The 115,343-nt window shown below is 46.2% G+C and carries 118 protein-coding genes and 1 pseudogene (2 of these 119 running past the window's edge); 37 read left to right on the plus strand and 82 right to left on the minus strand.

Going from position 1 to position 115,343, the window contains the following annotated elements; translation table 11 throughout:
- A protein-coding gene (locus tag OM978_RS14650; RefSeq protein WP_264342974.1) for a prolyl oligopeptidase family serine peptidase crosses the window boundary here: on the minus strand, positions 1-1,957 show its 5' portion. The gene continues 209 nt to the left of window position 1, outside the view; the window shows 1,957 of its 2,166 coding nt (coding positions 1-1,957); its start codon is at positions 1,955-1,957; its stop codon lies beyond the left edge, outside the window.
- 249 nt (positions 1,958-2,206) lie between these two features.
- Here OM978_RS14650 and OM978_RS14655 point away from each other — a divergent pair, with 249 nt between their 5' ends.
- A complete protein-coding gene (locus OM978_RS14655; protein WP_264342975.1) occupies positions 2,207-3,310 on the plus strand; it encodes a dienelactone hydrolase family protein in 1,104 nt (367 codons plus the stop codon).
- Between the two features lie 20 nt (positions 3,311-3,330).
- Here OM978_RS14655 and OM978_RS14660 read toward each other — a convergent pair whose 3' ends face one another.
- On the minus strand, positions 3,331-4,971 hold the full coding sequence (locus OM978_RS14660; protein WP_264342976.1) for a methyl-accepting chemotaxis protein: 1,641 nt from the start codon (positions 4,969-4,971) through the stop codon (positions 3,331-3,333).
- Between the two features lie 396 nt (positions 4,972-5,367).
- Between OM978_RS14660 and OM978_RS14665 the strand changes: the two genes are divergently transcribed.
- On the plus strand, positions 5,368-6,765 hold the full coding sequence (locus tag OM978_RS14665) for an alpha-amylase family protein (protein ID WP_264342978.1): 1,398 nt from the start codon (positions 5,368-5,370) through the stop codon (positions 6,763-6,765).
- 36 nt (positions 6,766-6,801) lie between these two features.
- Here the strand turns inward: OM978_RS14665 and OM978_RS14670 are convergent, their stop codons facing one another.
- A complete protein-coding gene (locus tag OM978_RS14670; protein ID WP_264342979.1) occupies positions 6,802-7,704 on the minus strand; it encodes an AraC family transcriptional regulator in 903 nt (300 codons plus the stop codon).
- A 230-nt stretch (positions 7,705-7,934) separates the two neighbouring features.
- Between OM978_RS14670 and OM978_RS14675 the strand changes: the two genes are divergently transcribed.
- Entirely contained in the window at positions 7,935-9,473 is a 1,539-nt protein-coding gene (locus OM978_RS14675; RefSeq protein ID WP_264342980.1) for a S10 family peptidase, read from the plus strand.
- A gap of 74 nt (positions 9,474-9,547) precedes the next feature.
- Here the strand turns inward: OM978_RS14675 and OM978_RS14680 are convergent, their stop codons facing one another.
- From OM978_RS14680 to OM978_RS14705, 6 genes are all read right to left on the minus strand, one after another.
- The gene (locus OM978_RS14680) at positions 9,548-9,964 is read right to left on the minus strand and encodes a DUF1801 domain-containing protein (protein ID WP_264342981.1); all 417 of its coding nucleotides are present in this window, start codon (positions 9,962-9,964) and stop codon (positions 9,548-9,550) included.
- 134 nt (positions 9,965-10,098) lie between these two features.
- Complete coding sequence (locus tag OM978_RS14685) at positions 10,099-10,503, minus strand: hypothetical protein (RefSeq protein ID WP_264342982.1); 405 nt, start codon at positions 10,501-10,503, stop codon at positions 10,099-10,101.
- A gap of 241 nt (positions 10,504-10,744) precedes the next feature.
- Entirely contained in the window at positions 10,745-11,119 is a 375-nt protein-coding gene (locus tag OM978_RS14690) for a CC0125/CC1285 family lipoprotein (protein ID WP_264342983.1), read from the minus strand.
- 116 nt (positions 11,120-11,235) lie between these two features.
- A complete protein-coding gene (locus tag OM978_RS14695) occupies positions 11,236-11,457 on the minus strand; it encodes a hypothetical protein (RefSeq protein WP_264342984.1) in 222 nt (73 codons plus the stop codon).
- Positions 11,458-11,562: 105 nt separating this feature from the next.
- On the minus strand, positions 11,563-11,988 hold the full coding sequence (locus OM978_RS14700; RefSeq protein ID WP_264342985.1) for a hypothetical protein: 426 nt from the start codon (positions 11,986-11,988) through the stop codon (positions 11,563-11,565).
- Between the two features lie 263 nt (positions 11,989-12,251).
- The gene (locus OM978_RS14705; RefSeq protein WP_264342986.1) at positions 12,252-12,980 is read right to left on the minus strand and encodes a substrate-binding periplasmic protein; all 729 of its coding nucleotides are present in this window, start codon (positions 12,978-12,980) and stop codon (positions 12,252-12,254) included.
- 215 nt (positions 12,981-13,195) lie between these two features.
- On the opposite strand from OM978_RS14705, the gene OM978_RS14710 reads away from it, so the two are divergent.
- The 4 genes from OM978_RS14710 (at position 13,196) to OM978_RS14725 (ending at position 16,879) form a co-directional block, all read left to right on the plus strand.
- A complete protein-coding gene (locus OM978_RS14710) occupies positions 13,196-15,535 on the plus strand; it encodes a TonB-dependent receptor (protein WP_264342987.1) in 2,340 nt (779 codons plus the stop codon).
- 263 nt (positions 15,536-15,798) lie between these two features.
- The gene (locus tag OM978_RS14715) at positions 15,799-16,122 is read left to right on the plus strand and encodes a DUF883 C-terminal domain-containing protein (RefSeq protein WP_233009395.1); all 324 of its coding nucleotides are present in this window, start codon (positions 15,799-15,801) and stop codon (positions 16,120-16,122) included.
- Positions 16,123-16,158: 36 nt separating this feature from the next.
- Positions 16,159-16,647 carry a hypothetical protein gene (locus tag OM978_RS14720; protein WP_264342988.1) on the plus strand — a complete coding sequence of 163 codons (489 nt, stop codon included), beginning with the start codon at positions 16,159-16,161 and terminating at the stop codon, positions 16,645-16,647.
- The gene (locus OM978_RS14725; RefSeq protein ID WP_264342989.1) at positions 16,625-16,879 is read left to right on the plus strand and encodes a hypothetical protein; all 255 of its coding nucleotides are present in this window, start codon (positions 16,625-16,627) and stop codon (positions 16,877-16,879) included. The genes OM978_RS14720 and OM978_RS14725 overlap by 23 nt, the downstream gene beginning before the upstream one ends.
- 32 nt (positions 16,880-16,911) lie before the next feature.
- On the opposite strand, the gene OM978_RS14730 is transcribed toward OM978_RS14725, so the two are convergent.
- Both OM978_RS14730 and OM978_RS14735 read right to left on the minus strand, forming a co-directional pair.
- On the minus strand, positions 16,912-18,129 hold the full coding sequence (locus OM978_RS14730) for a glycerophosphodiester phosphodiesterase family protein (protein WP_264342990.1): 1,218 nt from the start codon (positions 18,127-18,129) through the stop codon (positions 16,912-16,914).
- 76 nt (positions 18,130-18,205) lie between these two features.
- On the minus strand, positions 18,206-19,030 hold the full coding sequence (locus OM978_RS14735) for a DMT family transporter (RefSeq protein ID WP_413690724.1): 825 nt from the start codon (positions 19,028-19,030) through the stop codon (positions 18,206-18,208).
- Between the two features lie 290 nt (positions 19,031-19,320).
- On the opposite strand from OM978_RS14735, the gene OM978_RS14740 reads away from it, so the two are divergent.
- A complete protein-coding gene (locus OM978_RS14740; RefSeq protein WP_264342993.1) occupies positions 19,321-20,283 on the plus strand; it encodes a glycosyltransferase family 2 protein in 963 nt (320 codons plus the stop codon).
- A 276-nt stretch (positions 20,284-20,559) separates the two neighbouring features.
- Here the strand turns inward: OM978_RS14740 and OM978_RS14745 are convergent, their stop codons facing one another.
- The 9 genes from OM978_RS14745 to dkgB all read right to left on the minus strand — a co-directional run bounded on the left by OM978_RS14745 (position 20,560) and on the right by dkgB (position 28,886).
- Positions 20,560-21,051, minus strand: a complete 492-nt coding sequence (locus tag OM978_RS14745; RefSeq protein ID WP_264342994.1) for a glutathione peroxidase — start codon at positions 21,049-21,051, stop codon at positions 20,560-20,562.
- Positions 21,052-21,193: 142 nt separating this feature from the next.
- Positions 21,194-21,607: an ExbD/TolR family protein gene (locus tag OM978_RS14750; protein WP_264342995.1), complete on the minus strand. Its 414-nt coding sequence runs from the start codon at positions 21,605-21,607 to the stop codon at positions 21,194-21,196.
- Positions 21,608-22,336 carry a MotA/TolQ/ExbB proton channel family protein gene (locus tag OM978_RS14755; RefSeq protein WP_233009387.1) on the minus strand — a complete coding sequence of 243 codons (729 nt, stop codon included), beginning with the start codon at positions 22,334-22,336 and terminating at the stop codon, positions 21,608-21,610.
- A 10-nt stretch (positions 22,337-22,346) separates the two neighbouring features.
- Complete coding sequence (locus OM978_RS14760; RefSeq protein ID WP_264342996.1) at positions 22,347-23,021, minus strand: energy transducer TonB; 675 nt, start codon at positions 23,019-23,021, stop codon at positions 22,347-22,349.
- Entirely contained in the window at positions 23,018-23,698 is a 681-nt protein-coding gene (locus OM978_RS14765) for a Fe2+-dependent dioxygenase (RefSeq protein ID WP_264342997.1), read from the minus strand. Before OM978_RS14765 ends, OM978_RS14760 begins: the two co-directional genes overlap by 4 nt.
- Before the next feature lie 46 nt (positions 23,699-23,744).
- A complete protein-coding gene (locus OM978_RS14770; RefSeq protein WP_264342998.1) occupies positions 23,745-26,093 on the minus strand; it encodes a catecholate siderophore receptor Fiu in 2,349 nt (782 codons plus the stop codon).
- A 162-nt stretch (positions 26,094-26,255) separates the two neighbouring features.
- The gene (locus OM978_RS14775; protein WP_264342999.1) at positions 26,256-26,855 is read right to left on the minus strand and encodes a hypothetical protein; all 600 of its coding nucleotides are present in this window, start codon (positions 26,853-26,855) and stop codon (positions 26,256-26,258) included.
- Between the two features lie 57 nt (positions 26,856-26,912).
- The gene (locus OM978_RS14780; protein ID WP_264343000.1) at positions 26,913-27,818 is read right to left on the minus strand and encodes a diguanylate cyclase domain-containing protein; all 906 of its coding nucleotides are present in this window, start codon (positions 27,816-27,818) and stop codon (positions 26,913-26,915) included.
- 252 nt (positions 27,819-28,070) lie between these two features.
- Complete coding sequence (gene dkgB / locus OM978_RS14785; RefSeq protein ID WP_264343002.1) at positions 28,071-28,886, minus strand: 2,5-didehydrogluconate reductase DkgB; 816 nt, start codon at positions 28,884-28,886, stop codon at positions 28,071-28,073.
- Between the two features lie 109 nt (positions 28,887-28,995).
- On the opposite strand from dkgB, the gene cobB reads away from it, so the two are divergent.
- The 4 genes from cobB to OM978_RS14805 all read left to right on the plus strand — a co-directional run bounded on the left by cobB (position 28,996) and on the right by OM978_RS14805 (position 35,710).
- A complete protein-coding gene (gene cobB / locus OM978_RS14790; protein ID WP_264343003.1) occupies positions 28,996-29,700 on the plus strand; it encodes a Sir2 family NAD+-dependent deacetylase in 705 nt (234 codons plus the stop codon).
- A gap of 168 nt (positions 29,701-29,868) precedes the next feature.
- Entirely contained in the window at positions 29,869-31,476 is a 1,608-nt protein-coding gene (locus OM978_RS14795; protein WP_264343004.1) for a tyrosinase family protein, read from the plus strand.
- 65 nt (positions 31,477-31,541) lie between these two features.
- Entirely contained in the window at positions 31,542-33,524 is a 1,983-nt protein-coding gene (locus OM978_RS14800) for a multicopper oxidase family protein (protein WP_264343005.1), read from the plus strand.
- Positions 33,525-33,706: 182 nt separating this feature from the next.
- Positions 33,707-35,710, plus strand: a complete 2,004-nt coding sequence (locus OM978_RS14805) for a PhoX family protein (RefSeq protein WP_264343006.1) — start codon at positions 33,707-33,709, stop codon at positions 35,708-35,710.
- A gap of 71 nt (positions 35,711-35,781) precedes the next feature.
- On the opposite strand, the gene OM978_RS14810 is transcribed toward OM978_RS14805, so the two are convergent.
- The 5 genes from OM978_RS14810 to OM978_RS14830 form a co-directional block, all read right to left on the minus strand.
- Positions 35,782-36,030, minus strand: a complete 249-nt coding sequence (locus OM978_RS14810) for a DUF2798 domain-containing protein (RefSeq protein ID WP_264343007.1) — start codon at positions 36,028-36,030, stop codon at positions 35,782-35,784.
- A gap of 121 nt (positions 36,031-36,151) precedes the next feature.
- The gene (locus OM978_RS14815; RefSeq protein WP_264343008.1) at positions 36,152-36,502 is read right to left on the minus strand and encodes a putative quinol monooxygenase; all 351 of its coding nucleotides are present in this window, start codon (positions 36,500-36,502) and stop codon (positions 36,152-36,154) included.
- Positions 36,502-37,446, minus strand: coding sequence for a pseudouridine synthase (locus OM978_RS14820; RefSeq protein ID WP_264343010.1), 945 nt, complete (start codon positions 37,444-37,446; stop codon positions 36,502-36,504). The genes OM978_RS14815 and OM978_RS14820 overlap by 1 nt, the downstream gene beginning before the upstream one ends.
- Positions 37,447-37,505: 59 nt before the next feature.
- Positions 37,506-38,060 carry a cytochrome b gene (locus tag OM978_RS14825; protein ID WP_264343011.1) on the minus strand — a complete coding sequence of 185 codons (555 nt, stop codon included), beginning with the start codon at positions 38,058-38,060 and terminating at the stop codon, positions 37,506-37,508.
- 87 nt (positions 38,061-38,147) lie between these two features.
- On the minus strand, positions 38,148-39,422 hold the full coding sequence (locus tag OM978_RS14830) for an MgtC/SapB family protein (RefSeq protein WP_264343012.1): 1,275 nt from the start codon (positions 39,420-39,422) through the stop codon (positions 38,148-38,150).
- 234 nt (positions 39,423-39,656) lie between these two features.
- Here OM978_RS14830 and OM978_RS14835 point away from each other — a divergent pair, with 234 nt between their 5' ends.
- Positions 39,657-40,643, plus strand: coding sequence for an LLM class flavin-dependent oxidoreductase (locus OM978_RS14835; RefSeq protein WP_264343013.1), 987 nt, complete (start codon positions 39,657-39,659; stop codon positions 40,641-40,643).
- Between the two features lie 288 nt (positions 40,644-40,931).
- Positions 40,932-42,731 (plus strand): S8 family serine peptidase, encoded by a 1,800-nt coding sequence (locus tag OM978_RS14840; RefSeq protein WP_264343014.1) that lies wholly within the window; start codon positions 40,932-40,934, stop codon positions 42,729-42,731.
- A 39-nt stretch (positions 42,732-42,770) separates the two neighbouring features.
- Here OM978_RS14840 and OM978_RS14845 read toward each other — a convergent pair whose 3' ends face one another.
- The 3 genes from OM978_RS14845 to OM978_RS14855 all read right to left on the minus strand — a co-directional run bounded on the left by OM978_RS14845 (position 42,771) and on the right by OM978_RS14855 (position 45,014).
- Positions 42,771-43,757, minus strand: coding sequence for a DUF481 domain-containing protein (locus tag OM978_RS14845; RefSeq protein ID WP_264343015.1), 987 nt, complete (start codon positions 43,755-43,757; stop codon positions 42,771-42,773).
- 139 nt (positions 43,758-43,896) lie between these two features.
- Positions 43,897-44,379, minus strand: a complete 483-nt coding sequence (locus OM978_RS14850) for a fasciclin domain-containing protein (protein WP_264343016.1) — start codon at positions 44,377-44,379, stop codon at positions 43,897-43,899.
- Between the two features lie 161 nt (positions 44,380-44,540).
- Complete coding sequence (locus OM978_RS14855; RefSeq protein ID WP_264343017.1) at positions 44,541-45,014, minus strand: hypothetical protein; 474 nt, start codon at positions 45,012-45,014, stop codon at positions 44,541-44,543.
- A 136-nt stretch (positions 45,015-45,150) separates the two neighbouring features.
- On the opposite strand from OM978_RS14855, the gene OM978_RS14860 reads away from it, so the two are divergent.
- Together OM978_RS14860 and OM978_RS14865 are read left to right on the plus strand one after the other, a co-directional pair.
- Positions 45,151-45,456 carry an ArsR/SmtB family transcription factor gene (locus tag OM978_RS14860; protein ID WP_264343018.1) on the plus strand — a complete coding sequence of 102 codons (306 nt, stop codon included), beginning with the start codon at positions 45,151-45,153 and terminating at the stop codon, positions 45,454-45,456.
- Between the two features lie 10 nt (positions 45,457-45,466).
- Positions 45,467-46,519, plus strand: coding sequence for an alkene reductase (locus tag OM978_RS14865; protein WP_264343019.1), 1,053 nt, complete (start codon positions 45,467-45,469; stop codon positions 46,517-46,519).
- A 44-nt stretch (positions 46,520-46,563) separates the two neighbouring features.
- On the opposite strand, the gene OM978_RS14870 is transcribed toward OM978_RS14865, so the two are convergent.
- Positions 46,564-47,820 carry a sensor histidine kinase gene (locus OM978_RS14870; RefSeq protein ID WP_264343020.1) on the minus strand — a complete coding sequence of 419 codons (1,257 nt, stop codon included), beginning with the start codon at positions 47,818-47,820 and terminating at the stop codon, positions 46,564-46,566.
- Entirely contained in the window at positions 47,792-48,460 is a 669-nt protein-coding gene (locus OM978_RS14875) for a response regulator transcription factor (RefSeq protein WP_264343021.1), read from the minus strand. Before OM978_RS14875 ends, OM978_RS14870 begins: the two co-directional genes overlap by 29 nt.
- Positions 48,461-48,551: 91 nt before the next feature.
- Between OM978_RS14875 and OM978_RS14880 the strand changes: the two genes are divergently transcribed.
- Together OM978_RS14880 and OM978_RS14885 are read left to right on the plus strand one after the other, a co-directional pair.
- Positions 48,552-49,838: a DUF5666 domain-containing protein gene (locus OM978_RS14880; RefSeq protein WP_264343022.1), complete on the plus strand. Its 1,287-nt coding sequence runs from the start codon at positions 48,552-48,554 to the stop codon at positions 49,836-49,838.
- A 118-nt stretch (positions 49,839-49,956) separates the two neighbouring features.
- On the plus strand, positions 49,957-50,307 hold the full coding sequence (locus tag OM978_RS14885; protein ID WP_264343024.1) for a YgiW/YdeI family stress tolerance OB fold protein: 351 nt from the start codon (positions 49,957-49,959) through the stop codon (positions 50,305-50,307).
- A gap of 52 nt (positions 50,308-50,359) precedes the next feature.
- Here OM978_RS14885 and OM978_RS14890 read toward each other — a convergent pair whose 3' ends face one another.
- Both OM978_RS14890 and OM978_RS14895 read right to left on the minus strand, forming a co-directional pair.
- On the minus strand, positions 50,360-51,760 hold the full coding sequence (locus tag OM978_RS14890) for a PepSY-associated TM helix domain-containing protein (protein ID WP_264343025.1): 1,401 nt from the start codon (positions 51,758-51,760) through the stop codon (positions 50,360-50,362).
- Between the two features lie 3 nt (positions 51,761-51,763).
- Positions 51,764-53,872, minus strand: coding sequence for a TonB-dependent receptor (locus OM978_RS14895; RefSeq protein WP_264343027.1), 2,109 nt, complete (start codon positions 53,870-53,872; stop codon positions 51,764-51,766).
- A 291-nt stretch (positions 53,873-54,163) separates the two neighbouring features.
- Between OM978_RS14895 and OM978_RS14900 the strand changes: the two genes are divergently transcribed.
- Both OM978_RS14900 and fusA read left to right on the plus strand, forming a co-directional pair.
- Complete coding sequence (locus OM978_RS14900; RefSeq protein WP_264343028.1) at positions 54,164-54,349, plus strand: hypothetical protein; 186 nt, start codon at positions 54,164-54,166, stop codon at positions 54,347-54,349.
- Positions 54,350-54,558: 209 nt separating this feature from the next.
- A complete protein-coding gene (fusA, locus tag OM978_RS14905; protein ID WP_264343029.1) occupies positions 54,559-56,658 on the plus strand; it encodes an elongation factor G in 2,100 nt (699 codons plus the stop codon).
- A gap of 205 nt (positions 56,659-56,863) precedes the next feature.
- On the opposite strand, the gene OM978_RS14910 is transcribed toward fusA, so the two are convergent.
- The 19 genes from OM978_RS14910 to OM978_RS15000 form a co-directional block, all read right to left on the minus strand.
- Entirely contained in the window at positions 56,864-57,427 is a 564-nt protein-coding gene (locus tag OM978_RS14910) for a YdeI/OmpD-associated family protein (protein WP_264343030.1), read from the minus strand.
- Positions 57,428-57,555: 128 nt separating this feature from the next.
- On the minus strand, positions 57,556-59,715 hold the full coding sequence (locus OM978_RS14915) for a TonB-dependent siderophore receptor (protein WP_264343031.1): 2,160 nt from the start codon (positions 59,713-59,715) through the stop codon (positions 57,556-57,558).
- A gap of 112 nt (positions 59,716-59,827) precedes the next feature.
- A complete protein-coding gene (locus tag OM978_RS14920) occupies positions 59,828-61,195 on the minus strand; it encodes a hypothetical protein (RefSeq protein WP_264343033.1) in 1,368 nt (455 codons plus the stop codon).
- A 109-nt stretch (positions 61,196-61,304) separates the two neighbouring features.
- Complete coding sequence (locus tag OM978_RS14925) at positions 61,305-61,520, minus strand: DUF4287 domain-containing protein (protein ID WP_264343034.1); 216 nt, start codon at positions 61,518-61,520, stop codon at positions 61,305-61,307.
- Positions 61,521-61,655: 135 nt separating this feature from the next.
- Entirely contained in the window at positions 61,656-61,994 is a 339-nt protein-coding gene (locus OM978_RS14930) for a hypothetical protein (protein ID WP_264343035.1), read from the minus strand.
- Positions 61,995-62,025: 31 nt separating this feature from the next.
- Positions 62,026-62,910: a diguanylate cyclase domain-containing protein gene (locus OM978_RS14935; RefSeq protein WP_264343036.1), complete on the minus strand. Its 885-nt coding sequence runs from the start codon at positions 62,908-62,910 to the stop codon at positions 62,026-62,028.
- A gap of 35 nt (positions 62,911-62,945) precedes the next feature.
- Positions 62,946-63,731, minus strand: coding sequence for a Crp/Fnr family transcriptional regulator (locus tag OM978_RS14940; protein ID WP_264343037.1), 786 nt, complete (start codon positions 63,729-63,731; stop codon positions 62,946-62,948).
- Between the two features lie 373 nt (positions 63,732-64,104).
- Complete coding sequence (locus OM978_RS14945; protein ID WP_264343038.1) at positions 64,105-64,452, minus strand: hypothetical protein; 348 nt, start codon at positions 64,450-64,452, stop codon at positions 64,105-64,107.
- Positions 64,453-64,604: 152 nt separating this feature from the next.
- Positions 64,605-64,907: a hypothetical protein gene (locus tag OM978_RS14950; protein ID WP_264343039.1), complete on the minus strand. Its 303-nt coding sequence runs from the start codon at positions 64,905-64,907 to the stop codon at positions 64,605-64,607.
- A 256-nt stretch (positions 64,908-65,163) separates the two neighbouring features.
- Positions 65,164-65,826, minus strand: a complete 663-nt coding sequence (locus tag OM978_RS14955) for a hypothetical protein (protein ID WP_264343040.1) — start codon at positions 65,824-65,826, stop codon at positions 65,164-65,166.
- 84 nt (positions 65,827-65,910) lie between these two features.
- A complete protein-coding gene (locus OM978_RS14960) occupies positions 65,911-66,315 on the minus strand; it encodes a DUF2784 domain-containing protein (protein WP_264343041.1) in 405 nt (134 codons plus the stop codon).
- Between the two features lie 61 nt (positions 66,316-66,376).
- The gene (locus OM978_RS14965) at positions 66,377-66,877 is read right to left on the minus strand and encodes a DUF2937 family protein (RefSeq protein WP_264343042.1); all 501 of its coding nucleotides are present in this window, start codon (positions 66,875-66,877) and stop codon (positions 66,377-66,379) included.
- Between the two features lie 77 nt (positions 66,878-66,954).
- Positions 66,955-67,545: a class I SAM-dependent methyltransferase gene (locus OM978_RS14970; protein ID WP_264343044.1), complete on the minus strand. Its 591-nt coding sequence runs from the start codon at positions 67,543-67,545 to the stop codon at positions 66,955-66,957.
- Positions 67,542-68,051: a GNAT family N-acetyltransferase gene (locus tag OM978_RS14975; RefSeq protein WP_264343046.1), complete on the minus strand. Its 510-nt coding sequence runs from the start codon at positions 68,049-68,051 to the stop codon at positions 67,542-67,544. Before OM978_RS14975 ends, OM978_RS14970 begins: the two co-directional genes overlap by 4 nt.
- A gap of 22 nt (positions 68,052-68,073) precedes the next feature.
- Complete coding sequence (locus OM978_RS14980; protein ID WP_264343048.1) at positions 68,074-68,505, minus strand: hypothetical protein; 432 nt, start codon at positions 68,503-68,505, stop codon at positions 68,074-68,076.
- A gap of 187 nt (positions 68,506-68,692) precedes the next feature.
- On the minus strand, positions 68,693-69,106 hold the full coding sequence (locus OM978_RS14985; RefSeq protein ID WP_264343049.1) for a VOC family protein: 414 nt from the start codon (positions 69,104-69,106) through the stop codon (positions 68,693-68,695).
- A gap of 82 nt (positions 69,107-69,188) precedes the next feature.
- Positions 69,189-69,479 (minus strand): helix-hairpin-helix domain-containing protein, encoded by a 291-nt coding sequence (locus tag OM978_RS14990; RefSeq protein ID WP_264343050.1) that lies wholly within the window; start codon positions 69,477-69,479, stop codon positions 69,189-69,191.
- A gap of 42 nt (positions 69,480-69,521) precedes the next feature.
- Entirely contained in the window at positions 69,522-69,827 is a 306-nt protein-coding gene (locus tag OM978_RS14995) for a hypothetical protein (protein ID WP_264343051.1), read from the minus strand.
- Between the two features lie 225 nt (positions 69,828-70,052).
- On the minus strand, positions 70,053-71,513 hold the full coding sequence (locus OM978_RS15000) for an aminoacyl-histidine dipeptidase (RefSeq protein WP_264343052.1): 1,461 nt from the start codon (positions 71,511-71,513) through the stop codon (positions 70,053-70,055).
- Between the two features lie 243 nt (positions 71,514-71,756).
- Here OM978_RS15000 and OM978_RS15005 point away from each other — a divergent pair, with 243 nt between their 5' ends.
- Positions 71,757-74,249, plus strand: a complete 2,493-nt coding sequence (locus OM978_RS15005; protein ID WP_264346955.1) for a glycoside hydrolase family 95 protein — start codon at positions 71,757-71,759, stop codon at positions 74,247-74,249.
- A gap of 73 nt (positions 74,250-74,322) precedes the next feature.
- Here the strand turns inward: OM978_RS15005 and OM978_RS15010 are convergent, their stop codons facing one another.
- The 12 genes from OM978_RS15010 to OM978_RS15065 form a co-directional block, all read right to left on the minus strand.
- A complete protein-coding gene (locus OM978_RS15010) occupies positions 74,323-74,778 on the minus strand; it encodes a DMT family transporter (RefSeq protein ID WP_264343053.1) in 456 nt (151 codons plus the stop codon).
- Positions 74,779-74,839: 61 nt separating this feature from the next.
- Positions 74,840-75,265: a BLUF domain-containing protein gene (locus tag OM978_RS15015; protein WP_264343054.1), complete on the minus strand. Its 426-nt coding sequence runs from the start codon at positions 75,263-75,265 to the stop codon at positions 74,840-74,842.
- Between the two features lie 79 nt (positions 75,266-75,344).
- Positions 75,345-75,797, minus strand: coding sequence for an acetyltransferase (locus OM978_RS15020; protein WP_264343055.1), 453 nt, complete (start codon positions 75,795-75,797; stop codon positions 75,345-75,347).
- Positions 75,798-76,014: 217 nt separating this feature from the next.
- Positions 76,015-76,593: a pyridoxal 5'-phosphate synthase gene (locus OM978_RS15025; protein WP_264343056.1), complete on the minus strand. Its 579-nt coding sequence runs from the start codon at positions 76,591-76,593 to the stop codon at positions 76,015-76,017.
- 116 nt (positions 76,594-76,709) lie between these two features.
- The gene (locus OM978_RS15030) at positions 76,710-77,069 is read right to left on the minus strand and encodes a hypothetical protein (RefSeq protein ID WP_264343057.1); all 360 of its coding nucleotides are present in this window, start codon (positions 77,067-77,069) and stop codon (positions 76,710-76,712) included.
- Positions 77,070-77,166: 97 nt separating this feature from the next.
- On the minus strand, positions 77,167-77,493 hold the full coding sequence (locus OM978_RS15035; protein ID WP_264343058.1) for a low molecular weight protein tyrosine phosphatase family protein: 327 nt from the start codon (positions 77,491-77,493) through the stop codon (positions 77,167-77,169).
- An 81-nt stretch (positions 77,494-77,574) separates the two neighbouring features.
- Entirely contained in the window at positions 77,575-78,036 is a 462-nt protein-coding gene (locus OM978_RS15040; RefSeq protein ID WP_264343059.1) for a hypothetical protein, read from the minus strand.
- A 72-nt stretch (positions 78,037-78,108) separates the two neighbouring features.
- Positions 78,109-78,543: a YybH family protein gene (locus OM978_RS15045; protein ID WP_319633875.1), complete on the minus strand. Its 435-nt coding sequence runs from the start codon at positions 78,541-78,543 to the stop codon at positions 78,109-78,111.
- A 464-nt stretch (positions 78,544-79,007) separates the two neighbouring features.
- Positions 79,008-79,376, minus strand: a complete 369-nt coding sequence (locus OM978_RS15050; RefSeq protein WP_264343060.1) for a helix-turn-helix transcriptional regulator — start codon at positions 79,374-79,376, stop codon at positions 79,008-79,010.
- A 14-nt stretch (positions 79,377-79,390) separates the two neighbouring features.
- Positions 79,391-79,996, minus strand: coding sequence for an AraC family transcriptional regulator (locus OM978_RS15055; RefSeq protein ID WP_264343061.1), 606 nt, complete (start codon positions 79,994-79,996; stop codon positions 79,391-79,393).
- 6 nt (positions 79,997-80,002) lie between these two features.
- Complete coding sequence (locus tag OM978_RS15060; RefSeq protein ID WP_264343062.1) at positions 80,003-80,782, minus strand: SDR family NAD(P)-dependent oxidoreductase; 780 nt, start codon at positions 80,780-80,782, stop codon at positions 80,003-80,005.
- Positions 80,783-81,004: 222 nt separating this feature from the next.
- The gene (locus tag OM978_RS15065) at positions 81,005-81,349 is read right to left on the minus strand and encodes a hypothetical protein (RefSeq protein ID WP_264343063.1); all 345 of its coding nucleotides are present in this window, start codon (positions 81,347-81,349) and stop codon (positions 81,005-81,007) included.
- 468 nt (positions 81,350-81,817) lie between these two features.
- On the opposite strand from OM978_RS15065, the gene OM978_RS15070 reads away from it, so the two are divergent.
- Complete coding sequence (locus OM978_RS15070) at positions 81,818-82,768, plus strand: enoyl-CoA hydratase/isomerase family protein (protein WP_264343064.1); 951 nt, start codon at positions 81,818-81,820, stop codon at positions 82,766-82,768.
- A gap of 1,092 nt (positions 82,769-83,860) precedes the next feature.
- Here the strand turns inward: OM978_RS15070 and OM978_RS15075 are convergent.
- On the minus strand, positions 83,861-84,169 hold the full coding sequence (locus OM978_RS15075) for an excalibur calcium-binding domain-containing protein (protein WP_264343065.1): 309 nt from the start codon (positions 84,167-84,169) through the stop codon (positions 83,861-83,863).
- A 308-nt stretch (positions 84,170-84,477) separates the two neighbouring features.
- Positions 84,478-86,709 (minus strand): S46 family peptidase, encoded by a 2,232-nt coding sequence (locus tag OM978_RS15080; protein WP_264343067.1) that lies wholly within the window; start codon positions 86,707-86,709, stop codon positions 84,478-84,480.
- Positions 86,710-86,911: 202 nt separating this feature from the next.
- Between OM978_RS15080 and OM978_RS15085 the strand changes: the two genes are divergently transcribed.
- Positions 86,912-87,949, plus strand: a complete 1,038-nt coding sequence (locus OM978_RS15085) for a hypothetical protein (protein ID WP_264343068.1) — start codon at positions 86,912-86,914, stop codon at positions 87,947-87,949.
- A 59-nt stretch (positions 87,950-88,008) separates the two neighbouring features.
- Here OM978_RS15085 and OM978_RS15090 read toward each other — a convergent pair whose 3' ends face one another.
- Positions 88,009-89,601 (minus strand): peptide MFS transporter, encoded by a 1,593-nt coding sequence (locus OM978_RS15090; protein ID WP_264343069.1) that lies wholly within the window; start codon positions 89,599-89,601, stop codon positions 88,009-88,011.
- A gap of 249 nt (positions 89,602-89,850) precedes the next feature.
- Between OM978_RS15090 and OM978_RS15095 the strand changes: the two genes are divergently transcribed.
- Positions 89,851-90,261 carry a YccF domain-containing protein gene (locus OM978_RS15095; protein ID WP_264343070.1) on the plus strand — a complete coding sequence of 137 codons (411 nt, stop codon included), beginning with the start codon at positions 89,851-89,853 and terminating at the stop codon, positions 90,259-90,261.
- A gap of 64 nt (positions 90,262-90,325) precedes the next feature.
- Positions 90,326-91,183, plus strand: a complete 858-nt coding sequence (locus OM978_RS15100) for a YkgB family protein (protein ID WP_264343072.1) — start codon at positions 90,326-90,328, stop codon at positions 91,181-91,183.
- On the opposite strand, the gene OM978_RS15105 is transcribed toward OM978_RS15100, so the two are convergent.
- A complete protein-coding gene (locus OM978_RS15105; protein WP_264343073.1) occupies positions 91,170-91,358 on the minus strand; it encodes an oxidoreductase-like domain-containing protein in 189 nt (62 codons plus the stop codon). The genes OM978_RS15100 and OM978_RS15105 overlap by 14 nt on opposite strands.
- Before the next feature lie 85 nt (positions 91,359-91,443).
- On the opposite strand from OM978_RS15105, the gene OM978_RS15110 reads away from it, so the two are divergent.
- Positions 91,444-91,791: an MGMT family protein gene (locus OM978_RS15110; protein WP_264343074.1), complete on the plus strand. Its 348-nt coding sequence runs from the start codon at positions 91,444-91,446 to the stop codon at positions 91,789-91,791.
- On the opposite strand, the gene OM978_RS15115 is transcribed toward OM978_RS15110, so the two are convergent.
- The 4 genes from OM978_RS15115 to OM978_RS15130 are packed head-to-tail and all read right to left on the minus strand — an operon-like array spanning position 91,788 to position 95,326.
- Positions 91,788-92,498: a ZIP family metal transporter gene (locus OM978_RS15115; protein ID WP_264343075.1), complete on the minus strand. Its 711-nt coding sequence runs from the start codon at positions 92,496-92,498 to the stop codon at positions 91,788-91,790. The two genes, OM978_RS15110 and OM978_RS15115, sit on opposite strands and share 4 nt — an antisense overlap.
- Before the next feature lie 36 nt (positions 92,499-92,534).
- Positions 92,535-93,230, minus strand: coding sequence for a 2'-5' RNA ligase family protein (locus tag OM978_RS15120; RefSeq protein WP_264343076.1), 696 nt, complete (start codon positions 93,228-93,230; stop codon positions 92,535-92,537).
- A gap of 7 nt (positions 93,231-93,237) precedes the next feature.
- Positions 93,238-94,119, minus strand: coding sequence for a DMT family transporter (locus OM978_RS15125; protein ID WP_264343077.1), 882 nt, complete (start codon positions 94,117-94,119; stop codon positions 93,238-93,240).
- Between the two features lie 19 nt (positions 94,120-94,138).
- Positions 94,139-95,326 carry an MFS transporter gene (locus OM978_RS15130; RefSeq protein WP_264343078.1) on the minus strand — a complete coding sequence of 396 codons (1,188 nt, stop codon included), beginning with the start codon at positions 95,324-95,326 and terminating at the stop codon, positions 94,139-94,141.
- Between the two features lie 173 nt (positions 95,327-95,499).
- Here OM978_RS15130 and imuA point away from each other — a divergent pair, with 173 nt between their 5' ends.
- The 5 genes from imuA (at position 95,500) to OM978_RS15155 (ending at position 102,229) form a co-directional block, all read left to right on the plus strand.
- Positions 95,500-96,183, plus strand: coding sequence for a translesion DNA synthesis-associated protein ImuA (imuA, locus tag OM978_RS15135; protein WP_264343079.1), 684 nt, complete (start codon positions 95,500-95,502; stop codon positions 96,181-96,183).
- 11 nt (positions 96,184-96,194) lie between these two features.
- Positions 96,195-97,688, plus strand: a complete 1,494-nt coding sequence (locus OM978_RS15140) for a Y-family DNA polymerase (RefSeq protein ID WP_264343080.1) — start codon at positions 96,195-96,197, stop codon at positions 97,686-97,688.
- The gene (locus OM978_RS15145) at positions 97,688-100,801 is read left to right on the plus strand and encodes an error-prone DNA polymerase (protein ID WP_264343081.1); all 3,114 of its coding nucleotides are present in this window, start codon (positions 97,688-97,690) and stop codon (positions 100,799-100,801) included. The genes OM978_RS15140 and OM978_RS15145 overlap by 1 nt, the downstream gene beginning before the upstream one ends.
- Before the next feature lie 152 nt (positions 100,802-100,953).
- Entirely contained in the window at positions 100,954-101,352 is a 399-nt protein-coding gene (locus OM978_RS15150) for a hypothetical protein (RefSeq protein ID WP_264343082.1), read from the plus strand.
- A 76-nt stretch (positions 101,353-101,428) separates the two neighbouring features.
- Positions 101,429-102,229, plus strand: coding sequence for an ion transporter (locus OM978_RS15155; protein WP_264343083.1), 801 nt, complete (start codon positions 101,429-101,431; stop codon positions 102,227-102,229).
- Between the two features lie 37 nt (positions 102,230-102,266).
- Here the strand turns inward: OM978_RS15155 and OM978_RS15160 are convergent, their stop codons facing one another.
- The 4 genes from OM978_RS15160 to OM978_RS15175 all read right to left on the minus strand — a co-directional run bounded on the left by OM978_RS15160 (position 102,267) and on the right by OM978_RS15175 (position 106,205).
- Complete coding sequence (locus tag OM978_RS15160; RefSeq protein WP_264343085.1) at positions 102,267-103,001, minus strand: helix-turn-helix domain-containing protein; 735 nt, start codon at positions 102,999-103,001, stop codon at positions 102,267-102,269.
- Positions 103,002-103,105: 104 nt separating this feature from the next.
- Positions 103,106-103,699, minus strand: coding sequence for an HAD family hydrolase (locus tag OM978_RS15165; protein ID WP_264343087.1), 594 nt, complete (start codon positions 103,697-103,699; stop codon positions 103,106-103,108).
- Positions 103,692-105,164: a sodium:solute symporter family protein gene (locus OM978_RS15170; RefSeq protein ID WP_264343089.1), complete on the minus strand. Its 1,473-nt coding sequence runs from the start codon at positions 105,162-105,164 to the stop codon at positions 103,692-103,694. Before OM978_RS15170 ends, OM978_RS15165 begins: the two co-directional genes overlap by 8 nt.
- Before the next feature lie 129 nt (positions 105,165-105,293).
- Positions 105,294-106,205 carry a LysR family transcriptional regulator gene (locus tag OM978_RS15175; protein WP_264343091.1) on the minus strand — a complete coding sequence of 304 codons (912 nt, stop codon included), beginning with the start codon at positions 106,203-106,205 and terminating at the stop codon, positions 105,294-105,296.
- A gap of 179 nt (positions 106,206-106,384) precedes the next feature.
- On the opposite strand from OM978_RS15175, the gene OM978_RS15180 reads away from it, so the two are divergent.
- Both OM978_RS15180 and OM978_RS15185 read left to right on the plus strand, forming a co-directional pair.
- Positions 106,385-106,831, plus strand: a complete 447-nt coding sequence (locus tag OM978_RS15180; RefSeq protein WP_264343092.1) for a DoxX family protein — start codon at positions 106,385-106,387, stop codon at positions 106,829-106,831.
- A 54-nt stretch (positions 106,832-106,885) separates the two neighbouring features.
- Positions 106,886-107,578, plus strand: coding sequence for a pirin family protein (locus OM978_RS15185; protein WP_264343094.1), 693 nt, complete (start codon positions 106,886-106,888; stop codon positions 107,576-107,578).
- A 67-nt stretch (positions 107,579-107,645) separates the two neighbouring features.
- On the opposite strand, the gene OM978_RS21520 is transcribed toward OM978_RS15185, so the two are convergent.
- From OM978_RS21520 to OM978_RS15200, 3 genes and pseudogenes are all read right to left on the minus strand, one after another.
- On the minus strand, positions 107,646-108,239 hold the full coding sequence (locus OM978_RS21520; RefSeq protein WP_413691234.1) for a methyl-accepting chemotaxis protein: 594 nt from the start codon (positions 108,237-108,239) through the stop codon (positions 107,646-107,648).
- Positions 108,240-108,350: 111 nt separating this feature from the next.
- Positions 108,351-109,397: pseudogene (locus OM978_RS21525) on the minus strand (PAS domain S-box protein); the annotation flags it as partial.
- A gap of 150 nt (positions 109,398-109,547) precedes the next feature.
- Positions 109,548-110,384, minus strand: coding sequence for an alpha/beta hydrolase (locus tag OM978_RS15200; protein ID WP_264343096.1), 837 nt, complete (start codon positions 110,382-110,384; stop codon positions 109,548-109,550).
- 170 nt (positions 110,385-110,554) lie between these two features.
- On the opposite strand from OM978_RS15200, the gene OM978_RS15205 reads away from it, so the two are divergent.
- On the plus strand, positions 110,555-111,421 hold the full coding sequence (locus OM978_RS15205) for a DMT family transporter (protein ID WP_264343097.1): 867 nt from the start codon (positions 110,555-110,557) through the stop codon (positions 111,419-111,421).
- 1 nt (position 111,422) lies between these two features.
- Here the strand turns inward: OM978_RS15205 and OM978_RS15210 are convergent, their stop codons facing one another.
- Complete coding sequence (locus tag OM978_RS15210) at positions 111,423-111,809, minus strand: hypothetical protein (protein WP_264343098.1); 387 nt, start codon at positions 111,807-111,809, stop codon at positions 111,423-111,425.
- 3 nt (positions 111,810-111,812) lie between these two features.
- A complete protein-coding gene (locus OM978_RS15215) occupies positions 111,813-112,415 on the minus strand; it encodes a DUF2799 domain-containing protein (protein ID WP_264343099.1) in 603 nt (200 codons plus the stop codon).
- Between the two features lie 99 nt (positions 112,416-112,514).
- Here OM978_RS15215 and OM978_RS15220 point away from each other — a divergent pair, with 99 nt between their 5' ends.
- Positions 112,515-113,183: an ACP phosphodiesterase gene (locus OM978_RS15220; RefSeq protein ID WP_264343100.1), complete on the plus strand. Its 669-nt coding sequence runs from the start codon at positions 112,515-112,517 to the stop codon at positions 113,181-113,183.
- Here the strand turns inward: OM978_RS15220 and sixA are convergent.
- Both sixA and OM978_RS15230 read right to left on the minus strand, forming a co-directional pair.
- Positions 113,141-113,611, minus strand: a complete 471-nt coding sequence (sixA, locus tag OM978_RS15225) for a phosphohistidine phosphatase SixA (RefSeq protein WP_264343101.1) — start codon at positions 113,609-113,611, stop codon at positions 113,141-113,143. The two genes, OM978_RS15220 and sixA, sit on opposite strands and share 43 nt — an antisense overlap.
- Positions 113,612-113,617: 6 nt before the next feature.
- A complete protein-coding gene (locus OM978_RS15230; protein WP_264343102.1) occupies positions 113,618-114,172 on the minus strand; it encodes a hypothetical protein in 555 nt (184 codons plus the stop codon).
- A gap of 170 nt (positions 114,173-114,342) precedes the next feature.
- On the opposite strand from OM978_RS15230, the gene OM978_RS15235 reads away from it, so the two are divergent.
- A complete protein-coding gene (locus tag OM978_RS15235) occupies positions 114,343-114,735 on the plus strand; it encodes a ribonuclease E inhibitor RraB (protein WP_264343103.1) in 393 nt (130 codons plus the stop codon).
- Positions 114,736-114,766: 31 nt separating this feature from the next.
- On the plus strand, positions 114,767-115,343 hold the 5' portion of the coding sequence (locus OM978_RS15240; protein WP_264343104.1) for a YebC/PmpR family DNA-binding transcriptional regulator. 125 nt of this gene lie beyond the right edge of the window; only the first 577 of its 702 coding nucleotides appear in the window; its start codon is at positions 114,767-114,769; its stop codon lies beyond the right edge, outside the window.

Raw genomic sequence — 115,343 nt, forward strand, 5'->3', positions numbered from 1 at the left:
GATCGCCCGTAGTGACAAGAGTGGCAGGATAAGCCACACCTTCTTTGACGTTATGCACTGGTGAGTAGCCTTTGATGTAGTCGTACATCTCTTTGCTTTGCTCAGAAGTGCCATAGTCGTACGCCCAACCTGCACCAGCGGTGAAGGTGTGGTAACGCAACATATCCAGTACACCGACCTGAGGGATAGCCACTTTCATCAGATCAGGTCTTTGGGTCATCACAGCGCCCACTAACAAACCACCGTTAGAGCCACCACGAATAGCCAGTTTGTCGCTTGAGGTGTATTTCTGTGCAATCAGGTATTCACCAGCCGCAATAAAATCATCAAACACATTTTGTTTTTTCAGCTGAATACCAGCGTCATGCCAGGCTTTACCATATTCGCCACCACCACGCAGGTTAGGCACAGCGTACACGCCGCCCATTTCCATCCACACCAGGTTGGCCACACTAAAAGCAGGAGTCAGGCTGACGTTAAAACCACCGTAACCGTAAAGCATGGTTGGGTTAGTACCATCGAGCTTAATGCCTTTTTTGTGAGTGATGATCATCGGCACTTTAGTACCGTCTTTAGAGGTATAAAACACCTGCTCAGACTGATAATCGTCGCTGTTAAACTTAACTGCAGCTTTGTAATAAGTGCTGGTTTCGCCGGATTTTGGCTCAAAAGCAAAAGTACTAGGTGCTGTGTTGTAGTTGGTGAAGCTGTAATACATGGTGGTGTCTTTGGTTTTGCCACCAAAACCAGACACAGTACCTAAACCCGGCAGCGTCACATCACGCACTAACTTGCCTTCGTAGTCGTATTGTTTGATCTGAGAAATCGCATCCACCATGTAATTGGCGAATAAGAAACCAGCACCTTTGCTGACATCCAGCACGTTCGCCGTTTCCGGGATCACATCTGTCCACTTGTCCGCAGCAGGCGCTGTTGCATCAATTTTGATTAACTTTTTATTTGGTGCGTTTAAGTTAGTTACAAAATACAAAGCATTATCACGGCTATCGATGAACTCAAAGTCAGCGTCGCCTTCAGCATACAAAGTCACAAAAGCGCTATCGGCTTTGGTTAAGTCTTTTAAGAACACTTTATTGCCTGAAGTTGCGTTGGCAGCTGAGACAATCAGGTATTTGCCGTCATCCGTTACACCACCACCTACATAACGGTGTTTCTCCGCATCAACACCACCAAACACCACTGGATCGTCTTTTTGTGCAGTGCCTAACTTATGGTAATACAGCTTGTGCTGATCGGTTTTAGCCGACAGCTCACTGCCTTCTGGCTTGTCGTAACTTGAGTAGTAAAAACCTTCATTGCCTTTCCACGACACACCGCTGAACTTGACGTCCACCAGGGTTTCTTCAATAGGTTTTTTGGTTTCTACATCGATGATGATAATTTTGCGCCAGTCGCTGCCACCTTCAGAGATGGAATAGGCCAGAGTTTTGCCGTCGTCAGAGAAAGACACATCAGCTAAAGAAGTGGTTGCATCGCTGCTGAAGGTATTTGGGTCTAAAAAGACTTCAGCTTCGCCTTCGCCTTTTTTGCGATAAAGCACAGACTGGTTTTGTAAGCCGTCGTTTTTATAAAAATAGGTGTATTCACCTTCAATAAAAGGTGCGCCTACTTTTTCATAGTTCCACAGCGCTTCTAAACGTTGTTTGATTTGGTCACGGTAACCAATTTGGTCCAGATAAGAAAAAGTGACTTTGTTTTGTTCTTTCACCCAGTTACCCGTTTCAACGCTGCGGTCATCTTCCAGCCAGCGGTAAGGGTCTGCCACTTTGCTTTCAAAATAAGTATCTACCACGTCGCCTTTAGCGGTGACCGGATAAGTAAAAGGATGAGCTGCCTGAGTTTCTGTCATAACGGTTTCTTGTGTTTTTGTGGTATCACTTGGTTGGCCACAGGCTGTCAATAAAGCCAAAGCCACGGCGCTTAATGCGTATTTCATCTATCCTGTTCCCCGGATGTTGTTCCCCTCTTCACTGCTGCTACTGCCTCAACGAAAAATGGGTGAGTACTAATAAAATTCGTTGCCGAGCATAACAAAAGTGTTCGCTCAACGCATCCTTTACGACAAACGGGATGCAGCTGAAGTTTATTTACCTGTTAAATACGGTTTATGGAATTTCTTCGAAGAATTTCTGCCCGCTACCCGGCCTTGCTTTATGCTGGAACAAAGACAGAGGAGCTTGTCATTATGATCAGAGTATGTGGAGTGTTATGGCTGGTTTTAGGCTGTTTTTTTGCTGAAGCCTCAACCACTTTACCTGTAACACCGGCTTCCGCTTATAAGGGCAGTTGGCAGGAACAACAGCCAGCAGCATCATGGCAACAGCAGCAACGTCAGTATTACCTGGATGCTCTACTGGCTCCAGCCACAGCGACGCTAGCGCCGGCAGCCTTGCTGCGGCAAGAAGACAGAGGTAGCTACAAGGCAGAGCTGTGGCAAATCCCATTAAGCAAAATCAGCCATAGCAAGGCGCTGTTGCTCACCCCAAAAAATCAGCCGATCAAAGCCGCAGTGCTATTGCTACACGACCATGGCGCTTATTTTGTCATTGGTAAAGAAAAAATGATCCGGCCTTTTGCAGATTCAACATTCAAAAAAGAAGCCAAAGACTGGGTAGATAAATACTACGGCGGTCGTTTTATTGGTGATGAGCTGGCAGAACAGGGTTATCTGGTACTGGCCGCTGATACTTCAGGTTTTGGTGAACGTGGGCCCATTCAGTACGAACAGCAACAACAGCTGGCCGCTAATCTGCTGGCAACAGGCCATTCGCTTTCTGGTTTATCGGCCTATGAAGATATGCAATTAGCGAAGTTTTTAGCAGAACGACCTGATGTACCCAAAGGAAAAATTGCCGCCATAGGTTTTTCGATGGGTGCTTACCGCGCCTGGCAAGTGGCAGCGCTGTCTGAGCATATTCAGGCCGCTGCAGCTATTTGCTGGTTTAATACCTATCAGCAGCTGTTACAACCCTATGCCAATTTAACCAAAGGCCAATCGTCCTTTTATATGTTGCATCCCGGCTTGGCCCGTCAGTTGGATATACCGGATCAGGTCAGTTTAATGGCGCCTAAAGCTTTGTATTTAATCAATGGTGGACAAGACCCGTTGATGCCAGTGCAAGGGGTTATCCAAGGTCAACAACAACTGAAAAAAGTCTGGAAGGCGTTTGGCGCAGAATCAGCACTGCGCACTGAGATTTGGAGTGAAGCACGCCACGAATTTAACCAGCAACAGCAACAACAAGTCTGGAGCTGGTTAGATCAATGGCGTTTAGTACCGTCAAATTAAAAGCTTATTCCGCAAAGCGATTAAGCAGGTAAACGGAAATATGCGATTTGCTGTTTCAGCTGCACCGACAGCTGCTGCAGCTGTTCTGCTGACGCCAATACAGTCGCTGCAGCCGCTGAGCTTTGCTCTGCGCCAGAGTGAATAAAGCTGACATTTTTATTAATATCTTCAGCCACCACACTTTGCTGCTCTGCGGCGCTGGCTATTTCTGAACTCATATCCCAGACCAAATGTGCGCTTTGGTTAATTTGCTGCAACCTGTCGCTGGACTGATTGACCAATTCCACGACCTGTTGCACTTCATCACGGCTTTTTTCCATCGACTGCAGTGATATATCCACACCACTTAACAAGGTGCCGATAATTTGCTGAATAGCCTGAGTTGATTGTTGAGTGCGGCTGGCCAGGGTACGAACTTCATCCGCTACCACGGCAAAACCACGGCCTTGTTCGCCTGCTCTGGCCGCTTCAATAGCAGCATTAAGTGCTAATAAGTTGGTTTGATCGGCAATACCACGGATCACTTCAATCACCTGACTGATTTGCTTACTTTCAGCCGACAGGCTTTGCACGGTTTGAGTGGAATGTAGAATATTTTGCTGTAGCTGATGCATAGCACTCAGTGCCTGGCCCATCACCTTGCCGCTGCTGACACTTTCCTGACTGGCAAATTCGGCTTTCAGCGAGGCCTGACGGGCATTTTGAGCAACCGAAGCCACAGTCGTAGTCATTTCGTTCATTGCCGCACTGACCGACATCACTTCATTTTTTTGTTGGGTCAGCTGAGCTGATGCCTGATGGCTGTTTTGCTCCAGGGCTACCGAGTTCTGATTGACTAAATAGCCCGCCTGTTGCACTTGTTTTAAAACACTAATCAGCTGATCAACCATTTGTTTTAACGAAAACAATAAACTTTGTTCATCGGCTTTTTGTAAATTAATGTTTAGATCCAAACGCCCTGCTGCAATTTCTTTTACCAGTTCAACCGCATACAAAGGTTCTGCACCTAACTGACGCAAAATACGCTGAGTCACTATGTAACCCGCTATCGCACTACCGGCAAAAGCCAGCAGAGTAATAATCCAGATGCCCCACACTTCTGAGTCATACAAAGCAGAAGCTTCTTTGTCTATCACTGCGGATTGATCCAACTGGTGCTGAATTAAGGCTGAAATCTGGTTACTGATAGGATCTATGGTCTGATACAAAGGCCCATCCATACTATCCAGTTGCCGCACCACCAAACCTTGTTTAGATGAAATCAGTTCAATGGCGGCAATAATCTGCTGGTCGGCAGCGCTAAACAATTGCTGGGTTTGGCTGATCAGTTGCTGCTCGTCGGCCTGCATCGAATGGGACTGGTAAATCGCCCACTGCTCTTTAATGATCTGTTGGGCTTTTTCCAGTTCCTGTACGGCCTGTTCGGCAGTAAATACACCGGCATTGGCCTTGTTCACTGCGTCGATCACATTCACCGCATAAGCGTCGGCAATCAGTTTCAGTTCGGTTAAAGGTACTATACGGTCATCATACAAGGTGTCGATATGCTGGTGCATAGCCCGCACTGAAAAGTAACTTTGGCTGCCCAAAATGACTAACAACAGCAATGGAACGGCAAAAGCCAGAATCAAACGCAGACTTATAGTGGTAGATTTAAACATGGATGTTCAACACCTGATGCAAAAGGGGTAAAACTGCAGCAAAAGCGCAGTAATAAAGCTGACGTCAGCTTTTTGTGATGGCGATTATGGCACAGCAGTGTTGCATTTTATTGATCTGAATTACAAAGATTAACAAAGTTCCGTTTAAAAATTGTCCTGTTGCTTTGTTCTGATAAAAACCCTCCATCTGGCAACATTTCCCACTGAATACGTATGCATTTTGTAAACAATGCGGTTATTTCATTTACAAAAACAACTACTACTCATAACTTTTATAAGTCACCGGTGTACACAACAAAGCAGCCAACCTGACAACAGCGCCAACTCTTTTTCCAGGAGTGCTTTTGCCAGGATGAGCATGACTATAAAAATGACGACAATGACAGGGTAAAACGAATGAAATTATCACTACAGACACTGTTGGTGGGCGCCAGCCTGCTATCAGCAAGCCCGGCTTATGCCGATGTAATTTTGCATGCCTTTAACTGGAACTACAGCGAAATCACCGCCAAAGCTACTGAAATTCAGCAGGCCGGTTATAAAAAAGTGTTGATAGCCCCGCCAATGAAATCCAGTGGCGAACAATGGTGGGCTCGTTATCAGCCACAGGATTTACGCTTAATAGACCATCCACGCGGCAACAAACAACAGCTGCAAAGCTTGATCCAAACCATGACCAGCAAAGGCATTGAGGTATACGCCGATGTGGTGCTGAATCACATGGCCAATGAAAGTGCACAACGTAGTGACTTAAATTACCCAGGCACCGCAGTACTCAATAGTTATCAGGCGAATTGGACTTATGCCAATAACCAGAAGCTGTATGGCGATTTAACACAAAACTTCCTGTCCGGTTCAGACTTCCACGCACCGGGTTGTATCAGTAATTATCTGGATGTCTGGCAAGTGCAGTATTACCGGCTTTGTGGCGGTGGTGGTGACACAGGCTTGCCAGATCTGGATAACAACAACTGGGTCGTCAGCCAGCAGCAAGCCTATTTGCAGGCATTAAAGAATATGGGAATTAAAGGCTTCCGGGTCGATGCGGTCAAACATATGAGCAATGCCCATATCAACGCCGTTTTCACTCCGGCTTTAATTAGCGGCATGCATGTATTTGGTGAAGTCATTACCTCCGGCGGTTCAGGTAATCAAGAGTATGAGCTGTTTTTAAAGCCTTACCTGGATAATACCAGCCACAGCGCGTACGACTTCCCGCTGTTTGCATCTATCCGCAACGCCTTTAGTTTTGGCGGTTCAATGAATGTACTGGTCGACCCTGGTGCTTATGGTCAGGCCTTGGCCTGGAACAAGGCAGTAACCTTCGCCATCACCCACGATATTCCAACCAACGATGGTTTCCGTTATCAGATCATGAACAGCACAGACGAAACTCTGGCACACGCTTATATTCTGGGTCGAAACGGCGGTACACCGATGATTTATTCAGATCACGGTGAAACGGCCAATTTAGATGGCTATCGCTGGCAGGATTTTTATAAAAGAGCTGATATTAAAAACATGATACGTTTTCATAACAGTACACAAGGCAGCGGTATGCAGGTGCTCGGCAGCAATCAGTGTATTTTGTTGTTTAAACGCGACAAAAAAGGTGTAGTGGGTATTAACAAATGCGACACGCCACAAAACTTTTGGGTGGATACCTACGCTAATGAGCTGAACTGGTATGTGAATTACACCGATGTGATCAGTGGTAATAGCTTTCAGGTGAATACGCAGTGGTTAAACATCACTATTCCGGCCCGCAGCGCCAGAATGTGGTTACAGCAATAACCTAATTCGGGTCAGAGCCAAGGCTCTGACCCATTATTAGCTGCCCTGCAAACGCACTCTTTCTATATCAGCTTTAGGTGGGGCGCCAAATAAACGGCTGTACTCACGGCTAAACTGCGATGGGCTTTCATAACCCACTTTATAACTGGCAGTAGCCGCTTCTATACCTTCATGCAGCATTATACGGCGCGCTTCATTGAGCCGTAATTTCTTCTGATACTGCAAAGGGGACATACCTGTCACCGCTTTAAAAGCCTGAAATAAAGCCGACTCACTTAAATGCACTTCGTCGGCCAAATCTTTAATCCGCAGCGGTTCATTGTACTTTTTCCGCAGTACTTCAATGACCTTACTAATACGATGGCCCTGACTGTCCAGCAGCATAAAATCACGTAATTGGCTGCCTAAATCGCCCAATAATAAGCGGTATAAAGTTTCACGTTTGAGAAGTGGATAGAGCACTGGTATATCGGAAGGTTTATCCAGCAACTGCAACAGACGGGCTATAGCGGACAACAATCCCTCATCCACCCGTCCAACAGATATGGCCTTCACCTGCTCCTTGCTACGCTCAACTCTGCCACCCAAATCAATGACTAAATCAGCCAGCTCTTTTAAATCTATGGTTAATCGAAGCGCAAGATAAGGCGTTTTTGGACTGGCTTGGGTCACTTTACCACTGGCAGGCACTGTCACTGGCACCAGCAAGTAACTTAAGGGGTCATACACAATTCGGTCATTGCTAAGATAAACCTCTTTTTCGCCCTGCAGCATAATGCATAAAGAAGGTTCATAAATAACGGGGGTGATCTCAGTGGTCACTTCACTGCGGTACAAAACCAGATCCGGAATAATGCTGTCCATGCTGCCAAAGGCTGGCATATGAGGCATAAGTTGGGCTTTTAGCTGTTCAAGTTGCTGCTCGATTAAATTGCTCACACTTCACTCCTCTACACATTATCAAACGCAGTATAAAAGCAGATTACAGCACCTGCATGAGTCGCACTACTCAAATGGACTTTTAGGCAAGAAGTGCGGAGCAACAGACAAAGCCGTCTTTCCTTTTAACCTGAATCTTTGTTATTAGTCTCAAGCCTGGTGGTTATTTTGCTACTTGTGAGTTAAACAATAGGCTGAACTAAAACAACAAGACTATGATCAGGAAATCTATGAAAATCAGTCCACTTCTGTTGCTCAGCTTGTGCCTGAGTGCAACGAGTTTAAGCCTTGCAGTTCAGGCCGAAGACGCCAAAGCCGCAAAAAACACTACAGTACAAATAGACGCCGATTCAGTAGTTGTGACAGAACATGAAACCACAGTGCTGGATAATGACTTCAGTTACAAAGCCTACACCGGCACTCAGCCCGTATGGAATGAACAAGGCGAACCTACAGCCGCTATTTTTTATACTTATTACGAACGTCAGGATGTCAAAGACAGAAAAAGCCGCCCTCTGCTGATTTCCTTTAACGGCGGCCCGGGTTCTGCTTCAGTCTGGATGCAAATTGCTTACACCGGCCCTAAAGCGCTGAATGTAGATAGCGAAGGTTACCCACTACAACCTTATGGCGTAAAACAAAACCCATATTCAGTGCTGGATACGGCAGATATCGTCTTTGTAAACCCTGTGAATACAGCCTATTCCCGAGTATTACCTGGTAAAGACGGCAAAATGCCAAGCCAGGATCAGCAACAAAAAATGTTTTTTGGTGTCAATGCGGATATCAAATACCTGGCCGAGTGGGTTAATACCTTTGTCAGTCGCTACAACAGATGGGAATCACCTAAGTACCTGATAGGCGAAAGCTATGGCACAACACGGGTATCGGGTTTAGCTTTAGCGCTGCAAAACCAACAGTGGATGTACTTAAACGGCGTAGTGCTGGTGTCCCCTACTGAAATAGGTATTAAACGTGATGGTCCTGTTGATGTTGCTAACCGCCTGCCGTACTTTGCCGCCACAGCCTGGTATCATAAGGCGCTGAGTAGCGATTTACAGCAAAAAGATTTAACCGACTATCTGCCGGAAGTAGAAGAGTTTACGCTCAACACTTACTTACCTGCTTTAGCCAAAGGTAACTCTTTACCACAAGCTGAAAAACAACAAATTGCAGAGCAAGTGGCGAAATATTCAGGTTTATCTGTCAAAGCTGTGCTGCAAAATAACCTGGATATTAATACCGACTTTTTCTGGAAAGAATTGCTGCGTGAACGCGGCCAGACCGTCGGCCGTTTAGACTCACGTTATTTGGGTATCGACAAAAAAGATGCTGGCTCAGAGCCGGATTACAACGCTGAGCTGACCTCATGGCTGCACTCTTTTACTCCAGCTATTAATAACTACCTGAAAAACGAGCTGAATTACAAAACCGACGTGAAATACAATATGTTCGGTAATGTGCACCCGTGGGACAGAAGCAATGACAATACAGGCGAAAACCTGCGTCAGGCCATGGCTCAAAACCCCTACCTGCATGTGATGACTCAATCGGGTTACTACGACGGCGCCACCAACTATTTTGATGCAAAATACAATATGTGGCAGTTGGACCCAAGTGGCAAAATGAAAGACAGATTAAGCTTTAAAGGCTATCGCAGCGGTCATATGATGTACCTGCGTTACGACGACTTACGTCAGTCGAACCAGGACTTACGTGACTTTATCAAAGCCACTTTACCCAAGCCGGCTCAACCTGCTAAGTATTGATGTGGATTTATTTAGAAAGGACCTTCGGGTCCTTTTTAATGACTGCTGTAGGGTGCAATCGCCGCGAAGATTATCTAGCCGTAGCGCTGCCTTAACTCAGTGATTGAACCGGCAATCAGTTGTTCCAGCACAAAGCTATCAAGATCAGCCAACTGCTTAAAGTACAGGCAAGACTTACCCATTTTGTGCTTGCCCAGTCTGGTCAATAAAGCTTGTTGTTCCTCACTATCCACCGACAGATAGAGCACCAGATCCCGGCCACGAATGGCGAATCCAGTCAAAGGCGCTTCTCCGCTGCGCCCACTGTCGTAGGTATAGCTGTAGGAGCCATAACCCACTATGCTCGGCCCCCACATTTTTGCAGACTGCCCTGTCAGTTTTTCAAGCAAAGCCATCAAAGCATGACAATCGTTGCCTTGTTGCGCTTGGGCTCTTGAAGCTATGTAATCACCGACACTGGCGTCTGTTGCTTTAGTTTTGTTTTCAGTCATACAAATAATCCGTGATGGTGAATAATCAGGGCTGTAACTCTAGTCAGAATAGCTGGCCATCAACACTATGAAAACTCATCGACTTCATTAAAACAACTTAGTAGCGCTGGCTAGCACCTGACAACAGATTCTTATCAGCCGCGACAATAGCCTTCTCCAACCTTAACGACCAGGCAGTTTGACTTGTCCATCAACCACTTCATACCTGTATCTGGTCCAGATCCCGGCGTTATGCTTTCCGTAATGCCGTCACGTTCGAAGCTGAGTCCGCTTTGGGTACTGACAGCATCAAAGATACGGACAGCATCGAGATCGCGGATCGCAACTTTATACTTATCGCCCTCTTGCAAAATCTCAAGATGGGTGCCTTCAGGGCCTGTCCACTTGCCAAGCCAAGCGTCCGCGGCCCTCTTCTCGATCACCGCAGAGTTCGGCGCTGTGGTGTTTTCAGTCAGAGCTGCTGAAGGCGTCTGAGCTGCTTTATCGCAGGCTGCGAGCAAACTCAGAGTAAAAAGTAAGGTGAGCGTTTGGCGGTACATGGATGCCTCCTGGTATCTATCAAGATTATTTTTTCCCACAAGGTGCTGACCTTGGAGAACGCGTATTACCTCGAAATTTTTCGGCAAGATTAGCCCCAAAGCCAAGGCTGGTATAGCGATTTCGAAAGCATTGTCTGTTGTGCGGAACACTTGGACGATATGAATACAATGTGTTGCTTTCAAAATCACAATGGCAAGATGGAAGACTTGTCACCGAAGTTTCTCAGTACCAGTAGTAAATCTACTCTGAGTTAGTTTTACAGGTGACAATGCCAGCGACGACCGGGATGCTTAAAGATATCGGGGTGTATGTTGACCCTGCCATAACCGCACTATCCTTATTCGTCATATTGTTATTTTTTTCAAAAGTGTATTCTCCATTGCATAACTCTTTCGCTCTGCGATGCCAATACTGGTCAATCTTCTCTATCGAAGTAACGCTATTTCCTTTATAGGTCAGTTCAAATTTGCCCTCTCCAATCTGTTTGTCACTATAACCGCCCACTTTATCCCACGCGCTTTCTTTGTCATAAGGTGTTTCCCACGCGACCATTCGCGCACAACCAGAGATGGCTAAAAAAGTGAGTAACATCAGAGGGCTAAATATTTTCTTCATTAATGATTACCTTTTATTAAATGCTACAACTGCGATTCAATGAATCAAGTACTACTTCTGTTCGTGCAAATTTAGGGCAGCTCCAAAGGTGCAAGACCTGTCACCGGAGATTCCGCTTAGTTGATCAATGAAATACCAATTTGCTCCGCCCAGCCAGTCAATCCCAACGCTTTAGCCGCTTTAACTAACGCAGCCTTTTCATCCACTGAAGCGCTTTGGATAATAGATGCCACCTCTTCAACAATTTTTAAATCATCGTCTTCAGTGAACTCTGCAGCGTTTCTATCGCTTCCCAAATATTGAATTGCAATGACCAATGCTCTACTCAGTGAATCCATCGAGAAATCCTTCCGTTCATTTAATATGGTTAAGGAAGGGCTTTAGCCCATCCCGGCAATTGGAACGAGCGATTTGAACCAGTTGCTGGGTCACACGAAGAAGACTTAAAACGGAAACTCATCGTGCCGCGTGACAACGGGAATATCTCCGTCACTTATCAGTACATGCTCAAGGATATCAATAACGTTCAGGATATCTTTCGATAAATCAATATTTCTTAATTTAGTCCAAGACCACTTAGTGCTCTTTCGTATAGAAGGCATCAGCACGTACCTATCGGGATGTCCGGGAGCGTTAGTATCTGAATAAATACACAATGCCATTTTGAAGTTATTGTGCACAACCTCCAACCACCAGCCCCAATCTTCATTACAGAAGGACGGAACGCTGATCCCTACTTGAGGAAGTTCAGTTTCCAAATATTGGCAGAGAGCCTTGCCATACATTCGCTCATTCGTGATTTCCTCGTCTTCTCCTTCGAGAATCGGGAATTTTTTTGTTTCAATCAAAATACAGGATTGTGGAATCAATGCGTTATCCCTCCTTAGATCACACAATTTGATAAAGGCTTTAGCCCGCGAAACGAGAATTTCTCTGCCATGTCTTATAATTTTTATTGGTACCAAACTAGCGCCTATGTACCTCTATTTCAATATGTTTTTTTGAAATAGCGAACATGATGACCGACAAAACCCACACAGGCTGCACACTTATAAATGGATTTTTTACTCAAGCCCATGTGTTAAAGAGGAATCTATAAAGCTCTAGAGGTGACTCAGTTTGAGCTTTTCCCCTACTGATTCAACTCCGCAAAGTACTTTAGCTGCAGTTGGCTAAATAACTCTGACTGTTTTACCTCAGCCAGTGCCTGGTTAAAGCGCTCCGCGACTTCTGGTGTGCGGGCTAACATATGGTAGTGATTCACCTGAAAGAAATTCAGGATCTTTAAACTATCGTCGTTGGGGGCGGTTTGGCGGTAGTAATGCAAGAAGATATTTCTGTCCATCACCAGCACATCTACCCGATTTTTTAATAACAAAGCCGGCAGTTGATGTTGATCGACCACTTCCAGATAACTGGCGGTTTTCGTGGTTGCTTCTACATAATCCGGCGGTAAAAACTGGCGGGCATTTTGAAAGGCCATCACACGAAGGCCTATCAGATCACTCAAGCTTAATAACTCTTTATGCAGATCTTTGCGGACAATCAAAATATTCTGGTAACTGATATAGGACTGGGTGGCAAAAAAGCCCTGTGGAGTGCTGCGCTGCAAGGACACTAAATCGGCCTGACCGTCCTGAAATAAGGTGAACAACCTGCCGTTGGGTACATGAATAAACTGGCTGTCAAAACCCATACGTTTAACCACGGCACTGAGTAATTCCAGTTCGTAGCCGGTTTGAGTCGCCATTTTTATATAAGGAGGTTTTTCCACTCCGACTAAAAGCTGCAGCTGCTGCGCCTTTGCAGGAGCAGCCATGAAGGCAACACAGATCATTCCCAGATACAGCAGTTGTTGCATCGAACTCACCTTCTACAACCGAACTTCAGCATAGGCTAAACTCCTGTTCAAACTCCAGTTTTTTCTTTGTTCAGGCCATAAATCAGACAATCCTGTTTTCATAAAACTTACATCTGAATTACTTCATTTTGTCATCGACCTTTCACTGCAATGTCATCAGACCTCTCCAGAATAATGGCGTTTTCTTCAATTCAAACAACAAAATGGAGTTCCACGTGGCATTACATCACAAACATCTGCTCGCTTTGGCAGTGAGTTCAGCCTTAGGTTTATCGGCATCCGTTGTCGCAGAAGAAGCCGCAGTTGCTGCAGCTGAAGAGCAGGAAGTCGAAGTGTTGGCCATTACCGGCAAACGCATCAGTTATGCCAATAACAGTACAGACGAAGCCATTAAAAATACCAAAGCTCCAATAGGCAACGTGCTGGATTTAGTCAGCCAGTTACCTGGTATTAGCGTAGGCCAAGGCGACGCTTTTGGTGGTGACGACTGGTCAACAACCATCTCCATGCGCGGTTTTAACGTCAACCTGAACGAGCAGCAACTGGGTATTACCGTAGACGGTTTACCTAATGGTGGCTCTGGTTATGGCGGTGGCAGTAAAGCTAACCGTTACCTGGACACAGAAAACACCGCTTATGTAGAAGTGGGCCAGGGCACATCGGATATCGCCTCCGCTTCTTTAGATGCGCTGGGCGGTACCTTAAACTTTGTGTCTAATAACCCGCTGGCCGAAGAAAACCTGTCAGTCGGTGTGACAGGCGGCGATCACAATGCACGCCGTTATTACACCCGTTTTGACACAGGCCAGATTGGTGGCAATACCACAGCCTATTTCAGCTTGTCAGACAGCTTTAACAACAGATGGATAGGTTCAGGCAGCAATGGTTTTACTGACCGACTGCACGGTGAAGTGAAAACTGTCACTGAACTGGAAAACACCACTATTACCGCACGTTTTTCTTACGATGACGCTGAAGAAGACAACTACAACACCGTCTCTTTAGCTCAATTTTTCGAAAACCCGGAGTGGGATCGTCTGACCAACGTATGGACAGGTAACCCGGATATCGATCAGAACTTTGCTGAAGTTTGGTCGACCTTACGTGAAAACAGCTTCACCTATGTGAAAATTGATACAGATTTATCCGACAGCCTGAATCTGACTGTGACGCCTTATGTCCATATGCAATCAGGCCGTGGTGACTGGATGCCTCCGTATCAGGTCTATGTGGAAGATGCTGCCGGTAACCGCGTAAGCCGTGGTACAGGCAATGGCAAATTAACGCCTTATCAGTATGTAAATGCAGCAGGTCAACCCATTCTGGATCCAAATGCTGATTTAACAGGTGCTACCCGCGTATCCTCATACCGCCATACTCATTACGAAAAAGACCGTTACGGTCTGACTTCTGAATTGAAGTGGAGCCTGGATAACCATGAGCTGCGTTTAGGTGCCTGGCTGGAACAGCAAGACCGTGACGAAAGCCGCGACTGGCACAACGTGATTGACCCAAAACAGTACCACTATTTCGACAATCAGCCGTACTGGGTGCATTACGATCGTAGTTATGAAACTGACACACAGAAAATTTACCTGCAGGATCAAATCAACTGGAACGACTTAACAGTCACTGTAGGCGTGAAACAGTTTTATGTGGATGTAAGCCGCAAAGACAATATAGTTGCAGGTAACGAAGGCAAACTCGACAGTGATTCAGATTTATTACCAAGCCTGGGTTTTGTCTATCGCTTAAACGAAAGCTACGAAGTATTTGGTGGTTACGCTGAAAACTTCAAAGCCATCAGTGATGCGATTTTAGAAACTGATCAGGATTTTGGCTCACTGGAAGCTGAAACTGCGGAAAACATCGACTTAGGTTTACGTTATTTTGGCGATGACTTAAGCCTGTCTTTCACCTATTACGACGTGCAGTTTGATAACCGTATCACCTTCCTGCAGCCTGGCGCGAATGGTGGTGGCCCGGATTACCTGAACGAGTTAGATGGTACTTATGTCAACGTAGGTGGTATTGAGTCGAACGGTTTAGAAGCCAGCTTAAACTGGGAATTTATGCAAGGTTGGAGCATCTACAGTGCCTTTACCAGCAATAACGCTGAGTACAGCCAGACCATTAACTCTCAAGTACTGGATGAAGATGGCAATGTAGTATTAGGCCCGGACGGAAAGCCAGCCATAAACCCTGCTGCTATTTTCGAAGGCAACAAAGTAGCGGGTTCACCAGAAACCATGCTGAGCTTGTCACTGCGTTATCAGGGTGACGCTTACCGTGCAGGATTAACCGCCAAACGCACTGACACATACTTTGGCGCTGCTTTAGGTGGCAATAAAGATGAAATCCCAGCTTCTACTGTGATGGATTTCTATGTCGGCTATAGCAAAGATTTATCCTCTAAAGACATGTTTAAAGGCATAGATCTTTCATTAGTGCTGAACAACCTGAACGACGAAGATTACTTAGCAGGTGGCCAGGAAGGCGCTTATTACTTAGGTGCTGAACGCACTGCGACTGTGACGTTAAAACTGGATTTCTAAGTTAATTCAGAGTGACACAAGGCCGGGGCACAAAATGCCCCGGCTTTTTTATTTTCTTCATGTGTAATGCCTTGCACACAAGCATGTAAAAATTACCAGCAACGGGTAAGTTCTACAGTTTACCAGCTGCCCCGCCAAGGATGAAAAATTGATAAACCACTGTTTTTGTTGATTTATATCAATTTGGCACAACCAGTGCTTTAATTAAGATGCAAAGTGCAGCGTCTTGCTGCATTTCACACTCTTTACTCAGGAGATTTATTATGGCTACTTCACAAAGTGCAACAGAACAAGCGAAGACGAAAAGCAACAGCGCGTTAAATTCGCCAGTGACGGAAAAGGCTATTGAAGCTGCACATCATGCAGTGGACGCCGTCGCTATTAAAGCAGCTGTAGCTGAAGATACGCTTCGTAAAACAGCAGCCAGCTCGCAGGAAACGCTGTCGCATAAGCAGGAAGAAATTAAACAGCAACTGCAAATGTCTTACAGTAAAACCCGTGAGTTTGCTGCACAGAACCCGCTGGCTACAGCTGGTATAGCCTTTGCTGCTGGTGTACTGCTGACCGCTTTACTGCGTCGTAATTAGGGCCTGAACCTGGCCCTACCCGATTAAGGCGGATTTATGCAACATCGCGAAAGCTCTGAAGCTCCTGCGCAAAAACCAGGGCAGCCTGCATCGGCTGCCCTGAGTCAAAGCGCAGAGCAAGCTCTGGATCAATTGGCGCATCTCGCCGCTCTTGGCAATTCAGTCAAACAGGCTTACGCCGGTCAGCTGAAACTGACAGGACAAATAGCAACAGCAGAATGGCAACTTACCGGACGCAGCCTGACCATAGCTGCTGCTCTGGTCGTCTGTTTTGGCGCTGGTTTGATTTTGCTCTGGGGCAGTATTTTGTTGCTGCTGGGATATCTGTTGTTTCAGCTAAGCAGCTCTGTGCTTATTACTGCTGCGGCTTTAGTGCTCTTGCAGTTTGGCTTATTGTTTTGGTGTTGGCGCAGCCTGGGTTATGTGTTGTCGCAAGTAGGCTTTTCAAATACGTTGCAGCAATTACGTCTTTTATTTTTTGCAGACAAAGTGGAGGACAAAAATGCTGATCCAACAGCTCATTAGAAAGCAGCAATTAAAGCTGGCTGTCCTGACAGAACAAAGCCAGCTACAGCAGCAGGAATTGCTGCTCAGAAAACAGCAACTGTCGCAAAGTGCCTTGGCATTTATAGGCTCTACACCCGGCTTGATATTGAGTTTTAGCGTCGGTTGCCTGTTTCAGCTGCGCCACAACAGCGTAGTCAAAGTGATGCGCAGTGTGGTCGGTTTTCGCTGGATCACAAAACTGATTGGCTAGCGTGCCATCAGCGGAAGCAGCATAGTCAAAAGTTATGGCTTGCAGCTTTGTTGAAACAAAGTGCGGTTTTTCAAAGCTAAATCAGGGTAATCGGAAAATACGCCGTCTATGCCCTGTTTAAACAAGGCCTGCATTTCTTCATCAAAGCTAAAGGTGGTTTTGGCGTCTTTGGCCATTAAATAATTAGCTTCAGCCCTGAAGGTATAAGGGTGCACTTTTAAGCCCTGCTGCTGTGCAGCTTTGACAAATGGCTTTAAGGCCAGACTGTGTTTTTGATAAATACTGCTGCGCCATGGCCCTATACCTGCGGCGTAGCTGTGCACAAAGCCAAGCCCTTTCTCATTCAGTAATGCGGAGTAATCCAGCGGTTTAGCTGCGGCAGATAAAAAGCCAGTGTCTTGCGGGTACACTGCCTTTAAATCAGCACCTTGTTGCTGGTGATAAAACACATCATAAGGCACAGAGAAGCTGTCTTTAGGTGGTAAATAGGCTTTGTCTGTATCACCTATCAGCTGGATAAGCGGAAAGTTCAGGTTCAGCTTTGGCATCCACTGTTGTTTTAACTCCAGCAGATTTTGTACTTCAAACGACTGAATAAAAACCCGTGCCGGATCAGTAAAGTTTAATAGCTTTAATTGCTGGATCAGCTTTTTGCTGGTATCAAGCGCTATAGGGTTACCGTCCTGGGTTTGGCCTTCATAACGAAAATAAGTCGGGTGTTTGGTTTCAATATAAAGCCCGACTTTACGGCCTGTATCGGCTTCAAACTGTGTTACCAGGCTGACAATCTCAGACAAAGTAGCAATAGAAAATTCGTCGTTATGTTCAGCACCCTGAGGACGCAGTGCTGGCAAAGGTTCACGAGCTTTTAGTTGTTTTATCTCAGCCAGAGTAAAGTCTTCGCTAAACCAGCCTGTGATTGGAATGCCATCAATACGCTTGGTGGTTTTGCGATCAGCAAACTGCGGCAATACTGCCACGTTGGTGGTATGAGTTAGGTCGTTTTCATGACGGCTGATAAGCACAGCATCTTTGGTCGGCACTAAATCCGGCTCGATAAAATCAGCGCCCATCCGCATCGCAAGTTGGTAAGCTTCCAGCGTATGCTCAGGTAAGTGGCCACTGGCTCCACGATGCGCAATCACCAGAGGAGGAGTTGCACAGTTATCCGCTGCAACAGCAAGTTCAGGGACTAAAGTCACAGGCAGCAAGCTCAGAGGCAGCAGGAAAAACCCTTTTTGTTTCAGCATATTTAGTACACCTTTTGCAAAAATTCTATCCTAAACTGCCAGAATGACACAGGTATGACAACAGAGTGCGCTGTTGTTACCAGCGACGCTCCTGCGCCCAAAGATAAAGGCCACTGGCCATAATGACCCCAGCACCCATCAACAAAGATAAATCCGGATACAACTGCCACAACAAGATATCAAAACCTAAACCCCAAACCAGCGCTGTGTATTCAAAAGGTGCTATCACAGAAGCCGGAGCCAAACGAAAGGCTTCGGTAATAAACACCTGACCTACAGCACCACTTAACCCCATCAGCGCAAATAACCACAGATGATCGGACGATAAAGCCACCCATTCCGGATAAGCCAAAGCTCCGGCGCCCACGCCTATCATGGTCATCAGCCAAAACACCATATTGCCGCTATTGTCGGTACGGGATAACACTCGCACCGTAATAGCTGAAATGGCATAACAAAGCGCCGACACCAAAGCCGCCAGCGCGCCTAAACTCAGTAATTGATCGCCTTCAGGTTTTAGCATAAAGATCACAGCCAGCATGCCAATACCTATAGCCCCCCATTGGCGCAACTGCACATGCTCCCCTAAAAACCAGACTGACATAGCGGTGATCAACAGTGGCGCAGCAAAAAAGATAGCGTAAGCATCAGAGAGCGACAGGGTCTGAATGGCATAGACAAAAGCTGACAACATCACTATACCAAGCACTGCCCGCAGCAGATGCAAGGACCAGCGTGAATTGAGTAAATGCTGCACTCTGTTGGTTGTTATTAACCAGCACACTATTAATGGCCAGGCGAATAAAGCCCTCAAACTGGTAATTTGCATAGGGCCATAATGCTGCGTCAGCTGCTTCATGCAGGCATCCATAGCGCAAAACATGCCAACAGCTAGCAACATAAAGAGGATCCCCTTCGTGGGATGATCAGAAGCAGAGTGAGCCAAACTTTTCATAACCTTTAATAACAACCTGAACAGCAAAAAGAGAAGGCGTCAGTGTTCAGAAATTCCAAAATGAAAGCAAGCCGGAAAAATGGAAAATGAGCGCCTTATTAGCGCAGAGAAGGAAACACAATGATTCCCGACCCTTTCAGACTTTTTGTCATTGAGTGTAAAACTGCTGCTGAGTTGCGTTCAGATACTGATAAACTGAAGGCCATTGTTACACAGCGCTGATGGACCTCCCTTTTATGCAATCCGGTGTTTTACTGTCACTTGTTGTGCCTTTTTATAATGTCGCTACTTATTTTAGCCAGTTACTGGCTTCTATCGAGGCACAGCTGACAGAGCAGGTTCAAATTATTCTGATTTGCGACGGTGCATCCGACAGCAGCCTTGAACTTGCAGAGCAGCATATAGCAGCCTCTGCACTACCTAAATGTTACCTGCTGCTTCGCCAAGCAAACTCTGGTGTCAGCGTGGCAAGAAACCACGGCATCAAGCATGCAACTGGCGACTATATTGGATTTATTGATGCAGACGATTTAATGCTGCCGGGTTATATCCAGGCTGTATTGGACGTTATTCAGCAGCATCAGCCGGACCTGATTGAACTCGGTTATAAACGCTTTACTGATAGCGGTGTACTGAATGATGCCAAACCCCGTTATCTGCATCGCAGCTCAGGCTGGCTGACTAAAGACAAAGCTGTCACTGAGGTCTTTAAAGTAAACCAATGGTTTCCGTGGCTTAGGGTCTATCGCAAAAAAATGGCTATGGATTTTCAGTTTCCTGCTGGTATCGCCTTTTGTGAGGATGTGATGGCTATGCCCGCTTTGTATAAGGCGGCGGAGCGCTTGTATCATTTGCGTTTACCACTTTATGGGTACCGCGAGCATCAGGCCAGTGCGTCTTTTAATGTCAAAGCTGAGCATCAGCAGCAATTACAACATTTCTTCACAGAGCTACAGCAACAACAGGCTTATCCTGCTTTGCGTCCATTGTGGCGGCATATCTTATTGTTCCATTTAGCCTATTTGCTTTTTAAATTGCAGCTGGATAATAAAGATCTACAGAGTTTCCCGGCCAAGCTGGATCAGAACTTCAAAGCACTTATCCGCAGATGCTGGTGGCTACCGCATTTTTCAGTACGAAAGAAATTACAACTGGCTTTTGCGCCCTATTTCTTTAACAAGAACAGGACTAAAAGCTGAAAAGTACAGCAATGATAAAACCAGAGGAAGCTTTGCTTTTATTGTTTTAAATCAAGGCACTGCTGTTAGAACAAGAGCACTCTTTGTGTTGTTCTCACAGTACGATGAACAGGTTGCAAAAAAGACAGGTCTTTGCGTAACCGATCCCAGCCTTGTGTACTTTGCACCTGATAACACCTCTGTCGTCAGGCGTTTTTTTGAATGCTAAATGGGTTTAAACGCAAAAACGGACGACCATAAAGGTCGTCCCTACAATTTACCGTTCATTCACAGAGCTTATTTTGCCGCTAGAGCCTGTTGAATTTCAGTTTCTAAATCTTCAGGTTTGGTTAGCGGAGCTGCGCGTAAAATCGCCTTGCCGTCACGGCCGATCAGAAATTTCGTGAAGTTCCATTTGATAGATTCTGAGCCTAACAAACCTGGTTTTTGTTGTTTCAGGTTTTTAAATAAAGGCGAAGCATCCGGGCCATTGACGTCAATTTTGGCGAACATTGGGAAAGACACACCATAGTTCAATTCACAAAACTCACTGATTGTGCTTTCATTGCCCTGCTCTTGCTTACCAAACTGGTTGCAAGGGAAACCTAATATTTCCAGGCCCTGATCTTTGTATTTCTTATACAACTCTTCTAAGCCTTTGTACTGCGGCGTAAAACCACATTTGCTGGCTGTATTCACAATCAGCAGCACCTTGCCCTGATAGTCTTTTAACTCAACCGGCTGGCCTTTGATATTGGTGACTGCTAAATCAAAAATTGGGTTCGACATTGGATATTCCTCTGTAGCGCCCTGATGTTCGGGCTGCACTGTTCGACTGAAAGTTCAAACATAATGCCTAACAATTAAATTGCATGCAATTTAATTTTATCGATGTAACTTATGAAAAAAACCGAACAGCGAAACAACACGCTTAGCTGGCTGGTTCGCTGATAAAGCCTAACTTCAATAAACCCGATTGCTGCACAGCGGCCATAGTTTTGAGTACATGTTCATAAGGTGCGGCTTTATCACCCCGTATATGCACTTCGGGTTGCGGTTGTTTTTGTGCTTGTTCAGAGAGTTTCAGTTCAAGCGCAGCCGCATCAATAGGCGCGTCGTCCCAAAATACGGCACCATCTGCTTTTACTGTTAAAGTGACAGTTTGAGGTTTAATTTCCTGCTTTTCATTGCTGACACGAGGTAAATCCACCTTCACGCTATGCGTTAATACCGGCACTGTGATAATAAAAATAATCAGCAGCACCAGCATCACGTCGACCAGCGGTGTCATATTAATTTCGCTCATCACTTCATTATCTGAATCAAAACCGCCACCAAAAGCCATTTATTTTGCCTCCTTTAATGGCACTACCACTTTGCTGCTTTTTGGCGCTGCGCCCGTCAGAAAATAGGCGTGTAGTTGATGAGCAAAACGATGCATTTTATTCAAAACGTCTTTGTTGCCACGTTGCAAAGCGTTGTAACCAAGCACAGCAGGAATAGCCACCGCCAGACCAAAAGCCGTCATGATCAGCGCTTCGCCAACAGGTCCAGCGACTTTGTCGATGCTGGCTTGTCCCGACACGCCAATACCCACCAGTGCATGATAAATACCCCAGACGGTGCCAAACAAACCGACAAAAGGCGCTGTTGAGCCGACAGAAGCCAGAATGGCCAGGCCCTTTTGCATCTGCTCAGCGCTTTCATCTATAGCGCCACGCAGGCAGGAGGTCAGCCACTCAGTTAAGGGTAAATTACCGTGTAAATCCTGCTGATGGCTTTGGTGATGGTCCAAAGCCGCCTGACCTTCATCCGCCATATAACGGAAGGGATTCATAGGCCCTGTAGCAGAGTCAGCAGAACTTAAAATCCGCAAACCTTCGGTAAAACTGTGAGCATGCCAGAAATCATTGCTGGCTCTGCTGATGCGTTTTAAGCGCCATAAACTGATAGCCCGGATCACAATCACAGACCAACTGGCGACCGACATCAGCAACAGCATCACAGCCACAGCTTTGATAACAAAGTCACCTTGTGCCCAGAGTGCGGCAACGCCATAGGGATTTTCTTGCATGATTTACTCGCTAATTAATTGAATTTAAATTAAAAACTACAGGCTGCACAAACCAGTAATCTATCGGCTGGCCCAGTTTCAGCGCAGGTTGATAAGTCCAGCCGCGCACCGCGTTTAATGCCGATTGATCCAGTCGAGCAAAACCCGAACTTTGTTTCAGTTTTAACTGCCCTACTTTGCCGTTTTTCAGCACCAACACCTGTAAATAGACTGTGCCTTGCTCTTTCAAACGACGCGATAAGGTCGGATAAAGTGGCGCTTTGTTCAGTGCTTTATTGGCAGAGGCCACTGGTGGAGTTGCTTGAGGTTCAGGTTCTGATGCCTTAGTAGCAGCTTTGCTTTTTACAGCTTGCGCCACAGGTTCTGGTGCACTGACAGCTTTAGGTGAAGCTTCAGCAACAGGAGCTGGTATTACCGGAGCTGGTTTTGGCTTAGCCACTGCTTTTTTAGCTTCAGCTTTTTTCTGTTTCAGCGGTTTGGGTTTTGGCTTTTTAACAGGTTCAGGCTGAATTGGCTTAGGTTTAGGTTTTTCTGGTTGTGGTGCTACCGGAGCCGGAATAATAACCCCTTCAATAGCTTTTTCGACCGCTTTGACTTGAGGTTCACTGGTTTGACTAACCACAGCAGCAATCAAACTTAAGTGCACCATCAGCACCATTAAAAACAACGAGACAGATCGTTTCACAGCTCAGCCCATAAACGCACTAAGTTATGATAATGCCCGGTCAGCGCCAGCACTTCTGCCGTGTCGCCATGCTGTGAGCGTAGCTGTTGTATGGTTTGATCCAGTTCAAATAACATAGAACGCTGTTGATCATTACGCACCATACTTTGGGTCCAGAAAAAGCTGCATACCCGCTCGCCACTGGTCACAGGCAATACCTGATGCAAACTGCTGGACGGGTATAAAATCAAATCTCCGGCCGGCAGCTTAATTTCATGCAAACCAAAGGTATCCATGATTTGCAACTCGCCACCCTGATAGTCATCAGGCTCAGACAAAAATAAGGTCGAGGACAAGTCTGTTCTTAAACTCAAACCAGAATCAGGCAAACCGCGGATAGCTCCGTCGACATGTAATCCATAATGTTCACCGCCCTGATAGCTGTTAAATAAAGGAGGTACTGTGCGAAGCGGAATGGCAGCAGCCATAAAAAGCGGGTGCTGATACAAGGCTTGTAAAATTACAGCACCCAACTGTTTCGCCAGTGGGGATTCAATGGGTAACTGTTTATTTTGTTTAACCAAGGCACCTTGTGGCCCAACGGTAGCACGACCGTCAGTCCAGTCTGCTGCATCAAGCAACTGCCTGAATTGTGCCACTTGGGCTTTGCTTAGAACTTCCGGTATATGGATTAACATGCTGAAATCCCGCAAAGGGCCTCAATCATGAGGCCCTTTTATTGTTTTAGAACTGTACATTGACACCCAAACGGAATGAACGTGGTGTGCCCAGATAATAACGCGAGCCACCGTTGTTTAGAGCTGACATATATTCCTCATCTAACAGGTTATATACGTTCAACTGCACATCCACATAAGGCGTTACAGGATAAGAAGCCATCGCATCTACGACCCAGTATTCAGGTACTTCAACCACTGAAGTCTTCGCCAGATTTACAGTAGTGCTGCTGGAACGGGAGACTGTATCAACATAACGCACGCCGCCACCTAAAGTCAGACCTATTGGCAACTCATAGGTATTCCACAAGGTGAAGGTCACTTCAGGTGTCCACTGGATTACACCGCCATCTGTAGGGTTGGTACCTGCCTGATTACCGCGGGTAATCTCAGAGTCCATGTAAGCAGCACCTGCGCTAATTTGCCAGGCTGAGGTGATAGCTCCCACCACACCTAACTCAATACCACGCACCTGACGCTCACCGACTTGCAGTGCAGTGCCATCCGGATCCGTGGCAATTTCGTTTTCGTTAGTGCTTTCAAACACCGCAGCTGTTACAGCCAGTTTTTCATTCAGCAGATCCCACTTAGTACCCAACTCTAAATTAGTACCTTTTTGTGGATCCAGATTTGGATTATTGATGTTGTTTGCGGTTTCACTCAACGTGAAGTTAGCGCCGCCCGGTGGTAACTGGCTGGTGGCGTAGGACAAATACGCACTGCCGTTTGCTGCAGGTTTATATAACGCACCCAATTTGTAACTGGCCAGATTGTCTGATGCTTCTACAGCAGAACCGAGCTTAGTGCCTACAGGAATATTCTGTGGTGTTGAGGTACCCTGAATAGTCACTGTATCGGTTTCAGTTTTGTAGTGCTCAAAACGCGCACTGGCGTTTAATTGCCACTGCTCGTTTAAATGAATAGTGTCAAGTACATAGATACCCGAAGTTAAAGTACTGCCATCAGTGCTGGCGCCGGTATGAACCGGATTAACAAAAGCATCATCCGTACTTGGGTTGTACAAGTTAGCGGCCACCTGAGTAGTGCCAGCTGGTAAAGCCAGGGTATTGTTACGCTGACTCTCATAAATAAATTCGATACCAGAGCTGATATCGTGCGTCAGGCCTGCCATTTCTACAGAAGTTGTCAATTGGGTCTGGTTGGTTAAGATCTGGTTTCGTTGATCTTTACCCTGACGGCTGCGGGAAATGGTCCAGTCAGCAGGATCTGCGATAGCTACCGCAGCAGCACCAGTGCCCGTTGTCGTCGTAATGGCATTCACACCAGTCAGTAAATAATCCTGGGTGGATTGACCGAAACGTGACGTGTTGCGGATGGTAGTTTTATCGTTTAAGTCATGCTCAATTTTGGCTGTGACCATAGTAGCTTTGACATCGTCAAAGTCATTTTTAGAACCGTAAAAATTGCTGGTATCCACAGGAGCCAGTGTTTTACCGGCATTTGGGCCACCATTGGGGAAATTTGTACTTGGGTCGGCATCAAAAGCAGCATTGTAGTAACCTTCCAAACCTACTGTTGGAATACCACCGTCTGGCAAATTCTTTTGATCGACATGGAACAGATTTAAATAAGCACGGGTTGTTGTACCTAAACCTAAAGCTAAAGAGGTGGCGATACCGGTTTTGTCATCTTCCACTTCATCACGATCTACGACACCTGAATCTTGCTTAAGCAGATTCACCCGAATGGCAGAAGTATCAGACAACTGGCGATTCAAATCTACAGTGGCTCTTTTGTGAGAACCAGAACCTAAAGTCAGATTGCCTGTAGTGAATTCTTCTTGTGTAGCTTGCTTGCTTGATAAGTTGATATAACCAGAGGACGAACCACGGCCATTGTCAGCACCTGCAGGGCCTTTAGCGATTTCAACTTGTTCAGTATTAAAAGTATCGCGGCTGATGGTACCTAAATCACGGATACTGTCGACAAAAATACTGCCCTGAGTATCAAAACCACGCATAAAAATCGAATCACCAGTGGCGGTGTTACCATTTTCACCCATCAGCATAGTGATACCAGGTGTATTGCGTAAGGTATCGGATAAGGTGGTTGCAGCCTGTTGCTGGAACAACTCTTTTTTCACCACAACCAGAGTTTGTGGTGTGTTCACCAAAGGCTGAGTCAGCTTGGTTGAACTTGCTTTTTCAGCTTTGTATTTTGCTTCCACTGCATCTGCTGTAACAACCACAGCGTCCAGTTGAGTGTCATTTTGCGTTGCAGTATTTTGTTGATCAGCTGTTGCTGTTGCCGGTAACGCCAAAGCGAAAGCTGAAGCTAACAAAGTGGTATTAAAACGGGCCACCTGCTGATGCTTTTTAGCGGTGATAAAAGCCATCGAATAAAGTCCTTCTATGAAAATAGAGTGTTAACAACAAGGTTTTCGGTATCGGCGCTGATCCTGCTGCGCATGCTATCGAGAATCATTCTTGTTTGCAAACAATTTTCATTAAGATGGAACTTTTTTTAAATCTGCTGCGGCTTAAGTACTCTGTAGCCTTTAGCGACGACGGATCAGTAACCTGATACCTAGTGCAGTGGTCAACATCAGCAACACTAACCCAATCATACCCAGTCCCTGATCCAGAGTTTTTTGCCCTGTCCATTGCAGGTAATGAGCTTTGTATAAATTGTTAATTAATTCAGTATCTTTTCCTTGCTGTGACAAACTTAAGCTGGCCCAGTCTAATTGGATTTGCACACCGGTATCAGTGACAAAACCCTGCTCTGTTGTTCGTAAGTCCTGACCATAACGCTCTGGGTCGGCTTTGATCGCATCTTTAATCAGCAACTGTAGAGCATCAGCCGACGGTTGTGGCCGCACAGTCAAATCATTCAGATCAAGCTGCTGCCAGCTATCTGATTGTTTCACCATCAAATGTATACCCAGCACTGTTTGCAGTAGTTTGATTTCCTGCCACTCTGGTTTTGGAATGATCTGAACGACTTTACTGATAGGGTAAGTTTTGACTGTCAGAGAGGAGAAAGCGGCCTGGTAACCGGGTTTTATAAAAAATACCAGGCCAGTTAAAGCCCAGACAAAAAACGGCAAAATTAAACACCAGCCTAAAATACGATGGATACGGCGGGGTAAGGACATAAGGATCCAGAGCTCAATTGCATGAAAAACAAAAGTTTAACAGCAAAAAGCGAACAGTTAACCGTAATTTTTCCCGGTTAACTGTGGAAGCTCTGCTGCGATACAAAGCTGATTGCCTCCCGCTTGCTTAGACTTATACATAGCCCTGTCAGCCGCTGCTAATAAGCAAGCCTGATCCTGACCATGAGCTGGAAATAAAGCTATACCTATGCTGGCAGAAAGTTGTAGCTGGTGTTGTTCAAATAAAAAAGGCTGCTGAAGTTTAGTTAAAAGATGCTGCAAGGTGCTGACTACAGCTGATGGCTCTGTCACCGCATCCATCACAATAACGAACTCGTCTCCGCCTAAACGGGCCACAGTGTCGGTTTCCCGTACTGAATACAGCAGAAGCTCTGCTACTTTTTTCAGGCACAAATCGCCTGCGGCATGGCCGTACTGATCATTCACTTCTTTAAACTTATCTAAATCAACAAAACACAAAGCCAGCATGCCCTGCTCGCGTCTGGCTCGCGCCAATGACTGCTGCAGCCGGTCATCAAACAAAGCTCTGTTGGGTAACTGGGTCAATGGATCGTAGAAAGCAATATGCTGCAACTGCTCTAACAGTTGTTTATGTTTGGTGATATCACGGGCTACAGCTACCCGCACATTTTGATCTTCAGACCAGCGTGCCGACCACTGGATATAAGCAATCTGCCCGTCTTTGCGGATATAACGATTTTCAAAATCAATTTTCTGATCGCCAGCCATAATTTCGCTGGCAGCAAGCAAGGTGCGCTCTCTGTCGTCCGGGTGCACTAACTCAATCATAGGCCTGCCAATCATTTCGCTGCTTTGATAACCAAAGATCCGCTCACAGCCGGAACTCAGATACAAAAAGTGGCCATTGGCATCCACTACACAAATAGCTTCAAGTAACTGATCGATATAATCACTTAACGAGGCTAACGACGGGCTTGGCATACAACTCCTGCTTGATTTGTTGAACTGCAATAACAAGTGCTATTACAAGCTCAGCCAAAAATGACTCAAAGCCTTGTAACTATAGGTCAGCTTCAGCGCTTATAGAGGGGAAAATAGCAGAGTAAAAATAAAGAAACAATGAATATGATAAAATTGAAATAAGAGTTAGAGTGAGAACCAATGCTGATTAAAACAAAAGAGCCTGATCCGGCTCCTTTGTTTTGTAGTTAAAGGCTGCTTTTGTACAAACACTTAATCCCAGTCAGGTGCAAAATCCGGATTGGCAAGACGCTCGTTTCTGTCTAACCCAGCCAGTTGAGTCATATTCTCTGTCGTCAGTTTCAGATCGATAGCCATTAAGTTTTGCGCCAGATTGGCTCTTTTGGTGGATGATGGGATCACAACAAAACCCTGCTGTAATGACCAGGCTAATGCCACTTGCGCTGCTGTTACCTTATGTTGTGCCGCTATCTGCTGGATCAGCGGCTCAGTCAGCACCTTGCCATAAGCCAAAGGCATATAAGCTGTGATCTGAATACCCTGTTCTTTTGAATACTCCACCAGTTTGTGATTTTGTAAAAACGGATGCACTTCCACTTGATTAGTGGCGATTTCCGCCACACCCACTGCATCTATCGCCGCTTTGGTTTGTGCAATGGTAAAGTTGGATACACCCATCAGCCGGGTTAAGCCTGCTTGTTTTGCCTCAGCCAAAGCTTCCACATAAGACTGCACAGGAACTTCATCCGGCAAGGGCCAGTGCACTAGCGTTAAATCCACTTGATCCAGCTGTAATTTTTCCAGGCTTTGTTCCAGACTGGCTTTGAGTTTGTTTTTGTTTAAAAACTCAGTCCAGATTTTTGTAGTGACAAAAAGCTCTTTGGCTTTTATACCGCTGTCGCGAATAGCACGACCTACGTCCTGCTCATTGCCATAAATCTGAGCTGTGTCTATATGGCGGTAACCCAGCTCTAAGGCGGTGATCACTGACTGATAGGCATCATCACCTTTTAAGCGAAAAGTACCGGCCCCTAACACAGGGATAGTGTTTGCAAGAATAGTGTTCATGATCTGGTTCTCCGTTTAAGTTGGCAGTAGCATACAACAAGCAAGGCTTTGAATAATCCGGGCCATCAACAAAACACTTTTGCTCTGACAGCAACAAAGGTTCTGATTTATGCGATTTAACAACATAGTAGTGCTGACAGGGGCTGGTGTATCTGCACAATCTGGTATTAAAACTTTTCGTGATAACAATGGCTTGTGGGAAAACCATCGCATAGAAGATGTAGCCACACCAGAAGGCTATCAACGCGACCCTGCCTTGGTGCATCAGTTTTATAATCTGCGCCGTGCACAGTTGTTAGATGCAAAACTAAAACCCAACGCCGCCCATCTGGCCCTGGCCAAATTTGAACAGCAGCATAAAGCCCAAGGTGGCCGTTTTTTATTAATCACCCAAAATGTAGATAACCTGCACCAAAGAGCGGGCTCAGAGTCTGTGATTGCTATGCACGGTCAGCTGCAAAAAGTGAAATGCCCTGTGACAGGCAAAAATCAAAGCTGGTTAAAAGATTTAACTGCCGCTGACTTATGCCACTGTTGCAGAACACCACAACCACTTAGACCCGATATCGTCTGGTTTGGTGAAATGCCTTATCAGATGGATGAATGTGTGGATGCGCTGATGCAGGCCGATTTATTTATCTCCATCGGCACTTCAGGTCAGGTGTATCCAGCAGCTGGTTTTGTGCAAATAGCTGCAGAGTCCGGTGCTCATACAGTGGAGCTGAATATGGAAGCCACCCGTGGTGATTTTGCCGAAGGTTATTATGGTCCGGCCGCTAAAATAGTACCTGCTTACCTTGCCAAATTAAGCTGAAACTTTTTTCTGCTTTAGCTTCGTATCACATCAGCTTACAACAACTGAAATAAATTCATTCGCATTTGATTTATCAAAAAAAGGGACTATGGTTTTGTAGCCAATTCAGCTAATGTTTCTACGATAGAAACTTAAGCATCATGTCTACACTACAAAAAGGATCCTTGTATGCCCTCCGCTCAGATCAAAAAATCACGCCACAAGAATAAAACGTTAACACTGCTCATCTCGTTGATGCTGTTTTGCAGCTGGCAAGCGTCGGCCGAAAGCTCTTACCGCATCAGTGTAAAAGATTTCGCTGCCGATCCAGCCAAGGTGCAGGCCATACGAAAAGGGATAGAACGGATGAAAGCCAGCAGTCAGGCTAATCCCATGTCAGCAGAGTACCGCACCAGTTTTGCGTACTGGTCTAATACTCATGGTTTTTTTGGTACAGGTAAAAACTCCACCGACCTGAAAGCCTATATAGCTTACCGTATGCCAGGCTGTTTAGAGGCACTGGATAAAGCCACTTGCGATGCGTATTACCAGCATATGAGCAATTCAATAGTCCCCAAAGATGGCTTTACCGAAAACGTCTGGGGCACCTGCCAGCATGGCAATCTGAACTTTTTACCCTGGCACCGGATGTTTTTATTTTTCTATGAAAAAACCTTGAGAAAACATGTGGGTGATCCGAACTTCTCTTTACCCTACTGGGACTATTTTCAGGAGCGCAGCGCAGACGGTAAAGGCTTAGCCTTACCACAACTTGTCAGAGGACAAGCCGCGGGCCCGCTTTATGATCAGTTCCGTACCCCAGGACTTAATGACAATAAAACAGCCATCGATCCAGACAGCGCCAGTGCAGCTCAGGCTTTTTCTTACACCGATTTCACTCACTTCTCCAATCAACTGCAAGGGCAACCACATGGCGCTATGCATTGTGCTGTAGGTACAGGTTGCTCCACACCGGATATGGGATTTGTCCCTATCGCTGGTTTAGACCCAGTGTTTTATATGCACCACGCTAATATAGACCGCTTGTGGCAATGCTGGCTGAATAAAAAGGCGGGTGGAAAAACCATTGATTTAGCCTGGGCCAAAGCAAATTTAGGCATGCCAGATAGCTGGTATCAAACCAGTTACAGCTTTGCCGACGAAAATGGCAATCAGGCCACTATGACCATAGCTGATGTGTTTACACCGGGGAAAATTCCGGTCCGTTACAGCAAAGAAACAGCCTGTGATATTCAAAAAGCGGCCCCACAGCAGCAAGTGGCGCAAACTCAGGCACAGCTAAAAATGACTAAATTTAAAACTCATGCGCCGGTCAGCAGTAATAAAACCGTTGATTTACGTGGCCTGACAACCAAAGTTGCGTTGGATCCACAGCACCCGGCTCAACTCAAAGCATCAGACAAAGTAGAACTGCTGGCACAGACAACAGGGGATACCTATTTGATCCTGCAGGATGTCAAGATGGTGGGTGCCCCTGCTACCACTTACAAAATTTACCTGAGCACTGAACAACAACCAGAACAAAAATTGTACGTCGCTACAATTAACTACTTTGGTGTTGCAGACCACGCACATGCTGGCCACGCTATGGGAGATATGGGCGACCTGGTCTATAAAGTCACAGATCTGGCGCAGCAATTGGGTCATGCAGCGGCAGCCGATCTGATGGTGCATTTTGTTCCTACCAATTTGACTACAACAGAAGTGAAAGAAACGGCCCGCCAAAGTGGTGTCACTGTAGGTCAAATCCGACTGGAAACAGCACCAGCGAAGTAACACAGGTATCAGACAAAACCCGGAGCATTCCGGGTTTGTCTTATGTCATTCACACAGGAGTTTTTATGTCAGACCTTATTCTTCGCCGTGCAGTCAGTCTTGCACTTACAGGGGCCGCTTTGTGCAGTTTTGTATTGCAGGCCGATCAACCTCGTCCCTTGCAAGACCCGCCCCTATTGGATATTAAAAGAGCCCTATTGGCACCACTGACCAAAGCACAACAACAAGCCGGAGCGCCACAACCTGATGAAGCCAGCCTGAACTGGGATGTTGTGTTTACCCGCAGCCAGTTGTGGAATCCAAATACCAACAGTTGGGATCAGGTGAATTTACGCAGCTATCAGGGTAGTAAAATTGATCCTAAAGCACCTTTTGTCGCTCCTACTTTGCGGGTATTTCCCGGCGAAACCATCAGAGCCACTTTAAACAATAAGTTGCCTGTTGATCCAAGTTGCATCAGCCATAGCGAAGGAGTAAACAGCCCACATTGTTTTAATGGCACCAATATGCACACCCATGGTTTGTGGATTAATCCTGCGGGCAACAGCGACAACGTGCTGATTTCTATCAACCCTACAGTGTCGTTTCAATACGAATACAATATTCCGGCTGACCATCCAGCTGGTACTTTCTGGTACCACCCACATCGTCATGGCTCTACAGCCATTCAGGTCGCAAGCGGTATGGCTGGAGCTCTGATCATTCAGGGCACCCGCCAACCGACGAAAGACCGCACTGGTGACATCGATCTGTTATTAACCAGCTCTCCCAACCAGACCTTTAAAGAACGCACCATGGTGTTTCAGCAAATTCAGTATGGCTGTTACACCAAGCCGACCAAACCAGGTGAAGAGCCAGTACTGAAAATCGATGCCAAGGGTGCTTATATCTGCGACCCGACCGATGTCGGCGAAATACTGGATTACGCCGGATTTGGCCCGGGCGGCTGGAGTAAATCTGGCCGCTACACCAGTATCAATGGCGCAGTACAGCCCTTTTTTGCCGACGCCAAAGCAGGTCAGGTCGAACGCTGGCGTATGGTGCATGCCGGGGTACGTGACAGTATCAATTTAAAAGTCGTAAAACTGACTGGTCAGCAATTGCAAGGCCCGGTTTCTGCGGCTGATGAGCAAAAATTACTGCAAAAGTCCTGTACCGGTGCTTTAGTGCCACAGCATCAAATAGCAGCAGATGGTTTAACGCTCAGCGAAATAGATTCCACTGAAGTCACAGTATTTCAGCCGGGTTACCGCTGGGATACGCTGATGATGTTTCCTGAAGGCGGGCAATATTGTGTCATAGACGATGCGGCCGCAGCGTCGGCCAACGTCGATCAAACCCCATCTGAACCACAACTACTGGGTATAGTACAAGTGGCAAATTCAGCTGGGCCAGTGACGTCCACTATAGGTCAACAGTTAATCCAAAGCGCCAAAATTAATATCAGCCCTGATATGCAAAATGCCGTGATAAGCGACTTACAGACAGGCCTGAAATTAAGCCATTTTATCCCTCACCCATCCTTGCCGGAAACCCCGAATAAACAGCATCTGGAGTTTAATATAGAGACAGTGGTGGATAGCGAAACTAAGGAAAAAGTGACCCTTTTTGAAATAGATGGTGAACCTTACAAACCCGGCCGTATCGACCGGGACCTGATTTTAGGCAACACCGACGAATGGATTTTGACCTCAAAACTGGCCAGCCATCCGTTTCATATTCACGTGAATCCATTTCAGGTAGTGGCTGTGTTGGATCCGAATGGTAAAGACGTCAGCGGCGACGATGCAGTAGATGATTTTGACACCAGCAAAAAATTGCCCGATCCGCAGTACAGAGGCATAAAAGGTAAATGGAAAGATACTATGTGGGTAAAAAATGCCATGGGTAAATCCTACACTGTGATAGTCCGCACTAAATACCAGCGTTATATCGGTGATTTTGTATTGCATTGCCATATTCTGGACCATGAAGATCAGGGCATGATGCAAAATGTGCGTATCAGCCTGCCAAGCGCCACGGGTGGAGTCAGCAAAGGCCACCACTAAAAACCTGTACGCAGTGTGGCAAAGTCCACACTGCGTTTTTCACAAGCCCACAGTAGCAGCCCATTGTCATATAAATGTCGAATAGACGTCTTTATTTTATCAACAAAAAGTAACCTTACTGAAACAAGCAACAGCTCTAATGTCGCGTGCAGATTTTTAATTAAACCGACATCGGAGTCAAAATGCAGAACAAAAATTTCCAGATTGATAACTCGGGCATAGATCCACAAACTAACTTTTCAGATAACCCGGATTTTCAATCCGTATTGGCTTCACGCCGCAGCTTTTTAAAAGGCTCTTTAGGTGCCGCCATAGCCACCATTATGGGCACTACTCTGGTTGGTTGTGACAGCGACACTGCTGCCCCTGTAACAGGCCCTGTGGGTATCAAACCTGAACCTGCTCCGGTGTTATTGGGTTTTACAGCTATTGCTACCAACCGTCTGGATACGGCAACAGTTCCTGCTGGTTATACAGCACATCCATTTTTACCTATGGGCACCCCACTTTTGGGCAGCTATCCGGCTTATCGGATTGATGGCAGTAACAGCGGTGCCGATATGGAACAGCAAGTAGGTGCACACCATGACGGTATGCACTTCTTCCCTTTAGATGCCCGCAGCAGTAATAAAAACAGCAACGAAGGTGTACTGGTATTTAACCATGAATACCTGGATGCCAACGTACTGCACCCTATGGGTCCTACAGGCTTACCGCGCCCCGCGGATGAAGTACGCAAAGAAGTCGCAGCACACGGCGTGACTGTGGCTCATATCAAAAAAGATGCGCAAGGCCAGTTCCAACTGGTACAAGGCAGCCCGTTAAACCGCCGTATTACAGGCGCGACGCCTATGGATATCACGGGCCCGGTGCGCGGTGACGCCAAAGTAGTCACTAAGTACAGCCAGGATGGTACCCGTACCCGCGGTACCTTAAATAACTGTGGTAATGGCTATACACCTTGGGGCACTTATTTAACCTGCGAAGAAAACTGGGCAGGTTATTTTATGAATGCCGATGCAACTAAACCTCGTGAACATAGCCGTTATGGTGTCAGTAGCAGCAATGGCCGTTATTTTTGGGAAACGGCAGATTCAGGCGCCGATCAGTACCAGCGTTTTAATGCATCCAGCCTGGGCGCTGATGCAAACGAAGATTATCGCAACGAGCCAAATACTTTTGGTTGGATCGTAGAAATTGATCCATTTAATCCGGACAGCGTGCCACAAAAGCGTACAGCTTTAGGCCGTTTTGGTCATGAGGGTGTGATTTTTGGACCAGTAGTGGAAGGTCAGCCTATTACTGTTTATTCAGGCGACGATTCAACTTTTGAATATATCTACAAATACGTGTCAAAAGCAGCTTACTTCAAAGCGACGGCTGGCGGTCATTTACTGAATGACGGTACTTTGTATGTGGCTAAATTTAATGCCGACGGTTCAGGCGAATGGCTGGCTTTAGATATCAATAACGAAGCTTTGATGGCGAAAGCTGCTTTAGCTGGCGTTAGTTTCGACAGTCAGGCCGACTTATTAATTAATACCCGTCTGGCCGCTGATATTGCTGGCGCAACGAAAATGGACAGACCTGAATGGGGTGCAGTGCATCCAACGACAGGTGAGGTGTATTTTACACTGACCAACAACACAGGCCGTAAACCAGAGCAAATCGATGCTCCTAACCCACGCGCCAATAACACCACGGGGCATATTATTCGCTGGAAAGAAAACGCTGCGACCCAAGGCTTAAGTTTTAACTGGGATATCTTCCTGTTGGCTGGTGACGTAGGTACAGCAACTCCGGGCACTAATCTGACGCTGACAGCAGATAACCATATGGCAAGCCCGGACGGTTTAATGTTCAGTGCCAACGGTTTGCTGTGGATCCAAACCGATATGAGTGGCTCTCAACAAGGTGAAGGCCCTTATGGTAATAACCAGATGCTGGTCGCAGACCCTGTAACCCGTACCGTAAAACGTTTTTTTGTTGGCCCAGTGGATGCAGAAGTCACAGGCATAGCCTTTACACCAGATTTAAAGACTATGTTTATAAATATCCAGCACCCGGGCGATCGCTCAACCCCAACCCAGTTCACCAGTAACTGGCCAGCCAATGACGGCACCAGCAGACCACGTTCTGCAACTGTAATAATCACCAAAGATGATGGCGGCGTGATAGGTTCTTAAGCCTTTCTTACTAAAACAAAAACGCCGGTTGAATACCGGCGTTTTTTTGTGCTTTTATTGCTGAGTGACGTTTAAGGTGTTTCGACAATCAAGGCGGTCAACTTGCGCACCAGTGGTAATATCAATAGCAATACCGGATAAGCCACTACCCAGGATAACCCCCAGGCTCCCAACCAGATAGGCAGTTCAAAACCGCTAAAGCCAGTGCTTTTTAGCGTACTGATCAAAGACACAATACAGCTCATAATAATGGATAAAATCAGTGGCATAACATAAGCCATAGAACGGGCCGGAAGTTTTTTAAAAAAAGTAGTCGACATCACAAAGCTCATCAAATAAAAACATGCTTACATCATAAAGGCTGTGCCTGATATTCCACGACAAAGCGGAACACTATGCGACTAAAATAAAAAACCGCACACAAGCTATCAACCCGACCTATTACCCTAACTTAGGCGCATCAAAGTTTTCTGGTTCATCCGTGTAAACACAGACATTCCAGTCCTGCGCTAACCCTGTTTCAGCTACGCAATAGGTCTGGAAAAAGTCTTTAATTTCATTGCGCTGACAATGGGCTTCAAAACTTTGCATGTCAGCCCAAATTTCATTAAAGACAATAGGAAAACTTTTACCTTCGGCAAAAGGGCTTGGAATATGACGGGTGACTCTGTAGTGCAGACAGGCATCTTCACGTAAGGTATTAGCCTCCAAACCTTGCAGCACTTTAAAGAGTTCCGCCTCTTTGCCTGGCTTAGGTAAAAACTGGGCTATGCAATAGACTTTTTTAGACATTAGTTTTCCTTAGATCCGTTACTAACAGGCCAACTTTGCAGCTGACGGCTTGATTCAAATTGATGCTCCAATCCGCTAGCCGGATCGGTAAAACTCAAGCGCTTGGCCAGCAATTGCAAAGGTTGTGTGAAGTCCAACTGCTGCCCTGGCCCTTTTGGCAATAAGTCTGGGTAGTATTTATCAAATAAAATAGGACAACCCAAAGACAGCATATGCAAACGCAGCTGATGAGTTTTACCTGTATGGGGGCTTAATTCAAACAAACCAAGTTCAGCTCGTTTGTCTACCAGACTAAGGCTGGAAAACGCATTCACTTCCCCTCCAACCTGCTGCATTAAAAACGCTGGTGTGGATTTTTCCAACCGGTTTTTAACCTGCCAGTGCTGTGGTACATCCAGTTGCTGTATATCGTCCGATAACCTGGCCACCGCCTGATAACTTTTACTAATCTTGCCATCGGCAAACAGTTGATAATACAAAGGACGGCTTTGACTATTAACAGAAAACAGCACCAAACCCGCTGTTTCTTTATCTAGTCTGTGTACTGCGACCACATCGTGCAAAGCTGTATCCCGTTTTACCCGTTCCAGCAGGCATTCGTTGACGAATTCACCACCCGGTGTCACAGGTAAAAAATGCGGTTTGCAGGCCACAACTATATGTTCGTCCTGATAAATAATCTGATGGGCAAAAGGAATAACAGGCTCAGCTGCTACTTCACGGTAATAACAGACTCTGCGGCTGGGTAAAAAGGCGGTGTTGGCATGGATCACTTCACCACCAAACCAATGCACTTTGCCATCAGCCACACGTTGTCGCCAAATGTTAGCGTCAATACGGCTGAATTTCTCAATCAGAAAATGCAGCACAGTGCCCCAGCCCAAATCTTTGGGTGGCAAGGTAATTTCAGAAGCCTGATTTGCTTTCACTGTTTTGCTGATCATAAGCCCTCACACCAGAGGGCCCAGAGTTAAGACGTTTCAAAGGGTCGAGTCAACCAGTTTTAGCTTTTCTGGCCAAATAATCCGGGCACCATACGTTTTAAGGTGTTGTCTTTTAATCTGTAATGATGCGCCAACGCACCCAAAGTATGCACAGCAATCAGCACATAACCTGCAGTGCCCACCCATTCATGGATTTCTTTAATGGACCCCGCCAAATCCGGATCCGGCCCAATCAGCGCCGGCAATTGAAAACCCCAGAACGGGATCACTTTATCGCCTGCACTTAATATCAGCCATCCAAGCAATGGCATCAGCAATAAAAAGCCATAAAGTGTCAGGTGCATCAGACCAGAAATTTTAATAGCCATAGCCGAAGGCGCCGGCTCTATTGCAGGGATAACACTAAAACGCCGTACCACAAGGCGCAGCAAGGTAATCAACCACAAGCTTAACCCCAGCACAAAATGCACCTCTTTAATCAGGTCGCGCTCTGCTGTGCCTTTTTCAAAGATACCTCTGAATTCAATACTGGCATAAATGGCGATAATCAATAGCACTGTTAGCCAATGCAAACGTACCATCCAGTTACTGTAACTTTGTTGTGAACCCGACATACCTACCTCTTGTTTTAATTACTTTGTTTATTCTGCCAGTGAAAACTTAAGACAAGCTGAGCTTCCGTCTACTCAACGCCGTTCCACTCAGCTAAAACTAAATAACAACAGCCCCACTAGCCCAAGCGCAAGCATGGCCGCTGTCATACGCAGTGCCAGAGTCTGAGTGCCCACCACCCATACCATGGCTGCTTTCACCAGTGAATTACTTAAGATGGCAATACCAATGGCGGTGGCAGCTAAATCAACAGCCTGACTGCGACCGGCATAATCAGCTAAGGACAAACTAATGGCATCAACATCCGTTAAGCCTGCTAACGCGGCTAACCAATACAGCCCCTGACCCGGCGCATAATGTTCCGCCAGCTTAACCAGCAGCAACACCAGCGCAAAAAGCAAAGCAAACTGAATAGCCGACCATAAACTAAAGGGATTAGTCACAGGCACATCGGCCGCAGATACAGCTTGCAGCCTGTGTCCTGCCAGAAAAAACGCTGTCGCAAAGCCTGCCGTCAACAAAGCCAGCCCAAGCAAGGGCCAGACTAATTGCTGCATTAAAGGCACAGAAACAGCGGTGACAATCAACAATACCCTGCCAAACATCACCAGCCAGGACACTAAAATTCCAGCCGCTAATCTGTTGGCGGCGCCACTGTCGGTTTCTGTTTTGCTGCTGCGGGCGAAACTTAAGGTCATAGCGGTAGACGACACCAGCCCACCAGTCAGGGCTGTGATCATAGTGCCTTTCACCGAACCAAAAAAACGTACCGCTATATAACCCACTAAAGATAAGCCGGAGATTAAAATCACCAAAAGCCAGAGTTTATAAGGATTCAGCGCCTGCCATGGGTCGACAGTTTCATTAGGTAACAAAGGCAAAACAATAAAACTGGCGATCAGAAGCTTTAAACCCGCGTAAAGATCATCAGCACCTATCTTACTGACCAGCCCGTGCAAAGGCTCCCGAAACGCCAGAATAGCCGAAGTTAAAATAGCCAGAGACACGGCTATTTCGGCAAAACCAAAAATCACAGCGCCGCCTAATAAACACACAGTAATAGCAGACAACTCGCTGGTTAGACCCAAAGCCACAGGGTTGTCTTTATTCTCCAGATAATACGAGCTCAGCACTATCACAGACACTGCAGCTAAAGCCGTGATAAACAGCCATGGGGTTTGTAAAAATACCGATAACCAGGCGCTGACAGCACCTAGCTGAGCAAACAGAATAAAAGTCCGTACGCCGGCAAAAGAGCCGGGATGGTTATTGTTTTTGTGCTTTTCCCGCTCAATCCCTACCAGAGCGCCAATCAGCAAAGCAATCAGAAAGTTCTCCGCCAAGGTAACGTCAAATCCGGCCATAATTCATAGTCTTAGTTGTTTGATCCCAGCATAGCTGAATTTAGCGCTGCTCTATTGATCTGTCGCAACACTAGGCCAACTTGCTTTTATCCATCGCAAAAAACTACAGATTCAACGGCAAAATCTGACTAAATACAGCACAGGACTTGAATCCATATCGCTGCGCACCCATTGCACTAGTACTTTTATACCAAACGGTATTGAATGCAATATTCACAGCATAGCGGAGCACTGATGATCCCTTTTTCTATTTTAGATTTAGCCCCTGTCCCTTCAGGTAGCACTATTAGCGATAGTTTTGCCAACAGCAAAGTCTTAGCCCAACAGGCAGACGACTTGGGCTACCAACGCTACTGGCTGGCAGAGCATCACAATATGCCGGGAATTGCCAGCGCTGCGACTTCTTTGTTGATCAGCCATCTGGCGGCAGCCACTTCACGCATCCGTTTAGGGGCTGGTGGCATTATGCTGCCGAATCATTCACCTTTGGTCATCGCCGAACAATTTGGCACTTTGGCGACCTTGTACCCGGATCGTATCGACTTAGGTTTAGGCCGGGCACCAGGCAGTGATCAGTTGACAGCACGGGCTTTGCGGCGTAACAGAATGGAAACTGAAGATCAGTTCCCAAGCGATATCCTTGAATTGCAGCAGTATTTTGGTCCGGTAAAGCCAAATCAGGCGGTACAAGCCGTACCAGGACAAAACCTGAATGTACCTTTATGGATTTTAGGTTCGAGTTTATACGGCGCTCAATTGGCGGCCCATATGGGTTTACCTTATGCATTTGCCTCGCATTTTGCCCCAGCCATGATGGAACAGGCCGCTGCTTTGTATCGTAGAGAATTTAAGCCATCGGCTCAACTGGATAAACCTTATCTGATGCTGGCGTTGAATGTATTTGCTGCAGATACCACAGCAGAGGCTCATCGCCTCTTTACGTCACCGCAACAGCAGTTTGTCAATTTAGTCCGGGGTGTACCAGGTTTATTGCCTGCACCAGTCGGGGATATGGATCAGATTTGGCAGGCGCATGAAAAAGCCTATGTGGAAAAAGCTCTGGCTTGCTCTGTCATAGGTAATCCGGCTGAAGTAAAACAAGGTATTCTGAATTTTATTGCAACACATCAACCGGACGAGTTGATGCTGACTGCTATGATGCACGACCCCAAAGCGCGGCAAAAGAGTTTTAAAATCGCAGCAGAACTGATCACTGATTAGTCCTGCTATTGAGTGGTTTTTTGCATTTCTCAGATCGCTTGCTTTTTTACCAGTCTAAGCGGTCTGCAGTCACTTTTCGTACAAATTGCTGTACATGCTACCGCTTACATTTAATTACATTTGAAAACAAAATTTAATAACTTGATTGATTTTCCATAGCAAAAGATGGCATTTAGAAGTTGCTGATACACAGCACGAATGCGACAAGACTCCAATTTATTGCGACAAAAGCACAGCAGATGCATAAGCGCAGTGGAGAATATAACAATAAGCAATGGGAACAACTCAATGAAAATCAGTAAGTTAAATAAAATTTCATTCGCTACTTTAATGGCCTTAGGCTGCACCACTGTGGCAGCAGCAGATCGGGTCATTATTCAGGTCGACAATGCCAACAAAGGTATTATCACAGCGTTAACAAAACAGCTGGGTGGTGAAGTAAAAGTAGATGCAGATGGATTTATCGCCGCTCAGTTCAATGGCAGATCGGTAGATGAAATCAAAGGGATTTTGAAGAACCCTCATATCAAACTGGTTGAAGAAGATTTAGTGCGTAAACCAATGGCGTTATTTAATGACGACGCTGGTGACCCAATGCAACAACAAATCACGCCTTATGCTGTGTACCAATCTCAGGCCAATCAGGTGCAATTTAACCCTGGTGCAGGTATTAAAGTCTGTGTGATTGACTCTGGTTTAGATCAATCCAATCCTGACTTCAACTGGGGCAGTATCACTGGTGATAACGACTCAGGCACTGGCAACTGGAACGTCAACGGTGGCCCACACGGTACACACGTGGCCGGAACCATAGGTGCTGCAGACAATGGCGTTGGTGTTATTGGTATGGCCCCTGGCGTACCTATGCATATCATCAAAGTATTTAACGCTGAAGGCTGGGGTTACTCTTCGGATCTGGCCTTTGCAGCGCAAAAATGTAAAAACGCAGGTTCAGACATTATCAGCATGAGCTTAGGTGGTGGTGGTTCTAACACAACTGAATCAAACGCCTTTAAAACCTTTACCGACGCTGGTGGTTTAGTGATAGCCGCCGCTGGTAACGACGGCAACAATGTCCGCTCTTACCCTGCAGGTTATCCTTCTGTCATGATGATCGGTGCTAACGACAATAACAACAATATCGCAGACTTCTCACAATTCCCAAGCTGTACTGCTAACGGCAAAACAGATGAAACTATTTGTGTGGAAGCCACTGCAGGTGGTGTAGATACCTTATCCACTTACCCTGCCGATATGGCAACCAGCGCAACCTTAAACGCCAACGGCGCTCCTTATGCAACTTCTGCGATGGAAAACCCAGGTACTGTCAGCGCCGCCACATTTTTTATGGGCACAGCAGAAGCGGTAAATTCAGGCGCTGCCGGTAAGATTTGTATGATTGACCGTGGTGTGATCTCTTTCCACGATAAAGTGAAAAACTGTCAGAACTCTGGTGGTGTAGGTGCTGTACTGATCAATAACACTGCAGGCATGTTATACGGCACCTTAGGTGAAGGTTCAGCCAACACCACATCCATCCCTGCTGTAGGCGCAGCTTTTGAAGACAGAACTGCGCTGCTGGCAGCAACCACAGTGTCAATTAACATTGGCACCAGTGATTACGGCCTGATGAGCGGTACTTCTATGGCAACACCTGCGGTTTCAGGTATTGCTGCTCTGGTTTGGTCAAATCACCCAAGCTGTACCGGTACTCAGATCCGTAATGCATTAAAAGCTACAGCTAAAGACTCTGGTGCTGCAGGTAAAGATGTGTACTTCGGTTACGGTATTGTTCAGGCAGCAGCTGCAGATCAATACCTGACGACCAACGGTTGTGGTACAACAACCCCTGGGATCAGTCTGACATTACAAGGCATTTCCAGTAAAGGTAAACGTTATGTCGACCTGACTTGGGGTAGCGCGACAACCAGTTCAGTCGACCTGTACCGCAACAACGTAAAAGTACTGACTACGACTAACGACGGCGCCCACCGCGACGGCCCGTTAAACCGTGGCAGCTACAGCTACAAAGTCTGTGAAGCGGCAAGCACAACCAAGTGCAGCGCTAGTGCTTCTATCAGCCTGTAATTGATGGCTTAGGGGCTGAGCTACTCAGCCCCTTTTTTCTCAAAACTTAGCGCCTATGCTGAGTTTTTGATGTAAATCGCGGCTGTCTGCCGAAAGGCCTTCGTATTCAGGCAATATCACATCAATTTTTGACCAGTCTAAGTCGACTGAAAATGACAATCGAATGCGCTCTGTCAGGTAATAATGCAAACCTGAACTCAGGTTTATTTCCTGTTTGAATTCAATGTATTGCACCGGTTGATTGACAGGTTTTAAGTAACTGCCTTCACTGAATACCTCAAAGCTGCTGCCTGGCCATAAATACCGCAGATCCCATTCCAGCTGCACATGACGAAAATCCAGCTTTTGTCTGTCGCCGAAAAAAAGCTCCAGCCCTGCAGTTTCCTTAAAGTGAGTGCGTTTTAAACCTGCCAGAGCGATAAGCTCAACCCGCAGTTCAGCCGTGTCATAAAAGCTGTAACCCACACCTGAGCTCAGATCCATATTTTTATAATCGGATGCAATAAAGTCCTGTGCATAATCCACTTTATTACGCCAGAACAGTTGTGGCTGGAAGAAATAGTCAGCGCCGGGATTGAGCAGATACTTATGGGTTTTCTTTAACGAGTTACTGGTTTCGTAATCGTACTTCCCATCAAAGGTTAGCCGCATATTGTCATCACGTTGTTCAAAGGCTGTCTTAAAGCCCAGGTTGTCGGTGCTGCTGCTACTGCGTTTTTTACCTGCGGTTAAATCCACACTGTATTGCCTGACAGGCTGATTTTTAATCACCACAGCTTGAGTTTCAGCGACAACCACGGGAGCAACAGGAAGCAGCTTTTGCTGCTCAATACGGTCAATTTGGGCTCTGGGTAATTGCACCTGCCCTGAATACGGCAGATTTAGGAATACGATATCTTTGTCTTGCTGAGTGATAGTGCCTGTTAATCTATCGCCATTCTTCATCCAAATCACAGCACTGTGCCCAGCAGAAGCATGACAAAAAGTACACCACAACATAACTGTCAATAGCAGCGCTTTGATCACAGCCATTATCCTTGTGCAGAGAAAACTAATTTTTAATAACATCAGTTTAACAGCAGTGAATTAGTCTACGCAGCTCCCCTCACCAAAAAGCCAAAGAAAAAAAGGAGCACAAGGCTCCTTTACTCTGATTAAAAAGCAACTATTTAGGTAAAACGACAGAATCAATCACGTGGATGACGCCGTTGCTGGTTTCAATGTCAGTGCTGATCACCTTAGCACCATCGACATAAACCACACCGTCTTTGACGGCAATTTTCAGCTCTTGCCCTTGCACAGTTTTGGCTGAGGTTAACTTCACTACATCAGCAGCCATCACCTTGCCTGCTACTACGTGATAGGTCAATACCTTGCCAAGCGCGGCCTTGTCTTTTAACAGTGCCTGCAAATCTGCGGCCGGAATTTTGGCGAAAGCTGCATCATTCGGGGCAAATACAGTAAATGGACCTGCGCCTTTTAAGGTGTCGACCAAATCTGCTGCTTTAACGGCAGTCACTAGCGTGTTGAAGCTACCTGCAGCTACCGCAGTATCAACGATATCCGCTTTGGCAGCAGCGTAAGATGCAGCAGAAACGACTAAAGCTGCAGAGAGAACGGTTAAATTCAATAATGAGCGAAATTTCATTCTGATTTCCTTTTAGTTGAACATAAAACCCGCTATAGAGAACGGCATCAATGTTTAAAAAGATCAGAAGTATATTTATTAATTTTCGGTAAATTTAAGTTGAAAAACGCCGTATTACGCTGTGACAAGCAGATGGTTTATTCAGGCTGTATTTTAGCGATTTAGCTTTTTGACTCTGGTGTTTTCGGAACTTTCCAGCAGCGTGATTCATGTCGGGTAATAGCACCAAAATTAACCGAAAAGCCTTGTTTTAGCAGACCATCTAACGCTTCATTTTCATGATCTGTCGGATGAAAAACCTCATTGGATGTAAAGGCATTTAAACTTTTTAAGGTCTGCTCCACTTGCCAGCGTCCTACGGCGTCTGGCGGTATCAGTACGTATTCCAAAGCTAAACCCCGCTTCAAATCCTGTTGCAGTAATTGCTCCATCAACTTCTGGTTTTGCGCTGCAGTCACTGACCACTGGCGCAAATCCACGATACGAGCCCAGGGTTTGCCTTGCATCCTCTGGTAAAACTGTTCCAGTTCTTCAGCATAACGTGCTGTCAGATAATCTTCATGAATGCCGCTAAAGCGAACATAAAGCGCATTTTCGCTGCGACGAATTTCCAGTGATGACAAAAGATCATTCATAACAACTCTCGATTACTCTGCCAGTTCTGAGCATAGCAGCAGACAAATGTACCGGGCAGAACAAAATAAAAGTTGCATATCGAAATATGACGATATATATTTCGCTACATCGCGATATATAAATATGGATTAAACGATGAGCTCTGCAGAACTCGACGACATGATCAAAGCCCTGTCCCACCCAGTGCGACGGGACATTTTAAACTGGCTGAAACAACCTGAAGTCTATTTTGCCGATCAGGAACACTCACTGAGTTTTGGTGTATGTGCTGGCAAAATTGACCAGAAAACAGGTTTGTCTCAGTCCACCGTATCCGCCCATCTGGCTACTTTGCAACGTGCTGGTTTTATCAGCAGCAAAAAAGTAGGCCAGTGGAATTTTTTCTCGCGTAATGAAGAGGTTATTCAACAGTTTCTGTCGCGGTTAAATGATCAACTTTGAGGAGTTACAGATGCCAACTTTATTTGATGCAATCACCCTAGGTGATTTAACCCTGAAAAACCGTATTGTCATGGCACCTTTAACCCGTTGCCGTGCTGACGAAGGCCGTGTGCCTAATGCCATGATGGCTGAATACTATACCCAGCGCAGCGGCGCAGGTTTAATTTTATCCGAAGCCACAGCAGTCACCCCTATGGGTGTAGGTTATCCTGATACGCCAGGTGTTTGGTCGCAAGCGCAGGTTGAAGGCTGGAAGCTGGTGACTGATGCAGTGCATAAAGCGGGTAGCCGTATTTTCCTGCAGCTGTGGCACGTAGGTCGTATTTCTGATCCAGTTTATCTGGATGGTGCAAAACCAGTAGCGCCAAGTGCTTTACGCCCTTCAGGTCATGTCAGCTTGCTGCGCCCAATGAAAGATTATGAAGAGCCACGGGCTTTATCTTTAAACGAAATCAAAGACGTCGTAGAAGCTTTCCGCCTGGGTGCGGTCAATGCCAAAGCCGCAGGTTTTGACGGCGTGCTGATCCACGGTGCCAATGGCTATTTACTCGACCAGTTCCTGCAAGACAGCACCAACTTACGTGATGATGAATACGGTGGTTCTTTAGAAAACCGTGCCCGTCTGATGCTGGAAATCACAGACGCTTGTATCGGTGTTTGGGGCAAAGACAGAGTGGCTATGCATTTAGCACCTCGTATGGATTCACACGATATGGGTGATTCCAACCGCACCGCCACTTTTGGTTATGTAGCTACTGAGCTGGGTAAAAGGGGCATTGCCTTTATCTCTACCCGCGAACATCCAGCAGAAGACAGCATTACACCACTGATTAAACAGCTGTTTGGTGGCCCTGTGATTGCGAATGAAAAATTCAGCAAAGCAGAAGCCAACGCCTGGTTAGCTGAAGGCAAAGCCGACGCCATCGCCTTTGGTATTCCGTTTATTGCGAACCCGGATTTACCAAAACGTCTGGAAACGGATGCGCCATTAAACCAGCCACGACCAGAGCTATTTTATGGCAAAGGCCCGGTAGGCTATACCGACTACCCGACTCTGGCTTAAGTCTGAAATTTGAAACGAACAAAGGGCCAACCGGCCCTTTGCTTTTACACAGTATTATGTGGCTTTGGAGGAAAACTGATTTGCACACAGAAGTCCGATGGCTGATGCTGCACTTCAAGCTGCCAGCCCATACGACTGCAGATACGCTCGACTATGACCAGACCATAGCCATACCCCTGACTATCCTGCTCTTTGCTACTGCTATTGCTGACTTTTAATTGCCTTTCATTCAGCTCAACCAGCAGTTCGCCGTTACCATGAATAAAAGCATTTTTTAATAAATTAATCAGTACAACCCTTACAAAACTCTGTGGTGCCCAAAGTTGCACTGCGTGATGAACCTGCATAGTCCAGCTGGCTGTGTCAGAGGTTGCAGTACTTTGCGCTACGGGCAATTGTTCGCGCAACAAAGTTTCCAAATCAAGCTGTTCATAATGATGGGCGTCTATCGTCTCTTTGCCCAACAATAAAAAAGTATCAGTCAATAAAGCGATATCCTGGCAGGCGCGCTCAATCCTAAGCAAAGCTTTCTGATAACGTGGTTCTTCTGCCAGCATAGTTTGCAGCAACTCGGACGATCCCTGTAATACCATCAACGGCGTTCTGATCTCATGAGCGGCAAAACGACTAAATTCCTGCTCACGCTGAAAAAAAGCCGCTATATGCTTTTTACTGTCAAACAGCGCCTGCTCTATAGTGCGCAGCTCTTCAAACCTCGCCTCCACCAAAAAGGAAGGCTGCTCAGGCGACATCTGCTTAATTTTACTGACGACATTACGTAGCGGCACCGCCATTTGCCGCACCATATAAACGCCATAACAAACCGTTAAGAGCATAATGGCGAAGCCAAACAGCAAGGTAAAAAGATGCAGCTTGGACTCGTATTCGTCCAGATAATCATCGGCATTGTCTTTAAACACCACATAAAACAGGCCTTTGCCTGAGGGATGAGGCCGCACCAGAAAATGTTTATCTTCAGGCCCCAGATGATGTTCGTAGTAGCCAGGAGTAGTGTATTCCTTAAGCCAGAGTGGCATAGGCTCTTCACTCCAGTAGCTGTCAAATTCGTAGTGGTTAGGTAAATCAGCCGCAGCGCCCTGTAACTGATAATCCCGTTCAAACATACGAGCTTCTGCGTCCAGCCAGTGATCCAGGCTTATCACTTCCATCTGATCTTCGGCCACTAAAATCACAATCCAGAATAACGAAATAAACACCAGACTAAGGATAGAAGTGATTAAAGTCACTCTGCGGAAAAAACTGCTGTTGCCTTTATAAAACAAGCTTATACCCCTGACCATGTAAGGTTTCCAGTGCAGGCCTTTCCTGCTGTGGACTCAGTTGATTTCGAATTGCATAAACATGACTGCGTAACACGTCGCTGGCAGGTTCTTCATCTCCCCAAATCTGTTCTGTCAGATACTGACGACTGACCACAGCGGGTGACTTTTGCAGCAGCAATTTTAAAATTTGCAGTTGAATACGACTGAGTTTAAGAGGTCGGTCACCTTTGCTGGCAGACAAGCTTTGCAGGTCCAGTGTGACATCCCCCAGCACCAGAGTGCTTAAATCCTGACGCATGCCCCTTTTACTTAATGCCTCAAGCCGTAATTGCAGCTCTTTTAATGCAAAAGGCTTCACCAGATAATCGTCGCCCCCAGCTTCAAAGGCAGCTTCTTTATCCACCAGACCATCTTTGGCGGTCAGAAACAATACCGGAGTCTGACATAATAATTCCTGACGGATTTGCTGTACTGTGCTGATGCCATCCAGTTTTGGCATCATAATATCCATCACTATCACATCAAAACTCTGCTGTTTAAGCATACTCAGAGCGCTCACCCCGTTGTAAGCGCAATCAACCTGAACTCCTGACAATTCCAGGTAGTCGGTCAAGGTTTCCATCACTTGCTGGTTGTCATCCACTAACAGTACTTTCATTTATTTTCCACCAAAGACTTCACGATCACTTCACTCAGGTCTGCTTACACTTGCCGCCATCAGTCTATGTTGACACACCAAAGAGGTCTATATGAAACACATGAAAAACCTGATGATAGCGGTATCTGCATTAAGCCTGGCAGCTTGTGGCAGCTCTGGAGATAGTACAGCAGCACCGGACCAAGGCAATGGCACTAATCCGATAGTGACGCCTGTGACGACAAAAACTACTATGGGTACTGTCGGTAGTGTCAGCAGCACCGCATTCACAGTGCAGGATCAAAGTTTTAATCTGAGTTCCAGCACTGTCAGCTATGCCAAACAAAATTTGGCCTCCTCAGTGTTAACCAGCGGATCCAAAGTTCGGGTGACAAGCGACAGTTCTGGCAAACATAAGGTGGAGTTAAATCCGGATCTGGCAGGTTTTATCAGTGCAGTTCAGGGCGATACAGTGCAATTAAATGGCCAAAGCCTCCAGTTGAGCAAGCATCAATTGGTTGCCGGAGACTTTGTGCTGGTCAGTTTAAACCCACTGCAAAGTGGCGAAGTAACAGCAGTGACCAAGCTATCTTCCGCAGAAACGCCGCTTTATATTGAGCTGGAAGGCCAAATCAGCGAGTTGAACGAGACCACTCAGCGCTTTAGTGTATTGGGACAACAAGTCGATTATTCAGCAGCAATGATTGAAGACGGTCCTGTTGCCTCAGGCCGTTGGGCTGAAGTGTATGGACAGCTCAGCAATGGGGTTTTAAAAGCCTCCGAAGTTGATTTCGAACAATTACCTGATTCCACAGAAACCGAAATTTCAGGCGTGATCAGTTGGGTCAACGAAAGTAAAACCAGCTTTGAGCTGAATCAGCGCTACAGCTTTAACGTCACCACTGCCACCCGCTTCGAACAAGGTTCAGCCAATGAATTGCAGCCAGGCCGCTTTGTCGAAGTGACATTAAATCAGCAGAATAACCAGAGTGTTCTGACCGAAGTTGAATTTAAAAACCAAAGCATCAGCCCCGTAGGCAGTCAAAGAGTGGAAGTCACTGGCACTATGACTTTTGATGGCAGTCACCTGCAACTGAACGGTTTTAGTTTTGCAGTGAATAGCCTCACTGAATTAGAGGATGGCTTGACGCTACAAACATTAAACGGACAGTACCTGCAAATCGAAGCCGTACAAAGAGCAGATGGCAGTGTCACAGTGAAAGAAGTGGAAAAAGCCGGAGTATCAGCCCGTATAGAACTAACTGGTTTAGTACAAAACAACAGTGTCTGGGGTTATCAGGTCGCAGATAACAGTCTGAGCGGCTTTGATAATCAATGGCTTGAACTGGACTGCAGTTTTGATGGTGTTCGTTTATCAGCTTGTACTCTTGATGATTAAGGCTGGATGATGAAGCACTTCACGTTTACTTCACGCTTGCGGTGTTTTAATCGCTGCAACGCTGTGAAGTGCAGTATTCAATACGGCTTATTCAGCTTTCTTTGATTGGAGATTTAGCATGAAAACACTGGTTATTTTTATTGCTTTAGCACTGGCATCATTTCAATTGCATGCTCAGTACAAAGGGCCACAAGCCGCAGTCCAGCAACAGATTAAAGCTATTCTGGATAACCCAAAAGATAATCAGGGCGTACGACTGACAGGTTATCTGACCGAAAAACTCAGCCACGAAAAATACTGGTTTTCTGATGGTACCGATCAGATCCGGGTCGAAATAGAGCCTGAAGATTTCCCGGCTGGTGAGTTTGATGAAAATGATTTGATTGAAATTCACGGTGAAGTAGAAAAAGATTTTCTGGAATCACCAGAGATAGATGTGGAATACATCACTATCAAAAAGGTCAATTAAATCAATAGTACAGTTCAGGCCAACTGAGTTTTGGCCTGAACTGTATCCAGAATTAAGCCGCAATCCGATTTTGCCAAAACCTCACCAACATAAAAGCCAGCAGCGACAATATAAGTAGCGGAAATAGAATCACCAGCACCAGCAAGCTTAGCTTTAACCCCAAAGGCAAACTGTCTGTATTTTGCAACGCTGGTAACCAGCGCCCTGGTTTTCTGCGTCGCCACCACAAAGTTAAACCTGCAATCAGAGCCGCCAGCACCAGCAAGCAAAACAGCAAATTCAACCACTGATTCCACACCCCATACTGCCGGCCTAAATGCGTCATGGTGCCCCACTCCACCACTTTGGCTAAGGCCGAATAGCGTTGCCAGCCAATATCATCCAGTAATGCACCGCTGGCAGGGTCTATATAAAGTGTCTGCTGGCCTTGAGCTTTATCAGGTACATAGTTGATTTTAAATACATCGTTTTCGGTCGCTGGATAAAAAATCCGCACACCTGGCCCATAAGTGTCCAACGCCAGCCTTGCCAGATAAGGTTCGACTTTGCTGATATCAGCGATTTGAGGCTGATGATGATGAGTACTTGCAGGTGCCGGATGATGTTCTGTTACCCAGGACTCCTTGCCTCCTGTAACATGCACTTGCACCGCTTGCATTTTATGCTCGTGATGCGGGTCCGCAGCTCTGGTTTTGACACTGTCAGGTAAATGGAAGTTAGGAGATGGTGTTACCCAGTGCCACTGGGGGCTAAAATCCCGGCCTAATTGTGCAAACTGCTTGCCCCAAAAGGTTGACCAGGGCATACCACTGACCACCAGAAAAGCCAAAGCTAAAGAGCTGACCAAAGCCAATACAGCGTGCCAGTCACGCCAGTGCACCCGGCCATCACTGCGTTTTCTTGGCACTAACACTCCAGAGAGCCGCCAATGTTTAGGCCACCAGAGCCAGGCTCCGGTCAGCAACAAAAACAAAGTCCAGCAGGAAAACCATTCAATGATATAACCACCCACTGGGCCTGCAAGCAGCTCACCATGCAAACGCCGCACTATCGCCATAGGCTGAGTTGCTGGGTCAATATCAGCTCTTATCTGCAAACGATAAGGGTCCAGATAAATTAAATGCACAGCATCCGGCGCTGTCAGTTGCCAGCGCACCGCATGAGCAGGTTGATCCGGTAACACCACCCTGTTGATGGTCCAGTCCGGATACTGCTGGCGTAAAAAATCCTGCTGCTGCGCCAAAGTGGCAGCAGTGCCTTTAGGCGTCAGTTCCAGCGAGTCCTGTTGCCACCATTGCTCAAATTCACGATCAAACAGATAAGCACTGCCTGTTAACAACAACACCAGCAGCACTGGCGCTATCATCAAGGCAGACCAGCCATGCCAGAAAAACACCGCCCTCATCGCGCCAGCGGCAGCTTTGTCTGAAGCTGCACTATTCAGTTCAGTCATCTGTTACCACTGCCACATCAGTTGCAAACTCAGTTGCTGCGGCTCACCCGGATAAACCACAAAACCGTTACCTGAAGCTGTGTAATACAGCTCATCCAGCAGGTTGTTCACAGCCAGTTGAGCTGACCAAGCCGTTTGCTGATACCGCAGACCAGTGCCAATCAAGCGGTACGCATCCAGTTGCCAGGCTGAACCTGTGATTAAAGGCCTGCCACTGCTGTAATTTGCCCGAACAAAGGCCGACCACTCATTGTCGTATTGCCAGTTGGCACTCAGATTCACTCTATGACGCGCCAAATCGCCAAGCTTATTGCCAAGGTCTCCATCATTACTTTCTGTGACTTCGCCATCCATCCAGGCATAACCAGCTTGTAATTGCAGAGCAGAATTTAACTGCCAACTGCCCTCTAACTCCACACCATCCACGCGTTGTTCACCACTATTGACGCTATAATCAGGGTCAACAGGGTCTGTAGTCAGTGCATTTAAGCGTTCAATCCGGAACAGTGCCAGGCTGCCACTGAACTCATCCCCACTGTAACGAATACCCAACTCTGTCTGAGCTGATTCTTCCGGCTCCAGTGCAGCCCCTGTTTTGCTGCGCGCAGCAGCGCTGCTTTCAACATCAAAACCTGTGTTATGGCCAGTAAATAAAGTCAGTTGATCGTTGAGCTGCCAGGTCAGGCCCAATTGCCAGATAGTGGACGAGACCGGTACCCATTCTGCGGCACTGCCCCAGGCACCACTGCCTGCTTTACTGTCGGTATAGCGCACTGCACCTATCAAGTGTAGATCTGGGGTTAACTTGATTTGGTCCTGCAGGTACCAGGCGTCTGAATCCAGGTTGTAGAAATTATCAAAACCAAAATCCAGCACGGGCGCCGCTGTATCGTATTGGTACTGCGGATTATTAATATCAACAGGGTTTAAAGTACCGGCCCGGATATTGGACTGGGTAAAACGGCCCCGCTCCCGGCCTGCTTCATAACCCAGTAGTACTTTGTGCTCTAAAACTCCGGTAGCAAAACGGCCATTTAAATCCAGCTGCGCTATCTGGTAGTCGTCATTTTCGCGGCCCTGACGGCCGGTACGGCTGATCAATTCTGGCTGACCTGTGACTGGAGCGCGTAAGTTAACCTGACCAAAGACGGTATTAAATTCCTGATATTGCAGGCGGGGCGTCAGGGTCCAGTCGGTATTGAGTTGGATATCTAACCAGTATTGATACAAAGGTGCAAAAGAGCGCAGGCTGGTAAAACCCGGCTCACCCAATTGAGTGCTGATATCAAGCACCTCCTCATCCTGATCAGGCAAGACTACGGACACAGGTAAACCAACATAACGGTCGGTTTCGCGTTTGATATATTCAGCGACAAAATGACCTGTAGCCAGATCGCCCACCTTATGCTGCAGCATCAGACTGACATTATTTCTGTCCATCGGTTGGCGATCAACAAAAGTGTCTGAACGCTCCAACTCAGCTGTTAAACGTAAGGACACAGTATCAGACAATACTTTGCTGATATCGCCATTGGCTACTTTCTGATTGTCAGTCCCAAGGCGCAAACCAGCACTACCACTATTATCTGCGCCCGGCGCTTTACTGACCAGATTGATCACCCCGCCCACAGCGGACTGGCCATAAAGCACACCGGAAGGGCCTTTTAATACTTCCATCCGCTCTATACTATTAAGCGCAGACGCATCTACATCTTCAAAATAGCGCTGGCGCATACCGTTACGCATCTGGTCAGCAGCAAAACCGCGAATCTTCAGACTAAAAGACTGATAAGGCCCTACCCGCGAATAACCGGGATTTGCACTGGGAATTTCGCGTAATAAATCTCCAACAGACACCAGCCCTTGCCCTCTCATCTGATCCACATCCAGTAGTTGAATACTTTGCGGCAGCTCTTTTAATAAAATGCCCGACTTACTGCCAAAAGTGTCATTTTGGCGCTGACCATACACAGAGAAGCGTTCCACACTGGCTTCGGTTGCAGTGTCAATTTTGTTTTGCTCATCAGCGATAGCGGAAAAGGAAAGCACTGAGAACGCTTGCACACAGGCCAGACTTAACAGAGTTCGACGGGGGAAATAAAAGAATTGCATCAAATAGCGCCTTACAATCAGAAAGTTACCTGGGCACTATTTTTACATAGCAGGCTGTATCAGCCGATGCGGCATATTGTCGCAGTGGAGCTTATTTAGGGAACTTTTTTAGTTGATGCTTAACCGTGCTAATGCGGCAATTTGTCACATTGGACCTGGTGTCTCCACACTGTAAGCTGCCGGCATTTTTAATCTGACTCCCCTGGCCTGGTTTTGTCTGACTCACAGAAATAAAACCAAAATGCAGCGGTCACCGTAAAAATAATCTAGATATAAGTAACGGAGTAAAAAGTGCTGACTGAAATTGTGTTGTTTGTTGCCCAGCTGATGTTATTGGCGCTGTTGTTGATTAATCTGGTGTATCTGCTGTCTCCTGCGAAAGCTATTCCAAGAGAAAAGAAAATGGAGTATCGAATCGAGCATAGTCTTTTAGCTATCGCTGGTGGTATTGGCTTAGCCGTATTGCAGTTTATTTAAAAGCAGAATCTGGTAAGCGGGCAATGATCCTGCAGCGCAGGGTCATACTCTTCAAAGCACTTTGCCTTTAAGTGCTAAAAGTTCATAAAAATGCAGTTGACGGCAGATCAGAAAAAACAGAAGATCTCGCTGATTTTTTTTCGGGCAAATTGGAATAATTTCCTGTATATTGTCGCACTATTTTCAAACCCTAGCTTATCGAGATGACTATGTCAGCAGATTTATCCTTATACAGAAACATTGGTATCTTCGCCCACGTTGATGCCGGCAAAACTACTACTACCGAGCGTATCCTGAAACTGACCGGTAAAATCCATAAGATAGGTGAAGTTCACGAAGGTGAATCGACCACTGACTTCATGGTACAAGAAGCTGAGCGTGGTATTACTATCCAGTCAGCAGCTGTAACCTGTTTCTGGAAAGGTCACCGTTTCAACGTAATCGATACACCAGGCCACGTTGACTTCACAGTTGAAGTATACCGTTCTCTGAAAGTATTAGACGGTGGTATCGGTGTATTCTGTGGTTCTGGTGGTGTTGAACCTCAGTCAGAAACTAACTGGCGTTATGCGAACGACGCGAAAGTATCTCGTCTGATCTTCGTTAACAAGTTAGACCGTATCGGTGCTGACTTCATCCGCGTGACAGAACAAGTTAAAAACGTACTGGGCGCTCAGCCACTGATCATGACGTTACCAATCGGCCGCGAAGAGACTTTCGTTGGTGTGGTTGACCTGCTGAGTGAAAAAGCTTACGTGTGGGATGATTCTGGCAAGCCAGAAAACTACGAAGTAATGGATATCCCAGCGGATATGGCTGACGACGTTGCTATGTACCGCGAACAGCTGATCGAAACTGCTGTTGAGCAGGACGACGATCTGTTAATGGCTTACATGGAAGGCGAAATGCCAACTGTGGAACAAGTTAAAGCCTGTATCCGTAAAGGTACACGTGAATTGGCATTCTTCCCAACTTACTGTGGTTCTGCCTTTAAAAACAAAGGTATGCAATTACTGTTAGATGCTGTTGTTGATTACTTACCATCTCCAACTGAAGTAAATCCACAGCCTCTGACTGACGAAGAAGGTGCTCCAAATGGCCAATACGCAATCGTATCTGCTGACGAGCCGTTCCGCGCATTAGCATTCAAAATCATGGACGACCGTTTCGGCGCCCTGACCTTTATCCGTATTTACTCTGGTGTACTGAACAAGGGTGATACTCTGCTGAACTCGTTCACAGGTAAAACTGAACGTATCGGCCGTATGGTTGAGATGAACGCGAACGATCGTACTGACCTGACGACTGCTCAGGCCGGTGACATCATCGCTTTAGTGGGTCTGAAGAACAACACTCAGACTGGCCACACTCTGTGTGATCCAAAACACGAATGTACTTTAGAACCAATGATCTTCCCAGAGCCAGTAATCTCTATCTCTGTAACACCAAAAGACAAAGGTTCTGTTGAGAAAATGGGTATCGCCATCGGTAAGATGGTGTCAGAAGATCCAACTTTCCGCGTAGAGACTGATGTTGATTCAGGCGAAACGATTCTGAAAGGTATGGGTGAACTGCACTTAGATATCAAAGTAGATATCCTGAAACGTACTTACGGTGTTGAGTTAGTTGTTGGTCAGCCACAGGTTGCTTACCGCGAAACTATTACTCGTGAAATTGAAGACAGCTACACGCACAAGAAACAATCTGGTGGTTCAGGTCAATACGGTAAAATCGACTACCGCATTCGTCCAGGTGCACAAGCTTCAGGCTTCAAGTTCATCTCTTCTACTGTTGGTGGTAGCGTTCCAAAAGAATTCATGCCAGCCATCGAGAAAGGTTTTGCTTCAATGATGAGCACTGGTACTTTAGCAGGCTTCCCGGTATTAGACGTTGAAGTTGAAGTATTCGACGGTGGTTTCCACGCAGTTGACTCTTCAGCCATCGCGTTCGAAATCGCAGCTAAAGGCGCTTTCCGTCAGTCTATTCCTAAAGCTGGCGCGCAACTGCTTGAGCCAATCATGAAAGTTGACGTCTTCACTCCTGAAGATCACGTAGGTGATGTAATCGGTGACTTAAACCGTCGTCGTGGCATGATCTCTGGTCAGGAAGCTGGCGTAACTGGCGTACGTATCAAAGGTGACGTGCCACTGTCTGAGATGTTCGGTTACATCTCTACACTGCGTACTATGACTTCTGGTCGTGGTCAGTTCTCTATGGAATTCTCTCACTACGCTCCATGTCCACAAAACGTGGCTGACGCTGTGATTGCAAAAGAGAAAGAAAAGAAAGCTGCCGCTGCTAAGAACTAATTAGCCGCTAATGCAAAAAAGCCCCGCTGGTGAAAACCGCGGGGCTTTTTGTTTTTCACATCCCTGTGAAAAATCCCTTCGGGACCAGCTAAAGCTGTCCAAAAAACGGCAGGACAGCCGTTTTTCACAGCGCCAGCGGCCAACGGCGAACATCAGGGAAGATGTGAGTGAAAAAAAGTTCCTGACATTTTTGTATTTTCATCAGCTATTGCAGTCTTTTCCCTGCAGCACTGGCTTCCATTAATTTAGCCAGTCTGGATAAACGGGTTTCAGCTTTTTTGGCGCTGCAGATCCAGTGCAGCAGTACCTTTTGATAACCTGGCGGTGTAGCTACAAAAAACGACCAGGCAGCAGCATTGCTCTGAAAAATCTGTAGTTCTTCTGCTGACAAGCTGGCAACACTGGCCTGCTCATGCGCATAAATTGCAGATTTGTGTTCAGTTCTGTGGGAAAAAGCCAGCTCCCCAGCTGCTGTCATCCGGCCTTGAGCTCGCAGGTTTTCCATCTTATCTATATTGATTTGACTCCAGATGGAGCTCTTTTTGCGGGGTGTAAAACGTATGCTGTAACTGTGCTCATCAATACGCTTACGTTTGCCATCGATCCAGCCAAAACATAAAGCTTCATCCACAGACTCAGACCAGCTCATACAAGCTTTATCCGTCGCTACTTTATGAAAACCTACCAATAGCTCTGACGCAGTGGCTGCATGTAACTCCAGCCAGAATCGGAAGGCCTGTGGGCGGTCAAAAAATAGCGGTGCGGTCATCAGGCTCACCATTTAATCAGAAAAATACACTCTAACTGACTCAGTGGCTGAACAACAATAAGGGTAAGATAAAACCCCGGGTCTTTATAACCCAGGGTTTTGCATCAAAACCGCGGTAAGAGTGTCTATCAGAACTTGTAACGCAGGTTAGCGCTGACAGAACGACGTTGACCGTAGAAACAATCCCCACGATTCAGACAGGAGGTGATCACTGTTTTGTCCGTCAGGTTTTGTACCTGCAGGCTTAAATCGTAATCCCCTATTTCATAGCCCAACATGGCATCCAGCAAGGTATAAGAAGGAGTCGTCAGCGGGTCGTTCAGCACCACACCATTCATGGCGACATAAGCGCTGCCATCTGATGTTTTACCTACATGGCGCACACCACCACCCACTTTCATGCCATCAACCATAGCCAAACGCCAGGTCGCCCAAACTGAAGCCTGCTGTTCCGGCACTGCAGATAAATCAGCACCTTCCTCACCCAATGTATTACTTTGGCTGACATAGGCGTCGGTGTAGGCATAGCTGGCGTAAATATCCAGTTGTTGCCATGCCAGCTGAGCTTCCAGCTCCACACCTTTAGCTGTGACTTCCCCGCCCTGAATTTGGCCATTGGGATCAATCAGTTCGGGGTCATCCAACTGGTCAGCCGCTAAAGTAGTAGTGCGGTTTTGCTCTTTAATTTGATAGACAGCAGCTGTTAACAGATGCTCTGTGTTGTCAGGCTGATATTTCACACCGGCTTCCCACTGCTCTCCGGTTTGAGGTTTAAAGGCTTTACCATAAGCGTCAGCGCCTAATAGCGGCTCAAATGACTCGCTGTAGCTGATATAAGGCGAGACGCCGCCATCCATCAGATACATCAGGCCCAGACGACCTGTAGTGGCATACTGAGATTCAGCATCGGCCCTTTCAGTGCGACTGACAGTGCGGTCACGGCGTAACGCCGCAGAGACCATCCAGGTATCAGCAATTTTCATATTGTCCTGCAGATACAAGCCACTCTGATACACCTTATTGGCTGCATAGTCGGTCACATCAGCATCTGTTGGCAAATCTGTCACCTGACCATACACAGGGTTGTACAGGTCCAGCAAACCACCTGCGCCATAAAATGAGTCATTGTCGGTATAGGCGTTCTGGTAATCAAAACCCATTACCAGTTGGTGTTCTACTGCGCCTGTTTGTAAATCGCCATGCAACTGAGCGTCACTGGTGATAGAACGAGCATCGGCGTTACTTAAATAAGCCACGCGGGAGATAGTACGGTTATCATCCTCGAACTCTGGAGGCCATCCATACATAGTGTCGTAATCAGCATGACTGTCACTGTAACGGCTGGCGACACGTAAATCCCAGTCGTCCGTCAGATTGTGTTCAACAATCACTGTAGCGGCTTGTTGTTCTGTGTCATAACGGTCAAAACCAGGTTCGGATACAAAACGGTTACTTGGGATCTGACCAAACTCATTGGGTAAAATAGTGCCCTGATGCGGAAAAAACTGCGTACTGGTGCCAGATTCCCTTTCCTGCCAGTTGCCCAGCATTGTCACTTTAGTGTCGTCACTGGCCTGCCAGCTAAAAGAGGGTGCTAAGGCTTTGCTGTTGTCCGGCACAAAGTCAGTCTGAGTATCACTGTCGCGCCATACGCCAACTAAACGGCCTTGCAGTGTTTCATCGTCATTCAGTGAACCAGTGATATCTCCGGCCAGTTGTTTACGTGAATAGTTACCCAATTGCGCCCAAAGCTGACCGCTGGTGGCAGCTTCAGGTTTTTTGCTGACTAAATTAACGATACCGCCAATAGAACCCTGTCCATACAACACTGAACTTGGGCCTTTTAGAATCTCAATTTGCGATAAGCCAAAAGGCTCTGTGCGCACATTGTTGTAATAACCAAACAAGGATTTCAGACCATCCAGATACTGCACTGGCGACACGCCGCGGATCACAGACCAGTCACCACGGGTATCCAGACCATAAGGACCATTGTATAAACCCGACACATAACCCAAGGCATCCTGAACCGTCAGCGCGCCTAAATCAGCAATACGCTCTTCTGTCAGCACTGATACAGACAGAGGTGTTTCTATAATAGGAGTGTCCGACTTCGCACCTGATGCGCTGACATAAGAAATCAAACCACGCTGGCTTTTTACCGTGATCACTTCAATTTCTTTTTCATCAGCGGCCTTGCTGTCATCTGCCAGCAGGAATGCAGAATAACAACTTGTGGCAACAGCCAAAGCAACTAAGGATATTTTGTGGAGTTTAAACAACGACATGGCACTTCCCTCTGAATACAGTGCCAGAATTCTAAATGAAAATAGCTCTCAATTGCAAAGCAATTAAGAACTATTCTTGTTTGTATCCAGTAATTTGGACAACCTGCCTCCGTCATAAAGGAGAACTCCGAGCCCCAACCTTTATAGACCTGCTTGCAGCTGCTCCGGTTTTTAGCAATGAGGACTGATTAACCACCAACAACTGCTGCATAAATGCATGTGCATCAAAGCGATCCTGACTGCTGAATGCCTTGAGCTGTAACCAAAAGTCTTTTGTCACATAAGGCTGAAGCACATCAAGAAAAACAGAAGCTTGTGGGCTTTGGCCAGCCAGCACCACAGTGTTAAACAACGACCATAGTCTGAAGAGACTGATTGGCTGTGCAGCTTGTTGTAGCTGCATATTGATAGCGTGGTTCAGTAACAAACCACAGCTGTAATGCAGTTGTGAATTGGCTGCGGCAGCCTTGGCATAGTTATGCTCTTTTTCCAGACCCGCCACACAATCTTTAGCTGCTTCTGTCAATTTATTCTGCAAAATCTGCCTATTCTGCTGCACTTCTGCCGAGGCCACACCGGCCAGATACTCTGCTGCGCCTTCGTGGATCCATGCATCCTGAGGAGATTCAATATCACCCGCTTGTCGCTGATACAAATGCGCCACTTCATGTGCAAAAAACCAGAATACTGCATCGGGTTGCAGCTGATCTATTGCAGTACGGCCATACCAATGCATAAAGATTTGTCCTGGCAAGGTTCCGCCCTGATGACCATAACTGCCATCCTCTGTACTGCTGTATGATGCAAATAATGCAGGTCTGACTTCCAGTGCGCCCATCTGTTCTGTAAACCAGGCCATCAGTACTGGCAACTGGCTGCTGATTTGTTGCTGTAACGCGTGAGGTAATGCCGGGTCAATCAGACTGATAAAATCAGGCCCGGCTAAAGGCTGCGCTTTCCCCAAATACACCTTTGAACCACTATCCTGCTCTTGCCAGGTCACTTCATCCTGATAAAGCTTACCAGCTACAATAATTTGTTCGCCCGCAGGCGCTTTTAGCGTCAAAGTCCAGCTGTTGAGTTCTGGCCCACAGTGCTCTGCGCAGGCAAAAAAACGACCGGAATGCAGCAGCATGCCACCATCAGAAAAAGGAGAAAAAGCAGCATATTCTTTAGGTAAAGGCGAATAGGTAGCTGGAAGGCGGAAACTCACCTCGCTAAACGATTCGCCATCGGTTCTGAGCACGGTTTCTACACCATCCAGAACCTGGATTTTATAAAGCTCTGATTGCACTATCCACTGTTTTGCCCTTGAATCATCCGGATTGCGCTGAAATACAATACGCTGTACAGGCGTGGCTGTGCTGTATCTGACCCACCATTGCCCCAGGGTATTTTTTTCAATCTGGGTAACCACTTCGGTGGCTGCCAGAAAGGGCGTAAAGAGTACAAGAGCCATTAAAGCGCTTAGTTTCACCATCTGAATGTCATCCTGTTTCAGTAAGAGCAATGATTTACATTGCACCACAGCTGAAAAACAATGAGCAAAGCGAAAAGCTTAAATCAGGGCATTAAACTGTAAGGCTTTGTTACTCCAGAGTCTGGCTACGAAAATATGCAACAAGCGCATTCGCATGACCATGGCCTATGCCATGTTCGTCTTTCAGCAAGGCTACCATTTCCATATGCTTCAGTTGCTGTTGGTTTTGCAATAGATCAAACCAGTGCTGAACCGCAAAACCGTACTTTTTCTCGATAGAAGGAAAATACGAAGCCGGGCCTTTCACCTTTTCTGTATCAGACATCTGTTCACCTTTGTTTTCAATTCACGGATTAAAACCTGTAGTCGAACAGGGCAACCTGACTTCGACATCCTGTATCAGATATTTTTTAGTATTGAGGTAAAGGAGTAAACAGCAGTAGAGCTAAATGCAGAACTTTTAGTTCAGTAAGGAAAAACTCAGTGGACAATCAATATGTTTCAGCATTTGATTCACTATGGTGGGCAGCGTAAAGCTTGTTGTACCAACTCCTTTTACACTGACGAAAATATCGCAGTTGCTGACATTCAGGCCCTGACGTACATAAAACATGTTGATGGCATCAAGATTCGCTGCAGTGAGCGCTACCAAAGCTTCAAAACTGCGGGGGAGCAGCTTGTCTTCGCTTTCTGCATTTTCTGAATAAGAAACGCCTTCAAGTTCACGGCATAATGTCAGTACCTGCATTTTGTTGAGCTGACGAAACCGAAACCTGACATCTAAAGTTAAATGATCCATCTTTCCTGCTTTTTAATCTGGGTTTATCGCTTTAATCAGGCTCATTCAGCTGCCGGAACAACACCACCTGTTGCGCTGTGCCTTTTGCTTTATACATGGCCTTATCTGCGTGTTTGATAAGAAGGGCCGCAGTTTCACCGTCAGAAGGCGAAAGCGCAATACCTACACTGATTTTTATATGCAGTATTTGCCCACTTAAATCAACGGCTTCTGCAACACGCTGGACTAACTTGCTGGCAAGACGCAACACGTCATTTTCGTGTTTTACTTCAAGTAACAGACAAACAAATTCATCGCCGCCCCAGCGACTAACCATATCCCCGTCGCGGATAAAGGATTTTAACCGGTTTGCTACTGTTAACAACACTCTGTCGCCGACGTCATGGCCATGACTGTCATTAATACTTTTGAAATTGTCGACATCAATAAACATCACTGCCAATCCCCAACCCTGACGTTTAGCCTGAGCCAGTCCTTGAGTCAGAGCCTGATCAAAAGAGGCACGGTTTGGTAAACCTGTCAGAACATCAGTCAGTGCAAGCTGCTGTGCCTGCAGCCCGCTCACCTGAGCCTGCAATAAATCGTCACGCACCGACGCCAGGTCCGTTTTCATCGTATCAAGTTCAGACTCAATGCCTATACGCACCGCAATTTCATTGGCAAGTTTAATATTTACTCGTTTCAGATCCTCAGCAGCTTTAGCCACCATATCTTCAGCATCTACATTTTGCGTCAGGGCTATTTTCATTGCCTGAACCGAGGCTTTCTCTTGCTGTAAAACAGTGTTAGCTGAAGAAAGCTCACCCGCAGCTCTGGCCACATCTATTTTAATTTCTTCGTTCTTTTTTAATACCCCATCCAGCGATACTCGTTTGACGGTAACCTTTCTCCCACGCACTTTCGATTTTGCTGACATGGCTACCTCTTGCTAAAACAACAAAACAACGCTTATCAGCCGCTTTTAGCGGTTGGCAATATGACCACAGGAATTGCAGCTACATTTTTAATCACCTGACGCTGCGGAAGATAAGGCAGTAATAATTCAGTTTCTTTTTTTACCACTCCGTAGCATTCGCAGCTCATGGCTTCGAGTTTGTCTCTGTCCAGCACCTTAATCAGACCACGCGAATAAGAAATCACGCCCTGCTGCTGCAACTTTAATGCGGCCTGTGTTACCCCTTCACGGCGGACACCCAACATATTGCTGATAAATTCCTGTGTCATATTCAACTGATTGTTAGATAAACGGTCTATAGACAGCAGCAGCCAACGGCACAGTTGCTGATCAATAGAATGGTGCCTGTTACAAACAGCTGTCTGTGCCACTTGCGTGATCAGAGCCTGGGTATAACGTAACATCAACAACAACAGCTGGCCGTGGCGGTTAAATTCCTCCTTCACCTTAGCTCGCGGTAAACGATAAGCGTAACCAGCACTTTGCACCACAGAGCGGCTTGGCGTCCCTTGCCCACTCATCAACAACGAAATCCCCAACAAGCCTTCATTTCCAACAACTAATATGGCGGTAGAAGCCCCGTTTTCCATAATGTACTGCAACGAAATAATAGAGTCCGTCGGAAAATAAACATGGCGCATAGTGCGGCCAGACTCATACATCAAAGAACGAAGCGGCAGTGGCACCAATTCCAGATGCGGAAATAAACGCTCTTGAACTTCAGGATCTAAAGCCGCAAGAAAATGATTTTGCTGCGGGTGCGGTTTCGACTTTGTTGACATAATCCCTCTGTACATTGGAATGGTGATCAGATTCCGGATAAACCGGCTGAAGATACTTTGTAGTTCAAAACAACTTCTGTGCGATAACGCACACAAGATTAACTTCACCTGACAAAACACCATTTCAGAATACGGTGCGGATCGTTGTTGCGGTAAAGGGCATAACAGGAGAGGTTGTGAATTAAGAAGCCACTGAAAACACCAGTTGGTTTGTTCAGTTACTGAAGTAAGACATTATCTAAATACAAAACCCAGGCGGGATAAGGTCGAAGAAATGAATAACAGCCTTTAACATAACACACTAATGAGTGAGCGCTGCTTATATATTATTCAACCAGCGGTTTTGTACAGGAAAACTAATAACCCTCTTCTCTTATGGGTTCTCAAATGCATGTTGACCGCATTTGGGGCAATGATCTGTTGCTAATGCAAGGTCGGCTAGGTCACCTATCAGAAGTCCATGACAAGAAAAGCAGCGCAAATCTGAATTGCTGATCTCCCGCTGTTGTAATTTTTTAATCCACCTCATGCACACAAATAAGCTACTCAACAGCAGGATCAGATAAGTCACAATCCAGGATTCAATCAGTGCGCCAAAATAGCTGACAAGTAACCAATTCAATAAAAGTAAAGCGACAAAGGCGACCGCGTAAAAAATGTCATTTTGCTCAAACTTTTTGTCGAATAGTTTTTTCTGCTTTATAAACTCTTGTTTTGTCATTATATGTTCTTATTGTCTTCTAACGCCTAGCCGTGCGCTACCGCTTAAACTAAAGCCGCATCTATGTATTGAGCATAGCCGAAACATGGCGGAAATCAGCTAGTTGCCTTGCTGTTTTCTGCGATTCAAAGTCTGTTGTTAAAAAATAGCTATTATTCATCCACTTTACTGTAACGACGGATCACTGATACTTTGCCATGTTCAAGCTCTAATACATCCAATGCGGTCTTGGCGTAACTAAACTGTGAGCCGTCAGCTCGTTTTCCCCTGGCTGAATACTTATGTTTAATAGCCACAGCATTGTGACCAAACTCATAGCTTATCAGCTCAGATTTGTATTCAGTATGCCCGCCTAAATAGTGAGTCATACCTTTACGCATCAACGCCTTGCCGTCGGGTTGACGCGAGTCATCAGGCGCATTAGGCAAATGTTGGTTACCTACGTCGTCGGTCAAAAAAGACAGGTAATGCTCCAGATCCTCTTTGGTTGCATCAGGTTGCTGAGTGGCAACCTCTGCCTGATAATAAGCTTTTACAAAAGTGCCGTAATCAAAATCATCCGCCGCTCCATCAGCATGTTAAATCGCAATACAACCAACCAGCGCCAGTACTAACTTTTTCATCTAAGTTCCTTTTATTGATTTGCCTGAAAGGCTCACAGTAGTTTTATCCAGCCAGAGTCAGCATATCCGCTGATTGTATCTAAAAGCACTAGCGCGCGTATTTTTCTTCGAAATCGCTCATAGTGACTAGCGTGTATTTTTCGATGAAAACGGCCAGAGCGCCTGGATTATTAAATGTATTGGCAAAAGACTCTTCCTTACCACTCTTTGTACGTGAAATGTTTACTGAATAGCTGTCAGCCTCTTTAGATACTGTGACCTTTGTGTTGTCTGTTCCGTGCGCTTTTTCGACCACCAGCACAGATCCATAACCCAACAAGGTATCCAGTAAAGCAGCTTTTCTATGATCTTTATCATTCAACCAGATAGCACTATCGGCTTTGCCATATTGATACAAAGCGTAAATGACAGGAAGGCTAAGCAGGGTCGCCAGCATGACTTCAATGGATTTGGCCCATTCAGCCCAAAAGGCAGCGACCAACTGTATGAGGGTGGCAATGGATATCAGGTAAAACAACCGCCGCCAGACTGCGGCATTCCAGATAGCCTTTTGTAAGGCATAGCCAAAAAATCCCAGTAAATAAAGCATCGAAAGTAAAGTGCTGATTAGATTGGCCACCGAAAACTGCCCGACTAAAATGCTGCCATAGACGCTGAATGCAATAAGTAGTAGATAAACAATACCGTAACTTATTAACGCAATTTTCTTCACTTCATACTCCTTCGATAAGGCGATTTTTGCTATCGCCATGGGTCATTAGCCCTTACACAACTTGCTGACTAGCGAGCCGATTTCTCTATCAATAATTTCAGCTCACTCAGCACCCCAAATCGGTTAATGGAAATGTCGTTTGGGACGCACCAAAAACCAGCTGACCAACACCAATAGCCCAAAAGCGCTGTACAGCAGTATAAATACCCAATCCGGCGCAGTGTAAAACAGCAACTGATGCAACCAGTGCTGGATAAAAGAGCCTGCATAAGTGCCTGCCGCAGCTTCTTTTCTTAGCGCCATCTCCCAAATGGTTAATGGACAAATCACACCCAGCCAGGACTGCAGGACCACTATGCCAATAGCGAGTAAATGCAGTAACCGGAAACTAAGATTGCGAACCCACTGCCAGTTCAGAAAATAGCCCAGATAAACGGCAACAAGCCCGAATACTACAAAACAAACAAAAAGAACATGCACGACCAAAATCACATCAGCCAGCAGTAAAAGTAGCAATTCTCTGGACACGGCAATTCACCTCAGAAAGACTTAACTCATTCAGGCCAGAGCATAGACAATCCCTGTAAAACTATGAGTACTGCCTAACTCTTCCATTACCAAAGAATCTGAATGGCAGCATGATCAGAAAATTCAACAGAAGAGCAAATACCACACCAAAAGCCAAACCACTTGCGTTCAGAGGTATGCCTGGTTTGAAATTCTGCACTACATCCTTCAGCACATGAATTCTGTCGGGATTCAGCATAAATAGCATCTTCTCCAGCAAGTTGCCTGTAGCAAAAGTATCCATACCCACACTGAGATCAGCCAGTAATTCTACTGTCGCAAGTTTTTGCTCTGCATCTGTGCGCACGCTGGGTTCGGCGTTTTTCAGATGGTTCTCTATCATGGCCTGAGCGTTAGCAAACTGATGAGTTTTCGCTGTCGCTTCATAACCATCCACCTGCCATTGGGTGGCCTTGTACCAGCCAGATAAATACTGATGGTAATGATCAACCAGCAACGGCATCTGCAGCGAAACAATAAGCGCTACACCAAAAACTAATTTATCGAGCAGTCTTCCAATCAAAATGAATATTCCTGTTGCTACTTACTGTTACGCTTATCCACCGGATGCTATCGATGAACACCTAGCCTCAAATTCAATTACAAAACACGCATATCATAGTAACAGTTTTGGCCTTCATCTTCATATTCAGCAACCAGGCCAAGTCCGGCTTGCAAACATATACTTTGGTACTCAGCACAACCCAAAGAACGTGATTCCTGGCCAGTCAATACATCTGTCCAGTTGCATCTTTGCACCGGAGCTGTGAATAAAAATCTGCCTTCTGGGTTTAACGTCAAAGCGACTTTTTGAATCAGCCCTCGTTGCTGTTCTGCTGGTAACAAAAAGATCAGACCAATGGCCATCACAGCATCGAACTTTCGGCCAAAAAAAGTGGAATCCTCTATAGCCTCACAGACGACATAAGCTTGAGGTAAGCGGCGGTGAAATTCCTGTGCCAAACGCTCTGATGCATCTATAGCATACAAGCTAAATCCTTCGGCTGATAAGGTGGTGGCTATTGGAAAGCCGCAGCCACAACCCAAATCAAGAATAACAGCCCCCTGATGCAATGAAGCAGCCCAGCGTCGAATTGTTTCAACACCGATAGCAGACTGCTCTCGCAGCTTTGTAAATTCCGGAGCTACGACTTCATAGCCATTTGAGCAGTCTCTAAGGTGTTGCGTCATTTTTCACTTTGCTCACTGCGTATTTTTGCAAACAGATGCTCATCATAAAACTGCCCCTGCTTCTGTACCGCCTGTTTTAATATGCCTTCTAAGCTGTAACCGGCCTTGTGCATCACCTGAATAGAAGCCTTGTTTGGCGCAGACACCACGGCATAAATACGTTGAATACCTGTAGTTGCAAACACCAGTTTGGTGAAGTCAGCCACAGCTTTGGATGCAATTCCTTGGTTCCAATACTCCTGAGCGACCCAATACCCAAGTTCTGCTACATGTGCATATTCAGCCTCTTTGGTATACACACCTATAACACCACAAAATGCTCCATTAAAGCTGATAGCTCTGACAAAAGCGCCCTCTTTACTGCCCACTTCAACCCACCAGCTCGCGTCTTCAAAGCGATAGGGTTGTGGAATTCTGGACGCAAGGTATCTGACCAGCTGTTCGTTATTCAGATAACGAACAAGCCATTCCCTGTCATCACTTTTCAGTTCACGTAGCTCTATCACGAAGTGCCCTTTACCTGATCCACTATGCAACAGAGACTGTTGAGCGTGGTGGCCTTAAATAGACAAGAACAATCAACATCACAATTTGTAAGGCCAGCGTTATTAATTTGGGATTAATTTCCTGATAATTAACAAAAAGTGCGGCGTGCATAGACAGATACAGACCAAGCAAAATAAAGCCCCAGCGTTTATAGCAGAAAACCCCGGCAGCACCAGCAGCTAACAAAAGCCCCATCACCATAATATAAACAGAGTATCCCGATACACTAAAGGAAACGAATTCTTTGTCTGCTCGTGCCTCTGTAAAACGCTTCACTTCCGCTATTGCATCTGCCAAGTCAGTGACCTGAATTAAATCAAGTGATTGAGCAAGTAACAGGCCGCCAACTCCAATCCGAATCAGCCCATATCCAAATAGCAGTGCTACTATCGCTAAACCTAATACACGCCACATAGTTAATCCCTCAAATTAGTCTGCAGAATGGGTTGCAAAAGAAGGCTGCAAGCAAAACAACATCACCCTCTGTGTTTGTCCAAAACTAGCACAGTACTATACAGAGTACCCAATTTGAGGAAACCCTAAAGTGTAACCAGATACGATAGTTGTAAGATTTGTTTGGCGTCGCATTTATACATGTGGTTTATTCAGGCATAGCTACATTCGGATCCATATAGTTCAGTCGCCAGGCGTTGCCATCAGCATCAAGAAAACCATGCGTATACACAAAACCTAAATCTTGCGCAGCATCATAAACAGAGCCACCTGCAGCAATAGCTCGCTCTACCAGATCGTCCACTTGCGCTTTGTTGTTGCAGTCCAGACACAACACTACGCCTGTAGTTAAAGAAGGGTCGCTTATTGGTTTAGGTGTGAAGTGCTGCAGGCTGCTATCCAGGTGCACCATGATGCGAATTTGCTCGGTGACCATCATGCACTGGCAGTCTGGACCACGAAATACCGGATGAGGTTCAAAGCCTAATTGGCTATAAAAATGCACTGCACGCTCTAATTGGCGAACCGGGATATTAATAGTGATAGTTGAAGGATTCATCATCTTTATTCCTTAAAGGCGTTTAAGCCATGGTACGCCTGTCACTAGCCTAAGTCAGACCGCACTTCTGCATAATAAAACTGCTCTATTTTTGTTCCAGCCTGTCTTTTCGCTCTGCAGTGTAAGCCCACCATGGTTTTGGTTCATCCCCTTCGATAAAACGAGTCACGGAGATAAATACATCTATGACACAAGGGTCATGTCGCTGTGCAGTGATAGCACAAAGCTGATCATACATTTGATAAGGATCACGGCCTTTGAGGTCATCTGGCCTGTGGATCCCAAGTAAAACCAGATCCGTAGCTCCTGCCTTACCAATATTTGGCAGATCAGTCAGCTTTACTGTTTTTTCGCGGATCACTTTATCCGGATTCATCTGTTTCCCCTTCAGGACTACAGCAGTTCAGCGCTGTTGGCGCTAACGCTGAATAAAATCAGCAATAAAAAACTCAACCTTGCCGCAAGATTTACAGGCATACATATCGAGGTTTTCTTTATTGACAAAAAACTCTCCCAGCTCACCTAAGATGCCCCAGCGGGTGCCTTCATGGAAATTTTTTGTGCCGATGAAATTTAGTTTTGCCTTGCAGCGAATACAGTCCGGAGCGACGGGGACCAGGCTTTTAGCCGGCTCAGCTTTTCCTTTCTCACAATTACAATTCCAACAGACTTCAAATGCATCATCATCGATAGTGGTATTGCAATTTTCACATTGCCACGACATCCATTTTCTCCTTGATTTAAATTATCCAAATACAGCTCTGGTCGAACACTGCACTATCCAGCCTGGTATTCTCAATGCTAAAAACATTAACGGGAAAAACCTGAAGGCACAATAGCTTAGTAGCGCTGGCCATAGAGTTTTAGGGGCAGCACAAAAAAGCCCCGATATCGGGGCTTTGGCGTAGCGGAGTTACTTAAGCGCGTTTTAAGTTAAGAGCGCTTTTAGTTAAGAGCGCTGCGGGATACGCTTCAATACTGCCAGCAATAATTCCCAGTACTGGCCAACAGTCGTGATATTGACCATTTCATCCGGTCCATGTGGGAAACGAATGGTTGGGCCTATCGATACCATATCCATGTCCGGATAAGGTTTTTTAAACAAACCACATTCTAAACCTGCATGGATCACCATAATCACTGGCTCTTTGTGGTAAATATCCTGATAGGTATCGCGCACTATCGCCATCACTGGTGAATCTGGGTTAGGTTTCCAACCAGGATAAGCACCGCTGAACTTCACCTGCGCGCCAGATAACTGAGCCAGTGAGCTTAACATGCTTTCCACCTGCTGACGGCCGCTGTCGATTAAAGAGCGAATTAAACAAAGCACCTGAATACTCTGCTCTTTAGTGCTGATCACGCCCATGTTGAGTGAAGTTTCGGTCACGCCTTCTACTTCATCGCTCATCCGCATCACACCGTTAGGGCAAACATTGAGTAAGTTAATCAGGGTATTTTGTGTAGCAGTTGTTAACACTAATGCCGGAGTCACAACTTCGGCCAGGCTCAACTTTAATGCAGGTTCAACAGCTGCTAATTCAAATTGCAGCAAAGCTTCAAACTCTGTCACAGCATGTTGTAACTGCGTCAGTTTTGCCGAAGGAACTGTCAGACTGACAGTGGCTTCACGAGGTATCGCATTACGTAAAGAACCGCCGCTAAAGCTGGATATGGTCAGTTCCAGTGCTGTGGCATGGTCAGCAAAAAAACGCGCCAGCAGTTTATTGGCATTACCACGACCCAGGTGAATATTCACGCCTGAGTGGCCACCTTTTAAGCCTGTTAAACTTAAATCAAAAGCCATAACGCCAGAAGCAGTGCTCTGCCATTGCACAGGCACAGTAAATTCAGCATCCACGCCACCGGCGCAGCCCATGTAAATTTCGCCTTCCTGCTCAGAGTCGGTATTGATCAGTATTTCGGCGTCCAGCATGCCAGGTTCTACACCAAAGGCACCTGTCATACCGGCTTCTTCGTCTATGGTCAGCAGTACTTCTAACGGGCCATGCTCAATTTCGTCACTGCCTAAAATAGCTAAAGCCGACGCCATCCCTATGCCGTTGTCGGCACCAAGTGTTGTGCCGCGGGCTTTGACCCAGTCACCGTCCACGTAAGCATCAATAGGATCTGTAGTGAAGTCATGGATTTTGTCAGCATTTTTCTGCGGCACCATATCCAGGTGCGCCTGAATCACCACTATTTTACAGTTTTCAAAACCTGGGGTGGCAGGCTTTTTAATGATCAGGTTACCCACTTTGTCTTCAACGACAGTTAAACCTTTGTCACGCGCCCAGTGCTGAATATGTTGGCTTAGGGCTTGCTCGTGTTTAGAAGGATGTGGAATGGCACAAATTTGACCAAACCATTGCCATAACGGCTGTGGGTATAAAGATGATAATGCTGACACAACAACTCCTGATTAAGACGCTCAGCTAAAAAACGCCGGCATTTTAGCACAAAGAGCTGCAGGCACTGAATGGCTGAAACGACAGGCGGCCTGCGAAGTACGAGGGCAACCTGCTTTTGGTCAGAGCGACAAAAAATCTTAACTAAATTAACGATAAAAACTATATACATATCAAAATCAGACGGTTAAACCTGACCATCATGATTTGGCTATAAAAACACAATTTCAGGGACTAGTGTGGTGATGACGAAAACTGTGCAATTTTCTTTACTGAGCTTATTAAGCTTTGTCGCTTTCGCCACGTCCGCTGTCCCTGCTGCGACTGATTCAACACTTTGGTACAACCAACCCGCTACTTTATGGGAAGAAGCTTTGCCTTTAGGCAATGGCCGTTTAGGCGCTATGGTGTATGGCAAACCGTCAAACGAAACTATCCAACTGAATGAAAACACCTTTTGGGCAGGAGGCCCCCATAACAATATCAATACAGCAGCACTATCATCACTCCCTGGGATCCGCAGCTTAATAGCTACTGGCGACTATGCCGCCGCCGAAGCTCTGGCTGCTAAAAGCATTACCAGCCAAGGCCCACAAGGCATGCCTTATCAAAGCGCTGGCAACTTGCAACTGGAGTTTCCAACCCACTCCAACTATCGCAATTATTATCGCGACCTGGATATAGCCAATGCAGTGGCAACCAGCCGCTATCAGGTTGGGGATGTGATCTATAGCCGTGAAGTATTCAGCTCTTTTGTTGATCAGGTGCTGGTGGTTAAATTAACCGCCAGCAAACCAGGTAAGCTCAGCTTTAAAGCCTATTTGTCCCATCCAGCCAAGGCGGCCTTTTCCAAGCAAAACGCCACTACAGTGATGATGCAGTTGCAATCGGGTGATCACGAAGGCATCAAAGGGCAAGTGCAACTGGCCTCGCTGCTGCAGGTGCAAAACAGTGGTGGCCGCTTAAGCCAAAAGGATCATCAGATCCAGGTGGAAAACGCCGATTCGGTGGTGCTATTGGTGTCCATGGCGACTAATTTTATAAACTACAAAGATATCAGCGCCAATGCCGTATCCCGTGCTCAGCAGTATCTGGACAAAGCCACACAGCAGTTTCAGCAACACCAGTATCAGGCCCGTAAAACAGCTCATAGCACCTTCTATAAAACCTATTTTGACCGGGTGACATTAAATTTAGGTAAAGGTGAATTTAGCGCCGAGCCTGCCGATCAACGTATCCGTTTATTTGCACAGCGGCACGACCCGGAACTAGCCAGTCTGTATTTTCAGTTTGGCCGCTATTTATTGATTTCCTCCTCACAACCTGGTGGTCAGCCCGCCAATTTGCAAGGCTTATGGAATCATAGACAAGACCCGCCATGGGACAGCAAATACACCTTAAATATCAATGCCCAAATGAACTACTGGCCAGCGGAAGTCACTCAACTAACGGAGCTGCACCAGCCTTTTATCCAAATGATTAAAGAGCTCGCAGTCACTGGGCAGCAAAGCGCCAAAACCATGTATGGCGCACGTGGCTGGATGGCGCATCACAACACCGATATCTGGCGTATCACGGGCGGCGTAGATCACAGCTGGGGTTCCTGGCCCACCAGTAACGCCTGGTTGAGCCAGCATTTATGGCAAAAATATCTATACAGCGGCGACAAAGCCTATTTGGCTGAGGTCTACCCTGTGATGAAAGCTGCAGTACAGTTTTTTGAGGATTTTTTAATTGAATCACCGGACAAGCAATGGCTGATTGTGTCCCCTTCCATGTCACCGGAAAATGCACCCAAAGCAACAGGCACGAAAATCGCCGCTGGGGTGACTATGGATAACCAGCTGTTATTTGACTTATTTTCCAATACCATAGCTGCCGCCACAATTCTGGAAGAAGATAAAAACCTGATCCCCGCCTGGCAAACTATCCTATCCCGCTTGCCACCTATGCAAATAGGCAAATACCATCAGTTGCAGGAATGGCTGCAGGATTGGGACGACCCACAAGATAAACATCGTCATGTCTCGCATTTGTATGGACTCTATCCCAGCAATCAGATATCGCCTTTGCGCTCGCCTGAATTATTCAGTGCAGCTAAAGTGACGATGGAACAGCGCGGCGACCCATCCACAGGCTGGTCTATGAACTGGAAAATCAATTTGTGGGCCCGCCTGCTCGATGGCGACCGGGCTTTTAAGTTAATGCGCGATCAAATCAAACCAGCCCTGACGTCTGATGGCAAAATATCCGAAAACGGCGGCACTTACCCTAATATGTTTGATGCCCATCCACCTTTTCAGATTGACGGCAATTTTGGTTTTACCTCAGGCATGGCAGAAATGCTGGCGCAAAGTCATGACGGCGCTGTGCATCTGCTGCCAGCTTTGCCACAAGAATGGCCCAATGGCGCAGTGACAGGTCTGATGATGCGCGGCGGTTTTGTATTGGATATGAGCTGGCAAAATGGGCAGGTTTGCACATTAAAAATCCACTCGCGCTTAGGGGGTAATTTACGCCTGCGCAGTTATTCGCCATTGCCTGAAGTAACTGCTTTTACAGTACATAAGGCCACTGACAACACAGAAAACCCCAACCCCTTTTACCGTCAGGCACAGATCAAAACGCCACTAAAACACACCAACAAAACCCTGCCACAACTCTCTCTTGCCAATAGTTATTTGCTGGACGTACCAACAGAGGCAGGGCGGGATTATCTGTGGAGTTGTAAAAAGTAGAAGACCGTATTTTTAATACTTTTACTTTGAATAACGCAGGCAGTGCAACACTGCCCTGTGTCACTTTTTTCTGTCACTTCTTCGCCACCATAATGACACCTAACACTAAAAACACGGCGCCTATAATCCGGCCTGGCGTTATTTCTAATTTGGGGTAACCCATCAAGCCGTATTGGTCATAAAAAATAGAAGCTATCACTTGCCCACAGACGACTGATATGGCCAAAGCGACAGCACCTAACTTAGGAGCAAGGTAGATGGACATAACAATGTTAAATGCACCAAAAAAACCGCCTAACCATGCCCACCAGGGAATACTTAGGGCTTGAGTGGCCGAAAACCACTGATCCTTTTGAATAAGCAGAATAACGCCAAGTACCAGAGTACCAATCAGAAAAGAGATAAAAGCAGCCTGTATAGGCGAAGCTAATACGGTTCTTAACTGTGAATTCACTCCGGCTTGAGAAGCCAATGAAAAACCGACAATAAGTGCAGAAAAAAACAATAAATAACTAGCCAAATCCTTCACCCACCTTCTCCATTTTAGATTGATCAACTATGACGAACTAACTTGCTAGCTTTAAGGACAGCTAACGAACCGTGTTCTTAAAAGCCTGTAATAGAATAAATGCCTCATTCGGATTGGAAATGTATGACGTATCGTTTAATGGGCGGTCCAGATAATCACTGTGCGCAGCTTTTTCCTCTTCCGTAAGCTGACTGATATTTTTGAACCCCATTTTCCAGTCACTAAAACTGCGCTTTGGAATAGGCGATCTGATGAGCGTAATGAGCCCGGTATGTCTTGAGTCATTTATTATTTTTTGATGCAATTCATCGACAAGTTCAGAATCTCCTTCAAGCACTTGCATGAAATTTCCGCCTTTAAATAACAACAAGCCGGTAATGTCACTTTTGGCGTTGGCTTCGCGGCTATGTCTTAAAATATCTTGTATATCCGAATTAGTCAGAGGTCGGACTGCAGAGCTTACGTATATCAATGTAATTAATGCCATGTACAGCCTCATCTCTTGGAATACCTGACGCCTCAGTCAGGCTTGAATCGCAGAGCACAGCGTTGGAAGCAGGTTGTGACTATTGCAGCGTGCTAAATTTTAATAATGCCAGATGCAACAAAGGATAAGGTTTACCCTGACCATCCACTGCTGAGCGACCTATGACCGAAAAACCAATATGCAGGTAAAAACCTTTGGCTTGCTCATTCTGTTCATTCACGTCAACCTTGGTTACGCCTTGCTCTTTGATAGCATGAGCCACTAAGAATGCTCCAACCCCTTTGCCACGCGCATCAGGTGAGATAAACAGCATTTCAATAGCACCGTCATGCACGCCGCAGAATCCCAGTATTTCACCCTTATTGTTTTTAGCACATCTTAAGTCTACGGCATCAAAATACTGCTCAAGAATAAGTGGTTTTAATTCCTGCAGATCCTCTTCCTTCAAAAAATCATGGGTGGCTCTGACCGATGCTTCCCATATGTCCAATAGCTTGGGGTGATCTGATTTTTCTGCATTTTCTATATTCATTACATAACTCGATTAAAGGCTTGATGCCCTGCTCACCAGAGAACAAGGGAAGTGGCTAATTTTTCTGCCTACAGTCACGCCTTAAGTGCACACCTCTGGTCTTCGCGACTTGTGTTGCCAAATCCCAATTAACTAAGCAGTAGCTCACTTAACCGCCAGCTAACTTTTTAACATCTCATGGGCTGCACACCGCGAATAGCAAAGCTTGTTACAGCCTTTAAGGCTGAAGTAGCTGTTTAACCCAGCCATTGCTCCCGCACTCAAATAACTCACGCAGGTGTAATCTGTTTTGCCGGAAGGTTAGAAACTCAATTGAAACGGGCTTAATACAGTAACCACCCCAGTTATCTGGCCTTGGAACAGCTTGTCCCGCAAGTTTTACTGCGGTTTCCTGAAGCCTTTTTGCTAACTCATCCTCAGAATCTAGTGCTTCACTTTGCTCAAAAGCCGTGGTCGTTAACTGGGCACTCCGGCTTCGGGTTTGCCAAAAACCATCGGCTTCACCAGCGGTTATAACTTGTGCTGTGCCCACAACACGGATCTGGTAGCCCAGATGATCCCACCAGATAGTCATTGATGCTTTTGCATTTCGGGCTATATCTTTTCCTTTGGCAGAATCAAGATAGGTGCAGAAAACAAAACCATCTTCACTCTCTGACTTTAAATCGACAAACCTTCCGGTCGGAAAACCATGCTCATCAATGGTTGAAACGCACACAGCACTTTTTTGTTGCAATGGGCTATCTGCCAGCGCTTCCTGCCACCAATTTTCAAATTTACTGATCGGGTTGTCCATAAAGCCTATTCTCATTCAGGTTTCACTATGAAGCTTAAGAGACATCAGTAGCCCGGCTAAAATGTGCAACCCAGTGACAACACCAAGCTGTATTTGCCCTGCGTGCTTAGCTTGTTCTATCGCTGTTCACAGCTGATCTGATTGTCACTTTCTATAGAAATAACAACACGCTTATTGAATTCGTTGTCAGTAACGTACCCGCAACTGCCATGAGTTTCAACAGAATCGGTAAATTTGATTTTGTAGTGGTACAGACCATCTAGTGATTGCGTCAACGAATAATGAAGTGCATTGCTTGAGCCGCTGGCAATAGAACCAAAATCTAAATGACTACCGGGCAAATCAATTTCAGCCTGAGCGACTCCGACTGCCGACCTGTTCACAATGGTGATACTAGGTAAAACATAAAAACCTGAGTAATAAAGAACGACCAATAAACTGACCACTGAACATACGATTTTATACAGAAGTTTCATGATGTTCCCATGGACAATGCAAGGCCTTAGTCATCATTGGGTTTTAAGCAGCAACGCTTTTCTGGCAAGAACACATTTGAGCGGCTGTTTATGTGAGTTACTGGATGCGAACATGTTTAGCCACCCGGTGTTGCAGCAGTTGCACCAGGGCTGGATCCATACGCTCGTAGTTATCTGGAATATCCAGGCAAACAAGCCTCTTGCCTTTCAGCAGATCCTTAAATTTCTTCGCGACTTTATTCTTGTGAGACTGCTCCATTACAAAAACTATATCTGCCCATTCAATAAGATCGCCACTGACGACAGTTTCGGCATCTTCATTGGTACCAGCACCAATAGCGTGAATGCCATCATATCTTGAAAAAACCTCTTCACAGGTAGGGCTGCGGAGCCTATTTTCACTACATACAAAAAGTAAATTCATATTCCCTCATGGCAGATAACGCCCCACGCGAGCGAATTTGTAAGCGTCACAGATGCCGTATGCCCAGCGTGGCTAAGATTGTTACATCGCATTGCTTTCAACCCGCTGTTGTACAGTATTTATCTGTAAAAACTGATTAATTTTGTACTGAATATAGATCACATGAAGACAGGAGCTCATAACTGGATTAAGCCAATACTTGCTGCCTTTTTCTACACCGCTGATTAAATTAATCCTGTTTCTGATCTTTATTAACCAGGTGACATGAAAAATCGCTGAAACAAGGTGCATCAGCTTTGAGAATAAAAGCAGTTCCTGACTGCCGTTTGTGGCAAAGAAGAGGATAAGGCCCAGAAGGGAAATTAGATGCACTGAAATAGCACTGACGACAAACCAGGGCGAAATAGGTTTTTCTACATTTCCGTTGAGCTGTTTTGTCAGTGTAAAAAGTCGATAAATTACGTAAAGCCCAAAACTGAAGACACAAAAAGCAATGGTCTTAGCGACCGATTTAACTTCAAAAATATCATCCATATGTTTCATTTTCATTCCCTGATGTCATGTCCTTAACCTTAAATGAGGACAATAAATAACTAATCAAGTCTGAATAAATCCTTAGCACTCAGCCCGGCTCACTATGGCCTGAAGTGACTGATGATCAATGGGTGCAGATGTATGCTCGTGAAAGATAGTCCAGCACTCGCCGGTTTTGCGTAAAGCCATAGTGGCCCTGTTGCTAAGAGAGCGCAGTGTTGTACCGTCAGGCGCTACCGCAGTGTAAGTGAGAATGGCATAACCTATAGCCAGATCTTCGGTCACTGTTGACTCTTGACTGTCGAAAGTGACAACAACCCGCTCATCCCCAAGCGATGAAAACCAACCAGAAGCCATATCACGCCATGCAGTCAGACCACGCAGCGACCAGGCTCCCCACATATCAAAAACATGGACGTCTTGATCATAAAGCGCAGCGAATGCCTCAACATCCTTGCGATAAACGGCCTCTGCATACATGGCAAGAGCACGGAGGAATGGATTGTTTTCAGACATTTGTGAGCCCTTTTTAACGACTACCACCCTATTAACACACTAACTTGTGAGTATCTCTGCAACCAAAGTCTACAAATGACACGGCTTGTTATGTCAGCCTTATGCGCAGTCGGTGCTTTGGATATCGAAGCAACCCCTGCCGGCTCTTTTCACTCAGGGTTAAACATAACCTTATTTAGTGTGCCGCGGCAACGCCGTCTCGCCTGGAATCAGACCCTGCCACATAACCTTTGTCTAATTTCATTACCCCCTGACTACCACCGAATATTAGGCCTGATAAATCACGTATGAAAGCAGACAACCGATGAGCATGACCTGCTTCATCTGATGCATTCACTCGCTTTAATAGCAAAACACGCATTGTTAAATGAACAGGAATTTCCTTACCTGGCTTTACTTGAGGAGTCATACGCCCGCGTCATTGATGGGCTTGTTTGCAAATAATTCCTGGCGGGCGTCTTCAGTCAAACATCACGATAGCGCCCCGGAGCAACCCCCTTCCAAGCCGTAAAGGCACGTATAAACGAATTCACCTCCTGATAACCGAGTAAAAATGCAATTTCGCCTAGTGATAATTTCGACCGTCTCAGGTAATGATCAGCAAGATCGTTTCGAACGGATTGCAATACAGAATGATAATTTTCTGATTCTTCTGTCAATTTGCGCTGCAGGGTTCGTTTGCTCATCGCCAGTTTTTCAGCCACCATTTCGATTGAGCTATGACCTGCTGGCAATAGTTCCACTAATACAGCACGCACACGTTCCACAGTTGTACTCGCTGTACTGAGTTTTGCCAGATTCTTATTTAAGCCGTTTTCAAAGTATGCCCACATACCCGCATTCGCGGTTAAAAAGGGTCGTCTAGCATCTTCGCTGGAAAACTGTATTTCAGTCTGTGCTCCTTTGAATAGTTTGCAGCCAAAAAAGCCTGATAGGCGAGCAAATTAACGGGCAACTCAGAAAGCACAACTTTAAGCGGATTGACCGGCGCTCTGGTTGCCAGCCTACTAAGCTGAGTAAAAAACACCAGCTCAGTCAACTCCAACAACTGAGGCAAGTTACTCTTGCAACCATAACAGTCAATAACCAGCGATGTAAGCTGATTGCCCACCTTGACGGTCAGATCCAAGGGACCAATTAAGGGCTTGTATTGCTGAATTCTCGCCAATGCTGTGTTGAGATCAGCACTACAAATGGATGCAAAAAGAGGCGCATCAAAGGCCTCAACGGTAAGACGGTCTGCCAAAAGTAAAGGAAAGTCGAGAGCACCTGCTGCTATTTCTATACCATGCCATAACTGAAAATATTCAAGTGGCGTCAACGTAGCTTTTTCTCGCTCAAATAGATCCGCTGGCAACTTTGCATGCACCAATACAGCTTCGATATCGATATTCATGTCGATCAACAACAGTTTCCATGCTGGTGATACTTTAAATTGGCTTGCTCGTTTCATCAGGTGTTAACCAGCTTTGTCCATCGCACTGCGCGACATTTTCAGTACCGCCTTACGGGGCAAAAGGGGCAAGACCCATTCCAATATAAAGCGTAATCCCCCTTCATTAAAGGCGACCAGCTTCCCTTCTTCCATCGCCTTATAACCACATTCAGCAACTGAACGTGGAGATTTCGCATTTTTCCAGAAGTCTACGCCTTCGAGATTTCCAGCTGAGACAAAACCAGTTGCCACAGCTCCGGGGCACAATACTGTTGCCGTTACATTCTTATCAGTCAACTCTTCGGCAATCGCCTGAGTAAAGGAAGTCACGAAAGCTTTCGTTGCGTAATATACAGCTTGAAGCGGACCCGGCATAAAAGATGCGGTAGAGGATACGTTCAGAATTCTGCCTTGCTTTCGATCAACCATACCTTTTACAAAGTAGTGGCACAGGTTGGTAAGAGTTACCATATTTACCTGCATCATCTGTTGTTCAGAACTCAGATCACGATGGTTAAAAACTCCGTGCCCACCAAAGCCAGCATTGTTAATCAAGGTATCAATTTTGATGCCTAATTCTTCAGTTTTTTCAAAGATTAACCTTGCAGATTCAGGCTTGGAAAGATCTTCAGCGATCACGGTTACGCTCACCCCGTGCTTTTCTGTTAATTCTGCAGCCAGGATATTGAGCTTGCTTTCTGAGCGTGCCACCAGAACCAAATTGCCACCTTTTTCCGCATGAATGCGAGCCAGCTCCAATCCGATACCACCTGAAGCACCAGTAATAAGTGCAGTGTTTGACATATCAACCTCCAAATTAATCATATGTTGTTTAAGATGGAATCATGATACGGAATCAAATCACGCCAGACACTGGCAAAAGATGCCAACAGCCTAGCAATAGGTGCCAATGCTATTTAATAACTAATAACCGCCGCACAGGCGGCAGTTTGTTGGGGCAGTGTCGTTTTAAGCAGCGCAGAAATTTATTATCCCTGCGCTCAAAGAGGCGAGTGATAGGCCGTGTTAGCCGCTCAGCTCAGTTATATGCAACAGTTCACCCACTGGCCCCCACAGATAAAACACCTTACCCCAGGACTCTTGCTGAATTGGAGTGATTTTTGTTTTGTGCTTTGATTGCGAGCAAAGACTGTATGCTGATTCTATGTCTGACACACAAAGCTGAAGCATAAAATTAGTGGCCAAATCTGCGTTGAAAAAGCGTTGCAGGAAGAAAAGACAGTCTCCGTTTTGAAAAAGCGTTAAATCCTCAGAAACATACTCTGCTTCAAATCCGATCTCTGAATAGAATGACTTTGAAATCTCATAGTCTTCACTCGGAACAAAAGCTTTTATATCAATAACATCCATTGTTCTCTCCTGAACAGCTAACGCCGTCGGCATACGCGGCGTTGTAGTGAAAGCTAAGCCACAGCGGACATGGCTCCGCATTGTCTGGCTTTGTGATCAACCACTTTACCCACTTACTGTCGCCGATGCTGAACGAACTCAGAAGCCGAGAAAGAACACCCGAGACGCCACTGATGCACCTGTGGTTTTTCGCCATTCGGTAACTTCGAAAAGGTGTGCAAGCTGTTGTATGGTAGCTGAAAAAGCGTTTTGGATTCTTTTTTTAAATAAGATAAGTCCTTTTATCCATCAGGTGTGGCCTCTTGATTTATTACTTCAGGTATCAATAGAAATACCGGAGTACCAACTTATTAATCCGATATAACCGAACTATCATGTTTGTATCGAGCACGACAGGTGCTGGACGCTCAAGCTGGAATGACCTAGGTCATGAAATGCTTAAAATGGCTTCAATTGGAGATAACAATCATGAAACTGCAACGTATCGCAAGCACTATTGCTGTCGCTGGCCTGCTGCTGGGGTCCGCCATTCTGGCTGGCCAGGCCGCCGCTGACACCGCAAAAAAACCTCAGTCCGCCACCAACGCTCCTAACCAGTTCCTAGTTAACAAGGTTAGCGCCGAATACTGGCGTGTACAGATCAACAATCCGCCCTATAACATCTACGGCCCGGACTCAACTCTTCAGTTCGAGAAGGTCGTTGCCGACATAGAGAAGGATTCCAAACTCAAGGTCGTGGTGTTCGCAAGCGAGGTGCCCGGTTTCTTCTTGACCCACTACGATTTCGCAGAGCCCCTGCAGCGTACATTGGACATGCCCAACGGCAAAACCGGCCTGCCTCCCCTGCCCGACATGCTGGTGAGGCTGAGTAAATCTCCAGTAGTGTCCATCTCCGAAATCAACGGCCGTGCCACCGGTGTGGGCAGCGAACTGGCCCTGGCCAGCGACATGCGCTTCGCCAGCGATCAGGCGGTATTGTCCCAGTTTGAAATTGGTGCCGGCTTTACACCAGGTGGTGGCCCTATGGCCCGTCTCCCACGCCTCATTGGCCGAGGTCGCGCCCTCGAAGTCTTGCTGAGTGGTAACGATATAGACGGCAACTTGGCTGAGCGCTACGGTTACGTCAACCGCAGCTTCCCCGATGGTGCCAAGCTTCACAGCTTCGTCGACAGCCTGGCTCGCCGTATCGCCACCTTCGATAAAGAGACTATCGGTGAGATCAAGGAGCTGGTCAACATCGCCAGTCTGCCCACCGATGAAGATCTGGGCAAGGAATGGGTCAGCTTCCTGCGTTCGGTACAGCGCCCTGCTGCCCAGCATCATATCGGTCGCCTTATGGAACTAGGCCTGCAACAAAAAGCCGATGTAGAGATCAATTTGCCTAAGTACACAGGCCAAGTCAGCGCCGAAAAACCCTAAGATGACCATGGGCCCCGCGCAAGCGGGGTTCTGGCCCAATAAGATATCCGCAATATTTCTGACAGAAAAAGAGCTGTTACTGTGACGCTACTGTCTACGTAGGCACGAGCAGAGACACTCGTGCGACACTTATGGTTGGCGACAGGGTAAGCATCACATGGCAAACTTACTTTGTGTATGGAGCATTTGTCGCCATCGATCATTGAGGAATGCCGGTTTTGATATCAAGAGCCAATAAAAAGCTCCCGGCATTATCGGGGGCTTTTTTTGTTAGTACGTCCCACAAATCGGGCAAACAATCCGACAAAGGCTGGCGGCAATAAAAGCATAAGATATATAGCCCCTCCCATCTGCGCAAAAAAATAGATACATTGTAATCGCAGGCATTGCACCTATAAGAGAAGCAAAAAAGCTAATACCGGCTTTTGATTACTATTAATTTCAGCCAAGGCGCGTTCCATTTCCTCTTTTGAATATCTCAAAATATACTCCGATTTATTAAAGCTAACGCCGCAAGCAAAAGCTGCTTATGGTGCGGATACTCCGACATTTCTGCTACTCAGAACTGACCATTGCTGCCAAGAACCCACAGCAAACAGGCCGCCAATAAACAAATACCAGAGCTAATTAGCCAAAATGTCAGGCTATTTTCTGGGAACATCGGCATGAACCCAACAAAGGAAACACCACGAAGTAAAAAAACGCCAGTAATAAGCACCAACGCTAATCTTGTCAGCGGAAGGCGCTTAATTGTACCTGCGCCCGACAGACCATAAAACGCCCAAATTGAAAGCACCAAGACAATGATGGACGTGACTATTTTAGGGTACCACTACAAACCAATTCCTCTGTAAGCTGGAGTCCTTTGAACGGAGATGCAATTTTCATATGTTCTAACTTTTTAGCGTCTTATCCGGCGTCCACGACGGATATTCGTCTGTTGAACTGTGGACGTTCTCTTTATTGGTACAACTGATGCTAATAGAGTTTGTATATTTAGGGAACAGCTGCTTAGAATATTATTTTGGACAATCTGAAACCGTTTTTCGCGGGTATAGCACCCCAGCTAGCTCAGCACGGTTTCGGATTCATTTAAAACCTCGTGTCATTTTCACAAGGAATGCCATCGTGATCCCCGTCCATTTTAGTGTTGGGGCAGTTTTTCAGAAAATACTCTGCTTCAGGGCGTGAGCGCATTTGGCTACAGTATTGGCGGCCATCACATGAAAAGTCTGTGCTGGGTTCAAAGCGGATCAGTTCTGGTTCCTGATAAACCGGGGCGTCATGCGCTTCAACTACTGCCAGTTCAGGCGTGGCTTCAATTTCTGTGGGTGCGGTGTTTTTTTGGTAGTAGTGCCAGGCAATAAATACCAGTAACAGGTATACCAGCAGTTTTTTCATCAATGCCTCCATAGCGGGTTTGTTTGCCTACGTTCTTCCATGGTGTTTACCATTAAGAAACTAGTGGCTACAGGGCGTTGTGGCAATAAATTCAGCAGAATTTTTAGTATTTATGGCTGATACGTTGGCTTTGACGGATTTGTGTTTAGGGGGTATTCAAGAAAACTGGAGGGCGTAAAGCCCTTAAGATCGGTTTGGAATTTAAGATGGGCGGGTTGCTTGTCCCGACCCGTCAACGGGCACCGCGGTATCCATAGACGGGCGGGTACAAGACCCGCCCCTACAGTAAATGTTAATAGACCTGAAAATTAGCGGACTATTTCCATCTCAGCCAATAAATTATCAGCGTTATCAACGTATTGCATCATCCACAGCACGTAGCGGATATCCACATGGATGGCGCGGGTGATTTCCGGGTTGAAGTACCAGTCTTTGGTGATGGACTCATAGGTCGAATCGAAGTTTAAGCCGACCAGTTCGCCTTTGCCGTTCATCACTGCTGAACCTGAGTTACCGCCTGTGGTGTCGGCGCTGGATAAGAAATTCACCGGCACTGAGTTAAAAGCTTTTACGTCGTTTCTTGGGCAACTAAAAATAGCGCAGAACCATGGCTCTTTGCTTTGGGCTGCTAAGTCGGCATAAAAATAGCCTGCAGTTTTACCAGACTGGTAGGCATCTACTAAGTTTTGTGGTGCGTTGAATGGGTAATCAGCCTGACGTTTGGCGATTAAACCCTTCACTGACGTAAAAGGCGTTTTATATACACCGTCTTTGGCCGGATAACCGTCCACTGAGCCATAGGTAATACGCAAGGTGCTATTGGCGTCAGGGTACACTGGTTTTCCCTGCGCTTTGTTGTAGGCAATAATGGCCTGCATATAAGCTGGCCGCACTTGAGACAACTGGCCTTTCAGCTCTTTATCTTGTGCTTCTAAAGCCAGGTTTTTATCAGAAATAGCCACAGCTATACGAATAAATGGATCTGCACTCTGCGCAAAATCAGCAGGTGCTTTACCCAACCAAGCGGTGCGGCCTTCTGTGCTGGTTAAGCTGCTTTGTGGGTAAAGCGCTGTCAGTTTTTCGGCAACTTGTGCTTGTGTCATGCCTGCAGTTAAACCTAAAGCAGCGTCCAGCTCTGCTACACGCACCGCATCAGGCTGAGCTAAATACCCGGCTAACTGTTCTGACCAAATGGCGATATCCATAGTTGGGTGGAAGCTTTTTTCCATCCGGGCTAAACGGCCTTCGATCATTTTTAAGTCACGTTGCTGAAAGCCCATTTCCCGCTCTGCGTCAGGCTTTTGGTTTTCCTGCGCTAAACGGTACAGCAGCATAGCGGCTTGTAATAAATCGCTACGTTTGGCCGCTTCAAAGTAATAGGTTTGCTGGGTAAAAGCCTGTTCCGCGTCTATTACCTGCTTTAATGCATCAATACTTTGCTGGTAAGGTTTGCGGGCTTCATCGGCTTTAATCCAATCAAGCAAAGCTTTTTCCTGCATTTCTTTGATGGCCTGAATATCTGTAACTTTAAAACCGTCCAATAAACCCTGCAGCTTTTTCATGCGGTTATTGTGGCCTTTAACGGTTGAGGCGTATTTCACTTTTAAATCGCCGTCAGCCGCACCTAAGCTGTCTATGGTATTGATCATTTGCTGATAGGTTTTTACCTGAGCCGGGTATTGCCAGTCGGCAGCAAAAGAAATTTCATCGGCTAAACGGTAACGGCTGGTCTGGCCCGGGTATCCTGCTAATAAAATACCATCGCCCTGACGTACACCACTGGCATTTACTTTTAAGAAGTTTTTGCTTTGATACGGCACGTTATCCACTGCATAAGGCGCTGGTTTGCCATCTTTACCGACATAACCACGGATAAAGGTGTAATCGCCTGTATGGCGTGGGTATTCGAAGTTATCTATATCACCGCCGTAATTCCCTACAGATTCTGACGGTGCATACACCAAACGCACATCCTGCAGCATCAGCTGTTTAATTTGGAAATACTCCATGCCATGGTGAAAACTCACCACAGAGCAGCGGTAGTTTGCATCGCTTTCGCAGTCTTTAATCAGCGCTTTGCGGTTGGCTTCTATCGCTTCATAACGCTCTTTACCTGATAAACCCGCAGCCAGAGCACCTGTAATTTGTGCTGTAACATCTGTCACAGCTTCAGTGATATACAAGCGTTCCTGTGGTCCTGCTGGCAACTCTTCAGCCATAGTTTTGGCTAAAAAGCCTCTATCAATCAGGTTATTATCTTTAGTCGAATTATTCTGAATAGCGTTGTAAGCGCAGTGGTGGTTAGTCACCACCAAGCCTTTTGGCGATACAAAAGAAGCAGAGCAATAACCAAGACTGACAATAGCATTCATAGGGTACTGACTTAAATCAGCCAGTTGTTTACCCGGAATACTAATACCTTTAGCGGTTAATTCATTTTGTAATTCAGCCAGTTGGTGCGGCTGCCATTGGCCTTCGTCGGCCGTAGTGGCGAAACTGAGGCTAAGCGCCAGCGCGCTGAGCAGGTAGGCAGATTTCATAAGATCCCTTGGTTGTCGTTTTTATAATGCAAAAGTTCGGCGCAAATTATCCATGTAAAGCGTTCCAGTGCAACCTCGTTTAGCTCAGCGTGGGAAATTTAAGTCCAGTTGCAGACAAGATTCTTTTGTCAGATGGATTGAGCAAAAAGCGGCCTCGTGCTAACAATAGCGGTATAAAAACAACACGATGGATCAACTACTTATGCAACCATGGAACGAACGTTTCCCCCGTTTAGCGCAGCTGCATTTTGCGCAGTGGTGTTATTTACTGGCCACTGTGTTTTTTCTGTTGTTTTTGCTACTGGGTGCGGACAACTATGTTTTCGCAAAGATTGGCTCAGTGTTACTGCTGCTGGCAACAGCTAAAGAGATGTGGCAACGATTTGCGATTTGGTGGCATAGCCTGCTGGGCAAAGCCTGTATTCTGACCTTTTACGCCATAGTACTGAATTTCTCTTTTGCTTATGCCGAATCTATTGTCAACGGCGTGATTGGCATCAGGCCCAATGTGGTGCCTTATAGCGTCAACTTAGCTGCGTTGTTACTAGCCCCTGCCTGGACTTTAATTGGCAGTATGCTGACTCTACAGTTTTACTCCATGCTGCATTTATTTAAAGTCATGTTGTTATTGATGCTGCGGCCTTTTGGAGTTCCGTCCAAACATCTGCTGGATGACGAAGTCTTTCCGGTCTGGACTTTAGTCGCTCGCATTATTTATTTGCCTGTAGTCACCATCATTTTAACTTTCACCTTAGCCAGCTATTTCAGCGGTCATCCGGAGCAATTTTTAAATTGGGGAGAAACCGGACAACAACAGCAAAACACCGCTGAAGCTGTGCAAAAACAAGTGGAAGAAATAGAAAAACGCGAAGCAGAATTGCAGCAACAGCAGCCAAAAGGCCCTCACACCAAAGTCCCTGAGTTTCAGGTATTTATCGATGATGGCTATATAATGGGCGATCGCGGTTTTAAACTTCCCACTATGCTGTGGTTAAATAAACTGGTGGCGTCTTTTAACTACCATATCGAAAGTATGGGCGCCTCCAGTTGCAAACTCACTCCACCTGAACATCTGGTGCATATCAACGATTACGAAGTACTGGTCATCACACCTGATGCTACTCAGCCTGTAGGGTACAGCTACAAAGTGCGGGTCTGTGACTCACCAGCTTTTCCTGCTGGCGTGACAGGCCGGGCTTTACTTCCGTCCACTCAGGCTGAAACACCAGAACAGAGATAACCAGAAATACAAAGGCCGGATATAACTCCGGCCTTTGTCTGCGTGCGTAGTTTAAATAATCAATCGTTTTGCGCCTGACGAATTTGTTTATTTAACAGAGGAGTTAAGGCAAACATAAAGATGGCGCAGCCCACACCTACCCAACCCAGAATAGAAAACACATCGGCATAAATAGCCAAGGCTGTGCCTGTGTCCGTACCTGCAGGCATCGAAGCTAAGGTACCAAAACGGCCAGCCAACATTTCACCGAAGGCCGAAGCTAAAAACCAGACGCCCATCATCAGGCTAACCACGCGGCTAACGGACAAGGTAGTGACGGCCGATAAACCTATAGGGGATAACACCATCTCACCAATTTCCAGCACCAGATAAGCCAGAATAAACCACCAGAAACCAGCTAAACCGTTGGCTTCAGGGTTAAGCGCTGCGTATTGCAACACAAAGTGCGCAAGACCTGCGAATAACAAACCAAAACCAAATTTGGCAGGGGCTGACGGGTTCCAGCCTTTTTTATCCAACACAGGCCAGAGCCAGGCAAAAGGAATAGCCAAAGCAAAAATAAACAACGCCCCCACTGAGGTTAATTGCGAAGCGTTAGGAGTAAAGTCGCTGACTAAAAGGTTGAAAGTGTAGCTGTTCATCACTCGGTCGGAAAACGCCAGCCAGGTGCCGTAGGTTTGTTCGTACAATCCCCAGAACACAGCGGAGATGCCAATCAACACCATCAGCACTATCATATTGGCGCGTTCAACTTTGCTGCATTCTACAAAAATAAACTTAAACCACCAGATGAGTAAAGCGATGGTCATCAGAATAGCCACCACTTCAGTGGCCGTAATTTCTGTGCCTTCAGCCAGGCCTAAAATGGCAGCCAAAGCGCCAAAGTCAAAACGGGTTTGTAGAATTTGCTGGACCACAATAACGCCAACCAAAGCACCGATATAAATCAGCGTTTCGCGGCGAATACCAAAACGTTTTTCTTCCAAAAGCTCTGGACGACCTGGTTCAGCCTGGCCTTGTAAATGTTTGGTTTGGGTAACAAACACCAATAAACCTAAAATCAAGCCGATGCCCGCAGAGCCAAAGCCATATTCCCAGCCATATTCAATACCGACCCAGCCGACAAACAAACTGGAGATAAAGGCGCCCATATTGATGCCCATATAAAACACGGTAAAAGCTGAGTCGCGGCGTGGATCGTTATCTTCGTATAAGCGCCCTACTATGGTGGAAATATTGGGCTTTAAAAAACCTACACCTACAGCCACCAATGCCAGCGACAAATACATAATTTGCACTGCAACATTGTCAAAGCCCATCTCTGGTGTAGCAGCATGACCTCGATAGGCCATACCCAGCATACCCACAGCCATTAAAGCGCCACCAAAGGTGACGGCTTTTCGCATACCGAGGTATTTATCTGCCAACAATCCGCCGACCACAGGCAAGGCATAGGCTAAACCGGCATAAGTACCGAGCAGGATGTAACCGTCGTTATCAGAAAATAAATGGTGTTTGGTCAGGTATAAAAACAACAGGGCTTTTAAGCCGTAGAAAGCAAAACGTTCCCACATTTCTGTGAAAAAGCAGACATAAAGGCCAACAGGATGGCCCAACAGCTGTCGCTGTACAGGAAGAGTTGTAGTAGTCATAGGGATCCGCGGATACTGTAGTTATTAGTTATGTATTATAAAAACGGCCTTATTAAAGCTGTTGCCAGCCGACTCAGCAAGCTTTTCCTGCCAGTCATTCAGCAAAGCCAGCGGCGAAATTCACTATTAAATGGTGATTTTTACTGTTCAACTTCCAAGTTAAAAACCTATACCACTGATTTATATAACAATTAAAACTGGCCTTAATCTTGTAACCCTTTTGGCATAAGTGAAAAAAGGAGAACGACCATGGGTGCTTTAAGGCTGATATTTAATCTGTTTTGGTTTGTAATGGGTGGCTTTTTAATGGGGTTGGCCTGGTGGTGTATTGGCTTGCTGTGTTTTTTAAGTATTGTGTTTATTCCTTTTGGCCGCGCCTGTTTTGTGATTGGTGAAATGGCGTTCTGGCCTTTTGGCAACGAACATGTCAATCGCGAACGTTTAAACCGCATTTCCGATATAGGCACTGGCCCGCTGGGTTTTGTTGGTAATGTGATTTGGTTTGTATTTGCCGGTTTCTGGCTGGCGTTGGGTCATTTGTTCCATGCCGTGGCGTGTTTTATCACCATCATCGGCATTCCATTTGGCTTAGCTCACTTAAAACTGGCAACTTTAAGTCTGGCGCCTATAGGCCGTACAGTGGTCAATAAAGCCTACTAACTTTAATGAAAGAATTTGAGCGGGGCACTGGTCTTCTTGGCGTTCATTAATCGGAGAGTCGCCAGTGAAGAAGTCAGTGCCCTTATTATCTGTTGTCGTTATTGCTTGTATCAGCCTGAGTTTTGCACTGCTGGCGTTATCCAGTTTCACAGGAGTAGATGCTGGGCTGGTGAAAATTCTTGGCTTTTACCAATTCAATAAAGAAGCGGATCTGCCACTGGTCCGGCAGTTAAGTTCCATTTTGTTTGGCCTGCTTGCGCTACTGCCCTGGCTGACTTTGCGCTATGGCTCACTGAAAAAACTTCTGGCTTTGTTATTGCTGCTTTGTGCTATTCCACCTTTAGTGTCGCTGACGGGCTCTATCCACTGGATTGAAAGTTTGGGTGGTTTCCCTGCTATTGGTTCTGGTCAGGGCATTATTAAATATGCTGCTTTATTGGCTTTGGCCTGGTACTTCTGGCGACCAGAGAGCAAGGTGCAACACTGGGTGCAATACGCTCCTGTGGCTTTAGTTTTGGTATGGATTGGCGGTATGAAGTTCACTCAGATTGAAGCTGAAGGTATAGTGGATCTGGTGCAAAGCTCACCACTTATGAGCTGGTTGTATCTGCTGTTTGATCTACAAACCACATCCAATTTGATAGGGATTTATGATCTGTTGGCGCTGCTGCTGTTAGGTGCAGGTTTGCAGTACCGCTGGTTGTTTTTACCAGGCTGGCTAATGTGTCTGGCGGTATTTTTGACCACTCAAAGTTTTCTGCTGAGCTTTCCCGGCGCATTTTCGGCCAATGGACTACTGACAGCTTCAGGCCAGTTTTTAATCAAAGATTTATGGTTTATTGCCTCTATGCTGTTGTTACTGAACTGGTATTTCACTGCAGATTTCACTGCAAAAAGGCAACAGCAGATCAGCCAGAGCTAGCTTCGGTTTTAGTATCAGCATCAGAACCCTGGGCCAACCAGGCTTTTTGCTGGGCGCGGTAATAATCCCAGACACAAGGGCAACAGCTGCCGCTGCCACAACAATCGCTGCTCTCTGGTGCTACAGGTTCTTCGGTGGGGATACGCAGCCGAATACCGTCAATAGTGGTAAACATGAAAAACTCCGGCAAAAAAGGCGGCGGCATTGTAGCATTGTGCTTTAACATTCAGCCACTGATGTGCTTTTAAAGCAGAGATTTGATGCAGCAACAAAGCCCTTCTAAACAACAAAAAATCTGGCAAACGGTGTTACAAATTCCGGCTGGGAAAATTGCCAGTTATGGTCAGATAGCCGATTTAGCGGGTTTGCCCGGCCGTGCCCGCTTAGTGGGAAAAACACTGGGGTTAGCACCGGATGAACTGCAACTGCCCTGGTACAGAGTGATGCGTTCTGGTGGTCAGCTGGCTTTTGTGGCTGGTACACCTCAAGCTTTAGCACAACAACAATTGCTGCTGGCCGAAGGTGTGATAGTACGTAATGGCCGGGTGGCCAAAGATTTCTGGTGGCAACCCGATTTATCAGAACTGCTCTTTAAACTGCAGTATTAGTGATACATATAACCCAACATACCAGTGACAAAACCTGCAATAGCTCCCATCGGAGGAGCCCAGTGCTGCTCTAACCTGACCTGTGGCGCTATATCCTGAAACAGCGAATACAAAATACCACCAGCTGCAAACAACATAATCATAGCCACCAGAGCCGGTGATTCTGCCAGCCAGAAATAACCAATCAGCCCCGCAAGCGGACCAAAACATGCCATAGCTGTGAAACTTGCTACTATGACCCAGCCTGAATAAGTCGAAAATTGTCTGAGTTCACGGTAAGCGTTAAAGCCTTCAGGGACATTTTGCAGCGCAATTAAAGCCCCCAGTAATAAAGCCTGAGAGCCGCCTGCCGCAACAGCTGCACCTAAAGCCAATGATTCAGGTAAAAAATCTGCCAGCATGGCCATCAGTTGACTGGCAGAGGTTTGGTGTTTGCTGAGCCAGATATCCAGCAACATAAAAACAGCAGCGCCGCCAATAAACCAGCTACAAGCCACCACAGGTGAGAGTGCCTTCATGCCTTCGGGAACCAGCACTAAAGCAATAGCAGATAACAAGGCACCTGCACCAAAAGCCATAATGCTGTGCCTGAACTCTTGTTCCAGCCAATCCGACTGAATATGCTCAAACTTAGCCAGCAAAGCCCCTAAAGGCATAGCAAGCCCTGTAGCCAAAGTGAGCAGAATTACATTGAGTAGATCTGACATAAGAATGACAACAACCCTGTCCTGATTTGAATAAAATCAGCCTAGCCGTAAGCGCTTGATCAGTACAGTATTTTGTTGACGCTGATACCAGTCATTGCCGACCAGTTCCAGCTCTTCAATCAGGCAACTACCAAAATCCACTGAAGCTAATGCTTTGATTTTCTGCAGGAATAGCTCGGGATGTGCAGGCTGTTGGCTAAAACGTAACACTGTCATATGAGCCGTTTGGATGGCATAACGCTGGTCAATCGAATGTTGCAAAGTCGATTGCCCAAAGGCAGAGCGCAGCTTTTCTCTTAACTGACTTAATTGCTGATCTTCAAAAAAGCCCTGCACCAGCACACAAGAAGGCGATGCGGTGATCCCCTGAAAATGCAGACGAAATGGGCCTGTGTTTTTAATTGCTTGTTGTACTAATTCCACATAAGCCGCTCTATCTATTTGCGATAAAGCAAAGCCTGAATAACAGGAAATCAGTGACAAAACCGTCAGATGTAAATCTGTCGCCGGATAATAATACTGCGCTGGTTCAAGCTGCATCAGCTCTGCGAGACTATGCTGGATTTGTTGTTTCACCTGCTCTGAAGGACGTGCCAACAAAGTAATACCATACCGCTTGTCATCTTTAGCAGTTAACAGAGGGTCAGTTTCAAACTGATGTTGTTCAAACTTCAGCAAAGACTGCTGCCACAAGGCCTGATAGTGCTGTTGCAGTTGCTGCTTGGCCATCATCAGCTGATTAAGTAAAAGCTTTGGAGCGCAATAACCAGCGCAGTGGGAGTTGGGACACCAGCATACCCAGCAACATCAGGCCACAGCCTGTCAGCGCCCTGCTACTCAACTCTTCTCCCAACATCCATACACCACCTATAGCGGCAAAAACGGTTTCTAAACTTAAGATAATGGCAGCATGGGCCGGATGGGCATGCTTTTGCGCCATCACTTGTAAGGTATAGGCAATACCCACTGACACCACACCTGCATAAAGCACCGACTTCCAGGCTAATAACGCATTAGTGACTGTGGGTGTTTCAATGCTAAAAGCCACTAACATGCTCAAGGCACCACAGACTACAAATTGCAGACAAGCCAATAAAATAGGCGGCACTTTTTTGCTGTAGTGATCAATAGTCAGTAAATGCGCTGCCCAGAAAAATGCACCTATCAGCTGCAATAAATCGCCAAAATTCACTGAAAAGTTGTCACCAACACTCAATATATACAAACCAGAGACGGCAATAGCGCAGCCGAGCCAGATATTGCCGCTGATTTTATGTTTAAGGAAAATACCCAACAGCGGCACCAGCACTATATAAAGCCCGGTAATAAAGCCTGCATTGGCGGCTGTAGTGTATAACAGCCCGACTTGCTGCAGTGATGCAGCGATAAACAGCAGAACTCCCACTGGTAAACCAGCCCACAACAACAGCTTCCAGTCCACATCTTGTAATTTGCCCTGATGCTTATACCACCAGATCAAGGGCAATAAACTTAAAGCACCGATAAAAAAACGTATGCCATTAAAGGAATAAGGCCCTAAATGGTCCATGCCCAAACGCTGAGCAACAAAACCTAAACCCCAGATCGCAGCGGCCAGTAATAACATCAGATTGGCTTGCATGGTCGACTCCCTGAAAAGCTCATTGAAATTTTGTGCTGTAAAGCGCCGGATTAAAGCGTGTCGCCATTGCCATCAAAAGTACTGCTATAGCAGCTAATAATAACCAGCTGATACTAAAGCTTTGGCTAAAGTCACGGATAAAACCAGCAATCAGCGGTGAAAAAGCCGCCAGCGTATAACCTATGCCCTGCACAAAAGCCGTCAGACTGGCGGCAGAGGAAGGCTGATGTTGATGATCCATAGACACAATCAAAGACAATGGAAACAAACCGCCAATACCTAAACCTAAGAGTGAAGCCCAAACTAAACCCAGCGCAGGTGCAGCCACTAAACCGGCAAAACCTGTCGCCATCAACACCAATAAAACCAACATCACAGGGCGACGATCGGCTTTACGACTGGCAAGCCATGGGCTGATAAAACCAGATACTACTTCCATGCAAAGCAATAAACCCAGTAGCAAACCACTTTTTTGTTCACTCCAGCCCAGCTCCACATAATAAGCAGGTAACCAAGCCAGCACACAGGTAAAAGCACAAGTGACCAGACCAAAAAACATCGCTAAGGTCCAGGCTCTGCCGTATTTACGAAAACTTAGCGGCTTTTGTTGCGACTGCACCACAGGCAAGTTTTGAATAGCGTTTTTTTGCGAAAACCACAAAACCAAAGCCACTACAGATAAAACCACCCAACCAGATAAAGCCACCCGCCAGCTTTGTGCCCAGTCAGCCCAGAATGCCGCTAAAGAAGCAGTTAAAGCAGCTCCAGCAATAATGGCAGATATATACCAGCCCATGACTAAAGGCGCTTTGGTACTGAATTTTTGTTTAATGACCCCAGGTACCACAGCCTGTACCATGGCAATACCTAAACCCGCCACTATGGCACTTAAGGTTAAATCTAAAGCGCCTACAGCCCAATAACGTTGCGCCGTGGCGGCAGCTATGGCGATGGATGCCCAAAAGATCACCTGATAAGAGCCAAACCACACCGCCAGCTGATGCGCAAAAAAGATGCCTAAACCCATCGCCAGTACAGGCAACATGGTAAGTAACGAAGCCTGAGTAAAAGACAGATGCAGTTCAGGTTGCATCAAAGGCAATAAAGGCCCGATAGAGGCCATGGAAGGCCGTAAGGTGAGAGCGATCAGCACTAAACTCAGGATCAAAATCCAGGTTTTCGTAGTAAATTTTGTGGTTTCAGTCATATCAGTACCAAGATGATGTAGCGCCAGAGGACACTAAAAAGCCGCGCAGATTAACATAATTCTTACGCCCTGATCGACACGAAGCAAAAGATCAGAAAACCCTGACTTTATCCTTGCGATCCAAAACAGATCTTTTATACTGTTTTTATATACAGTATTTTGAGATAAAAATCATGAATGCTCTGCTGCAACAACTACAGAACAGACAACTGATCTGGCAGGCCAGTCAAACCGAAGCGCCTTATGAACATTGTCAAAGCACAGGCTTTACTGCTTTGGATCAGCTTCTGGGCGGCGGCTGGCCACAGCATAACGTCATTGAATTACAAAGCCATGGCGCTTGTGCTGAATTGCAATTGATCCAAAAAGCACTGGAAGGATCCGGATCTGAGCTGCTGCAAATCTGGATCAATCCACCAGCCACTCTCTGCGCTGAATACCTGCTGCAACAAAAGCGGCCTTTGCATCAGGTGTTGCAACTGAATGCCCCCCGCCCAGCTGATGCACTCTGGGCGGCAGAACTCTGCTTAAAAAGTGGCAGTTGTATGGATGTGTTGCTCTGGCAAAACAACTTAAATTTAACCCAGCTCAAACGTTTGCAGTTAGCTGCGGCACAAGGCCAAAGCCAGTTGTATTTTTTCCGTCAGGCAATGGCGGAACAACAACTGCTGCCCTGGGCTTTAAGTTTGCAACTGACTCCGGCGACGACTGGTTTACAGATCCGTATTCTGAAACGTAAAGGGGGCTGGCAACAACAGGAATTAGTGCTGCCATGGGCAGAGCTCTATCCACAGTTTATAAAGCCAGAGTTACAGCAAAAGCAGTATTCCAACCCACCTTTATCCAGAGTCAGCTGAGGCTATTCAGTATGTCCGCCCAGATGGAATTTTGGTTGTATTTATATTTCCCGCAATTGCAGCTAGATAAATTGGTATTGCTGCAAAACACAACTACAGCCTTATCTGGTCAGGGTAAAAGTCATCATCTTGATTTAACAGCTCCGCTAGCGATAGTAGGTGCTGACCATCAGTTGCTGCAACTCAACTCTGCTGCCAGGCAGGCAGGTTTAGCTTTGGGTATGGGATTGGCGTCCGCAGCCTCTTTATGCCATCAATTGCAGCTGGTACCCCATCAGGTGGATCAAGAACAGCAACAACTGCAGCAGTTAGCTCAGCTGTTGTATCAATACTGTGCCGATATAGCGCTGCAAGCTGATTCAGGTTTATTACTGAAATTAAGCCCCATGCTGGCTTTGTATGGTGGAGCTATGCAGTTCTGGCAGCAGATACAACAGGTGCTGCAACAAGCAGGTTATCAGTATCATTTTGCCACAGCGCAGCAGCCCTTAGTCGCACGCTTACTGGCGCAGCAGCACTGGGATCAATTTTTACTGCAAAGCGATAAAATTCAGCAGCAACTCAAAGCTCTTCAACTGCAACATGCCCAATTGCCAGACAAATTACAGGAGCAATTACAGCGGCTTGGACTGACACAGCTTGGTGATCTATTGAAGATCCCACAGGCTGAACTGGTAAGGCGTTTTGGTGTTGAAATGCTGCAGTATTTACAACAACTGACAGGAGCAAAACCCGCGTTACTGCAGTTTATTCAACCCGCAGAACACTTTGAGCAGAAGTTGGAACTGCTGTACGAAATGGAACGCAGCGACCAATTGCTTGGGCCTTTGCAGCATTTGTTTGGTTTACTGCAGCTGTATTTACAACAACGGGATCAATTGGCCTACCAGCTGGAGCTTTGCTTACTACAGCGCCAGGATCAGCAGCAACAGCTGCAATTGCATTCAGCTCAGGGTGAATACCAAAGCAAAGACTGGCTGAAGATTGGCGAATTGCAGCTGGAGCGCTTAAAGCTGAAAAAACCTGTGATCCAGCTGAAACTGATTTTAAGGCGCAGTGGGCCACGTTACGCTCAGTATAAAACCCTGTTTGCTGGCCATTTGGAGGCAGGTAAAGCACAGCTATACTCTGCCTTGCAGCTCTTGTCATTACTGCAGGCTCGTTTAGGTAAAGATCAGGTCACAAGCCCTTGTCTCCACAATGATCTGCTGCCTGAACAGGCCAGTAGTTATGCTGCTGCTTTAGAGCCACAAGCTGCTATTGCCGGCACTTTAGCTGCGGTGCGGCCAGCATTTTTAGTGGAGCCACCTTTGGCTCTGGATACAGAGCAGCAACAGCAGTTGCTGCTGCATTATGGCCCTGAACGTTTAAGCAGTGGCTGGTGGCAACAACAGAGCCAGCACCGTGATTATTATGTCGGCCAAAATGCGCAAGGCCAGTGGTTGTGGTTATTTCGTGATTTACAAAAGCCGGAACAGCTGTACCTGCAGGGGTATTTCAGCTAATGAAAAGCCAAAACTCAACCACACACAGTGACTATTCTGAGCTGGTTTGCCAAAGCCACTTCTCCTTCCTGCAAGGCGCTTCCAGTCCGGCTGAATTGGTGCAACAAGCCGCTATTTTAGGTTACAAGGCACTGGCTATTACCGATGAATGCTCGCTGGCAGGCGTAGTACGCGCTCACCATCAGATCAAAGAAAAGCAGTTGCCACTGAAGCTGATTATTGGCTCCTTGCTGGTACTGAACCCGCAGCTAAGGCTGGTGCTTTTGTGTCCGAACAAAACCGCCTATAGCGAGTTATGCCGCATTATTACCCAGGCCAGACGCCGCGCCGAAAAAGGCTCGTATCAGCTGGCCGAATGGGATATTCAGCGTGTTCAGCATTGTCAGATCCTTTGGCAACCTAGTGGCGATCATCAGACCGATCAGTACTGGGGCAACTGGTTAAATCAACATCATGCAGAACGGTTATGGCTTGGGGCCAGCCGCAAGTTACAAAGTCAGGATCAGTTTTATCTGCCTTATTGCCAACAACTGGCACAGAAGCTCCAACTGCCCTGCTGTGCAACAGGTGAAGTGCTGATGCATCAAGCCAGCCGTTTGCCTTTGCAACATGCATTAAGCGCCATTAAAGCTGGCATGGCTGTGCCTGATATGGCGCGGCAGCTGTTAAGTAACGCCGAACAAAGCTTAAGGCCCATTAAAAAACTGCAGCAGTTATTTCCGCCAGAGCTTCTGGACAATAGCCAGAAACTGGCTGATTTATGCCATTTTTCTTTGGATGAATTAAGTTACCAGTACCCGGCTGAACTAGTGCCTGAAGGCAAAACCGCCATGCAGCATTTACGGGATTTGGTGAAAGCAGGCGAGAAACAACGTTTCCCTGAAGGGGTGCCTGCTGATATCCAGCAGACCATCAATAAAGAGCTGGATTTAATAGAGCAGCTGAATTATCCCTTCTACTTTTTAACTATTCATGATTTGGTGGTATTTGCGCAAAAACAACAGATTTTGTATCAGGGCCGTGGTTCGGCGGCTAACTCTGTGGTCTGTTATTGCCTGGCTATTACTGCTGTGGATCCACGGCAAATTCAGGTCTTAATCGAACGTTTTATTTCCATAGAACGGGCAGAACCTCCTGATATAGATGTAGATTTTGAACATGAACGCCGTGAAGAAGTGATCCAGTATATTTATCAGAAATACGGCCGTGAACGCGCAGCACTGGCAGCTACTGTCATTTGTTATCGCTTTAAAAGTGCTTTTCGGGATATCAGTAAAGCTTTGGGGTTTGAGCTGCATCAGGTGGAGTTTTTCTTAAAAAACCTGCACAGGCGGGATAAAAGTCAGCACTGGAGCAGCCAGCTGACTCAGTTGGGGCTGGATCCTCAGGCGAAAAAAGCTCAGCTTCTGGTGCAGTTAGTGCAGCAGTTAGTGGGCATGCCACGGCATTTATCCCAGCATGTAGGAGGTTTTGTTATTTCAGAAGGACCTTTGTATGAACTGGTACCGGTGGAAAATGCAGCCATGGCCGATCGCACTGTGATCCAATGGGATAAAGATGATCTGGAATCGTTAAAGCTATTAAAAGTGGATGTGTTGGCATTAGGCATGCTGAGCGCGATTCGCAAAGCTTTTGATTTGGTCAGGCGTTACCAGAATACCGACTTAAACATAGCTGCTATCACCAAAGCAGGTGACGATCAAAAGGTATATGAAGCTATTCAAAAAGCCGACACTATAGGCTTATTCCAGATTGAATCTCGCGCCCAAATGTCGATGTTGCCACGCCTTCGCCCAAAGACCTATTACGATTTAGTGATCCAGATAGCCATAGTACGGCCAGGCCCTATTCAGGGCGATATGGTGCATCCTTATTTAAAACGCCGCAATGGCGAAGAGGCCGTGTCTTACCCTTCTGCTGCAGTACAAAAAGTGCTGGAACGTACTTTAGGTGTGCCTATTTTCCAGGAACAAGTGATTAAACTGGCGATGGTGGCCGCAGGCTTTAGTGGTGGTGAAGCCGATCAACTACGCCGCGCTATGGCAAGTTGGAAGAAAACCGGCGAGCTGATCCAGTTTAAACAAAAACTAATAGACGGCATGTTAAGCAGAGGCTATCAACTAGACTTTGCCGAACGTATTTACCAGCAAATTTGTGGTTTTGGTGAATATGGTTTTCCTGAATCGCACTCAGCCAGTTTTGCTGTATTGGCTTATGTCTCGGCTTATTTAAAATATTATTACCCTGTAGCTTTTTATGTGGCTTTGCTAAATAGCCAGCCTATGGGGTTTTATGCACCCAGCCAACTTATTCAGGATGCGAGGCAACATGATGTGGAGGTGTTGCCTGTTTGTGTTAATCAATCCGATTGGGATCATCTGATGCTGCCAAGCTCTTGTAAGGCGAATTCAGGTTTTGCCATCCGCTTAGGGCTACGGCTGGTCAAAGGTTTAAGCCAGCAAGGGGCGCGGCTTTTGTTAAAACACAGGCCAGAGGGAGGTTATCAGCAACTTGCTGAAGTAGCTCAATCTGGCTTGAGTGATGGTGATTTAACGGCTCTTGCCAGTGCCAATGCCTTGCAACAACTATCAGGGCAACGCTATCAGGCACGCTGGCAACTGTTGGACCAGCATCATAAGTTGCCTTTACTGGCTGCAGAACCTTATCAAACTCAGTACCAGTTGCCTCTGCCTTCAGAACTGGCTGAAGTGGTGGAAGATTATCAAAGTACAGGCTTGAGCTTACGTACTCATCCGGTGCAGTTATTAAAGCAACAAGGAGTACTGGGTAAATTTGCGCAGGCAGCAGAGCTTTCTGCACTGAACCATAAATCAGTTGTGACTGTAATAGGTTTAGTCACAGCGAGGCAAAGCCCTGGCACTGCCTCTGGTGTGACTTTTATCACGCTGGAAGATGGCACAGGTTTTAGTAATTTAGTGGTCTGGTCGGCCACAGCTTCGGCGCAACGTCAGGCCTATTTAAAATCTAAACTATTGAAGGTCAACGGCATTTTGGAGAAAAAAGACGGTGTGATTCATATTATCGCCGGTCGCTTAACCGACCTGACGCCATTGTTAGGATCACTAAGATCCTATTCCAGAGAATTCCATTAAACCCTTCATACTTGAAGCCGTAACTTTGTTGACCGCGCTCCTCGCCCCAGTCACATAGGACTACTATGCTCCTGGGGTCTCGTTCGCTTGTCGCCTCGCTGCAACATCAATTATTTTGGGTTCTGATTAATTAACATTGAAGAATAAAGACGATGTGGACACCTAAAAGCAATAAAAGAGACAGACCCTACAGGGTGAAAAAAACCGGTATTAAAGATGAAAATATCGACCGGCAAATTCGGGTGCTGCATCAGGCTATTGCGGCCAAATTGCTGGCAGAGCCTGCTTTACTGGAGCAAGTTAAAGCCAAGCTGGACGAACGCCGTGATAACGGCCAGCTGGGTTATGGTGCTTATTTGCATTGGGTATCCGTACTGGAGTTGTATCAGCAGCCGGAACAGTTTTGTGCAGGCATCACAGAAGACAGCGTCTATTTACGTAAGTTACGCCGCCGCACTCCTTTTGTAGGGATTTTAACTGAACAGGAACGGCAACAGGCCCTGTCACAGCACAGCCTGGGTACTTTGGATCAAGTGCTGACAGGATTTTAGTTATTAGTAAAAGATAACCTTGCTATATCAAGCTCTTGCCGAGACAATTAGCCAAAGCTTTTCACTCTGGTGTGTTATGCACGATCACAGTCTGTTACATCAACTCCGCTCCCGTCTGGCTCATCAGCTCGACCCTGTGTTGTATTCAGGCCGCGGTATGTCTCCGCTCAACATAGCCATAGCACTGGTGATACTTGCAGGTATTCTGCTGGCCATTATTCAGACCGAACCCAATATCAGCAAAGGCCACGAACATTGGTTTCGTTACACAGAGCTGGCTTTAGGTTCGCTGTTTTTGCTGGAGTATCTGGCAAGACTTTGGACTTGCATTGAAAACGATTCGATAAAAAGCCGCTGGCAACATTTCTTTTCCTTTTTTGCGTTGGCCGACTTACTGGCGATTTTAGTCGCCTTTTCGCTTTATCTGGGCAATGGCGGCGTGATTTTACGTCTGGTGTTATTAATACGTGTAGTGCGCTTAGCACGACTTGGCCGTTTTTCTACCGCATTGGAATGTATAGCCGAAGCTATTCGCAGCCGTACTTATGAACTCTTGGTCAGTGGTATTTTTGGTCTGATTATTTTGTTGTTTGCCGCTACCTGCCTGTATCTGGTGGAAGGCGATATTCAGCCAGAAGCTTTTGGCTCTATCCCCCGGGCCACCTGGTGGGCTGTCGCAACTTTAACTACTGTAGGCTATGGCGATGTCTATCCTATTACTGTACTTGGGCGAGTCTTGGCGGGCATTACCGCAGTAACGGGAATTTGCATGATTGCAGTGCCTACAGGCATTCTGGCATCCGCTTTTAGTGACGCTATTAAAGAAGCCAAAGAAAAACACCGCCGCCTGCCGAAGGTACTGGATAAAGAGATTTAGTAGCCGACTAACATAGGGCCAGTACTGGCCCTTTTATTCAAAACCTTAGTAAAGCCTTGCGGCCCAGACTTAACACAGCAGTAAATACCATCAAAAATAAGCCAAGCAGTTGCAGTACAGTGTTGCCAATACGACTGACCCGATTGGCGCTTTTGTATTCAAAAGTACGACTACCACCATCCACAGCGCGAATGTAATACTCGCCTTTATGTTCAAAACTATATTCTGTCAGTTGGACTAAACGCTGATACATCAACTGTTCTTTTTCAACCCTATTTTTCATCGACTGCCGCATCTCTTCACCGGTACCAGTCAGCATTGGAAAATTTTGATCCCAGTCAGTAAATACAAAAGCCGATTCACCCGGTAATACAACTCCCTGAGATTCATACTGATACATTCGTTCAGGAAAACATAAAGCCTGAAACCCCGCATAAAAACAGGCAGCTCCTAAAGCAAATACAAAACTTAAACTCAGCACTAACCAGCCTAAATTGCGTTGCTGTTTATTGCCCTGCTGTTTAAGGTAAAGCTCAACATCCGCTATGGCGGTCAACTGTTGTTGTTCCTGTGTAGAAAAAGCCGCGACAAAAACAGCTAAAGGTACATTCAAAGCGCTTAATAGCCGACGGAAGACCTCATTGGAGGGCAAAGACTTATCGTTTTCAAGTTTGGATAAATAAGATTGTTCGATGCCTATTTGCTCCGCCAGTTGTGGCTGGCTTAACTGCATTTTTGCACGTGTATCTTTAATGTATTCACCTAAAGTCATGAACAGCTCCTTGTGTGTTGAAGTCCTGGTTATGCTCGGGAATTCCTTAAGAAATAGGAAGCAGAATAATGATGAATATTAAGAATATCAGATACTTAATTAAACTATTTTTGCAAATGCACTAACAAATCCAATAAATCATCGACCACTAAATCGGCTTGCTCCGCGTAAATATGGTTATCGCCATAACGGTATAAACAACAATAAGCACCGGCATTACGGGCAGTTTGGATATCAAACAGATAATCGCCGACATAAAGCATTTCGTTGGGCATCACACCCAAACGTTCGGCTATTAGCCACAATCCTTCAGGTTGAGGTTTAGCTGGCGCATCGTCACGGGTTAATACCAAATCAATAGGTATATTCAATGCCTGCATACAAAGCTCTGTAGCCTGACGCATATTGCGGGTCAAAATAGCCATCGGCATTTGTCTGTGATTGAGCTGCTGCAACAATAGATCCGCATTGGGCATCCAGCTGGCTTTGCGAGCGCCTTCCAGTTCAAAGTCGACAATAATCTGCGCAGCTTGTTGTTTCTCAACCGCGCAGCTTAAAGTGGCTAAATGCTCGAGGATCAGGGTTTGCTCAGGCCAGCCCAGACGGCGACGCAGCTCAGTAAAATCAAGCTGCGAATCGACTAGCGTTCCGTCTAAATCAAAGACGACTGCTTTAATCTGATCCAGAAAATCAGACATGCTCCTGCCCTGTATGCGCCATTTCACCCCGATGTAATTTGTCATGCACAGCGTGATCATGCTCAAGGTACTGTGGCATCAGTGAACCAATCAACATACCAGCAATACTTGCCAGTAATCCGGCAAACTGAGCTGGCACATAAGGGTCTTCAGGCCCTAGGAAAATAATACCTAACCAGGTGCTGACACCAAAAGCTATAGCCATTAAAGCGCCCTGATTGGTGGCTTTGCGCCAGTACACCCCAAATGCCAGCGGCACAAAAGCAGCCACTAAAGTCACTTGATAGGCATCTTCCACCATACCAAAAATGGTAGATTCGCTGTTCAGTGCATAAGCCAGAGTACAAGCAGCAAACACCAGCGTCACCGCCTGCATCAGCCGCAATAATTGTTTATCTTCCAGAGGTGGCAACAGAGGTTTGAGAATGTTTTCGGCAAAAGACACCGAAGGCGCCAGCAAAGTCGCTGAAGCACAACCTTTAATAGCGGATAACAAAGCACCGAAGAAAATGACCTGAGCAATCAATGGCATATGCTGCAATACCAATTGTGGCAGAATCATCTGCGAATCGGACGCCATCAGGTTTTTCACCATATCCGGCGCTACTATAGTGGCGGCGTAACCAATAAAAAGCGGAATAAAAGCAAATAGGAAATACAAAGAGCCACCAAGGATAGAGCCCCAGACTGCGATTTTTTCCGACTTTGCCGACTGCACCCGCTGAAATACATCCTGCTGTGGCATAGAGCCTAACATCATGGTGCAAGCCGCAGCCATAAACGCGATAATGGCTTTTAAATCAGCTTCTGGCCAAAACTCCAGTTTGCCCGCAGCTGCCGCATGGTTCACCACCACGGACACACCACCGACCATATCCGACACCTCGCCGCCTATATATAAAAGCCCAAGCACTATCACTATCATCTGTACCAGATCGGTAATAGCCACAGCCCACATACCACCAAAGAGGGTATAAATCAGAATACTGCCAGCGCCAATCCACATACCAGCTGTCATGCTGATAGCACCGTCTGATACCACATTAAACACCAGACCCAAAGCCGTTAACTGCGCGCCAACCCAGCCCAGATAGGACAAGACTATGGCTAAAGTGGTCAGCACTTCAACAGAGCGGCCGTAGCGTCTTTTATAAAAGTCACCAATGGTCAGCAACTTCATCCGGTACAAAGGTGCGGCAAAAAACACCCCGACCAGAATTAAACAAAGAGCGGCGCCAAAAGGATCGGCCACTATGTCACGTAAATTGCCGTCAATAAAAGTAGCGGGAATACCCAATACAGCTTCGCTGCCAAACCAGGTGGCAAAGACTGTTGCTGTGACCATATAAAAAGGCAAATGCCGGCCAGCGACGGCAAAATCACGGGTGTTTTTTACTCTAAGTGCAGCCCACAAACCCAGAGCTACAGAAAACACCCAATAACAAATGACTAAGGTTAATAACATAAGGCGGCAACCCTTCTTACCCGACAATAGAACCGCAATAACGCGGCAGTAAAATTGGCGCTACTTTAACCAATCAGTTTGTTGAAATACAGCAAAAATATGCTGTTTTGGCTGAAGTTTTTTCACTCTTTACTCTGTCCAGACTGGCGCCCATGGATATTGACTAAAAGCTTCGCTAAACCATTGCAGCGCCTTGCCTTGACCTTGTTTTTGCCAGGCCAGATACAACATGGCTTTATCCCTGGGAATGCTGGTTTTTTTGGCTATTAATAAACCTCTGGCCAGCTCATCCCGGATCAAATGTTTAGGCAAAAATCCAACCCCTAAGCCCTGCACCTGAGCTGCAATTTTGGCTTGCATGGAGCTGACTCTAAGTACCCGGCGGGTGGTAAATAAACCTGTACTGCGTTTAGGCGCATCTAAAGCAGAATCTGAAACTACTATAGCGGTTTCCTGCTCTACATCAGCTAAATCAATCTGCCTGTTGATATTGGCCAGTTCATGCACAGGTGATAAAGCAAAGACAAATTCCACTTCACCTATAGGCACCAACTCATATTTACCTTTGGGCATATCAGCCGACACTCCTACCGCAATTTGAGCACGTCCTGTTTCCAAAGCCTCCCAACCACCGCCTAAGACTTCTTCACGCATGCTGACTTCAGTCATTTTGCCAAGCGCCATAAACTCATTAATTAAACTCAACACAGGCGGATACGGCACTATGCTGTCTTTGGCAATAACAAACTGGGTTTCCCAGCCGGTATCCACTTGTTTAATTGCATCCTGCAACCGGCTGGCGGCTTGCAATAACTCACGCCCCTGCTGTAATAACAGCTGACCCGCCGGAGTCAGCTGGGCTTTTTGCTTAGAACGATCAAACAGCTGCACATCCAGGTCGGCCTCTAATTTAGCGATGGTATAGCTTAAAGCAGAAGGTACTTTATATAAGTGTTCAGCGGCCGCCGCAAAGCTGCCCTTGCGATCGATAGCGTCCATGGCGCGTAAAGCGTCCAGCGTCAGAATAGGATGATTAGCCATAAAAACCTTAGTGTGGATCCTTTACGGAGTGATGTTCAAATATTTTGAATATTAAACTCAGTTTATTCCGCTTTTTTAAAAATGCAAGCCGTTCTAAAGTACACACATCGGAACTGACAAGCGGTTTAAAGCAGTCTGACAACCCTAACTAACGGTCAATTTATTTAAAGGTGAATACGATGAACAAAGCAACTTTACAGAAAATTTTTGGTACTAACGCAGGTTTTGGCGCTTTAGCTTTACGAGTTCCTGTCGGTATTATTTTTGCTGCACACGGTGCTCAGAAATTATTTGGCTGGTTTGGTGGCTACGGCTTAGAAGGCACTGGCGGCTGGATGGAAAGCATAGGTCTGGCTCCAGGTGTACTGATGGCATTTTTAGCTGGTGCAGCTGAGTTTTTTGGTGGTCTGGCCTTGGTGTTTGGTGTACTGACCCGACCTGCAGCTGTGACTTTAATTATCGCCATGTTAGTGGCCATTTTTAAAGTGCACTTCGCCAACGGTTTCTTTATGAGCACCAACGGTTACGAATTTGCTTTAGCCCTGTTAGCAGCAAGCGTTTCTCTGCTGTTCAGCGGTGCAGGTAAAGCTTCAGTCGACGCCATTATCGCGAAGAAACTGAACTAATAATCCACTCAAATAGACTCTCTCAACAACAGAGAGAGTCTGCCGGAGTACAAAATGATTGTATTAAGACGCTCTACCGACCGTGGCGTAGCCGCTTTCGGCTGGTTAAAAAGCAAGCACAGCTTCTCTTTTGGCCGTTATTACGACCCGGCTCATATGGGATTCTCAGCACTTCGAGTGATTAACGATGACGAAGTAGATGCAGCAGCTGGCTTTGATACTCATGGCCACCAGGACATGGAAATCATCAGTTATGTGCTGGAAGGGCAAATTGCCCACAAAGACTCAGCCGGTAATGTAAAAACTTTACCAGCAGGAGAATTCCAGTTGATGAGTGCAGGTAAAGGCATTTATCACAGCGAATTTAACGCCAGTGATAAAGACAACTTAAAGTTTTTGCAGATTTGGATCCAGCCGAACCAATTTGGTGGTGTACCAGGTTATCAGCAAAAAGACTTTAAAGCTGAACCTGGCTTAACGCTGGTGATATCACCGGACGGTCGTGACGGCACCTTGCAGATCAAGCAGGATGCCTATTTATCGCAACTATTGTTAAGTGAACATGATGTGATTGAGTTGCCTGTGACTGTTAAACGTAACTTCTACCTGCATTTAATTACAGGCGAATTAGAGTTAAACGGCACCCCAATGCAACCAGGTGATGGCGCAAAAATCAGTAAACAAACTGAACTGAAAGCCTTAGCCACTCAAGGTCCGATCAAAGCTTTATGGTTTGATTTGCCTTAACTTAATAAAAGAAGGGAGCACTTTTGCTCCCTTCTTTTCTTGCTTTGACTATGACCATAAAAATGACCTAGTCCCTTTTATTCAGTTTGTTTAAGGTTTCAGACAAGCTGTTCAGCAACGACTGATTTTTCCCTACCACCGAATTAATCTCACTGGCTGAAGCACTGGCTTTAGACGCCAGATGCCGAACTTCGTCGGCGACCACAGAAAAACCACGTCCGGCCTCACCTGCCCTTGCTGCCTCAATAGCAGCATTCAGCGCTAACAGATTAGTTTGATCAGCAATGGAGTTAATAGAGGACACCATATTGTTGATACTCTGGCCTGAACTGACCAGTTCAGACATCACTGAATCACTGGTTTGCACCACTAATAAACGTTCTGAAATATCAGAGCCAAACATAATAATTTTTTGCAATTCGCCGTAGGTATCCCTGACGGCACAAAAGGTCGCAGCAATACCTAATTGTTTACCATTGGCCTGTACATGAATATCAGCAACTACACTTTGTCCTGCCAGCACTTTAGCGGCCTGATCCTGATTTAAAAAACTGCGCCAATCGGCAACGGCACGGCTGAACTGTTCGTTATTAAGCTTAAACTGACGTTGAGGATAGTCATTGATATCCATCAATTGCCCGGCGTTATTCCACTCCAGCATCAGATTCGACTGGCTGATCGCTTGAAAACGGGTTTGATATTCCAAAGCTGAAGATTTTACTTTGCTGATATCAGCTAAAATCGCAATGTAATTACTGTGCTGGCCATTTTCATCGTACACCGGGTTGCTGGTGACAGAAATCCACAAGGAGGAGCCATCTTTACGATGAATTTCAATTTCATCATAAAAAGCCCGTGGTGCATTTAATTCAGCTTCAATCCGATCTTTAGTAACAGGATCCGTTTTAGGCCCCACTAAAAACTCTCTGGCTCTGTGACCTAACACTTCATGCTGTGCATAACCCGTCATCTGGCTAAAGCCTTTGTTGACATACTGGATCTGGCGATCTGAATTAGAAATCAACACTGCATTGTCGGTTTCATTCGCCACCATAGAAAGCAAACGAAACTCTTTTTTCTGCTCCACATCATGGCTGATATCGTTGGCAAATTTCACTATTTTCAGCACTTTACCATCTGGCCCTTTGATCGGGTTGTAAGTGGCGTGGATCCAGACTTCCTTGCCACTTTTAGTCAATCTTTTGTATTCGGCCGTCTGATAGTTTCCTTCCCTCAATCGACGCCAAAAATCGCTGTAACTGTTCGATGCGGCTTCTTTAGGGTCAACAAAAATACGGTGATGCTGCCCAGTTACTTCTTTTAAGCTATAACCCATTAAATTCAGAAAGTTAGGGTTGGCAAATAAGATTTTTCCGTCCAGATCAAATTCAATCACAGCCTGAGCTCTGTGAATAGCCTGCAGCTGAGATTCAAAGTCAGCCTGCTTTAACACCTGCTCTGTGATATCAGAGGCAAACTTAATCACATGATGAACTTTGCCATTTTTGAGAATGGGAGTGTATGACGCCTGGATCCAGACTTCCCTACCACTTTTAGTAATACGCTTAAATTCAGCAGTTTGAGGCTTACCGTTACGTAAATCAGCCCAAAACTGCTGATAGGCCGCTGAGTTGGCAGTACCTGATTCAACAAAAATACTATGGTGTTTACCTTTAACTTCCTGTAGCTGATACCCCATCAGGTTAAGGAAATTATCATTGGCGTGCTCTATACGCCCATCCAGCGAAAACTGAATCACAGCCTGAGTTGTATTAATGGCGTTGACGATATTGTCCGAATTTGAATTAAAACCAAACATAACCACACACTCCCTTGCTGTAACAGTATCCTGAATTGGTACCGTTTTAACTATAGGCAGGTGATTGATTTAGTACAGAAAATTCAGATATTTTTTTGCCAACAGGCTAAAGATCATTGTTTTAGTGAAAAGACTCAAGGTAAGAGTCTTTTATTTCCTGGCCTTAAATAACCACAAAACTGCAGTTTTAAATTCATTCCGCCATGCAGCTTCATTGTGCTCTGCATCCGCGACCAGGTGATACTGAGTCTGCTCTTTTGCATGGCCTTTACTAAGTACAGCCTGATAAACTCGCTCGACATCCGGCACCATAGAGTCTCCTTCTTTGCCACCCATATAAAAATACAAAAGTGCCTCTTGTGCAGCAGGCTGATTTTCAAACCAACTGCCCTGTTGGCCAGCTGCCCAATAAGAAGGAGAAAAAATACCCGCTTTACCAAATACCTGTGGGAATTGCAGTATGGCGTAATGGCTGATTAAGCCCCCCATAGAGCTGCCCATAATGCCAGTGTGCTCAGCATCAACCAAAGTTCGGTAATGCAGATCGATATAAGGTTTCACTGTGTTGGCTATAAACTCCACATAAGCTTTGCCTTCAGCTTTACCAAACTCAGCATGATCCGCAGGGTTCAGCTCCGTCATACGCTTTTCAGCACCATTATCGATAGCCACCACTATCAGCTCAAGCTGGCCTAAGGCGGCCAGATCGTTCAGTGTTTCATCTACCCCCCATTCACCAGCGTACGCTGTCGCACTATCAAATACATTTTGGCCATCATGCATATAAAGTACAGGGTAGCTTTTGTCTGATGTGCCGTAGCCCGGTGGTAAATACAAACGCACTTGCCTGCTACGGTTCAAGCCCGGCATCACAAATGCTTCATTCAATACCGTCACTTCCGCTGCTGCGGTAGACACTTTGTTTTGTTGCTGTGGTTCAGTACAAGCCATCAACACCAAGGGTAGAGCTAAAATAAGTTGACGCATCACCACAACTCCTTAAGTAATAACAGAATGCAAAAAGCTGAGCCTAACCAGCTTCTTTAAAAACACCAAATAAAAAATGTTACAGAATGCAGCCCGCCATCTCACCTTGAATTGCGCAAAACAGCCAGCTAAAGTGGCGCCTCACTCTGATTCCCGTTGTGGCCCTTTGTATGAATTTTTCGTCTTACCGCTATTTTTATATGGCCGCTTTAGCGGCCGCCATGATGGGCACTATTGGTGTCATTGCCCGTTACAGTGAAATAGACCCTGCCAGCCTGACTTTTTACCGTTTAGGTGTAGGCGCTTTAATTCTGGCTTTGTATTTAGCTTTTACAGGGCAACTGCGGTTATTAGCTGGAAAACCACCCGTTTTAGTCCTGCTGAATGGTGTCTTGCTGGCCAGTTTTATTTTGTGTTTTTTATCCGCTATTCAGACGATTTCACTGACTTTGGCTATTTTGCTGGTGTATCTGGCACCGGCATTATCGGCCATCCTCGCCCATTTCTTATTCGCAGAACGCTTAACAAGCCGAACTTTATTGTTGATTGTATTGGCATTTTTTGGTTTCGCTATGCTGCAGGAGTTTCAGATCGATAGCCGCATTGAACAACAACAAGGGCTTTGGTATGCGATGGCCTCTTTAGTCACCTACACCGCTTTTATATTGCTGAATAAAAAAGTGCCTGACACTGTGCCTTTGTATCACAAAAGCTTTTATCAGCTTGTGGTGGGTTCTTTGTGTGTTTTACCTTTGATGATAAATCAGCCCTGGCCTGAATTTGCTCAATGGCCCTGGCTTATTGTTGCAGGTTTATTTCCGGGTTTTTTAGCTTTGATATTTGCTTTGCAGGCCATTCAACATTTACCGACACGAGTCTTTGGCACCCTGGCTTATCTGGAACCTGTGGTGGTGATTATTGCGGCATGGCTGTTATTTGCCGAACCTATGTCGTTATTGCAATGGCTTGGAGCTCTACTGATTTTAGCCTCTGGTGTAGCACAGGCCTGGTTAAGTCAAAGCCCCAAAGCAAGCTAATTTAATCAGCGACTTCCAAAGACAACCTGTTACGCAACACTACTTCTTCACCGGGGCTAAACAGGTTGGTATTGTGCAGATACAACTCCAGCCTCATACCAGGCGTAATGCGTAAAGGCCGCTCCAGCACATAACGTTTAGTGCAAGGTAAACTAAGCAACAGTTCGTCCTGAAGTTTAAGTTCGAGCTGGCATTTCACCCCGTCTGGCACCACGCCTGTCATACCGTAAGCAACCAGCTCGGCTTGTTTGACGGGCCATTCAGGTTGATGAGGGATACGACTTTGTTGCCCTGCAATAAGCAGTTTTTCAGTCGTCCAGAGTAGATCCAAAGGCGCAGCTTGCGTAAGCAAAGGAATAATAAGCAGCAAGCTGAGCGGAAGCTTCATGCGTTAGCCACCTTGCTGGATCAAACTAAATTGCAACTCAGCCTGCTTTAAATCACGCTGCAACTGACCTTGCATTTGATTTAACTGACGTAACTCTTGCTGTAAATTACGATTTTCATCCAGCAGATTTTGTTTCTGCTGCTTATCTTTCAGCACACTCAATTCTCTGCTGTTGTCGTCAATACGTTGTTCAAGACTGTCTATAGTGCCAGCGTTTTGCTGCAGAGTTTTTTGCAAATTCAGCAAAGCAGATTCAGCCTGATACCATTTGCGGCCACGGTCATACCCTAAACGGAACTGAGGTTCTAAAGCACCAATGCAAACCTTGTTATAGGCGCCACCACTTTGACCTAATTCGCGGCCGGCATCATAAGTACAATACAACAGAACCCCTTCAGCATGGCCTTGTTCGTAGGCTTTAAAATCAGAACTCATGCCATGTTCAGCACATTCTTTTTGGTAACTGCGAAATTTGCTGCTGGCTATACCTTGCTGGCCATCAGTTTTACCTATAGCAAACCAATCACCCACCTGACATTCCTGTGGACTGATGCTGCTACAGCCAGTAAGCGCCAACATTGCTATCAGTAAAACACCTTGTTTCATCACACCTATCCCGTTGTATTCTCTATAAACTTCAGACCCCTACTTATAGCGGATTAGTTCAGCAAATACATCTTTTTTGCCTTAGACTAAACAGAGTTTTTGCAAAGACCTTTAGCTGTAATGAATTATCTGGCTCATCTGTTGTTCGCACAACCAAGTTCTGATTCCCGTATTGGCAATTTATTGGGCGACTTTTACCATGGTACAAAACTGGAATTGTTAAGCCCTGCAGTTGCTGCTGGTTTATATAACCACAGAGCAGTCGACTGGTTTACCGATCATCATCCGGAAGTACGGGCTGCCCGTTTGTGGTTCAGTCCTGATATGCGGCGTTTTGCACCTATAACACTGGATATGTTGTTTGATTTTTGCCTGATTAAATACTGGAGACATTTTTATGATTCAGATTTTACAGAGTACAAAGGTCAACTGTACCGCAGCTTGCAAAATGATTTGCCACAGATGCCGGACGCTATGGCCAGTACTTTTAAGGCTGTGACCGAACAAGATTGGTTTGGTAACTACGTGCAACTTGAAGGTATTCAATATTCGCTGCGCCGTATGGCGTCACGTGGCCGCTTTACCGCGCGTTATGCTGCGATAGCAGATGAATTGCCAGAACTTCAGCAGCAAACTGAACTACTCTTTTTAAGTTTTTTTCCGCAGTTACAGCTTTTTATCCAACAAGCGGCGATAGAACAAAACCCGCTTCTGGCCTTTGATCGTTACAGCAAAGCGACAGGCAAAGACCAAAGTAATACAGCCTGATCAAACCTGAGTTCAAGCGCTGTTATAGAGGCCTTTTTAATAAAAAAATGCCCGGAGTCTGTATTTAGTAACAGCGCCAGCAAAGCAGAAATATCAGGCTCATGGCCCACACAACAAACAGACTCAATCCCTTGAGCCATTAAGTCTGTTAACGCCTTGAGTTGCACTTCTGCGAGGGTTTCAATAATCAGCCAGGCCTGTTTTTGTGGTTCAGGCCAATCGGCGTGCTGATGCAGTAACAGCGCAGTTTGTTCAGCGCGTACCAAAGGGCTGGTCAGCAGCATCTGTGGTTTTAACTGCAGCTTTTTACAGAATTCGGCCAGTTTTTGGCTTTGTTTAATGCCTTTGTCTATTAAATGGCGACTTGGGTCCGGCAGACCCAAAGCTCTGTCCTGCGCTGTGGCATGACGCACTAAATACAGCAGCATCAGGGGTTACTTCGCTTCTGGTGCAAAATCTGCACTTTCAAAATACAGTTGTTCTGCTTTTTTGTCTTTTGCCTGATAACTAATTTCATCTACAGCGCCCTCACCTGAAATGGCTTTTACCAACAACTCCCCTTGCGTGAGCGGTATACGATAAACAGCGTTCTGCTCAGCCACTGCGCCTACAGCTTTATCCAACAGCTTTTGCTGCACTTGCACAGTGACAGTGCCAAGGTCCTTACCACCCCGCTCAAAGTGACCGAGATAGACTTGTGCATTAAAACTCTTCAGTTTACCCTGCTGTAAATCATTTAAAGCAAAAGGCTGCGGCTCCAGGGTGACTAAACGTTTTTCCTTGAGCGCTTGCAGGACCAGCTTCGGCATATCACTGCTGATCTGAAGCACAATCTGATGCGCATGTTTACCAGCAGGAAAAGGCAAATGGGAGGCAATCAACTGATTTTCCACCTGCAATAACACCATGCCGTGAACGCCATGACTGGCATGCAAGCAAGCCCATAGCGGGAAGCTGATATAAAACAACATAAGCCAAAGTAGTTTCATCGCGACTAACTCTTTAATTCTATTGTTCGAGAGTCTGAAACTATCTATGACATAGGTCAAGTTCCACACCAGATTGCGATACACAGACTGCTGAAAATATTGCTATAATCCGGCCACTTGCCGCACTGGGCCTACCGGGTCGGCCTTTTAACTGATGTGGAGAGCGGACCATGCAATTTCCTGATGACGGCAACGGCGATATGCTACGTGCCTTAATGGACGCCGGAATAGATTTAAGCCAGCCTCTGGCGATTGATTTTTATCTGGTATTTAAAAACAAAGACCAAGCAGAAAAAGCTATGGCGGCTTTAGTGGCATCCGAGCTGCAAGGTGAAGTGGAATTACACTTCAACGATCTGGAACAGTGGGAGCTGATTGTCAGCCAAACCATGGTGCCGGAGCATGCAGCAGTCACAGCACGTGAAGCTGAACTGGATAAGTTTGCCAAGAAATTCAGCGGCCACAATGATGGCTGGGGCGTGATGCAACATCAGGACGGCGATGACGATTTTGATGATGAACACGGCGACGATTGTGACCATGATTGTGGTCACCAGCATTAATTTTTACTGATACAAATACGAGAGAGAAGCAATGGGCGCTCAATGGAAAGTTAAACATAAGGCCGACGCCTCGGCTGCCAAAGGCCGTATTTTTACTAAATTAGCCAAAGAGATCATGGTTGCAGCCCGTAACGGTGCCGACCCTGATATGAACTCTAAACTACGTGTTGCAGTTGAAGCGGCGAAAAAAGCGTCGATGCCACGTGATACTTTAGAGCGCGCCATCAAAAAAGGTGCTGGTTTACTGGACGGCCCAGCCAACTATGAAACTGTCGTTTATGAAGGTTTTGCGCCTCATCAGGTACCGGTCATTGTTGAATGTTTAACAGACAACAAAAACCGTTCAGCCCAGAGTATCCGCGTACTGTTCCGTAAAGGCCAGTTAGGCGGTTCAGGTTCAGTGTCATGGGACTTCAAATACTTAGGTGAAATTGTGGCTCACGCCGTGACACCTGATGCCGATTTAGAAGTAGCTGCTATTGAAGCTGGCGCACAGGACTTTGAAGAAGGTGAAGAAGGCGACAGCGTATTCTTAACAGAACCTACAGATCTCGACGCCGTCAGCAAAGCATTGCCTGCTTTTGGTTTTAACGTCACTTCAGCCAAAC

It is taken from the genome of Rheinheimera sp. MM224, from assembly GCF_947090785.1.
Lineage (GTDB): Bacteria > Pseudomonadota > Gammaproteobacteria > Enterobacterales > Alteromonadaceae > Pararheinheimera.

What these genes read in the sequence shown, in the direction of transcription:
- OM978_RS15045 (WP_319633875.1), bottom strand. Translation starts at nt 78,543, where the DNA reads ATGTCTGAAAACAATCCATTCCTCCGTGCTCTTGCCATGTATGCAGAG.
- OM978_RS14755 (WP_233009387.1), bottom strand. Translation starts at nt 22,336, where the DNA reads ATGCAAGAAAATCCCTATGGCGTTGCCGCACTCTGGGCACAAGGTGAC.
- OM978_RS15015 (WP_264343054.1), bottom strand. Translation starts at nt 75,265, where the DNA reads ATGGCATTAATTACATTGATATACGTAAGCTCTGCAGTCCGACCTCTG.
- imuA (WP_264343079.1), top strand. Translation starts at nt 95,500, where the DNA reads ATGAATGCTCTGCTGCAACAACTACAGAACAGACAACTGATCTGGCAG.
- OM978_RS14685 (WP_264342982.1), bottom strand. Translation starts at nt 10,503, where the DNA reads ATGTACCGCCAAACGCTCACCTTACTTTTTACTCTGAGTTTGCTCGCA.
- OM978_RS14850 (WP_264343016.1), bottom strand. Translation starts at nt 44,379, where the DNA reads ATGAAATTTCGCTCATTATTGAATTTAACCGTTCTCTCTGCAGCTTTA.
- OM978_RS14920 (WP_264343033.1), bottom strand. Translation starts at nt 61,195, where the DNA reads ATGGTGAAACTAAGCGCTTTAATGGCTCTTGTACTCTTTACGCCCTTT.
- OM978_RS14695 (WP_264342984.1), bottom strand. Translation starts at nt 11,457, where the DNA reads ATGGATTCACTGAGTAGAGCATTGGTCATTGCAATTCAATATTTGGGA.
- OM978_RS14880 (WP_264343022.1), top strand. Translation starts at nt 48,552, where the DNA reads ATGAAACACATGAAAAACCTGATGATAGCGGTATCTGCATTAAGCCTG.
- OM978_RS14750 (WP_264342995.1), bottom strand. Translation starts at nt 21,607, where the DNA reads ATGGCTTTTGGTGGCGGTTTTGATTCAGATAATGAAGTGATGAGCGAA.
- sixA (WP_264343101.1), bottom strand. Translation starts at nt 113,611, where the DNA reads ATGCTGCTGTATTTAGTGCGTCATGCCACAGCGCAGGACAGAGCTTTG.
- OM978_RS15080 (WP_264343067.1), bottom strand. Translation starts at nt 86,709, where the DNA reads ATGAAATCTGCCTACCTGCTCAGCGCGCTGGCGCTTAGCCTCAGTTTC.
- OM978_RS14945 (WP_264343038.1), bottom strand. Translation starts at nt 64,452, where the DNA reads ATGACAAAACAAGAGTTTATAAAGCAGAAAAAACTATTCGACAAAAAG.
- OM978_RS14815 (WP_264343008.1), bottom strand. Translation starts at nt 36,502, where the DNA reads ATGTCTAAAAAAGTCTATTGCATAGCCCAGTTTTTACCTAAGCCAGGC.
- OM978_RS14885 (WP_264343024.1), top strand. Translation starts at nt 49,957, where the DNA reads ATGAAAACACTGGTTATTTTTATTGCTTTAGCACTGGCATCATTTCAA.
- OM978_RS14985 (WP_264343049.1), bottom strand. Translation starts at nt 69,106, where the DNA reads ATGATGAATCCTTCAACTATCACTATTAATATCCCGGTTCGCCAATTA.
- OM978_RS15180 (WP_264343092.1), top strand. Translation starts at nt 106,385, where the DNA reads ATGAACAAAGCAACTTTACAGAAAATTTTTGGTACTAACGCAGGTTTT.
- OM978_RS15040 (WP_264343059.1), bottom strand. Translation starts at nt 78,036, where the DNA reads ATGAAACATATGGATGATATTTTTGAAGTTAAATCGGTCGCTAAGACC.
- OM978_RS15155 (WP_264343083.1), top strand. Translation starts at nt 101,429, where the DNA reads ATGCACGATCACAGTCTGTTACATCAACTCCGCTCCCGTCTGGCTCAT.
- OM978_RS14765 (WP_264342997.1), bottom strand. Translation starts at nt 23,698, where the DNA reads ATGTTAATCCATATACCGGAAGTTCTAAGCAAAGCCCAAGTGGCACAA.
- OM978_RS14810 (WP_264343007.1), bottom strand. Translation starts at nt 36,030, where the DNA reads ATGTCGACTACTTTTTTTAAAAAACTTCCGGCCCGTTCTATGGCTTAT.
- OM978_RS15185 (WP_264343094.1), top strand. Translation starts at nt 106,886, where the DNA reads ATGATTGTATTAAGACGCTCTACCGACCGTGGCGTAGCCGCTTTCGGC.
- OM978_RS14910 (WP_264343030.1), bottom strand. Translation starts at nt 57,427, where the DNA reads ATGACCGCACCGCTATTTTTTGACCGCCCACAGGCCTTCCGATTCTGG.
- OM978_RS15060 (WP_264343062.1), bottom strand. Translation starts at nt 80,782, where the DNA reads ATGTCAAACACTGCACTTATTACTGGTGCTTCAGGTGGTATCGGATTG.
- OM978_RS14780 (WP_264343000.1), bottom strand. Translation starts at nt 27,818, where the DNA reads ATGCCAAGCCCGTCGTTAGCCTCGTTAAGTGATTATATCGATCAGTTA.
- OM978_RS14665 (WP_264342978.1), top strand. Translation starts at nt 5,368, where the DNA reads ATGAAATTATCACTACAGACACTGTTGGTGGGCGCCAGCCTGCTATCA.
- OM978_RS15095 (WP_264343070.1), top strand. Translation starts at nt 89,851, where the DNA reads ATGGGTGCTTTAAGGCTGATATTTAATCTGTTTTGGTTTGTAATGGGT.
- OM978_RS15175 (WP_264343091.1), bottom strand. Translation starts at nt 106,205, where the DNA reads ATGGCTAATCATCCTATTCTGACGCTGGACGCTTTACGCGCCATGGAC.
- OM978_RS14770 (WP_264342998.1), bottom strand. Translation starts at nt 26,093, where the DNA reads ATGGCTTTTATCACCGCTAAAAAGCATCAGCAGGTGGCCCGTTTTAAT.
- OM978_RS15150 (WP_264343082.1), top strand. Translation starts at nt 100,954, where the DNA reads ATGTGGACACCTAAAAGCAATAAAAGAGACAGACCCTACAGGGTGAAA.
- OM978_RS14940 (WP_264343037.1), bottom strand. Translation starts at nt 63,731, where the DNA reads ATGTCAACAAAGTCGAAACCGCACCCGCAGCAAAATCATTTTCTTGCG.
- OM978_RS14745 (WP_264342994.1), bottom strand. Translation starts at nt 21,051, where the DNA reads ATGTCGAACCCAATTTTTGATTTAGCAGTCACCAATATCAAAGGCCAG.
- OM978_RS15145 (WP_264343081.1), top strand. Translation starts at nt 97,688, where the DNA reads ATGAAAAGCCAAAACTCAACCACACACAGTGACTATTCTGAGCTGGTT.
- OM978_RS14915 (WP_264343031.1), bottom strand. Translation starts at nt 59,715, where the DNA reads ATGTCGTTGTTTAAACTCCACAAAATATCCTTAGTTGCTTTGGCTGTT.
- OM978_RS14675 (WP_264342980.1), top strand. Translation starts at nt 7,935, where the DNA reads ATGAAAATCAGTCCACTTCTGTTGCTCAGCTTGTGCCTGAGTGCAACG.
- OM978_RS15120 (WP_264343076.1), bottom strand. Translation starts at nt 93,230, where the DNA reads ATGATGGCCAAGCAGCAACTGCAACAGCACTATCAGGCCTTGTGGCAG.
- OM978_RS14865 (WP_264343019.1), top strand. Translation starts at nt 45,467, where the DNA reads ATGCCAACTTTATTTGATGCAATCACCCTAGGTGATTTAACCCTGAAA.
- OM978_RS14930 (WP_264343035.1), bottom strand. Translation starts at nt 61,994, where the DNA reads ATGGATCATTTAACTTTAGATGTCAGGTTTCGGTTTCGTCAGCTCAAC.
- OM978_RS15105 (WP_264343073.1), bottom strand. Translation starts at nt 91,358, where the DNA reads ATGTTTACCACTATTGACGGTATTCGGCTGCGTATCCCCACCGAAGAA.
- OM978_RS14660 (WP_264342976.1), bottom strand. Translation starts at nt 4,971, where the DNA reads ATGTTTAAATCTACCACTATAAGTCTGCGTTTGATTCTGGCTTTTGCC.
- cobB (WP_264343003.1), top strand. Translation starts at nt 28,996, where the DNA reads ATGCGATTTAACAACATAGTAGTGCTGACAGGGGCTGGTGTATCTGCA.
- OM978_RS15205 (WP_264343097.1), top strand. Translation starts at nt 110,555, where the DNA reads ATGAATTTTTCGTCTTACCGCTATTTTTATATGGCCGCTTTAGCGGCC.
- OM978_RS15230 (WP_264343102.1), bottom strand. Translation starts at nt 114,172, where the DNA reads ATGAAACTACTTTGGCTTATGTTGTTTTATATCAGCTTCCCGCTATGG.
- OM978_RS14820 (WP_264343010.1), bottom strand. Translation starts at nt 37,446, where the DNA reads ATGATCAGCAAAACAGTGAAAGCAAATCAGGCTTCTGAAATTACCTTG.
- OM978_RS15070 (WP_264343064.1), top strand. Translation starts at nt 81,818, where the DNA reads ATGAAACTGCAACGTATCGCAAGCACTATTGCTGTCGCTGGCCTGCTG.
- OM978_RS15050 (WP_264343060.1), bottom strand. Translation starts at nt 79,376, where the DNA reads ATGTGGGCATACTTTGAAAACGGCTTAAATAAGAATCTGGCAAAACTC.
- OM978_RS15075 (WP_264343065.1), bottom strand. Translation starts at nt 84,169, where the DNA reads ATGAAAAAACTGCTGGTATACCTGTTACTGGTATTTATTGCCTGGCAC.
- OM978_RS15170 (WP_264343089.1), bottom strand. Translation starts at nt 105,164, where the DNA reads ATGTTATTAACCTTAGTCATTTGTTATTGGGTGTTTTCTGTAGCTCTG.
- OM978_RS15210 (WP_264343098.1), bottom strand. Translation starts at nt 111,809, where the DNA reads ATGAAGCTTCCGCTCAGCTTGCTGCTTATTATTCCTTTGCTTACGCAA.
- OM978_RS14735 (WP_413690724.1), bottom strand. Translation starts at nt 19,030, where the DNA reads ATGTTGCTAGCTGTTGGCATGTTTTGCGCTATGGATGCCTGCATGAAG.
- OM978_RS14680 (WP_264342981.1), bottom strand. Translation starts at nt 9,964, where the DNA reads ATGACTGAAAACAAAACTAAAGCAACAGACGCCAGTGTCGGTGATTAC.
- OM978_RS15125 (WP_264343077.1), bottom strand. Translation starts at nt 94,119, where the DNA reads ATGCAAGCCAATCTGATGTTATTACTGGCCGCTGCGATCTGGGGTTTA.
- OM978_RS14895 (WP_264343027.1), bottom strand. Translation starts at nt 53,872, where the DNA reads ATGCAATTCTTTTATTTCCCCCGTCGAACTCTGTTAAGTCTGGCCTGT.
- OM978_RS14720 (WP_264342988.1), top strand. Translation starts at nt 16,159, where the DNA reads ATGCAACATCGCGAAAGCTCTGAAGCTCCTGCGCAAAAACCAGGGCAG.
- OM978_RS15165 (WP_264343087.1), bottom strand. Translation starts at nt 103,699, where the DNA reads ATGTCTGATTTTCTGGATCAGATTAAAGCAGTCGTCTTTGATTTAGAC.
- OM978_RS15020 (WP_264343055.1), bottom strand. Translation starts at nt 75,797, where the DNA reads ATGAATATAGAAAATGCAGAAAAATCAGATCACCCCAAGCTATTGGAC.
- OM978_RS14935 (WP_264343036.1), bottom strand. Translation starts at nt 62,910, where the DNA reads ATGTCAGCAAAATCGAAAGTGCGTGGGAGAAAGGTTACCGTCAAACGA.
- OM978_RS14890 (WP_264343025.1), bottom strand. Translation starts at nt 51,760, where the DNA reads ATGACTGAACTGAATAGTGCAGCTTCAGACAAAGCTGCCGCTGGCGCG.
- OM978_RS15035 (WP_264343058.1), bottom strand. Translation starts at nt 77,493, where the DNA reads ATGAATTTACTTTTTGTATGTAGTGAAAATAGGCTCCGCAGCCCTACC.
- OM978_RS15055 (WP_264343061.1), bottom strand. Translation starts at nt 79,996, where the DNA reads ATGAAACGAGCAAGCCAATTTAAAGTATCACCAGCATGGAAACTGTTG.
- OM978_RS15065 (WP_264343063.1), bottom strand. Translation starts at nt 81,349, where the DNA reads ATGGATGTTATTGATATAAAAGCTTTTGTTCCGAGTGAAGACTATGAG.
- OM978_RS14855 (WP_264343017.1), bottom strand. Translation starts at nt 45,014, where the DNA reads ATGAATGATCTTTTGTCATCACTGGAAATTCGTCGCAGCGAAAATGCG.
- OM978_RS14875 (WP_264343021.1), bottom strand. Translation starts at nt 48,460, where the DNA reads ATGAAAGTACTGTTAGTGGATGACAACCAGCAAGTGATGGAAACCTTG.
- OM978_RS14925 (WP_264343034.1), bottom strand. Translation starts at nt 61,520, where the DNA reads ATGTCTGATACAGAAAAGGTGAAAGGCCCGGCTTCGTATTTTCCTTCT.
- OM978_RS15160 (WP_264343085.1), bottom strand. Translation starts at nt 103,001, where the DNA reads ATGACTTTAGGTGAATACATTAAAGATACACGTGCAAAAATGCAGTTA.
- OM978_RS14800 (WP_264343005.1), top strand. Translation starts at nt 31,542, where the DNA reads ATGTCAGACCTTATTCTTCGCCGTGCAGTCAGTCTTGCACTTACAGGG.
- OM978_RS14805 (WP_264343006.1), top strand. Translation starts at nt 33,707, where the DNA reads ATGCAGAACAAAAATTTCCAGATTGATAACTCGGGCATAGATCCACAA.
- OM978_RS14795 (WP_264343004.1), top strand. Translation starts at nt 29,869, where the DNA reads ATGCCCTCCGCTCAGATCAAAAAATCACGCCACAAGAATAAAACGTTA.
- OM978_RS14980 (WP_264343048.1), bottom strand. Translation starts at nt 68,505, where the DNA reads ATGTGGCGTGTATTAGGTTTAGCGATAGTAGCACTGCTATTTGGATAT.
- OM978_RS14655 (WP_264342975.1), top strand. Translation starts at nt 2,207, where the DNA reads ATGATCAGAGTATGTGGAGTGTTATGGCTGGTTTTAGGCTGTTTTTTT.
- OM978_RS14955 (WP_264343040.1), bottom strand. Translation starts at nt 65,826, where the DNA reads ATGGCGATAGCAAAAATCGCCTTATCGAAGGAGTATGAAGTGAAGAAA.
- OM978_RS14970 (WP_264343044.1), bottom strand. Translation starts at nt 67,545, where the DNA reads ATGACGCAACACCTTAGAGACTGCTCAAATGGCTATGAAGTCGTAGCT.
- OM978_RS14715 (WP_233009395.1), top strand. Translation starts at nt 15,799, where the DNA reads ATGGCTACTTCACAAAGTGCAACAGAACAAGCGAAGACGAAAAGCAAC.
- OM978_RS15140 (WP_264343080.1), top strand. Translation starts at nt 96,195, where the DNA reads ATGTCCGCCCAGATGGAATTTTGGTTGTATTTATATTTCCCGCAATTG.
- OM978_RS15215 (WP_264343099.1), bottom strand. Translation starts at nt 112,415, where the DNA reads ATGAAACAAGGTGTTTTACTGATAGCAATGTTGGCGCTTACTGGCTGT.
- OM978_RS15110 (WP_264343074.1), top strand. Translation starts at nt 91,444, where the DNA reads ATGCAGCAACAAAGCCCTTCTAAACAACAAAAAATCTGGCAAACGGTG.
- OM978_RS15025 (WP_264343056.1), bottom strand. Translation starts at nt 76,593, where the DNA reads ATGGACAACCCGATCAGTAAATTTGAAAATTGGTGGCAGGAAGCGCTG.
- OM978_RS15030 (WP_264343057.1), bottom strand. Translation starts at nt 77,069, where the DNA reads ATGAAACTTCTGTATAAAATCGTATGTTCAGTGGTCAGTTTATTGGTC.
- fusA (WP_264343029.1), top strand. Translation starts at nt 54,559, where the DNA reads ATGTCAGCAGATTTATCCTTATACAGAAACATTGGTATCTTCGCCCAC.
- dkgB (WP_264343002.1), bottom strand. Translation starts at nt 28,886, where the DNA reads ATGAACACTATTCTTGCAAACACTATCCCTGTGTTAGGGGCCGGTACT.
- OM978_RS14705 (WP_264342986.1), bottom strand. Translation starts at nt 12,980, where the DNA reads ATGCAACAACTGCTGTATCTGGGAATGATCTGTGTTGCCTTCATGGCT.
- OM978_RS14730 (WP_264342990.1), bottom strand. Translation starts at nt 18,129, where the DNA reads ATGCTGAAACAAAAAGGGTTTTTCCTGCTGCCTCTGAGCTTGCTGCCT.
- OM978_RS14725 (WP_264342989.1), top strand. Translation starts at nt 16,625, where the DNA reads ATGCTGATCCAACAGCTCATTAGAAAGCAGCAATTAAAGCTGGCTGTC.
- OM978_RS15090 (WP_264343069.1), bottom strand. Translation starts at nt 89,601, where the DNA reads ATGACTACTACAACTCTTCCTGTACAGCGACAGCTGTTGGGCCATCCT.
- OM978_RS15235 (WP_264343103.1), top strand. Translation starts at nt 114,343, where the DNA reads ATGCAATTTCCTGATGACGGCAACGGCGATATGCTACGTGCCTTAATG.
- OM978_RS14840 (WP_264343014.1), top strand. Translation starts at nt 40,932, where the DNA reads ATGAAAATCAGTAAGTTAAATAAAATTTCATTCGCTACTTTAATGGCC.
- OM978_RS14990 (WP_264343050.1), bottom strand. Translation starts at nt 69,479, where the DNA reads ATGAATCCGGATAAAGTGATCCGCGAAAAAACAGTAAAGCTGACTGAT.
- OM978_RS15085 (WP_264343068.1), top strand. Translation starts at nt 86,912, where the DNA reads ATGCAACCATGGAACGAACGTTTCCCCCGTTTAGCGCAGCTGCATTTT.
- OM978_RS14830 (WP_264343012.1), bottom strand. Translation starts at nt 39,422, where the DNA reads ATGGCCGGATTTGACGTTACCTTGGCGGAGAACTTTCTGATTGCTTTG.
- OM978_RS14690 (WP_264342983.1), bottom strand. Translation starts at nt 11,119, where the DNA reads ATGAAGAAAATATTTAGCCCTCTGATGTTACTCACTTTTTTAGCCATC.
- OM978_RS15005 (WP_264346955.1), top strand. Translation starts at nt 71,757, where the DNA reads ATGACGAAAACTGTGCAATTTTCTTTACTGAGCTTATTAAGCTTTGTC.
- OM978_RS14775 (WP_264342999.1), bottom strand. Translation starts at nt 26,855, where the DNA reads ATGTCCTTACCCCGCCGTATCCATCGTATTTTAGGCTGGTGTTTAATT.
- OM978_RS15115 (WP_264343075.1), bottom strand. Translation starts at nt 92,498, where the DNA reads ATGTCAGATCTACTCAATGTAATTCTGCTCACTTTGGCTACAGGGCTT.
- OM978_RS14835 (WP_264343013.1), top strand. Translation starts at nt 39,657, where the DNA reads ATGATCCCTTTTTCTATTTTAGATTTAGCCCCTGTCCCTTCAGGTAGC.
- OM978_RS15200 (WP_264343096.1), bottom strand. Translation starts at nt 110,384, where the DNA reads ATGCGTCAACTTATTTTAGCTCTACCCTTGGTGTTGATGGCTTGTACT.
- OM978_RS14740 (WP_264342993.1), top strand. Translation starts at nt 19,321, where the DNA reads ATGCAATCCGGTGTTTTACTGTCACTTGTTGTGCCTTTTTATAATGTC.
- OM978_RS14995 (WP_264343051.1), bottom strand. Translation starts at nt 69,827, where the DNA reads ATGTCGTGGCAATGTGAAAATTGCAATACCACTATCGATGATGATGCA.
- OM978_RS21520 (WP_413691234.1), bottom strand. Translation starts at nt 108,239, where the DNA reads ATGCTGGAGTGGAATAACGCCGGGCAATTGATGGATATCAATGACTAT.
- OM978_RS14825 (WP_264343011.1), bottom strand. Translation starts at nt 38,060, where the DNA reads ATGTCGGGTTCACAACAAAGTTACAGTAACTGGATGGTACGTTTGCAT.
- OM978_RS15130 (WP_264343078.1), bottom strand. Translation starts at nt 95,326, where the DNA reads ATGACTGAAACCACAAAATTTACTACGAAAACCTGGATTTTGATCCTG.
- OM978_RS14860 (WP_264343018.1), top strand. Translation starts at nt 45,151, where the DNA reads ATGAGCTCTGCAGAACTCGACGACATGATCAAAGCCCTGTCCCACCCA.
- OM978_RS14870 (WP_264343020.1), bottom strand. Translation starts at nt 47,820, where the DNA reads ATGGTCAGGGGTATAAGCTTGTTTTATAAAGGCAACAGCAGTTTTTTC.